Origin of the sequence: Lentilactobacillus curieae (genome assembly GCF_000785105.2) — a bacterium.
Classification (GTDB): Bacteria; Bacillota; Bacilli; order Lactobacillales; family Lactobacillaceae; genus Lentilactobacillus; species Lentilactobacillus curieae.
Genome location: NZ_CP018906.1, coordinates 1384118 through 1499460 on the forward strand (window position 1 = coordinate 1384118; position 115343 = coordinate 1499460).

The 115343-nt window shown below is 40.4% G+C and carries 103 protein-coding genes, 2 tRNA genes and 3 rRNA genes (2 of these 108 running past the window's edge); 87 read left to right on the forward strand and 21 right to left on the reverse strand.

The features are described 5' to 3' along the window. The 36 genes from PL11_RS06680 to PL11_RS06855 form a co-directional block, all read left to right on the forward strand. Window positions 1-204, forward strand: partial view of a glycoside hydrolase family 73 protein gene (locus PL11_RS06680; protein WP_052127843.1) — the end only. 372 nt of this gene lie to the left of the window's left edge; only the last 204 of its 576 coding nucleotides appear in the window; the start codon falls outside the window, past its left edge; the stop codon is at window positions 202-204. Window positions 205-219: 15 nt separating this feature from the next. Continuing rightward, window positions 220-795: a xanthine phosphoribosyltransferase gene (locus tag PL11_RS06685; RefSeq protein WP_035168214.1), complete on the forward strand. Its 576-nt coding sequence runs from the start codon at window positions 220-222 to the stop codon at window positions 793-795. Between the two features lie 28 nt (window positions 796-823). Then, window positions 824-1987 (forward strand): ATP-grasp domain-containing protein, encoded by a 1164-nt coding sequence (locus PL11_RS06690; RefSeq protein ID WP_237047479.1) that lies wholly within the window; start codon window positions 824-826, stop codon window positions 1985-1987. A gap of 89 nt (window positions 1988-2076) precedes the next feature. After that, window positions 2077-4320 (forward strand): DNA helicase PcrA, encoded by a 2244-nt coding sequence (gene pcrA / locus PL11_RS06695; protein WP_418287654.1) that lies wholly within the window; start codon window positions 2077-2079, stop codon window positions 4318-4320. Between the two features lie 14 nt (window positions 4321-4334). Next, on the forward strand, window positions 4335-6365 hold the full coding sequence (gene ligA, locus PL11_RS06700) for an NAD-dependent DNA ligase LigA (RefSeq protein ID WP_035168216.1): 2031 nt from the start codon (window positions 4335-4337) through the stop codon (window positions 6363-6365). Window positions 6366-6394: 29 nt separating this feature from the next. Next, window positions 6395-7501 (forward strand): CamS family sex pheromone protein, encoded by a 1107-nt coding sequence (locus tag PL11_RS06705; protein WP_035168400.1) that lies wholly within the window; start codon window positions 6395-6397, stop codon window positions 7499-7501. 43 nt (window positions 7502-7544) lie between these two features. Next, on the forward strand, window positions 7545-7856 hold the full coding sequence (gene gatC, locus PL11_RS06710) for an Asp-tRNA(Asn)/Glu-tRNA(Gln) amidotransferase subunit GatC (protein WP_035168217.1): 312 nt from the start codon (window positions 7545-7547) through the stop codon (window positions 7854-7856). Then, window positions 7856-9319 carry an Asp-tRNA(Asn)/Glu-tRNA(Gln) amidotransferase subunit GatA gene (gene gatA / locus PL11_RS06715; RefSeq protein WP_035168219.1) on the forward strand — a complete coding sequence of 488 codons (1464 nt, stop codon included), beginning with the start codon at window positions 7856-7858 and terminating at the stop codon, window positions 9317-9319. The genes gatC and gatA overlap by 1 nt, the downstream gene beginning before the upstream one ends. Further along, a complete protein-coding gene (gatB, locus tag PL11_RS06720) occupies window positions 9319-10740 on the forward strand; it encodes an Asp-tRNA(Asn)/Glu-tRNA(Gln) amidotransferase subunit GatB (protein ID WP_035168222.1) in 1422 nt (473 codons plus the stop codon). Before gatA ends, gatB begins: the two co-directional genes overlap by 1 nt. Window positions 10741-10756: 16 nt before the next feature. Next, window positions 10757-11770 (forward strand): diacylglycerol kinase, encoded by a 1014-nt coding sequence (locus PL11_RS06725; protein ID WP_035168225.1) that lies wholly within the window; start codon window positions 10757-10759, stop codon window positions 11768-11770. 73 nt (window positions 11771-11843) lie between these two features. Beyond that, complete coding sequence (gene rlmD / locus PL11_RS06730; RefSeq protein WP_035168227.1) at window positions 11844-13211, forward strand: 23S rRNA (uracil(1939)-C(5))-methyltransferase RlmD; 1368 nt, start codon at window positions 11844-11846, stop codon at window positions 13209-13211. A gap of 254 nt (window positions 13212-13465) precedes the next feature. Further along, window positions 13466-14665: a quaternary amine ABC transporter ATP-binding protein gene (locus tag PL11_RS06735; protein ID WP_035168229.1), complete on the forward strand. Its 1200-nt coding sequence runs from the start codon at window positions 13466-13468 to the stop codon at window positions 14663-14665. Further along, entirely contained in the window at window positions 14658-15509 is an 852-nt protein-coding gene (locus PL11_RS06740) for an ABC transporter permease (protein WP_035168231.1), read from the forward strand. Before PL11_RS06735 ends, PL11_RS06740 begins: the two co-directional genes overlap by 8 nt. Before the next feature lie 12 nt (window positions 15510-15521). Beyond that, entirely contained in the window at window positions 15522-16424 is a 903-nt protein-coding gene (locus tag PL11_RS06745; RefSeq protein ID WP_052127844.1) for a glycine betaine ABC transporter substrate-binding protein, read from the forward strand. A gap of 209 nt (window positions 16425-16633) precedes the next feature. Next, window positions 16634-17293 carry a deoxyribose-phosphate aldolase gene (gene deoC, locus PL11_RS06750; protein ID WP_035168233.1) on the forward strand — a complete coding sequence of 220 codons (660 nt, stop codon included), beginning with the start codon at window positions 16634-16636 and terminating at the stop codon, window positions 17291-17293. A 26-nt stretch (window positions 17294-17319) separates the two neighbouring features. Then, complete coding sequence (locus tag PL11_RS06755; RefSeq protein WP_035168234.1) at window positions 17320-18528, forward strand: phosphopentomutase; 1209 nt, start codon at window positions 17320-17322, stop codon at window positions 18526-18528. Continuing rightward, the gene (deoD, locus tag PL11_RS06760; RefSeq protein WP_035168236.1) at window positions 18525-19241 is read left to right on the forward strand and encodes a purine-nucleoside phosphorylase; all 717 of its coding nucleotides are present in this window, start codon (window positions 18525-18527) and stop codon (window positions 19239-19241) included. The genes PL11_RS06755 and deoD overlap by 4 nt, the downstream gene beginning before the upstream one ends. Window positions 19242-19255: 14 nt before the next feature. Next, window positions 19256-20203 carry a sugar-binding transcriptional regulator gene (locus PL11_RS06765; RefSeq protein ID WP_035168238.1) on the forward strand — a complete coding sequence of 316 codons (948 nt, stop codon included), beginning with the start codon at window positions 19256-19258 and terminating at the stop codon, window positions 20201-20203. Between the two features lie 23 nt (window positions 20204-20226). Further along, the gene (locus PL11_RS06770; protein ID WP_035168239.1) at window positions 20227-21528 is read left to right on the forward strand and encodes a pyrimidine-nucleoside phosphorylase; all 1302 of its coding nucleotides are present in this window, start codon (window positions 20227-20229) and stop codon (window positions 21526-21528) included. 140 nt (window positions 21529-21668) lie between these two features. Then, window positions 21669-23582 carry a S53 family peptidase gene (locus PL11_RS06775; RefSeq protein WP_152639006.1) on the forward strand — a complete coding sequence of 638 codons (1914 nt, stop codon included), beginning with the start codon at window positions 21669-21671 and terminating at the stop codon, window positions 23580-23582. Between the two features lie 192 nt (window positions 23583-23774). Beyond that, window positions 23775-24221 carry a 3-hydroxyacyl-ACP dehydratase FabZ gene (gene fabZ, locus PL11_RS06780; RefSeq protein ID WP_035168243.1) on the forward strand — a complete coding sequence of 149 codons (447 nt, stop codon included), beginning with the start codon at window positions 23775-23777 and terminating at the stop codon, window positions 24219-24221. Between the two features lie 20 nt (window positions 24222-24241). After that, a complete protein-coding gene (locus tag PL11_RS06785; protein WP_035168245.1) occupies window positions 24242-24721 on the forward strand; it encodes a MarR family winged helix-turn-helix transcriptional regulator in 480 nt (159 codons plus the stop codon). Further along, window positions 24718-25701, forward strand: coding sequence for a beta-ketoacyl-ACP synthase III (locus tag PL11_RS06790; RefSeq protein ID WP_035168248.1), 984 nt, complete (start codon window positions 24718-24720; stop codon window positions 25699-25701). Before PL11_RS06785 ends, PL11_RS06790 begins: the two co-directional genes overlap by 4 nt. 33 nt (window positions 25702-25734) lie before the next feature. Beyond that, on the forward strand, window positions 25735-25971 hold the full coding sequence (locus PL11_RS06795) for an acyl carrier protein (protein ID WP_035168250.1): 237 nt from the start codon (window positions 25735-25737) through the stop codon (window positions 25969-25971). Between the two features lie 17 nt (window positions 25972-25988). Beyond that, entirely contained in the window at window positions 25989-26897 is a 909-nt protein-coding gene (locus tag PL11_RS06800) for an ACP S-malonyltransferase (protein ID WP_035168253.1), read from the forward strand. A 4-nt stretch (window positions 26898-26901) separates the two neighbouring features. Further along, window positions 26902-27633, forward strand: coding sequence for a 3-oxoacyl-[acyl-carrier-protein] reductase (fabG, locus tag PL11_RS06805; RefSeq protein WP_035168256.1), 732 nt, complete (start codon window positions 26902-26904; stop codon window positions 27631-27633). Window positions 27634-27646: 13 nt separating this feature from the next. Next, complete coding sequence (gene fabF, locus PL11_RS06810; RefSeq protein ID WP_035168258.1) at window positions 27647-28876, forward strand: beta-ketoacyl-ACP synthase II; 1230 nt, start codon at window positions 27647-27649, stop codon at window positions 28874-28876. 4 nt (window positions 28877-28880) lie between these two features. Continuing rightward, entirely contained in the window at window positions 28881-29351 is a 471-nt protein-coding gene (accB, locus tag PL11_RS06815; protein WP_035168405.1) for an acetyl-CoA carboxylase biotin carboxyl carrier protein, read from the forward strand. Between the two features lie 4 nt (window positions 29352-29355). Further along, the gene (locus PL11_RS06820) at window positions 29356-29772 is read left to right on the forward strand and encodes a 3-hydroxyacyl-ACP dehydratase FabZ family protein (RefSeq protein WP_035168260.1); all 417 of its coding nucleotides are present in this window, start codon (window positions 29356-29358) and stop codon (window positions 29770-29772) included. An 18-nt stretch (window positions 29773-29790) separates the two neighbouring features. Beyond that, the gene (locus PL11_RS06825) at window positions 29791-31164 is read left to right on the forward strand and encodes an acetyl-CoA carboxylase biotin carboxylase subunit (protein WP_035168262.1); all 1374 of its coding nucleotides are present in this window, start codon (window positions 29791-29793) and stop codon (window positions 31162-31164) included. Next, window positions 31151-31978, forward strand: a complete 828-nt coding sequence (locus tag PL11_RS06830) for an acetyl-CoA carboxylase carboxyltransferase subunit beta (protein WP_035168263.1) — start codon at window positions 31151-31153, stop codon at window positions 31976-31978. Before PL11_RS06825 ends, PL11_RS06830 begins: the two co-directional genes overlap by 14 nt. A 10-nt stretch (window positions 31979-31988) precedes the next feature. Further along, window positions 31989-32756 (forward strand): carboxyltransferase subunit alpha, encoded by a 768-nt coding sequence (gene accA / locus PL11_RS06835; protein ID WP_035168264.1) that lies wholly within the window; start codon window positions 31989-31991, stop codon window positions 32754-32756. Window positions 32757-32776: 20 nt separating this feature from the next. Next, window positions 32777-33535: an enoyl-ACP reductase FabI gene (gene fabI, locus PL11_RS06840; protein ID WP_035168265.1), complete on the forward strand. Its 759-nt coding sequence runs from the start codon at window positions 32777-32779 to the stop codon at window positions 33533-33535. Between the two features lie 200 nt (window positions 33536-33735). Further along, complete coding sequence (locus tag PL11_RS06845; protein ID WP_257787915.1) at window positions 33736-34479, forward strand: biotin--[acetyl-CoA-carboxylase] ligase; 744 nt, start codon at window positions 33736-33738, stop codon at window positions 34477-34479. A gap of 11 nt (window positions 34480-34490) precedes the next feature. After that, on the forward strand, window positions 34491-35201 hold the full coding sequence (locus PL11_RS06850) for a demethylmenaquinone methyltransferase (RefSeq protein ID WP_035168266.1): 711 nt from the start codon (window positions 34491-34493) through the stop codon (window positions 35199-35201). Between the two features lie 17 nt (window positions 35202-35218). Next, window positions 35219-36844, forward strand: a complete 1626-nt coding sequence (locus PL11_RS06855) for an ABC-F family ATP-binding cassette domain-containing protein (RefSeq protein ID WP_035168268.1) — start codon at window positions 35219-35221, stop codon at window positions 36842-36844. Window positions 36845-36898: 54 nt separating this feature from the next. Here the strand turns inward: PL11_RS06855 and PL11_RS06860 are convergent, their stop codons facing one another. Further along, complete coding sequence (locus PL11_RS06860; RefSeq protein ID WP_035168270.1) at window positions 36899-38251, reverse strand: gluconate:H+ symporter; 1353 nt, start codon at window positions 38249-38251, stop codon at window positions 36899-36901. A 39-nt stretch (window positions 38252-38290) separates the two neighbouring features. Continuing rightward, on the reverse strand, window positions 38291-39853 hold the full coding sequence (gene gntK, locus PL11_RS06865) for a gluconokinase (protein WP_035168272.1): 1563 nt from the start codon (window positions 39851-39853) through the stop codon (window positions 38291-38293). Window positions 39854-40134: 281 nt separating this feature from the next. On the opposite strand from gntK, the gene PL11_RS06870 reads away from it, so the two are divergent. Both PL11_RS06870 and PL11_RS06875 read left to right on the forward strand, forming a co-directional pair. Further along, window positions 40135-40980, forward strand: a complete 846-nt coding sequence (locus tag PL11_RS06870) for a MurR/RpiR family transcriptional regulator (protein WP_035168274.1) — start codon at window positions 40135-40137, stop codon at window positions 40978-40980. Between the two features lie 26 nt (window positions 40981-41006). Then, window positions 41007-41780 (forward strand): GH25 family lysozyme, encoded by a 774-nt coding sequence (locus tag PL11_RS06875; RefSeq protein ID WP_035168276.1) that lies wholly within the window; start codon window positions 41007-41009, stop codon window positions 41778-41780. On the opposite strand, the gene PL11_RS06880 is transcribed toward PL11_RS06875, so the two are convergent. After that, window positions 41777-42109 (reverse strand): DUF4828 domain-containing protein, encoded by a 333-nt coding sequence (locus tag PL11_RS06880; protein WP_052127835.1) that lies wholly within the window; start codon window positions 42107-42109, stop codon window positions 41777-41779. The two genes, PL11_RS06875 and PL11_RS06880, sit on opposite strands and share 4 nt — an antisense overlap. Before the next feature lie 140 nt (window positions 42110-42249). Between PL11_RS06880 and PL11_RS06885 the strand changes: the two genes are divergently transcribed. The 3 genes from PL11_RS06885 (at window position 42250) to PL11_RS06895 (ending at window position 44688) form a co-directional block, all read left to right on the forward strand. Beyond that, on the forward strand, window positions 42250-43251 hold the full coding sequence (locus tag PL11_RS06885) for a Gfo/Idh/MocA family protein (protein ID WP_035168278.1): 1002 nt from the start codon (window positions 42250-42252) through the stop codon (window positions 43249-43251). 13 nt (window positions 43252-43264) lie between these two features. Further along, window positions 43265-44569, forward strand: a complete 1305-nt coding sequence (locus PL11_RS06890; RefSeq protein ID WP_035168280.1) for a DEAD/DEAH box helicase — start codon at window positions 43265-43267, stop codon at window positions 44567-44569. Between the two features lie 46 nt (window positions 44570-44615). Continuing rightward, window positions 44616-44688, forward strand: a tRNA-Arg gene (locus PL11_RS06895). A gap of 62 nt (window positions 44689-44750) precedes the next feature. Here PL11_RS06895 and PL11_RS06900 read toward each other — a convergent pair. The 6 genes from PL11_RS06900 to PL11_RS06920 all read right to left on the reverse strand — a co-directional run bounded on the left by PL11_RS06900 (window position 44751) and on the right by PL11_RS06920 (window position 49179). Beyond that, window positions 44751-45377 (reverse strand): GyrI-like domain-containing protein, encoded by a 627-nt coding sequence (locus PL11_RS06900; RefSeq protein WP_035168282.1) that lies wholly within the window; start codon window positions 45375-45377, stop codon window positions 44751-44753. 12 nt (window positions 45378-45389) lie between these two features. Beyond that, window positions 45390-45875 (reverse strand): DNA-3-methyladenine glycosylase I, encoded by a 486-nt coding sequence (locus PL11_RS06905; RefSeq protein WP_035168284.1) that lies wholly within the window; start codon window positions 45873-45875, stop codon window positions 45390-45392. Window positions 45876-46409: 534 nt separating this feature from the next. After that, the gene (locus PL11_RS10385) at window positions 46410-46547 is read right to left on the reverse strand and encodes a hypothetical protein (protein ID WP_191982054.1); all 138 of its coding nucleotides are present in this window, start codon (window positions 46545-46547) and stop codon (window positions 46410-46412) included. After that, window positions 46548-46973: a GtrA family protein gene (locus PL11_RS06910; RefSeq protein WP_035168286.1), complete on the reverse strand. Its 426-nt coding sequence runs from the start codon at window positions 46971-46973 to the stop codon at window positions 46548-46550. A gap of 3 nt (window positions 46974-46976) precedes the next feature. Further along, window positions 46977-47924 (reverse strand): glycosyltransferase family 2 protein, encoded by a 948-nt coding sequence (locus PL11_RS06915; RefSeq protein ID WP_035168288.1) that lies wholly within the window; start codon window positions 47922-47924, stop codon window positions 46977-46979. 19 nt (window positions 47925-47943) lie between these two features. Continuing rightward, window positions 47944-49179 carry an aminopeptidase gene (locus PL11_RS06920; protein WP_035168413.1) on the reverse strand — a complete coding sequence of 412 codons (1236 nt, stop codon included), beginning with the start codon at window positions 49177-49179 and terminating at the stop codon, window positions 47944-47946. Window positions 49180-49305: 126 nt separating this feature from the next. Here PL11_RS06920 and wecB point away from each other — a divergent pair, with 126 nt between their 5' ends. Together wecB and PL11_RS06930 are read left to right on the forward strand one after the other, a co-directional pair. Continuing rightward, window positions 49306-50421, forward strand: coding sequence for a non-hydrolyzing UDP-N-acetylglucosamine 2-epimerase (gene wecB, locus PL11_RS06925; protein ID WP_035168290.1), 1116 nt, complete (start codon window positions 49306-49308; stop codon window positions 50419-50421). Between the two features lie 26 nt (window positions 50422-50447). Then, window positions 50448-51437, forward strand: a complete 990-nt coding sequence (locus PL11_RS06930; RefSeq protein ID WP_237047480.1) for a YihY/virulence factor BrkB family protein — start codon at window positions 50448-50450, stop codon at window positions 51435-51437. 47 nt (window positions 51438-51484) lie between these two features. Here PL11_RS06930 and PL11_RS06935 read toward each other — a convergent pair whose 3' ends face one another. From PL11_RS06935 to PL11_RS06945, 3 genes are all read right to left on the reverse strand, one after another. Next, entirely contained in the window at window positions 51485-52165 is a 681-nt protein-coding gene (locus PL11_RS06935) for an NADPH-dependent F420 reductase (RefSeq protein WP_035168292.1), read from the reverse strand. A gap of 1 nt (window position 52166) precedes the next feature. After that, window positions 52167-53213: an LLM class flavin-dependent oxidoreductase gene (locus PL11_RS06940; RefSeq protein ID WP_035168294.1), complete on the reverse strand. Its 1047-nt coding sequence runs from the start codon at window positions 53211-53213 to the stop codon at window positions 52167-52169. 201 nt (window positions 53214-53414) lie between these two features. Beyond that, a complete protein-coding gene (locus PL11_RS06945) occupies window positions 53415-53861 on the reverse strand; it encodes a flavodoxin (RefSeq protein ID WP_191982055.1) in 447 nt (148 codons plus the stop codon). Between the two features lie 85 nt (window positions 53862-53946). Between PL11_RS06945 and recX the strand changes: the two genes are divergently transcribed. From recX to PL11_RS06985, 8 genes are all read left to right on the forward strand, one after another. Continuing rightward, complete coding sequence (recX, locus tag PL11_RS06950; protein WP_035168297.1) at window positions 53947-54747, forward strand: recombination regulator RecX; 801 nt, start codon at window positions 53947-53949, stop codon at window positions 54745-54747. A 93-nt stretch (window positions 54748-54840) separates the two neighbouring features. After that, window positions 54841-55404, forward strand: a complete 564-nt coding sequence (gene ntdP / locus PL11_RS06955; protein ID WP_035168299.1) for a nucleoside tri-diphosphate phosphatase — start codon at window positions 54841-54843, stop codon at window positions 55402-55404. Window positions 55405-55512: 108 nt separating this feature from the next. Continuing rightward, window positions 55513-56634 carry an AI-2E family transporter gene (locus tag PL11_RS06960; RefSeq protein WP_237047481.1) on the forward strand — a complete coding sequence of 374 codons (1122 nt, stop codon included), beginning with the start codon at window positions 55513-55515 and terminating at the stop codon, window positions 56632-56634. Window positions 56635-56736: 102 nt separating this feature from the next. Further along, window positions 56737-57147: a glycerol-3-phosphate cytidylyltransferase gene (gene tagD / locus PL11_RS06965; RefSeq protein ID WP_035168301.1), complete on the forward strand. Its 411-nt coding sequence runs from the start codon at window positions 56737-56739 to the stop codon at window positions 57145-57147. A 62-nt stretch (window positions 57148-57209) separates the two neighbouring features. Then, window positions 57210-58049, forward strand: a complete 840-nt coding sequence (locus tag PL11_RS06970) for a hypothetical protein (RefSeq protein ID WP_035168303.1) — start codon at window positions 57210-57212, stop codon at window positions 58047-58049. Window positions 58050-58061: 12 nt separating this feature from the next. Next, complete coding sequence (locus PL11_RS06975) at window positions 58062-60086, forward strand: CDP-glycerol glycerophosphotransferase family protein (protein ID WP_035168304.1); 2025 nt, start codon at window positions 58062-58064, stop codon at window positions 60084-60086. Between the two features lie 145 nt (window positions 60087-60231). Next, window positions 60232-61806, forward strand: coding sequence for a peptide chain release factor 3 (locus tag PL11_RS06980; protein WP_035168306.1), 1575 nt, complete (start codon window positions 60232-60234; stop codon window positions 61804-61806). A gap of 21 nt (window positions 61807-61827) precedes the next feature. Beyond that, entirely contained in the window at window positions 61828-63255 is a 1428-nt protein-coding gene (locus PL11_RS06985; RefSeq protein ID WP_035168309.1) for a C69 family dipeptidase, read from the forward strand. A 60-nt stretch (window positions 63256-63315) separates the two neighbouring features. Here the strand turns inward: PL11_RS06985 and PL11_RS06990 are convergent, their stop codons facing one another. The 3 genes from PL11_RS06990 to PL11_RS07000 form a co-directional block, all read right to left on the reverse strand. Then, window positions 63316-64485 (reverse strand): DUF2075 domain-containing protein, encoded by a 1170-nt coding sequence (locus PL11_RS06990; protein ID WP_035168313.1) that lies wholly within the window; start codon window positions 64483-64485, stop codon window positions 63316-63318. Window positions 64486-64627: 142 nt separating this feature from the next. Then, window positions 64628-65719 carry a MucBP domain-containing protein gene (locus tag PL11_RS06995; RefSeq protein ID WP_052127836.1) on the reverse strand — a complete coding sequence of 364 codons (1092 nt, stop codon included), beginning with the start codon at window positions 65717-65719 and terminating at the stop codon, window positions 64628-64630. Between the two features lie 162 nt (window positions 65720-65881). Continuing rightward, window positions 65882-68131: an ATP-dependent Clp protease ATP-binding subunit gene (locus tag PL11_RS07000; RefSeq protein WP_035168316.1), complete on the reverse strand. Its 2250-nt coding sequence runs from the start codon at window positions 68129-68131 to the stop codon at window positions 65882-65884. A 111-nt stretch (window positions 68132-68242) separates the two neighbouring features. Between PL11_RS07000 and PL11_RS07005 the strand changes: the two genes are divergently transcribed. From PL11_RS07005 to PL11_RS07055, 11 genes are all read left to right on the forward strand, one after another. Next, the gene (locus tag PL11_RS07005) at window positions 68243-68461 is read left to right on the forward strand and encodes a hypothetical protein (RefSeq protein WP_237047482.1); all 219 of its coding nucleotides are present in this window, start codon (window positions 68243-68245) and stop codon (window positions 68459-68461) included. A 125-nt stretch (window positions 68462-68586) separates the two neighbouring features. Further along, window positions 68587-68853, forward strand: a complete 267-nt coding sequence (locus tag PL11_RS07010; protein ID WP_152639007.1) for a phosphocarrier protein HPr — start codon at window positions 68587-68589, stop codon at window positions 68851-68853. 3 nt (window positions 68854-68856) lie between these two features. Then, window positions 68857-70593: a phosphoenolpyruvate--protein phosphotransferase gene (ptsP, locus tag PL11_RS07015; RefSeq protein ID WP_035168320.1), complete on the forward strand. Its 1737-nt coding sequence runs from the start codon at window positions 68857-68859 to the stop codon at window positions 70591-70593. Window positions 70594-70750: 157 nt separating this feature from the next. Next, window positions 70751-71938, forward strand: a complete 1188-nt coding sequence (locus tag PL11_RS07020) for a glycosyltransferase family 4 protein (protein ID WP_035168322.1) — start codon at window positions 70751-70753, stop codon at window positions 71936-71938. A gap of 24 nt (window positions 71939-71962) precedes the next feature. Beyond that, the gene (locus tag PL11_RS07025) at window positions 71963-72985 is read left to right on the forward strand and encodes a glycosyltransferase family 4 protein (RefSeq protein WP_035168324.1); all 1023 of its coding nucleotides are present in this window, start codon (window positions 71963-71965) and stop codon (window positions 72983-72985) included. A 1-nt stretch (window position 72986) separates the two neighbouring features. Continuing rightward, window positions 72987-74000, forward strand: a complete 1014-nt coding sequence (locus tag PL11_RS07030) for a lysylphosphatidylglycerol synthase transmembrane domain-containing protein (protein ID WP_035168326.1) — start codon at window positions 72987-72989, stop codon at window positions 73998-74000. Between the two features lie 53 nt (window positions 74001-74053). Continuing rightward, window positions 74054-76114, forward strand: a complete 2061-nt coding sequence (locus PL11_RS07035) for an LTA synthase family protein (RefSeq protein WP_035168329.1) — start codon at window positions 74054-74056, stop codon at window positions 76112-76114. 397 nt (window positions 76115-76511) lie between these two features. Next, window positions 76512-78087: ribosomal RNA gene (locus PL11_RS07040) — 16S ribosomal RNA — on the forward strand. 223 nt (window positions 78088-78310) lie between these two features. After that, window positions 78311-81231, forward strand: a 23S ribosomal RNA gene (locus PL11_RS07045). A 76-nt stretch (window positions 81232-81307) separates the two neighbouring features. Then, window positions 81308-81424, forward strand: a 5S ribosomal RNA gene (rrf, locus tag PL11_RS07050). The 16S, 23S and 5S rRNA genes sit together here with 1 tRNA gene alongside, the layout of an rRNA operon. A 78-nt stretch (window positions 81425-81502) precedes the next feature. Then, window positions 81503-81575, forward strand: a tRNA-Thr gene (locus PL11_RS07055). Window positions 81576-81650: 75 nt separating this feature from the next. On the opposite strand, the gene PL11_RS07060 is transcribed toward PL11_RS07055, so the two are convergent. Continuing rightward, window positions 81651-83294, reverse strand: a complete 1644-nt coding sequence (locus PL11_RS07060) for an NAD(P)/FAD-dependent oxidoreductase (protein ID WP_035168739.1) — start codon at window positions 83292-83294, stop codon at window positions 81651-81653. Window positions 83295-83590: 296 nt separating this feature from the next. Between PL11_RS07060 and PL11_RS07065 the strand changes: the two genes are divergently transcribed. From PL11_RS07065 to cydC, 4 genes are all read left to right on the forward strand, one after another. Then, complete coding sequence (locus PL11_RS07065) at window positions 83591-85042, forward strand: cytochrome ubiquinol oxidase subunit I (RefSeq protein ID WP_191982056.1); 1452 nt, start codon at window positions 83591-83593, stop codon at window positions 85040-85042. Then, window positions 85035-86045 carry a cytochrome d ubiquinol oxidase subunit II gene (cydB, locus tag PL11_RS07070; RefSeq protein ID WP_035168736.1) on the forward strand — a complete coding sequence of 337 codons (1011 nt, stop codon included), beginning with the start codon at window positions 85035-85037 and terminating at the stop codon, window positions 86043-86045. The genes PL11_RS07065 and cydB overlap by 8 nt, the downstream gene beginning before the upstream one ends. A gap of 94 nt (window positions 86046-86139) precedes the next feature. Continuing rightward, window positions 86140-87870 (forward strand): thiol reductant ABC exporter subunit CydD, encoded by a 1731-nt coding sequence (cydD, locus tag PL11_RS07075; RefSeq protein ID WP_035168749.1) that lies wholly within the window; start codon window positions 86140-86142, stop codon window positions 87868-87870. Continuing rightward, window positions 87867-89609: a thiol reductant ABC exporter subunit CydC gene (gene cydC / locus PL11_RS07080; RefSeq protein WP_035168734.1), complete on the forward strand. Its 1743-nt coding sequence runs from the start codon at window positions 87867-87869 to the stop codon at window positions 89607-89609. Before cydD ends, cydC begins: the two co-directional genes overlap by 4 nt. A gap of 60 nt (window positions 89610-89669) precedes the next feature. Here the strand turns inward: cydC and PL11_RS07085 are convergent, their stop codons facing one another. Both PL11_RS07085 and helD read right to left on the reverse strand, forming a co-directional pair. Next, window positions 89670-90647, reverse strand: a complete 978-nt coding sequence (locus PL11_RS07085; RefSeq protein WP_035168733.1) for a polyprenyl synthetase family protein — start codon at window positions 90645-90647, stop codon at window positions 89670-89672. A gap of 157 nt (window positions 90648-90804) precedes the next feature. Further along, window positions 90805-93117, reverse strand: coding sequence for an RNA polymerase recycling motor HelD (gene helD / locus PL11_RS07090; RefSeq protein ID WP_035168732.1), 2313 nt, complete (start codon window positions 93115-93117; stop codon window positions 90805-90807). A 331-nt stretch (window positions 93118-93448) separates the two neighbouring features. Between helD and trpS the strand changes: the two genes are divergently transcribed. The 18 genes from trpS to PL11_RS07180 all read left to right on the forward strand — a co-directional run bounded on the left by trpS (window position 93449) and on the right by PL11_RS07180 (window position 110378). Next, a complete protein-coding gene (gene trpS / locus PL11_RS07095; protein ID WP_035168748.1) occupies window positions 93449-94465 on the forward strand; it encodes a tryptophan--tRNA ligase in 1017 nt (338 codons plus the stop codon). Between the two features lie 15 nt (window positions 94466-94480). Beyond that, a complete protein-coding gene (locus PL11_RS07100; RefSeq protein WP_035168730.1) occupies window positions 94481-95407 on the forward strand; it encodes a Ppx/GppA family phosphatase in 927 nt (308 codons plus the stop codon). Window positions 95408-95472: 65 nt separating this feature from the next. Next, window positions 95473-96744 carry a hydroxymethylglutaryl-CoA reductase, degradative gene (locus PL11_RS07105; protein ID WP_035168746.1) on the forward strand — a complete coding sequence of 424 codons (1272 nt, stop codon included), beginning with the start codon at window positions 95473-95475 and terminating at the stop codon, window positions 96742-96744. Then, window positions 96737-97708, forward strand: a complete 972-nt coding sequence (locus PL11_RS07110) for a hypothetical protein (protein ID WP_035168728.1) — start codon at window positions 96737-96739, stop codon at window positions 97706-97708. The genes PL11_RS07105 and PL11_RS07110 overlap by 8 nt, the downstream gene beginning before the upstream one ends. A gap of 16 nt (window positions 97709-97724) precedes the next feature. After that, the gene (locus PL11_RS07115; protein WP_035168727.1) at window positions 97725-98438 is read left to right on the forward strand and encodes an NAD-dependent protein deacylase; all 714 of its coding nucleotides are present in this window, start codon (window positions 97725-97727) and stop codon (window positions 98436-98438) included. 14 nt (window positions 98439-98452) lie between these two features. Next, window positions 98453-99301 (forward strand): DUF72 domain-containing protein, encoded by an 849-nt coding sequence (locus PL11_RS07120; protein ID WP_035168726.1) that lies wholly within the window; start codon window positions 98453-98455, stop codon window positions 99299-99301. Between the two features lie 82 nt (window positions 99302-99383). Then, window positions 99384-101411, forward strand: coding sequence for a methionine--tRNA ligase (metG, locus tag PL11_RS07125; protein ID WP_035168725.1), 2028 nt, complete (start codon window positions 99384-99386; stop codon window positions 101409-101411). 56 nt (window positions 101412-101467) lie between these two features. Then, window positions 101468-102250 (forward strand): TatD family hydrolase, encoded by a 783-nt coding sequence (locus PL11_RS07130; RefSeq protein ID WP_035168724.1) that lies wholly within the window; start codon window positions 101468-101470, stop codon window positions 102248-102250. Further along, window positions 102243-102803 (forward strand): ribonuclease M5, encoded by a 561-nt coding sequence (gene rnmV / locus PL11_RS07135; protein WP_035168720.1) that lies wholly within the window; start codon window positions 102243-102245, stop codon window positions 102801-102803. The genes PL11_RS07130 and rnmV overlap by 8 nt, the downstream gene beginning before the upstream one ends. Continuing rightward, on the forward strand, window positions 102803-103693 hold the full coding sequence (gene rsmA / locus PL11_RS07140) for a 16S rRNA (adenine(1518)-N(6)/adenine(1519)-N(6))-dimethyltransferase RsmA (protein ID WP_035168718.1): 891 nt from the start codon (window positions 102803-102805) through the stop codon (window positions 103691-103693). Before rnmV ends, rsmA begins: the two co-directional genes overlap by 1 nt. Before the next feature lie 98 nt (window positions 103694-103791). Then, window positions 103792-104037, forward strand: coding sequence for a Veg family protein (locus PL11_RS07145; protein WP_035168716.1), 246 nt, complete (start codon window positions 103792-103794; stop codon window positions 104035-104037). A 125-nt stretch (window positions 104038-104162) separates the two neighbouring features. After that, window positions 104163-105020: a 4-(cytidine 5'-diphospho)-2-C-methyl-D-erythritol kinase gene (ispE, locus tag PL11_RS07150; RefSeq protein ID WP_035168714.1), complete on the forward strand. Its 858-nt coding sequence runs from the start codon at window positions 104163-104165 to the stop codon at window positions 105018-105020. A 139-nt stretch (window positions 105021-105159) separates the two neighbouring features. Further along, on the forward strand, window positions 105160-105843 hold the full coding sequence (locus tag PL11_RS07155; protein WP_035168712.1) for a metal ABC transporter ATP-binding protein: 684 nt from the start codon (window positions 105160-105162) through the stop codon (window positions 105841-105843). After that, the gene (locus tag PL11_RS07160; RefSeq protein ID WP_035168710.1) at window positions 105836-106639 is read left to right on the forward strand and encodes a metal ABC transporter permease; all 804 of its coding nucleotides are present in this window, start codon (window positions 105836-105838) and stop codon (window positions 106637-106639) included. The genes PL11_RS07155 and PL11_RS07160 overlap by 8 nt, the downstream gene beginning before the upstream one ends. 121 nt (window positions 106640-106760) lie before the next feature. Further along, window positions 106761-107579 carry a pur operon repressor gene (gene purR, locus PL11_RS07165; protein WP_078256941.1) on the forward strand — a complete coding sequence of 273 codons (819 nt, stop codon included), beginning with the start codon at window positions 106761-106763 and terminating at the stop codon, window positions 107577-107579. A gap of 21 nt (window positions 107580-107600) precedes the next feature. Beyond that, on the forward strand, window positions 107601-108977 hold the full coding sequence (gene glmU, locus PL11_RS07170; protein ID WP_035168707.1) for a bifunctional UDP-N-acetylglucosamine diphosphorylase/glucosamine-1-phosphate N-acetyltransferase GlmU: 1377 nt from the start codon (window positions 107601-107603) through the stop codon (window positions 108975-108977). Between the two features lie 64 nt (window positions 108978-109041). After that, window positions 109042-110022, forward strand: coding sequence for a ribose-phosphate diphosphokinase (locus PL11_RS07175; RefSeq protein ID WP_035168705.1), 981 nt, complete (start codon window positions 109042-109044; stop codon window positions 110020-110022). Beyond that, complete coding sequence (locus PL11_RS07180; RefSeq protein ID WP_052127850.1) at window positions 110022-110378, forward strand: DUF3899 domain-containing protein; 357 nt, start codon at window positions 110022-110024, stop codon at window positions 110376-110378. The genes PL11_RS07175 and PL11_RS07180 overlap by 1 nt, the downstream gene beginning before the upstream one ends. 58 nt (window positions 110379-110436) lie before the next feature. Here PL11_RS07180 and yidA read toward each other — a convergent pair whose 3' ends face one another. The 3 genes from yidA to PL11_RS07195 are packed head-to-tail and all read right to left on the reverse strand — an operon-like array spanning window position 110437 to window position 113427. Continuing rightward, on the reverse strand, window positions 110437-111252 hold the full coding sequence (yidA, locus tag PL11_RS07185; RefSeq protein WP_035168703.1) for a sugar-phosphatase: 816 nt from the start codon (window positions 111250-111252) through the stop codon (window positions 110437-110439). 16 nt (window positions 111253-111268) lie between these two features. Continuing rightward, window positions 111269-112600: an HD domain-containing protein gene (locus tag PL11_RS07190; RefSeq protein WP_035168701.1), complete on the reverse strand. Its 1332-nt coding sequence runs from the start codon at window positions 112598-112600 to the stop codon at window positions 111269-111271. Continuing rightward, a complete protein-coding gene (locus tag PL11_RS07195) occupies window positions 112597-113427 on the reverse strand; it encodes a lipoyl protein ligase domain-containing protein (RefSeq protein WP_035168699.1) in 831 nt (276 codons plus the stop codon). Before PL11_RS07195 ends, PL11_RS07190 begins: the two co-directional genes overlap by 4 nt. Window positions 113428-113562: 135 nt before the next feature. Here PL11_RS07195 and PL11_RS07200 point away from each other — a divergent pair, with 135 nt between their 5' ends. The 3 genes from PL11_RS07200 to PL11_RS07210 all read left to right on the forward strand — a co-directional run. Further along, on the forward strand, window positions 113563-113997 hold the full coding sequence (locus tag PL11_RS07200) for a YwiB family protein (RefSeq protein ID WP_035168697.1): 435 nt from the start codon (window positions 113563-113565) through the stop codon (window positions 113995-113997). Between the two features lie 44 nt (window positions 113998-114041). Then, window positions 114042-114698 (forward strand): DNA-directed RNA polymerase subunit delta, encoded by a 657-nt coding sequence (gene rpoE / locus PL11_RS07205; RefSeq protein ID WP_035168694.1) that lies wholly within the window; start codon window positions 114042-114044, stop codon window positions 114696-114698. A gap of 161 nt (window positions 114699-114859) precedes the next feature. Next, window positions 114860-115343: the 5' portion of a CTP synthase gene (locus PL11_RS07210; RefSeq protein ID WP_035168692.1), read on the forward strand. Its footprint extends 1133 nt past the window's final position; the window shows 484 of its 1617 coding nt (coding positions 1-484); the start codon lies at window positions 114860-114862; its stop codon lies beyond the right edge, outside the window.

Consider the following 115343-nt stretch of genomic DNA (forward strand, 5'->3'; position numbering starts at 1 on the left):
TCTGAGTCACTGAGTGATCATGCTAGATTATTGGCGATGGGCACAAAATGGAATCCAAATCAGTATGCAGACGTAGTCAACGCTACAAATTATGTGCAGGCAGCCAAGGGATTGCAAACAGATGGCTATGCAACCGACCCAGCTTATACGCAGAAATTAATTCAAATAATCAAGACGTACAAATTATATCGATACGATGACTAGAGAGGATATTATTAAATGAAGCTATTAGAGGACAAAATTGCAAAAGACGGTACAGTTTTACCAGGCAACGTGTTAAAGGTTGATAACTTCCTTAACCACCAGGTTGATACCAAATTAATGGATGAGGTTGGAAAAGAATTTGCTCGTCTATTTAAAGATGAGGGAGTTACTAAGGTTGTTACCGTTGAATCATCAGGCATTGCCCCTGCCATGATGGCAGCTCTTCATTTAGGTGTACCGATGATTTTTGCGCGTAAGCACAAGAGTTTGACCCTAACTGATAACTTGTATACTGCTAGCGTTTATTCTTATACTAAACAAGTAAGTAATGACATTAGTGTTGATAAGAGATTCTTAGACTCTAATGACAAAATTTTGATTATTGATGACTTTTTGGCTAATGGCCAAGCCGTTTCAGGTTTGTTGGAAATTGCTAAAGTTGCTAACGTAGACGTTGCCGGAATTGGAATCGTAATCGAAAAGAGCTTCCAAAAAGGCCGCGAGATGATTGAAGAGGCTGGTGTTAGACTCGAATCATTGGCTCGAATTGCATCACTCGATGATGAAAAAGTCGAATTTGTAAAAGATTAATCGATAAATACCAGAAGAGGTAGTGAGAATGTTGGCGAATGAAAATGTTGTTTATCCAGGGCAAACAGTCGGAGTGATTGGTGAAAGTATTAGTAATCTTTCATTAATAACTACCGCTAAAAAAATGGGATTCAAGGTAGCTGTATACAGCAGCAACGAAAGTTCTGATATCATGCAAGTTTCTGATTTTCAGTACATGGGTGACTACACTGATAAATCCTCATTAAAAATGTTTGCTGAAAGATGTGACGCAGTTATCTATAATGATGACCAAATTGGTTCAGACATCGTCGACTATCTTTCTCAGTACACCAGAGTTCCTCAAAATACTGATTTACTCGACATTAACCAGGATCGGTTAATTGAACGTAGTTTTTTTGAGACGCTAAACATGAATATGGCTCCGTACGCAACGATTATCGAACTGGAGGATATTTACCAGGCAATCAATTCAATCGGCTATCCTGCCATTTTAAAGCCCATTCAGAGGGGACTATTAGGTGGCCAAGAACTTTACATTGAAAAACAGAGTGACATTGTAAAGGCATCTGGGATGCTTGATGTTGGGACATACATCCTGGAATCATATGTAAAGCACGATATTGACTATTCGGTAGTTGTGACTCGGGGTGAGAATTCTGATCGGGTAATCTTCCCAGTTATTGAGGATATTTACCAACGTTCTCGCTTAATCACAGCATTTACGCCTGCAAAAATCGAGTCAGGATTAGAAAAAGAAATGATTCGGATTGCTAATGAAATTGCCAATAACTTGGACTATGTTGGTACGTTTGAAGTTTCTTTCTATGTTTCTGAAAACGGGTCGATTTATGTAAACAAAATCGCTCCTAATATGGGAATTGCCGGCTCAGTTTTTGAATACGCACTGAGTGTTGATCAATTTGAACAACATCTCCGGGCAATTGCTGGGTTACCTTTGATGAAACCGATTGTCGGAATTCCTACTGTTTTACAAACTATCAATGAACAAGATTACGGCAGAATTCAAACTCAATGGGTAATCAAAGATAATTGGCACTTCAACTTTTATGGCTTAAATGATGGCCGTCACGGAACAATCGGTCACATTTTAATTCCAACTGAGTCGATTGCCAAAACGTTGATGCAAATTGAAGGAACCAATATTTGGAACAATATTGATTTTGAAGCAAAATATAAAAAAATGGACTAAGTCGGCGTCGTGCCGGCTTTTTTGCTTGCTTTTTGAAAAGCAGCAGTGAGGCTTTTCTGGTATAATTGATTGGATAATTGTGCGAGAGGATGGACAGTAATTTGGCTGATTCAGATTTAATTAAGGGACTAAATACAGAGCAACGCGATGCAGTTTTACACACAGAAGGTCCAGTGCTAATTATGGCTGGGGCAGGTAGTGGTAAAACTCGGGTGTTGACTCATAGAATTGCCTACATAATTGAGAGTAGGAACGTGATGCCATGGAATATTCTGGCCATCACATTTACGAACAAAGCAGCTAAAGAAATGCGCGAACGGGTTTCAGCATTACTCGATGAGAGTGGTAATGATGTTTGGGTGTCAACTTTTCATGCTCTTTGTGTGCGTATTTTAAGAAGAAATATTGATTTATTAGGGTACAACCGAGCATTTACGATTGCCGATCCTAGTGAACAGCGGACGTTGGTAAAGCGAATTTTGAATGATATGAACGTTGATACCAAGAAGTTCGACCCACGGTCAATTTTGTCTGCAATTTCAAACGCCAAGAACGACATGCTGGATCCTGAAGGTTTTAGAAAAAATGCCCGTGGACCATTTGAAGAGATGGTGGCAGATGTCTACGACCGTTACCAAGCAGAGCTTAAGCAAAACCAGTCACTTGATTTTGACGATTTGATCATGATGACGATTGAACTCTTTGACCAACATAAGGATGTTCTGGAGTTCTACCAAGATAAGTTTAAATATATTCACGTTGATGAGTATCAGGATACTAACGAAGCCCAGTACCAATTAGTGACGTTACTTTCACAAAAGTATCGCAATATTTGTGTGGTTGGGGATGCTGACCAGAGTATTTATGGTTGGCGTGGAGCTAACATGCAAAATATATTGAACTTTAAGGATGATTACAAAGATGCTCATGTGACTATGCTTGAGCAAAATTATCGTTCTACAAAGACGATATTGGATGCAGCTAACGCTGTGATTGCCAATAATGATAATCGTGAGGATAAGAATCTGTGGACTGAAAATAATCAGGGAGACAGAATTTCGTATTATCGTGGTCAGACTGAAAATGATGAAGCCCGTTTTGTGGTTTCTAACATCCAAGAAGAAGTTAATAAAGATGGCCAAAACTATGGCAGTATTGCGATTCTTTACAGAACAAATGCTCAATCACGTGTAATGGAAGAAACATTACTCAAGTCAAACATCCCATACACCATGGTTGGTGGGCATAAGTTCTATGATCGTAAAGAAATTCGGGATGTTCTTTCATATTTAACACTGATTGCTAATCCAAATGACTCGATGGGATTTGAACGAGTTGTGAATGAACCTAAACGGGGAATTGGCCCAACCAGTGTTGATAAGCTACGAAGATTTGCAAATGATCACTCGTGGAGTTTGCTAGAGGCTTCTTTGAATGTTGACTTAGCAAATGAGATTTCTGCGAGGGCAAAGAATTCACTCTACCAGTTTGCTGATACGATGGATAAGATTGCTAAAGACGCAAAAGACTTGTCAGTTTCTGATATCACTGAGGCTTTGTTAGATAAAAGTGGGTACCTAGATGCCTTGAAGAGTTCTAAAACGTTGGAAGCTCAATCAAGAGTGGAAAACTTGGAAGAATTTATGTCAGTTACCAAAAAATATGATGACGAGAATCAACAAGCTACTGGAATTGATAACTTAGTCGACTTCCTTAGCGATTTAGCCTTAGTTTCAGATCAAGATGATGTTGATGAAGAATCATCAGCGGTTACGTTGATGACTTTGCATGCTGCTAAGGGACTAGAATTTCCCGTTGTGTTTATCATGGGAATGGAAGAGGGATTATTCCCACTTGGTAGAGCTGCTGCTGATGAAGAGGAATTACAAGAAGAGCGTCGGTTAGCTTATGTTGGAATTACCCGTGCCAAGAAAAAACTCTACATTACCAACGCTTATTCACGGACTCTTTATGGTCGCCGGCAAAATAATCCACAATCAAGGTTTATTGATGAAATTACACCTGATTTGATTCAGTATGAAAATGTTGGCAATGACAGCGGTCCAATTAAGACGCCATTTGATCGTAAGACTGAGCGGGCTTTTTCAACCCCATATCATCGTCCAAGCCAAACGGTTGAAAAACCAAAGGGCTCTGGAGCTGATAAGAAGAGATGGAATGTGGGCGATAAGGTATCACATAAAGCATGGGGAATCGGTACAGTGGTCAAAGTTTCTGGTACCGGTGAAGATATGGAATTAGACATTGCTTTTGATTCTCAAGGAATTAAACTGTTGTTGGCTGCATTTGCGCCAATTCAAAAACAAGAATAAAAGGGGTTTGTAAGATGGCAACTGCAAATATGAATGAAAACTCAGCGAGGGTTCAAGCAGAAGAGCTACGAACAAAATTGAATAAGTGGGCAGATGAGTATTATACGTATGATGCCCCTAGCGTTGAAGATTCTGAATATGATGCAGTCTATCAACAGTTAGTTTATTTGGAAACGCAATATCCAGCCATTATTACCCCAGATTCTCCTACTCAAAAAGTTGGAGATCATACGCTACCAGGGTTCAGTAAAGTGCCACATGATATCCCAATGTTATCTTTAGGAGATGTGTTCTCAGAACAGGAACTAGCAGACTTTGTGGACAGACTGACTAAGTCAGATAACGTGAACTTTGAATATAATTGCGAATTAAAAATTGATGGGCTAGCAATTTCTTTGCGATATGAACAAGGCAAGCTAGTCCAAGGATCTACTAGAGGAAATGGCCAGATTGGTGAAGATATCACCGAGAATTTGAAGACTATCAAATCAATTCCCCGCAAACTAACAAGACCAATCAATATTGAAGTTCGTGGTGAATGTTATATGCCTAAGTCTTCATTTGTTAGTTTGAATGAACAACGGCAAAGGGATGGTCAAACACCATTCGCAAATCCTCGTAACGCAGCTGCTGGTAGCTTACGGCAGCTTGATTCTAAGGAAACGGCCAAGCGAAAATTAAGTACGTTTATGTATAACGTTGCCGATTATGATGACTTATTGACTGATACTCAAAGCGGGCTGCTTGAAGAATTAAAGGAGCTAGGTTTTAACACTAATCCATCTTCGCAAGTGGCACATTCGATGGCAGAAATCGATGCGTATATTGATGAGTACCAAGAAAAACGGGATAGTTTGGAATATGGAATTGATGGAATCGTTATTAAAGTTAATTCACTACCGACTCAAAGGAAGTTAGGCGCAACGGTTAAAGTCCCTCGCTGGGCAATTGCATATAAATTTCCACCAGAAGAGGCCCAGACAGTCGTTCGGGACATTGAGTGGACGGTTGGCAGAACCGGAGTGGTTACCCCAACTGCCGTGATGGATCCAGTGACCTTGGCGGGAACAACTGTTGCTAGGGCTTCACTTCATAACCCTGACTATTTAAATGAGAAAGGGATTCGGATTGGCGATACAGTGGAGCTGCATAAAGCTGGCGATATTATTCCAGAAATCTCGAAATATATTCCAGAAAAACGGCCAGCAGATAGCGTTGCTTATGAAATTCCAACCCAATGTCCATCTTGTGGTTCAGAGCTGGTTCATCTCGATGATGAGGTTGCCTTACGGTGCATCAACCCCAAGTGTCCAGCACAATTGGCGGAGGGGTTGACTCACTTTGCTTCACGGAATGCGATGAATATAGATGGATTAGGTCCTAAAATCATTGCTCAACTTTTCCAAAAACAATTGGTTGACGATGTTAGTGGGTTATACACATTGAGTGTGCAGGACTTGTTAACACTTGATAAATTCGGTGAAAAGTCTGCAACCAACCTGATTAGTGCAATCGAAAATAGTCGTGAAAATTCTTTGGAACGATTGCTATTTGGTTTAGGAATTCGTCATGTTGGTGCCAAAGCTGCACGGTTAATTGCCCAAAAGTTTAAAGATATTGATGAGATTATCAAAGCTAGTGCGCCGGACATTGCAGAAATTGATACAATGGGTATGATTATTGCTGATAGCGTAGTAACATACTTCTCAATGCCTGAGTCAGTTGAGTTGATTGATCGACTTAAATCTGTCGGGGTTAACATGACCTACCTTGGTGAAACAACTGAAGAAATCGAAGGTTCTGATTCCTTTTTCAATGGTAAAAAGGTGGTTTTAACTGGAAAGCTTCAGGCCACAACCAGGGGGGATGCAACAGACTGGTTGGAAAAACATGGTGCATCAGTCACTAGTTCAGTTTCCAAGAACACTGATTTAGTGGTTGTGGGAGCTGATCCAGGAAGTAAGTACGATAAGGCTGTCAAACTGGATATAACCATTTGGGATGAACAACAATTTGTTTCTGAAATGAATAAAGAGAATCAATAACGGAGGAAGAATCGGTGAAAAAAGTATGGATGGCATTATCCATAGCGTTAATGGGTGTATTGTTGGTAGCGTGTGGAAGTGCTGATAATTTGAACACTGGAAGTAAGTCGTCTAACTCCAGTAAAACTGAACTAACTGGCCAAACTGATAGTGGGTATTATCAAGGGGTCATTAAGAATGGTCATTATCAAACAAGCAAGTCTCGAGGGGTTAGCGTTTCCCAAGTATCAAATCAACTAAATATTAAGGGATTTGAAAATGGTTTGTTGAATATCTCTAAGGAAGAATTTTCTACTAAGAAATATGTCTTCCAAGAAGGACAGTATCTTTCAACTGCTAAGGTAGAAAACTGGTTGGGAAGAAAATCAAAGTCTAATCCAACTGGTTTGAATCCTAAAAAGGGTAGTCCATACGTACCTAATTACTTATCACAGATTAGTGAACAGGACTTCATGACTGAAAATGGGCGAAATTTATCTCTATCGGGAATGACTATTGGTCTAGCTATCAACTCAGTTGATTACTACACCAAAAAGACTGATGGACCAACACTAGAGGCAGATATTTCTGATGCCCAAGTCAATAAGCAGGGAAAAGCAATTGCTGCCAAGGTACTAAAACGCTTGAGAGCACAAAAAGCCTTGAAGAACATTCCGATTGTTATTGCTTTATACAAGCAAGCTTCAGATGACAGCTTGGTTGGTGGAAACTTCTTTGCTTATGCAGTTAACGATGGTGGTGCCACTAAGATTTCTAAGTGGACTAAAGTTAACCAAAAGAACTATGTATTCCCAATTCAATCCGGAAAGAAATCACCAAGTAAAACCGACGAAGATGCTTTCGATAACTTTAAATCACAAGTTCAAAACTTCTTCCCTAATTTGAGTGGGGTTACCGCTCAAGCTCAATATTCAGATGGAACATTGAACGGAATGAAAGTCAGCATTACCACCCAATTTTACAGTCAAACTGAAATCATCAGTTTTACTCAATACTTGCAACAAGCTGCCCAAAAGTATTTACCAAGTAATGCGCCAATCGATATAACGGTTCAATCGACTGACGGGATTCAAAGTTTCTTAAGTCGAAATGCCGGCGAAAAGAACTTCACTTCCCATATTTTCAACAGTTATTAATATGGTAAAATGTCATTTGTGATTAACGAAAGGAAGGGTCGAAATGAGCGAGAGAATTTCTGAAGACCAAGTAAACCACGTTGCAGAACTTGCAAAGTTAAAGTTGGAGGCTGATCAGCTTCCATACTTCACAAACCAATTGGATAAAATTATTGGTATGTTTGAAACCTTAAGCAAGGTTGATACTGATGGTGTTGAACCAACAACAAGCGTTAGCGATCAACTTAACACTATGCGTGAAGACGTTGCTGATAATTGGAACCAACGTCAAGAACTATTGGATAACGCTCCTGATGCGGAGAACGGTTATATCAAGGTTCCTGCAATTATTGATGAAAGTGGGGACAACGAATAATGAATTACTTTAACCAATCATTAAGCGAGATCCATGAAAAGCTGGTTAACAAAGAAATTACTGCTGAAGACCTCACTAAACAAACATTGGCTAACATTGCGGAAGTTGATAAGGATATTAATGCTTTCATCAACGTTGATGAAGAAGGCGCCTTACAACGTGCTAAAGCAATTGATGAAGCCGGAATTGACGCTGACAATTTGCTTTCTGGGATGCCAATTGCATTAAAGGATAACCTTGTAACTAAGGGATTTAAAACTACTGCTGCATCAAAGATGCTAGAAAACTTTAAGCCAATTTATAATGCAACTGTTGTTGAAAAGTTAGCTAACTTAAATGCAATTAGTGTTGGTAAAACCAACATGGATGAATTTGCAATGGGTGGTTCAACTGAAAACTCAGCATTTAAAATTACCCATAACCCTTGGGATACTAACAAGGTTCCTGGTGGTTCATCAGGTGGTTCTGCTGCGGCAGTTGCTGCAGGGGAAGTTTTAGCTGCGCTAGGTTCAGATACTGGTGGTTCAATCAGACAACCAGTTTCATTTAACGGGGTTGTTGGAATGAAGCCAACGTATGGTCGCGTTTCACGTTGGGGTCTGATTGCCTTCGGATCATCACTAGACCAAATTGGACCAATCACAAGAAATGTTGCTGATAACGCAACGTTATTAAACGCAATTGCTGGTCACGATGATCACGATATGACTAGTTCAAATAAAGATGTTCCAGACTTTTCTGCCAACCTAAATGCTGGAGTTAAGGGCATGAAGATTGGGATTCCGTCAGAATTTATGGCTGCTGGACTCGATGATGATGTGAAGCAAACAGTTTTAGATGCTGCTGAAACCTACAGAAAACTAGGCGCCACAGTTGAAGAAGTTTCATTACCACATACTGAGTATGGGGTCGCTGCCTACTACATTATCTCTTCTTCAGAAGCTTCATCTAACCTACAACGGTTTGACGGGATTCGCTATGGATACCGTGCTGAAGATGCTAAAAATCTTGAAGAACTATACGTTAAGTCACGCTCACAAGGTTTTGGTGATGAAGTTAAACGAAGAATTATGCTTGGAACTTTCTCACTTTCAGCTGGTTTCTATGATGCATACTTCAAGAAGGCTGCTCAGGTAAGAACTTTGATGATCAACGATTTTACAAATGTCTTCAAAGATTATGACCTAATCTTGGCACCAACTGCACCAACACCCGCATATGGTATTGGCGAAGATATTAGTGATCCAATGACAATGTACATGAATGACGTTTTGACATTACCAGTTAACCTTGCTGGTCTACCAGGAATGTCGATTCCTGCTGGGTTCTCAAACGGATTGCCAGTTGGTGTACAACTGATTGGTAAGCCATTCGATGAAACAACTATTTACCAAGCAGGTAATGCGTTTGAACAAGCAACCGACTTTCATAAGCAAACACCAAAGATGGGAGGAAATAACTAATGAATTTTGAAACAACTATTGGACTTGAAGTCCACGTCGAGTTAAAAACAAACTCTAAAATTTTTAGTCCCTCTCCCGTAGAATTTGGTGATGATCCTAACTCAAATACCAACGTTATTGACTGGGGTTATCCTGGTGTTCTCCCTTCAACTAACAAAGGAGTTGTTGAATCTGGGATTAAAGCAGCTTTAGCACTTCATGCTGATATTGAACGTCATCCTCACTTTGACAGAAAGAACTACTTCTACCCTGATAATCCAAAGGCTTATCAAATTACTGAATCAGAGACACCACTGGGTCATGATGGTTATGTAGAAATCGAAGTTGACGGTAAGACTAAGAAAATCGGAATTGCTGAGCTGCATATCGAAGAAGATGCTGGTAAAAATACCCATAGCAATGAGTATTCTTACGTTGATTTAAACCGTCAAGGAACACCGTTGGTCGAAATCGTTTCTAAACCAGATATTGCATCACCAGATGAGGCATACGCTTATTTGGAAGAACTTCGCCAAGTAATTCAGTTTACTGGTGTTTCCGACGTTAAGATGGAAGAAGGTTCAATGCGTGTCGATGTAAACATTTCGATTCGCCCCGTAGGTCAAAAAGAATATGGGGTCAAGACCGAGTTAAAGAACTTGAACTCATTTAACTATGTTCGTAAGGGCCTTGCTTATGAAGAACAGCGCCAACAACGAGTATTGATGTCTGGTGGTACCATTCAACAAGAAACTCGCCGTTTTGACGAGACTACAGGTCAAACAGTATTGATGCGGGTTAAGGAAGGTTCTGACGATTACCGGTACTTCCCAGAACCAGACTTGCCAGCCTTGGATATTTCTCAAGAGTGGATTGATTCTGTTGAAAAAGATTTGCCTGAAGCACCTAAGAAGCGCCGAGCTCGTTATGTTAATGAGCTTGGAATTACTGATTACGATGCAATGGTTCTAACTCAGACTAAAGAGATGTCTGATTTCTTCGATGAAATGATTGCTCAAGGTGCTGACGCTAAGCTATCAGCTAACTACCTTCAAGGTGACGTTAATGCGTTCTTGAATGACAATCACGTTGATTTACAGAAGACAGATATCACCGCAGAACATTTAGCTACAATGGTTAAATTGATTACTGACGGGACAATTTCATCAAAAATGGCTAAGAAGGTCTTTAAGGCAGTTACCCAAGGTAAAGAGCCAAAGGCATTCGTTGAAGAAAAGGGCATGGTTCAACTTTCAGATCCTGCTCAATTACAACCAATCGTTGATGAAGTATTGGAAGCAAACCCACAATCAGTGGAAGACTTCCACAATGGTAAAGACCGTGCAATTGGATTCCTTGTTGGTCAAATTATGAAGAAGACCCAAGGAAAAGCTAACCCATCAGTGGTTAACAAGTTATTAATTGACTCAATGAATAAATAGAAGGACAGGTAGGGGTATGCGTAAACGTGCCAGAGTAATTTATAACCCGACATCTGGAAGGGAATTATTAAAGCAAAAGCTAGTTGATATCTTAAATATTTTTGAACAAGCTGGGTTTGAGACCAGCGCTTTTGCTACAACGCCAGAACCCGATTCAGCAAAAAATGAGGCTAACCGGGCGGGAAGAGATGGATTTGATTTAGTCGTTGCAGCAGGTGGTGATGGAACCATTAATGAAGTTGTTAACGGTTTGGCACCACTAAAAAAGCGACCTAAAATGGCAATTATTCCTGCTGGAACAACTAATGATTATGCTCGGGCGTTACACATTCCCCGTGAAGATCCTGTTGAAGCAGCCAAGGTAGTGTTGAAGAATCAAACCATTCGGATGGATATTGGTGAAGCGGGAGATAATTACTTTATTAATATCGCAGCCGGCGGTTTATTAACTGAATTAACATATGATGTCCCATCGGACTTGAAGACAATTTTTGGTTACCTAGCTTATTTAGTTAAAGGGGCCGAATTATTACCTAGAATTAAACCAATCGATATGGATATCAAGTATGATGATGGTGAATTTAAGGGAAAGGCGTCAATGTTTTTCCTTGCTTTGACAAATTCAGTTGGTGGATTTGAGCAAATAGTTCCCGATGCTGCCTTGGATGATGGTAAATTTACGCTGATTATCGTTAAAACTAGTAATTTAGTGGAAATCATGCACTTAGCGTCGAAGGTGATCAACGGTGGTAAACATATAAATGATCCCCGGATTATTTATAAAAAGACCAAGAAAGTCGTTGCTAAGCCAATTATGAATCGGATGCAGATAAACCTTGATGGAGAGTATGGTGGGGATGCACCGATGAAGTTTGTTAACCTTAAACAACACATTGAAACCTTCGCAAACCTGGACGATATTCCAAATAAGGCGTACACTGATGAGAGTGAGGAGTTAATTAACGTTGAGAAGAACTTCATTGAAAACGTTGATAAACTTCCAGATAACGATACTGACGATAATAACTAAGAGATAAAATATAAAATTGCGTTGCGATTTGTCGCTTCGCAATTTTTGTTTGTTTGAAGGAAAAGGTGGATACATGAAATTTACGGCCCCAGTTGCCAAGAACGAAAAGTACGAAGTTATAATTGAAGATTTAACCTATGAAGGGCTTGGATTTGCCAAGATAGACGATTTTCCAATCTTTATTGAAAATGCCTTGGTTGGTGAAAAAATTATTACACTAATAACAAAGGTTAAAAAGAATTTTGCTTTTGGTAGAACAGATGAAATTATCACTGAAAGCCCTGATAGAGTTCATGGTATTGCAAAGGCATACACTCAAACCGGGATTACACCACTTCAACATCTAAAATACCCAGCTCAACTTAGATTTAAACAACACCAAATTCAAGTTGATTTTGATAAGTTAAAGGTGCCTGCTGAAGTTAATGAGACTATCGGTATGGATGATCCATTTCATTACCGGAATAAGGCTCAAATTCCAGTAAGAATGCTTAATGGTAAGCTATCTACCGGATTTTATAAGAAGCATTCCCACGAAATGATTCCGCTTGAAGATTTTAAGATTCAGGATGAAAGAATCGATAAGGCCGTTTTGATTGTTAGGGATATTCTTCGTAAATTCCAGGTAAATCCATATGATGAACGTAACCATACGGGAGTAATCAGAAACATTATGGTACGGGTTGGTAAGTATACTGACCAAATGATGATTGTTTTAGTTACTAGAACTAAAAAGCTACCAAGTACCGAGGAGATTACTAGGGAAATTAACGAACAAATTCCTGGGCTAACCAGCTTGATTCAAAACGTTAACTCTGAAAAGACTAACGTCGTGTTAGGTAAGAAGAACATTGTTCTTAGTGGCTCAGACCGCATCCATGACCAATTAATGGGATTGGATTTTGAAATTTCGGCTAACTCATTCTATCAAGTAAACCCCGTTCAAACTGAAAAGTTATACAAACTTGCGATTGAAAAGGCAGAATTAACTAAAGATGATGTCGTAATTGATGCGTATAGTGGTATTGGGACAATTTCATTGTCAGTTGCCAAGGCGGTTAACAAGGTTTATGGGGTTGAAATCGTTGAAGATGCTGTCACCGATGCAAAGACTAACGCAATGATCAACGGAATTAAAAACGTTGAATTTGTGGTCAATAAAGCTGAAGACCAAATGGCGAAGTGGCAAGCAGATGGTTTAAAACCAGATGTTGTCATTGTTGATCCTCCACGTAAGGGGTTAGCTGAATCCCTAATTGAAAGTGTTGCTGAAATGAATCCCAAGCGCGTGGTATACGTTTCATGTAACCCAGCAACTTTGGCACGAGATGTAAAATTGTTTGGTGATTTTGGCTACGAATTGAACCAACCAATTCAACCAGTTGACCAATTTCCACAGACGGTTCACATTGAATCAATCTCTGTTTTAGAGAAAAAATAGTTATAAAATTGTTCATTTTTCTTCACTAAATGTGAAAAAAAGTGGACTTTTTTTATTGATAATTCAATTAATGTTATCCTTAAAACATAGGGGTGTGGCGCATGATTATCATAATTAAGCGATGCTCAAAATTAAGATAAACATTTGAATTAGTTCTCTGATTTTGTTAATGTTGTATCTGTTAATTTATTTTTGAGGATTATAAAAATCCCCCCAAATAAATTGTTTACTCAAATAAATGTAAGGAGGAGCACATGACAATTAAACTTCAAGTGCAAAATCTTACCAAAATATTTGGCCGTCGAATTGGACGCGCCAAAGAGTTAATCGACGCTGGTAAGTCAAAGGCTGAGATCCTGGAACAAACGGGAGCCACAGTGGGTGTCGAAAATGCTAGCTTTGAGGTTAATGAGGGTGAAATCTTCGTTATCATGGGGCTTTCTGGTTCAGGAAAGTCAACAATGATTCGGATGATTAACCGACTTATTGAACCTACATCTGGCAACATTCTAATTGATGGACAGGATTTAACTGGTCTTAGTAAAAAGGAACTCTTGGACGTTCGGCGTCAGAAGATGAGCATGGTATTCCAAAACTTTGCTCTGTTCCCTAACAGAACAATCGTTGAAAATACTGCGTACGGTCTAGAAGTTAAGGGTGTCGACAAGGCAGAACGGCTTAAAAAGGCTCATGATGCTTTGGAGTTAGTTGGTCTTCATGGTTATGATGACCAACTTCCAACCCAACTTTCAGGTGGTATGCAACAACGGGTTGGTTTAGCTAGAGCTTTAGCTAACGACTCAGAAATCCTATTAATGGATGAAGCTTTCTCTGCATTGGACCCACTTAACCGTAAGGACATGCAGAACGAATTACTGGATTTACAAGAAAATCTTCATAAGACAATTGTCTTCATTTCTCATGATTTAAATGAAGCCCTTAGAATCGGCGATCGAATCATGATTATGAAGGATGGGGAAGTTGTTCAAACTGGTACCCCAGAAGAGATCCTGACTAAACCAGCTAACGAGTACGTTGAACGGTTCATCGAGGATGTTGATAGAACTAAGGTACTGACTGCATCTAATGTTATGATTCGACCAAATACCGTTAACATTGATAAAGACGGTCCACGGATTGCAATTCGCCGGATGCGTGAAAACGAAATTTCTTCCGTTTACGTTGTTAACAGTAAACGTGAATTTGTTGGAATCGTTGATGCTAAGCATGCCTTAGAGTTAATCGAAAGTGGTGAACGGAAGTTGGACTCAATCGTTGAACGCGACATCCCGACAACTTCACCAGATACACCAATCACAACAATTATGGATCAGATTTCTAAATCACCATTCCCATATGCCGTTGTGGATGAACAAAAGCATTTACTTGGAATCATTATTAGAGGTGCGGTTCTTGGTGCAATTTCAGGAAACGAGGTGGTAGAAGGTGAATAACATTCCTCAATTACCAGTTGCAAAGTGGATTGACAGTTTAGTTGATTGGTTATCTGGATTCGAAGGATTCTTCAACGCAATCACCAACTTTATTGGTGGAATCGTTGATGGATTCCAATGGATTTTTGATTTAATTCCTGCTTGGCTGTTCATTATCCTGATTGTTGGTTTTACCTATTACTTATTGAGAAACCGTAAGCACTGGTCACTAATTATTTTCGAAATTATTGGTCTAATCTATGTTTGGAACCAAGGGTACTGGCGCGATATGACCCAAACTTTGACCTTGGTTTTAACTTCTAGTTTGATTGCTTTAGTAATTGGAATTCCAATTGGAATTTGGATGGCAAAATCAAACGTAGTTCAAATGATTGCTAAGCCAATCTTGGACTTCATGCAGACTATGCCAGCCTTTGTTTACTTGATTCCTGCTGTTGCATTCTTTGGAATCGGAATGGTGCCCGGGGTTATTGCCTCAGTTATTTTTGCTATGCCACCCACAGTTAGAATGACTAACCTTGGGATTCGACAAGTACCAACTGATTTGATTGAAGCGGCTGACTCTTACGGATCAACTTCATGGCAAAAATTGATCAAGGTACAATTACCACTTGCTAAGTCAACCTTGATGGCAGGGGTTAACCAAAGTATGATGCTTTCACTTTCAATGGTTGTTATTGCATCCATGATTGGTGCGATGGGTCTTGGAAACAAAGTTTACTTTGCCGTAGGTAGAAACGATGCCGGTAGTGGTTTTGCTGCCGGACTTGCAATTGTTATCTTAGCCATCATCTTGGATCGGGTAACTCAAGCAATCAATAAAAAACCAGCAGACAAGTCTTAGGAGGTGGTTACTATTTTAAAGAAAATCACTAAGTTAACGACTTTCTTAGCATTAGCAGCCATCGCAATCGTGCTTGCTGGGTGCTCAAACCAAATGGCTAAGTACAATCCAAAGAAACCAGTTGGTGAGCAGGTTGACTACACAATTACGGGAATCGATGCTGGTGCCGGAATTATGGCTAGTACGCAAAAGGCAATTAAAGCCTATGGCTTAGACAAAGATAACTGGCAGTTGCAAACTAGTTCAACCGCAGCGATGACCAGTACTTTAGACAAGGCATACAAGAAGAAGTTGCCAATCGTTATTACCGGTTGGACTCCCCACTGGATGTTTACTAAATACAAATTGAAGTTCTTAAAGGATCCAAAAAATGTTTACGGTAAAGCCGAAGACATTCATACAGTCACTAGGAAGAACTTACAAAAAGATCGTCCCGAAGCATACAAAATGCTCGACCGGTTCCACTGGACCCCTGAGCAAATGTCTTCTGTGATGATCAAAGTTAATAATGGTGAATCACCTGAGAAGGCTGCTAAGAATTGGATCAAGAATAATCCAAAACAAGTAGCCCAATGGACCAAGGGAATTAAGCACGTTAAGGGACAATCATTTAAGATGACCTACGTTGCCTGGGATTCAGAAATTGCGTCAACTAACGTAGTGGCTGAAGTCCTTAAATCACTTGGTTACAAGGTGACGATTCAAGCAATGGAAATGCAACCAATGTGGGCTGCCGTGGCGGGTAATGATGCTGACGCAATGGTTAGTGCTTGGTTACCAAACACTTCAGCTGTCTTCTATAAAGATTACAGAAGCAAAATTGAAGACTTGGGAATCAACTTACGCGGTGCCAAGGTTGGTCTTGCCGTTCCTTACTATATGAAGAACATTAATTCAATTGAAGATTTAAAATAAAAAGTTAAAAAAGTGACCTCCATAGTTTTCGTTTAAAACTATGGAGGTCACTTTTTTAGTACCTGATATCTCGTGATATCAATAACTTAATAAAAAGATAATATGTTACAAAAATCACAAAATGAACATTTTTTCTATAAAAGCGTTTACATTTGTTCAACAATTCGTTAATATAAAGTTGTACTTAAATGAAAGGGGTTACATTTATTATGACACTAACAAACGAAGAATTAGCAAAATACCTAGATCACACTAATTTAAAGCCTGATGCTACAAGGGAATACATCATTAAGACCTGTGAAGAAGCAGCTAAGTATAATACCGCTTCTGTTTGTGTTAACTCACACTGGATTCCATTGGTTGCAGAACAACTCCAAAACACGGATGTTAATCCAATCACAGTTGTCGGTTTTCCTCTAGGGGAGACGAATACCGAAACAAAAGTTTTTGAGGCTCAAACAGCAATCGACGACGGGGCAGAAGAAGTCGATATGGTGTTAAATATTGGTGAATTAATTGGTGGCAACACTAAGTTTGTTACTGAAGATATTAAAGCAGTTGCAGACGCAGTTCACGAAAAGGGCAAGTTGTTAAAAGTTATTTTAGAAACTTCATATTTAAACAATGATCAAATCGTAGCAGGTAGCAAAGCTTCAGAAACTGCCGGTGCAGACTACGTTAAGACCTCAACTGGATTTTCATCAGCTGGTGCCAAATTAGACGATGTTAAATTGATGCGTCAAACAGTCGGCGACAGATTGGGTGTTAAGGCATCCGGTGGGATTCATTCTAAAGAAGAAGCACTTGCAATGATAGATGCTGGTGCAAGTCGGCTAGGTGTCAGTGCCACTGTTAAGATTTTGTCGTAATTAAGAATGTTTTAGGGGGCTTTTTAATGACTAAGAAATACAAACGAATTTTTGGAATTGTCTTGGATTCAGTTGGTACTGGAGAAGCATTTGATGCTGAAAAATACGGGGATGTTGGCTCAGATACCCTTGGACACGTTGGTGAAGCGTACAAGGGTGATTTGAAAATTCCTAACTTACAAAAATTAGGAATTGCCAACTTACGAGATAAGCCAATTCTAGGGGTAGATAAGGTGGATAAGCCAATAGGATACTTTGGCAAAATGAAAGAAATTTCGGCCGGCAAAGATAGCATGGACGGCCATTGGGAAATGATGGGGCTTCCGGTTGAGAAACCACTGGACACATTTCCAAATGGTTTTCCCGATTCAATCATTAAACAAATTGAAGACTTTTCTGGCAGAAAGGTAATTGGTAACCGTCCAGAATCAGGGACTAAAATCATCGCTGAACTTGGGGAAGATCAGATGAAAACAGGTGATTTAATTGTCTATACTTCTGGAGATTCAGTATTACAAATTGCTGCTCATGAAGATGTAATTCCACTGGATGAACTATATAAGATTTGTAAGTTTGCCCGTTCAATTGTAAATGGTCCTGAATATACTGTGGGCCGAATTATTGCTCGACCTTATGTTGGTCCCGATAAGGATCACTTTACTAGAACGGCTAACCGTCACGACTTTACGTTAGAACCAACTGGAACTACCGACTTGGATTACCTTCAAAAAGCAGGTGTTCATACAGTAGGAATTGGTAAAATCAACGATATTTTCTCTGGTCACGGAATTGACGAAGGTTACCACAATGAAAGCAATATGGATGGAATGGATCATGTTGACCACGTAATGGCAGAGGATTTTGAAGGATTCTGCTTAACTAACCTGGTTGATTTTGATGCTATGTACGGCCACAGAAGAAACCCAATTGGATTTGGGCAAGCCTTAATGGACTTTGATCAACGCCTAGAGAAGGTTTTAAACAACTTGAAGGACGATGACCTATTGTTGATTACTGCCGACCATGGAAATGATCCTGGCTTTAAGGGAACTGACCATACCAGAGAATACGTACCACTATTGGCATACTCTCCATCAATGACCGATACTGGCAGCCTGGGAGTCAGAGAAACATTTGCTGATTTTGGTGCTACGGTTCTTGAAAACTTTGGCGTCACTGGTAACCCAGTGGGAACTAGTTTTCTTGATGAATTAAAACAGGGGGCGACACAATGAGTACACACATTGGAGCAAATAAAGGTGACATCGCAGAAACAGTATTAATGCCTGGTGATCCACTGAGAGCGAAATTTATTGCGGAAAATTATTTGGATAATGTTGTGCAATACAGTAGTGTCCGCAACATGTTTGGTTTTACCGGAACATACAAAGGTAAACGAATTTCGGTTCAAGGGTCAGGAATGGGAATTCCATCACTAGCAATTTACACAACCGAATTGATTAAAGAATATGGCGTGAAGACTATCTATCGGGTTGGTAGTTGTGGTGGTATGAGCCCAGATGTTCACATGCGTGACGTTATTTTGGGTCAGGCAGGAACCACGGACTCATCGATTATTGAGAATACATTTGGACCAAATATGTATTATTCACCAATTGCTGACTTTGGTTTGCTTGATTCGGCATACCATACAGCAGAAGAGATGGGCATCAACACAAAGGTTGGGAACATCTTTGCTGCAGACCGATTTTACAATGACGAAATTGATATTCAAAAATTAATCGATTATGGTGTGTTGGCAACGGAGATGGAAACAAGCGGCCTATACTTATTGGCTGCAAAGCACCATATCCGGGCTTTAACAATTTTGACTGTTTCTGATCACTTGTTAAGTGGAGAAGCAATGTCTGCCAAGGATAGAGAAACTTCATTCGATGAAATGATTAGATTAGCACTCAATACAGCAGTAAAAAATATTGAAGAATAATTGAGGTGAGTACGATGGTGGCGAATGGCGAGATTGACAAATTAAAGCAAAGTTTGCAGGCAGCAGAAATGTATTACCAAGACAACGCTAGCCAATCTGAAATTGCCAAGTCCCTTGGTGTATCGCGGCCAACGGTTTCCCGCTTGCTCCAGTACGCTAAAGATGCTGGCATCGTCAAGATTCAAATCGTCAACCCCGTCGTGAGCGCGCAAGTACTAGCAGATAAGTTGGTCGAAAAATACGGAGTTGAAGTTCATGTGGTTTCAAATAACTATTTGGGAAACATTACGACTCAGGACAGCGTGGGAGCCTATGCTGCGGATTACTTAACCACCATCGTGAAACCTCAAGATGTTATTGGCATTGGTTGGGGAAAGACGATTCATAATGTTACTGAACATTTAGAGCCTCAATCAGTTCCTGGAGTTCGGGTGGTTCAGCTTAAGGGAAGTGTTAGTTATTCTAATCAGAAAACTTATGCTCACGAAAGCGTGAATGAACTGGCTAATGCCTACCAAGTAGCACCCGAATATTTACCTTTACCAGTAATTTTTGATAATGAAGAAACTAAAGAGATGGTTGAACAAGATCGCTATATTAGCAGTATCCTCGAACTTGGCAAACGAGCAAACATTGCCCTGTTTACCGTAGGGACTGTTAGGTCTGAAGCTTTGATATTCCAATTGGGTTATTTTAACGATCGGGAAATCAAACAGTTGCAGAACGCTGCGGTTGGCGATATTGTCTCCAGATTCATTGATGAGGATGGCCAGGTCGTCAACTCAGAGATTGATTCGCGAACAGTTGGAATTACGTTAGATGATTTGAAGAACAAAGAACACGCAATTTTGGTTGCCTACGGAAATCAGAAGGCAGCTGGAGTGAATGCAGTTTTGAAGGCTGGATACGCTAATTGCGTAATCGTTGACCAAACTCTAGCTCAGCTGTTGCTCGATTTTTAATTTTATTCAAGGGGGATTTTTAAATGAGAATGGTAGACATTATCCATGCAAAGCGTTCAGGGGAAGAACTTACGGATGAGCAAATCCAATTCTTTGTAGATGGAGTCGTTAGTGGATCAATTCCTGATTACCAGACTAGCGCATTGTTAATGGCAATTTACTTCCAAGGAATGACTGAAGAAGAGCAGTCTTCTCTGACCATGAAGATGATGGAATCAGGGGACCATCTGGATTTAAGCTCGATTCCCGGTGTGAAAGTCGATAAACATTCAACTGGTGGTGTTGGTGATAAAGTCAGCATTCCTTTAGCGGCAGTGGTTGCTGCGCTTGGAATTCCTGTACCAATGATTTCTGGTCGTGGCTTAGGTCATACTGGAGGAACGTTGGATAAATTAGAGGCGATTCCGGGATATCAGGTTGAGATTTCAGAATCCGAATTCATTGATCAAGTAAAGAAGGAAAAGTGTGCTATCGTTGGGGCAACGGGAAATATTGCCCCTGCAGATAAGAAGATTTATGCGTTGCGGGATGTTACTGACACAGTTGACTCGATTCCGTTAATTGCTGGGTCAATTATGAGTAAAAAGATTGCTTCCGGAACCGATGCATTAGTAATTGATGTAAAGACCGGAGCGGGTGCGTTTATGAAGACCATTGAAGATTCCCGTAATTTGGCTAAAGCCTTGGTAGGAATTGGTAAGGGAGTCGGGATGAAATGTATGGCACTCATTACCGATATGAACCAACCATTGGGTAACGCAATTGGAAATGCCTTAGAAATTAAGGAATCCATCGAATTACTAAAAAATAATGGTCCGGAAGATTTGGTTGATTTAACCACGACAATTGGTGGCTACATGGCCGTAATGGGAGATGTTGCTGATACTCCTGAAGCTGGTAAACAATTATGTGCTGAAGTTATTGCAAATGGTAAGGCGCTTGCATCATTTAAGGCAATGGTTGCTGCTCAACACGGTGATGCTAAAGTGGTTGATGATCCCGATAGTGTATTACCACAAGCTAAGTACAAGATTGATCTCCCTGCCAAGGAGTCGGGAGTGATATCGAAAATTGTCGCTGATGAGGTCGGAGTTGCCAGCATGTTGCTTGGTGGTGGCCGGCAAAAGGCTGACGATAAGTTAGATTATTCAGTTGGAATCTATCTCCACCATAAAGTTGGCGATCAAGTGAACTCTGGAGAGCCGTTACTAACGATATACAGTAACCGTGAAGATGTTGATGACATTAAGGATTTGCTATACAGCAATATTGAGGTTTCGTCTTCAGCCCAAAAACCAACTTTAATTTACGAAACAATTGAATAAAAAATACCCACTAGCATAGTTGTGTTAGTGGGTGTTTTTATTACCATTGGAAAATGTAACACATCTATTACCTCCTTGCTATGGAATGATAACAAGCGTAAACTGACGCTGAATTACCACACATGGAGGAGTTGAATCATATGAAGATCGGCAAATACAAACTGGCTAGCCTAGTTATTGCGGCAACTATTGGTTTGGGAGTCAGTTCTCAAACCGTTAGCGCCAAAAAGAAAGATTCCGATAAGGGATATGATATCCAAAAAATTCTGGATAAGCTAAACGGTAAGGGAAGTAAGTTATCACCGAAGAAAACAATCATCATTGATGTGTTCTTAAAGCCCAAAAACGAAGCAAAGATGAGTTCTCAAATATATGCAGTCAATACCCCGGGAACAAGTGATTTTAAGCACTTTTATACCCCGCAACGGTTTGCTCAAGAATTTGGTCAGAGTGAACAGACAGCTAACCAATTTAAACGGTATTTTACTAAGTATAAATTGAGTACGCATCGTTACCAAAATGGTCTGGTATTACGAATTAAGGGTAAGGTAAGTAATATTAATCGGGCCTTGAATACCAACTTACAGACAGCAAGATATCATGAGGATCCGGTGCAATTTTCTGCTAAAAAACCTAAGATGCCAAAGTCACTTTCTCAGCATGTATTGGCGATTCTGGGGATTACCAATTTTAACCCAAAAGCTAATATGGCAAAGTTTATCAACCATAAAAAGCAAAAACAGACACATCACAAGCAAAAAGTATTCTCAAAGTATGCGCCAACTAAATTTACTCGGCACTATAATTTAGATTCCTTGAGCAGCCAGGGGCAGGAAGGCCAAGGTCAGACAATGGGGATCATTACCTTTGCTGGGTTTAATAAGCAAGATGTATCTCATTTCTGGAAACATGAAAACGTTCCTGCAAGTACTAAGCGGGTTTCAATTAAAAAACTTGCTAACCCAGTTGCAACAACATCTGACACTAAAACGAATAAACTTGAAACTACTCTGGATGTCGAACAAGCCGGAGCAGTGGCACCCAAAGCAAACGTTAGGGTCTACCAAGCTAACTTTAACGATGTTGGGTTGGTGAACACCTTCGCAACAGCGTTTGATGAAAATAAAGCCCAATCTTTATCAATGAGTTGGGGCATTAGTGAATACATGACACATTACTTGAAGAACCACAAAATGTGGACACCTGAATATGCAAAAATTATGAACATTATCTTGGCACAAGGAGCTTTACAAGGAGTTTCCACCTTCGTTGCTTCCGGGGATTCAGGTGCTTATAACCAAGGAGTCGGTGGCAAAATTGGCCCATTCTCAATTCCTAACTTCAACACGTATGCCAACTTTCCATCAGACAGTCCTTGGGTAACTTCCACTGGCGGAACTACACTACCTTTTAAGAAGAAACTTGCTAAAGATCTATCGATTGATGTAAAAAGGGAGAGAACCTGGGGCGGAGATTACATGTACCCAGCGTTCCAAAAACGCCGGAGCTTCTTCACTAAAAATATTAAGAACGCTTTGTTATTAACTAAGATTTTTGCTGGAGGTGGCGGTGGAATTAGTAGTCTATACAACACGCCGTTGTATCAAGAACAGGTTCCGGGAGTTAACACGTTTAATGCCCGTCAGTATCTATCGATTACTTTACAACCGAAAATTAACCCGGTATTGGTAAGTGGAACTGATTACGGTAGAAATTATCCTGACTTGTCTGCAAATGCTGACCCAATGACCGGCTACCAGATGTATCAAAAGTCGTTGGGTGGCTGGAACGTAATTGGTGGAACCAGCGTAGTTGCACCTCAATTTAGCGGGGCAACGGCCGTGATGAATAGTGGTCGTACTTCTAGAATGGGATTTTGGAATCCTCAAATTTATAAATTGGCACAGGATAAAATCAACACACCATTCACAGTTTTGGATAGCACGACCAATAATTCTAACCTGTATTACACTGGCCAACCTGGTAAGCCATATAATCAAGCTAGTGGGCTAGGGACCGTCAACTTTGAAAAATTATTTTCAACATTCAAATAGTGGTCAAATCATTGATGTATCAACAATCCAAGTATAAAAATCACGAAATGAGCTCAAAATTAGTTTGATATTCAAACTAATTTATATTATCATGACTAACGTCCGTTAAGGGCGTTTTATTTTTACCTAATAGTTTGATATTCAAACTAAATTTAAGTGTAATTACACTTAAGGATGTAAGGAGAAATAGATATGAGTGTTTTAGATGCGTCTGAAATTATGGATTTAATTCCTAACCGTTACCCAATTTTGTTTATGGATAAGGTTGACGAATTAGAACCTGGTAAGTCAATTACAGTAACCAAGAACGTTACTATCAACGAAGAGTTCTTCCAAGGACACTTCCCTGGTAATCCAGTTATGCCTGGCGTTTTGATTATTGAATCATTGGCTCAAGCAGCATCGATTTTAATTTTGAAGTCAGAAGAATTCGCTGGTAAGACTGCTTACCTTGGTGCCATTGACAACGCCAAGTTTAGAAAAGTTGTTCGTCCTGGTGATGTGCTTAAGCTTCACGTTGAAATGGAAAAGGTAAGATCAAACATGGGAACAGTTAAGTGTTCAGCTAACGTTGACGAAAAAACTGCTTGCTCATGTAAATTAACATTTATCGTCGCTGACGCTGATAAGAAGATTTAGTTTTTTAGAGGAGGGAGATCATGGACCAAGTGCTTGATAGAAGAAAAGAAGAAGAACATTCTGATTTCAAGTTTATAAGTGATTCAATGATTGACATTTACGACAGCATTATGCGAATTGAAGAATCTGAAATTCGCAAAAGCCGATTCAAAGATGTCACTGCCAAAGAACTTCACTTAATCCATGCAATCGGCCTACATGCTCATAAGACTACTTCTGAGGTAGCTAATTATCTTAAACTCAGTAAAGGAACTTTGACAGCAAACATTAACACGCTGGAACGTAAGGGCTACGTTAAGCGGGTTCCTAATCAGGTAGACCGGAGGATTATTAATCTGGAGTTAACTGATAAGGGAAGAATCCTGTTTCGTGCTCACAGTGCGTTTCACTCAGCGTTAGTTAAAAGTGTGCTGGATGGTTTTTCAGATGATAACGTAGAAATAATCGAGCAGGTATTGAAAAGACTGCTGGGTTTTATTGACGAGGTATCTGACAAATGAAATATGAAAATGTTTCAGTGCTTCAATCTGCACGTAAGATTCCGGCTCGGGTCGTCACAAATGATGAGTTATCCGAGATGATGGATACCTCTGATGAATGGATAACCCAACGCACTGGAATCAAACGTCGACATGTAGCTGATGGTGAGACGACCACTAGTCTTAGTGTTGACGTCAGTCGGGAGTTGTTAGCTAATGCTAACGTTGCTCCTGAAGAGATTGACTACATTGTGGTGGCAACTATGTCGCCCGACTTCTTAACCCCTTCTGTTGCCGCAACGGTTCAAGGAGAAATTGGGGCAACTAATGCGGTGTCGTTTGATTTAAACGCCGCTTGTTCTGGATTTTCATACGGATTATCTGTAGTTCAGAAGTTACTGGTCAGTGATGAGCCTAAAAAGGCAATCTTGATTGGTGGAGAAGTCCTAAGCAAGTTAATTGATTGGCATGATCGCAGTACGGCCGTTTTATTTGGGGACGGAGCTGCAGGAATGTTGCTGACGAACAGTGCAACGGAAACAGGCGCCATTTTAGGATCAGATCTTAGAACCCTGGGAGAGCTTGGAAAGTATCTCACTGCAGGCCAGACTGGAGAAACAACTCCATTTCAAACTGACCAACCAGAGTTCAGTAGGTTCTTTGCCATGAATGGTAGAAGAGTCTATAACTTTGCAGTAAAAAACGTTCCAATTTCAATTGAAGCTGCTTTAAAACAAGCTAACTTAACTCTTGCAGATGTTGACCACTTTGTTTTGCACCAAGCAAACGTGCGGATTGTTGAACGAATCGCCGAAAAGTTGGAAGTTGACTTTGATAAGTTTGACACCAATATTGACGAGTATGGGAATACGGCCGCAGCTAGTGAGCCAATTCTGTTTGATGAGTTAGTACAGAAAGGCAAAATCAATCGCGGTGACGTGGTGGTCTTGTCAGGCTTCGGTGGCGGTTTAACAATTGGAACAATTATATTAAAATACTAATTAATTTATTTAAAATATTTGGAGGAATTTATAATGACTAAAGAAGAAGTATTCAACAAGGTAAAAGAAATCATCGTGGACCAATTAGACGTAGACGCAGATAAGGTTACAGAAACTACTAACTTCAAGAACGACTTGGATCTTGATAGCTTGGACATTTTCGAAGTTGTTGACAAGATTGAAGATAGCTACGACATCGAAATCGAAACTGATGATGGTATGGAAACTGTTGGTCAATTAGTAGACTACGTTGTTAAAAAAGCTGAATAAAAAGTAGGTAGACAATCTTGAAACTAGGTTATTTGTTTAGCGGTCAAGGAAGCCAATTCAAAGAAATGGGTCAAGACCTTTACAAAGCTGAACCAGTATACAAGGATACAGTCGATGAAGCTGCTGAGATTCTAGGAATGGACTTAGCAAATTCTGCAGTTTTTGATGATCCTGATAATGTTCAAGTGGCAATTTTGACGATGAGTACTGGAATTTTCAGGTTACTTAATCAAGATTTAGGCAACCCAGTTGCTGCCGCGGGACTAAGCCTTGGAGAATACAGCGCTTTGGTTGCTGCATCAGCAATCTCATTTGATGATGCACTACCACTTGTTCATGACCGTTCTCAATATATGGACGAAGCCGGTAAGGCTAATCCTGGGGTTATGGCAGCCGTATTGAATGCTGACAGTGAAGTTTTGACAACTGCCCTCAAGGTTGGAAGTGAAGCTGGTCGGGTTTACCCAGCCAACTACAACACTGATTCTCAAATAGTAATTGGTGGGGATGAAGCTGGAGTTAATGCGGCTTCTACCTACCTAAAGGAACATGGGGTTAAGCGTGTGGTTCCACTTAAAGTGGCCGTGGCTTCCCATACTCCACTAATGAGTAGTGCAGCAGATAAACTTGGTTTGCGGCTTGAAAATGTTGATTTCTCAGAGCCTGCTTTCCCGGTAATCAGTAATACCACTTCTACTCCGTTTACCCTAAGTGACGTTAAGGATGTTTTAAAGCGACAGTTAGTTAATCCGACTCACTTTTCAGATGGAGTACAGGCAATTACTGATCTATCAGCAGACACCTTGGTAGAAATTGGCCCAGGAACAACCTTGACCAAATTAGCTAAGAAAATAAACCGTGGCGTTGATACATACCACGTTGACAGTGTGGAAACACTGGCAGAATTAAGAGAGAAATTGGGGTAATCAAATGACAGACGATAAAAAAGTTGCTCTAGTTACTGGAGCTGCAAAAGGAATCGGCTTAGCTACTGCCAAGCGTCTTAGTGATGATGGCTATACAGTAGCGATTAACACCCATTCAGAACTTTCTGATGATCAAAGAGCCGAGCTAAAAAAAGCTGGTTATGACTTTGAAGCCGTAGTTGGGGATGTCTCAGATGATGATTCAGCCAAGGCGATGGTCGATACAGTTTTTGAAAAATTCGGTAGAATTGATGTTCTCGTAAATAATGCCGGAATTACTCGTGATAAGTTACTGACTCGGATCAAGGCTGACGATTTCAAGGCAGTTATTGATACCAACTTGGTTGGGACTTTCAACATGACTAAGTACGCAATGAAGTACATGCAAAAGCAACGTTCCGGAGCAATTGTTAACCTTTCAAGTATTTCAGGCCTCCATGGTAACATTGGCCAAGCAAACTACTCAGCAAGTAAAGCTGGGGTAGTCGGGTTAACTAAGACTGCTGCTCGTGAAGGTGCCCTTAGAGGTATCCGCGTTAATGCAGTTGCCCCTGGAATGGTGCGCACTGATATGGTCGAAGCAATGAGCGAAAAACGCCAACAAGAATTTGCGGATACGATTCCGTTGAAACGCTTTGGGAACGTTAAGGAAATTGCAGACACCGTTTCATTTTTGGTAAATAACGAATACATCACTGGTCAAGTTGTGACCGTTGATGGTGGTTTAACTATTTAAAAGGAGCATTTATATGACTAGAGTTGTCGTTACAGGAATGGGAACTGTTAACCCATTAGGAAATGACGTTAAATCATTCTTAGATAACATGTTCGATTCTAAGGTTGGAATCAGCAAGATTACTAAGTTTGACGCTACTGAAACTGGGATTACTGTTGCTGGTGAAGTTAAGGACTTTGATCCAACCGTACGGATGGATAAAAAAGCAGCTCGTCGTAATGATGCCTTCAGTAACTATGCTGTTTATAGTGCTAAGGAAGCCATGGAAATGGCTGGCTTGAATGAAGATAACGTTGATCCATACATGCTTGGTGTTATCTACGGTTCAGGAATTGGTGGTTTGACCACGATTGAAGAACAAGTTATTAAAATGCATGACAAGGGACCGAAGCGGGTTTCACCACTTTTTGTTCCTAACTCAATCGCTAACATGGCTGCTGGAAATATCGCCATTGAATTTAATGCCTTAAATACCAGCCAAGCTGTTGTTACTGCTTGTTCATCAGGAACTAATGCAATTGGTAACGCCTTTGAATTTATCAAGTCAGGTAAAGCTGACGTTATGATTGCTGGTGGTGCCGAAGCTTCAGTCAACGAAATCGGTATCTCTGGGTTTGCTGCTTTAACAGCATTAACTAAGAGCGAAGACCCAATGAACGCTTCAATTCCGTTTGATAAAGACAGAAATGGATTTGTTCTTGGTGAAGGTGCCGGAACATTGATCCTTGAAAGTTATGACCATGCTAAAGCTCGTGGTGCAAATATCTTGTGTGAAATTGTGGGTTACGGAACTACTAGTGACGCCTACCACATGACTGCTCCAGACCCAGAAGGTAAAGGGGCAATGCGGGCAATGCAACAAGCCATTGATGAAGCTAACATTCCAGCTAGCGATGTTGATTACATCAACGCACACGGTACAAGTACCAAGGCTAACGATAGCGCTGAATCAAAGGCAATTGCTGATGTCTTCAAGGACAACGACTATGTGAAGGTAAGTAGTACAAAGTCAATGACTGGTCACTTGCTTGGTGCCGCTGGTGCCATTGAAGCAGTTGCAGTTGTTGGATCAATCCAAAGAAATCAAATGCCAGTTAACGTTGGTGTAAAGAATCAAGACGAAGAATGCCCAGTTGATCTCGTTACAGAGGACAACAAGAAGGGTGCAGTTAACGTTGCAATCAGTAATTCATTTGGTTTCGGAGGCCATAACGCCGTATTGGCATTCAAGGGAGTTGAATAGCCCAATGGATGAGAAAGAAATTGAACGATTAATGGATAAGTTTGACCAGTCCTCGTTGATGAACTTTGAATTACAAAACGAAGATTTCAAACTTGCCTTGAGCAAACGCGAGGAAGGGGATACCACAATTATTGGTAACCCTGGAGTTGCTGATCAGGGTACTACCCAATCTGAGACAGTGGCAACTGATGCAAACAGCCAAGAAGCTGCGACACCAGTTGTTGATGATGCTAATTTAGCAGAAATCAAGGCACCTTTAGTTGGTGTAGTTTACTTTGCCCCTAGTCCTGACAAACCAGCCTTTAAAAAGGTCGGCGACCACGTTTCTAAGGGTGAGGTTGTCTGTGTTATCGAAGCAATGAAGATGATCAATGAGGTCAAGAGTGACATCGACGGTGTAATTAAAAATGCACTGGTTGGTGACGGCGCTATGGTTGAATTTGATCAACCAATTTTCAGCGTGGAAAAGGAGTAAGCAAATGGATTTAAATGTTCAAGATGTTATTCCTCAACGCTACCCATTTCAAATGATCGACTACTTTAACGAGGTTAATCCTGGTGAAAGTGCTTCTGCCACTAAGTTGATAACCATCAACGAGTGGTTTTTTGCTAATCAGCCCCATGACCACCTAGTGGTTCCGCGGCCAATTTTGATTGAGTCGGTTGCTCAAACTGGAGTAGCAGCCATCCTCAGTATGGATGACTACAAAGGCAAGAACGTTTTCTTCGGTGGAATTAGGTCAGCTAAGTTTCATGATGACTTTAGACCCGGAGATAAATTAGTAATGTCAGTTAAATTACAGAAACTTAAGTTAAATGTCGGAGTTGGTCACGGTGAAATTTCACGTGACGGCGAAGTGATTGCAGAAGCTGACCTAGTCTTTGCAATCGAATAGACATTTCGAGGTGGATATATGTTCAAAAAAGTTTTAGTTGCCAACCGTGGCGAAATCGCAGTGCAAATTATTCGCGCACTTCACGATATGGATATTGTTGCAGTTGCAGTTTATTCTAGTGCTGACCAGGATAGTTTATTTGTATCCTTGGCTGACGAGGCCGTAAAAATTGGTGGCCCGCAACCCAGTGAGTCATATTTAAACATGGCAGAAATCATTAGCGCTGCAAATCTGACCGGCTGTGAAGCAATTCATCCAGGATACGGATTCTTATCAGAAAATGCTGAATTTGCTGCTCTGTGTGAAGAGTGCCACATTAATTTTATCGGCCCAGACTCAGACATCATCACTTTGATGGGTGATAAGTCAAACGCTAGAATTGCTATGAAAAAAGCTGGGGTTCCAGTTATTCCAGGTAGTGACGGCGTGGTTAACGACGTGGCAACTGCTAAGCAAATTGCTGACGAAATTGGTTATCCAGTTTTGCTTAAATCAGCTGCTGGTGGTGGTGGCAAGGGAATTCGGGAAGTTGATGAGCCTGATGAGTTGGAATCAGCATTCTTATCTACTCAACAAGAAGCCCGAATCTCTTATGATGACGACGATATTTACGTTGAAAAGTTACTAACACATACTAAGCACATTGAAATGCAAGTAATTGCTGATAACTTTGGCGATGTTGTATATCTACCAGAGCGTGATTGCTCACTTCAACGAAATCACCAAAAGGTTATTGAAGAAAGTCCATGTACTTTGATCAGCCAAGAGGAACGCGAAATGCTCGGGGGGATTGTTACTAAGGCCACTAAGAGTCTTAAGTACACAAATACCGGCACGTTCGAGTTCCTTATGGATCAAGACCATAACTTCTACTTCATGGAAATGAACACCCGACTTCAGGTGGAACATACCGTGACCGAAGAGGTAACTGGGTTAGAATTGATCAAAGCCATGATTTTGGTCGCTAATGGCGACCGTTTGCCGTTTGCCCAGGCTGATGCGACGGTCAAGGGTTACGCAATCGAGTGCCGGTTAAATGCCGAGAATCCATATCAAGGATTTGCACCTCAACCAGGGAAAATTGATCACCTATACCTTCCAGTTGGAACGATGGGGGTTCGGTTTGATTCTGGTATCATTCAGGGCAGTTTCATCTCACCATTCTATGATTCGATGATCGCTAAGGTGATTGTTCATCTTGATAATCGCGAAATTGCCGTTAAGAAGATGAAACGCGTGCTATCTGAGTTGGAAATCGGCGGAGTAACTACCAACCAAGACTTTCTTGCAGAAATTATTCATAGTGATGGTTTTGCCGGCGGAAAGTTCGATACGAACTTTATTGAAGACGAAATCTTAGGAAACCGGAGGGTCACAAATGGAGCCAAGTAAGTTTAAAACTCCTAGCAATGAGATTCTTCGGAAGCGAATGGATGACATTCCTGACAACATTCTTAAGGAATGTCCAGTTTGTCATCAGGCGTTCTTTGCTAGTAAAGCAGGAGTTCTTAACGTTTGCCCTAACTGTGGATACGGTTTTCGAATTACAGCCAAGAAAAGAGCTACGATTACTTTTGATGCATTTGATGAAATCGATAGTGAACTAACCGTACCAAGCCGCTATCAAGATCCTAAGTACCTAAGTAAGATTGAAAAGTCCAAAAAGGTTACTGGAATCAATGAAAGTGTTCTGACTGGAATTGCGGAGATCAAGGATGTGAAGTTCGCTGCTGGTATCATGGATCCATTCTTTGTTATGGGAAGTTTAGGATCGATGACTGGTGAAAAGATGGCTCGCCTATTCAAACGAGCGACTAAAGATTCTCTTCCGGTGGTAATGTTTACTGCCTCTGGAGGTGCCAGGATGCAGGAAGGAATCATGTCATTGATGCAAATGGCAAAGGTTTCTTCTGCTGTTAGTGAACACGCCAAAGCTGGCCTGTTATATATCGTGGTTTTGTGCGATCCAACAACTGGTGGGGTAACCGCTAGTTTTGCAATGGACGGCGATATTATTTTGGCAGAACCTCACGCTTTAGTAGGTTTTGCTGGAAGAAGGGTAATTGAGCAAACAATTAGGCAAAAGCCCCCAGTTGATTTTCAACGAGCTGAGACCGTGCTTGAACATGGATTTATTGATGCAATCGTTGAAAGGCACAACATGAAAAGAACGTTGTACCAGTTGATCAAATTGCACGAACAATAGGAGATTAACAATGAAAAATGCAGCGTATGAAAAAGTAACTGCGGCAAGAAGCCAAAGTAAAATTTTAACCACGACCTTGGTTAAGCAACTGATAGATGGATTTTTTGAAATCCATGGTGATCGCGGCTATGCAGACGATCATGCGGTAATTGCAGGAATTGGCCGTCTGAACGATCGGCCAATTACGGTGGTGGGAATCTCAAAGGGTGACGATACCGAATCAAATATCGACCGTCACTTCGGGAGTCCAACCCCAGCTGGTTATGCAAAGGCATTACGGGCAATGAAACAAGCCGAAAAATTTAACCGCCCGGTTTTAGCTTTGGTGAATACACCAGGAGCTTATCCAGATGTTGAGTCAGAGTATCATGGCCAAGGTTCAGCTGTAGCACAATGTATTATTCAAGGTTTACAATTAAAAGTACCGTACATTAGCATTATCTTAGGTGAAGGCGGAAGTGGTGGGGCACTTGCTCTTTGCTGTGGCGACGAGGTTTATATGCTTGAAAATAGCATTTACTCAGTGTTATCGCCTGAAGGGTATGCTAGTATTATGTGGAAGGATTCTAAGAAGGTTCCTGAGGCAGCCGAAGAGCTAGGATTAACTCCTGAAAGGTTGCTCAAAGAACATGTTATCGAAGGAATCCTACCGGAGATTGAGACGAACGACGACGTGGTGAACCTTAAGAAATTTTTGACTGATCGATTTGAACAGTTAAGTGCTCAAAGTGTTGATGATTTAATTGATCAGCGACAAGAAAGATACGATAGGTTCTAAATTAGTTTGGAGGAAAAGAAATGGACGGGATTTTAACTGGTAAGACCATCGTGGTTATGGGTGTTGCCAACAAGAGAAGTATTGCTTGGGGATGTACTAATGCCTTGATTAACCAAGGTGCTAAAGTAGTACTTACTTATCAAAACGATCGAATCAAGGAAAGCTTGCAAAGATTTGTTCCTGAAGATCTTGATTTGATCGAATGTGATGTTGCTGAAGATAGTAATATCGAAGTAGCATTTAAAGAAATTGGTGACAAGTACGGCAAGATTGATGGGGTTATCCACGCCATTGCATTTGCTGATAAGGAAACTTTGACTAACGGAGTAATCAACACTAAAAAGGACGGTTACGACCTTGCCCAAAACATTAGTGCATACTCGTTCATCGCCGTTTCAAGATACGCCAAACAATACTTAAACAATCCAGGTAGTATCATTACCCTTACTTACTTCGGTTCAATTCGCGCTATCCCTAACTACAACATGATGGGTATCGCTAAGGCCGCCCTTGAATCAAGTGTTCGTTACTTAGCTAAAGAGTTAGGTGAAGACGGAATTCGCGTTAATGCTATTTCTGCAGGAGCTGTTAAGACACTTGCTGTTACAGGTATCAAGGGGCACAGTGACTTATTGAAGATGTCTCAAGGATTTACAGTTGATAATGTCAGTGTTACTACCGACGAAATCGGTAATGTGGCTGCATTCTTGATGAGTGACTTATCTACTGGAATGACTGGTGATACCTTGTTTGTTGATAAAGGTGTTCACTTGATGTAATTTTTTGACTTCGTCAATTATTAAATTATGCTATTATTTATATAAAGGAAGCCGTCCGGAATTTCCGGGCGGCTTTTTATAGTATGTAGTTGAATAGCTTAAATGCTAAAAAAATGGCTGTTATGGAGTTGACTTGATTGGATGGCACATTGATTCATAAATTAATATTAAATAGCTTAACGGGCAAATATGAGCCAGCTGTGCAATCTTTTGACGAGATAGACTCGACCAACCAATATTTGAAACGATTAGTTACAAGTGGTGGGCAAAATGAGCCCCTAATTGTTGTGGCTGAGTCGCAAACTGCTGGGTACGGAAAACGGGGTAGAAGTTTTTACTCACCTGAAAAGACTGGAATCTATATGAGCATTCTAATTCCATACGTGGAAATTCCACTTAACTTAGTCGGAAGGGTGACGATTGGGGTCGCAGTCTCAGTCATGGCCGCTATTCAAAAGTTTTTTCCGTCTGTAGAGCTAACCGCTAAGTGGGTCAATGACATTCTGGCTAATAATCGTAAGGCAGTCGGAATTCTGGCTGAGCTTGTCGATAATCCTAGCGGGCAGGCTGACTTAATTGTCGGTATCGGAATCAATCTAAGTACCCAAAATTTCCCTGAAGAATTAAAAAACAAAGCGGGATCGATTGCCGGAGTTTCTAAACAAGTAGAACGAGAACGACTTGTTGCCCAAATCTATTTGGAGTTTGTTAAAGTGTTCAGTGATTTTAAAAACCCTACAATTATTGCCAATTATCGTCACTCATTGGGGACAATTGGCAAAGAAGTTGAAGTTCGGGTTGGTAGTAAAATAATCAGGGGAATTGCTAGGGACATCGATGACGATGGCAGTTTAGTTGTTGAACTAAATGATGGCGAACTCCGGCACCTTGCTAGCGGAGATGTCGTCAAAGTAAATACCCCAAATTCCAATTATTATGGTTAACGGAGGAAACTATGGGACTAACTAATCAGACCCCAGAAGATCAAGTTCAGAAAATATTTGACGAGATTGCGGGTAACTATGATAGAATGAATGATCTTATCAGTTTGCAGTCACATAAACGGTGGCGCAATCAAATGGTTGATATGATGGCACTTCGACAGGGTGATCACGTTTTAGATTTGTGTTGTGGAACTGCTGACCTAACGATTGCGACAGCTGGTAAGGTTGGTTCAACTGGGCACGTGGTTGGTCTTGATTTCAGTAAAGAAATGGTTAAGTCCGGTCAAAAGAAGGTTGAACAAGCAGGGCTTGAGGAGCAAATTGAGTTTCAAATTGGTGATGCAATGAATTTACCATTTGAATCGAATAGCTTTGATGCGGTGACCCTTGGATTTGGGTTAAGAAATGTACCTGATGCAGCTGCTGTCCTTCGCGAAATGCGGAGAGTTGTTAAACCAGGAGGGACTGTTGCTTGCCTGGAAACTTCGCAACCGCAAAATCCTGTAATCAAATTCTTTTGGAAACAATACTTCAAACTAGTTCCCGTGATGGGACAAGTTGTTAGTCACCATTTCAAGCAGTATAGTTACTTAGAACAAACCGCAGGGCAATTTGTTTCGGCACCAAAACTAAAGCAAATGTTTGAGACGGCGGGTCTTCGCAAGGTTAAGGTTAAGACCTTAATGTTCGGAGCTGCCGCAATTCACATTGGTAAAAAATAAAGTATGAGGATATTTAAATGATTACAATTTCTGAGATGGGTTTACAGATCTCCGGTAAAAAACTGTACGATAACGTTAACTTAAAATTCACCCCTGGTAATTGTTACGGGGTAATTGGGGCTAATGGAGCTGGAAAGTCAACTTTTCTTAAGTTACTTGAGGGCAAACTTTCTCCAAGTACTGGTGAGGTTCACGTTGATAAAAATGAACGAATTTCTAGTTTGAGCCAAGACCACTATGGTTTTGAAGACCAGACAGTAATGCAAACGGTTATTCAAGGCTACCAACATCTTTCAGATGTGATGCAGGAAAAGGACGCTTTGTATGCCAAAGAAGATTTTTCTGAAGAAGATGGAATCAAGGCAGCTGACCTAGAAGCTGAGTTTGCTGAAATGGATGGTTGGAACGCCGAACCAGACGCATCACAATTGCTTCAGTCTCTAGAAATCCCAGAAGAAATGCACCAACAATTAATGAGTGAATTGACTGAAGGCCAGAAGGTTAAGGTGTTATTGGCTCGAGCTCTTTTTGGTGAACCAGATATCTTGCTACTTGATGAACCTACCAACGGTTTGGATGTCTACACGATCAATTGGTTGGAGAACTTCCTTGCGGATTATTCAAAAATCACAATCATTGTTTCCCATGATAGACATTTCTTGAACCAGACATGTACCATGATGTGTGACGTTGATTTTGGTGAAATTAATATGTTCGTTGGTAACTATGATTTTTGGCTAAAATCAAGCCAACTAGCTGCCAAAATGAAAAGTGATTCTAATGCAAAAAAAGAAGAAAAGGTTAAAGAACTTCAGGAGTTTATTGCCAGATTTAGTGCTAATGCTTCTAAGTCAAAGCAAGCAACTTCACGGAAGAAGCAACTGGATAAGATTACCCTTGATGATATTAAGCCATCTTCTCGAAAATACCCATTCATTAAATTTGAACAGGAGCGTCCACTTGGAAATGATTTAGTTAGAGTGGATAAAGTTTCTAAAACAATTGACGGGGTCAAAGTTTTGGATAACGTTTCATTTACTTTGAGGCCAACTGACAAGACTGCATTTGTCAGTCGAAATGACTTGATCACCACTACATTGATGCAAATTATGGCTGGCAATGTTGAACCGGACTCAGGTGAAGTTGTCTGGGGGCAAACTGTTAAATCATCCGCAATCTCAAAGGATTTTGCCAGTGAGTTTAATAATAATGACCTGCGGATTATTGACTGGCTTCGTCAATATGCGCCAAAGGGTAGTGATGATGATGCTTTCTTACGTCAATTCTTAGGAAGAATGCTCTTCTCTGGGGATGACGTTGATAAGAAGGTTAAAGTCCTCTCTGGTGGTGAAAAAGTCCGTTGTATGCTTTCTAAGATGATGTTAGAAAAGGGTAACACTCTGATATTGGATGATCCTACTAACCATCTGGATTTGGAATCAATTACGTCATTAAACGAAGGCTTAGCTGGCTTTCCAGGTGCAATTCTGTTTACTTCTCATGACCATGAGTTTATTCAAACAATTGCTAACAGAATTATTGAGGTTTCCAGCAATGGAATCATTGATAAGGCTGATACAACTTATGACGAATTTATTAACCACCCAGATGTTCAAAATAAATTAGCTAATTTGTACGACTAATAAAAAAGCCTCTAAGAGCATTGCTCTTAGAGGCTTTTACTGTATTAATCTGAATTACATCACGAGACTTAACAGCATAACCATGACGATACCAACGACCGAAATGATTGATTCAAGCACTGTCCAAGTTTGTAAAGTTTGTTTAACAGTTAAATCGAAATATTCTCTAAACATCCAGAAACCAGCATCGTTAACGTGTGATGCGGCAAGTGATCCAGCACCGATTGATAGTACCATCAATGCAGGGTTAACACCTGATTGTGCCATCAGTGGAGCAACAATTCCTGCGGCGGTTAATGACGCAACGGTTGCGGAACCAAGGGCGATACGAAGCACAACGGCAACTAACCAACCAAGTAATAATGGTGAAAGTGATGAGTGAATAAAGATCTTGGCAACTTCTTTACCAACACCACCATCAATAAGAACTTGTTTGAAGGCACCACCACCACCGATAACCAATAGCAACATAGCAATTGATTTAACGGCATTTTCAAGTGATTCCATAATTTGAGCAGTTGTCCGCTTACGGTTCCAACCCATTGTCCACATTGCGAAGAATAATGAAATTAACATCGCAATACTTGGTGAACCAATGAATTCGATAATTGAATCAACAGTAGATGGATTCTTAGGTGCTTGACCACCGTGAACTGTCATTGTGTAGATTGTAGTAATTGCTAACAAGATAACTGGGAATAAAGCAGTTAAAACAGAAATTCCAAATGAAGGAGCTTCATCTGGTGAGAATTGCTTAACTTCACCGATTGATGAAAGATTTCCCTTACGATCAAATGCTTCTGGAGCATATTTGCGGGCAAGTTTTGAGAACAATGGACCAGCAATGTATGCAGCTACAATGGCAATAATCAAACCAAATAGCAGAACGTGACCATCGTTAGCTCCTAAAACTTGAGCAATAGCAACTGGAGCGGGGTGAGGTGGTAAGAATCCGTGGGTAACAGATAAGGCTGCTGCCATTGGAATTCCTAAATAAAGAATTGGTACACCGGCATCAAGGGCAATCGCGAATACGATTGGCACTAACAGAACCATCCCAACTTCGAAGAAGAGGGCGATACCCAAGATAAATGAGGCAACCATGATTGCTAGTTGAAGACGAGTTTTACCAAAACGTTGGATCATGGTTTCGGCGATGATATAGGCACCACCGGAATCAGACACCAGCCTTCCAAGCATGGCACCAAAACCAAACACCATTGAAAGCTCACCTAACTGGCTTCCAATACCGTTAGAAACTGACTCGGCAATATTTGCCATTGGCATTCCTAACATGATAGCTGTAACTACTGCTGTTAAGACCAAAGAAACGAATGTGTTGATCTTAAACCTAATGATCAGAACTAGTAAGAAGATAATTCCGATAACTAATGCGATTAATTTCATTTTCTTTCCCCTTTCAAATAAATGGTATCTTGACTTTAATTAGGCGTTACTTTCGCTTCCGCCATCTGGGTTTTCATGCCGACGCTGGAAATCAGCAATGTTCTTGTACTCAGGTTGAAGTGAACGACTTAATCGAATGTAAATAGGAACTAATTCGCGGTAAGCGGTAAAGTTCGCTGCGTCTGGATGATGTACATTTGTTGTCCCCACAAATTTTGAAACATCACTCAAACTATCGATTAAGCCAAGGCTGTACATTCCAAGGGTTGCTGCACCAAGAGCGGTACTTTCAAAACTTTCTGGAATGGCAACGTCTTGCTCAAAGATGTCAGTGAGCATTTGGCGCCAAAGTTCTGAACGGGCGAAGCCACCACTAGCTTGGATACTAGTTGGTTTGCCGACAACTTCTTCAAGGGCGAGCATAACTGTGTATAAGTTATAAACAATTCCTTCCAAAGCAGCCCGAATCATGTGTGCACGGGTGTGAGTTCTGGTTAAACCAAAGAATGAACCACGGGCGTTAGCGTCCCAAATTGGGGCACGTTCGCCACCAAGGAATGGGAAGAAGAGCAATCCATCTGAACCTGCTGGAACCTTAGCTGCAATTTCAGTAAGTAAGTCATATGGATCAATCTTCATTTGTTCTGCGGTAACCTTTTCAGGGGCGCAAAGTTGATCACGAACCCAACGGAAGACAACTCCACCGTTGTTAACTGGTCCGCCAACAACCCACATATCCTTTGCAAGGTAGTAGCAGAATACTCGAGCCTTTGGATCAGTCTTTGGCTTGTCAGTTACAACCCGTACGGCACCTGAAGTACCAATGGTAACGGCAACGACGCCAGGCTTGATGGCGTTAACACCAAGGTTAGCTAATGGGCCATCTGAAGCACCAATGATAAATGGAGTATCAGCAGAGATACCAAGTACCTTAGCGTACTCTTCATGGATACCCTTTAATTGGTAGGTAGTATCAACTAATTCAGGAAGTTGATCAGCGGTTACACCGGCAACTTTAAGGGCTTCTTCATCCCAATCCATGTTGAAGATGTTGAAAAGACCAGTTGCGTTGGCAATTGAGTAATCTTCCTTTAATACACCAAACAATTTGTGGATAATGTATTCCTTAATTCCAACGAAATAACTAGCTTGCTTAAACAATTCCGGTTTGTCATTTCTGAGCCAGATTAGTTTAGTAAGTGGTGTCATTGGGTGGATAGGAGTACCGGTGTGTTGGTAAATCTCCATTCCTTTATCACTGTTCTTCAACTCATCAGCGTAGTGAACAGCACGGTTGTCACCCCAAGTAATGGCACGGGTAAGCGGCTTGTAATTATCGTCCAATAAAATCAAGCTGTGCATAGCACATGAGAATGAAACTCCTTTAAGTTCACCCTCCGCCAGGTTTGCTTTTCTAAGAACCTCAGTAATTCCGTCTGACATTGCAGAAAAAATTTCTTCAGGATCTTCTTCGGCCATATCTGGCGTGTCTTGGTAAAGAGGGTACCCATTATTTGAGTAACCACTAACTTTCCCCTCTGTATCAAAAAGAACGGTCTTTACACTAGTCGTTCCAATGTCTACTCCCAGAGTGTAATCCATAAAAATAACTTCCTTTCTTAAAGTCAAAAAGAGCGGTATCCGTATCGAAATAAAATAACTTAGATGATAGAATATAAATGTTATTCGCAAATAAGACCATTACCAAATACGGGTACCGCTTTCAAATTAAAATTTAGCATGTTGCAAACTCTAGGACAACTATAATGCCTTATGAGTTTTATTAGTTGCTACAATAGATTATATGGAAAAAAATTTCACAAAGCAACCTTTTTGTTGTAAAATATTTACAACGACAACGAAATAATTAAGGGGTGAAACTAGTGAGTACACCAGTACAGTTATTAAAACAGTATTTTGACGATTTAAGCAGAACCAACAAGAAGATTGCCAGATATGTCATAGACAATCCACAAGATGCCTCTGAAGCAAACATTGAGGAACTTGCTGAAAAAACAAACACATCAACGGCATCAGTTTCAAGGCTGGTGAAAACGCTTGGTTACAATAATTTTAGGGAATTCACACTGTCGCTTGCGTACACCCAGCTTCGACCACAAAATCTTCCTATATTTAAGGATATTGACGCAAATGATACTTTAGATGTAATTGCAGACAAGACGTTTAACAGTTCACAGAGAGCCTTACAGGACACGAGAGCAGGTATAGAGGAAGCGGATTTTGCTAGAAGTGTTTTGAGAATTATTAATTGTGATCGACTTGGATTCTTTGGTTTAGGTGGCTCAGCCGTTGCTGCTTTGGACGGTTACCATAAGTTTTTGAGAACCTCAATTGACTGTTTTTACCATCCGGACTTTGACGTGCAATTGATGCAAGCGGTAAAATTAGACCAAGACGATTGTGCAATTGTTATTTCTCATTCCGGTAAAAACCGCCAGACGTTAAAATTATTGGAAACGTTGAAGGGTAATGGGGTAACTGTTATTGGAATTACTAGTTACATTGATTCCCCATTAGCACTTCACAGTGACATTACGTTTATTTCATCTAGTGATGAAGCTAATTACCGTTCTGAAGGAATGTACTCATTGATTGCGCAAATGACGATTATTGATACTCTCTTTATGATGGCAACAGTTAGAATGGGACCAGCGACTGAAGAAACAATTCGCAACGTGCAGGGAATCATCGAGAGTACCAGAAATTAAATCTGAAGCTTTAGGATGATGCTTAAATGAAAAGACAAGACATTCAACCGATTTATAAACGAGCGAATAAGAATCGCAAGCTCTTTTTCCGGTGGAGTCTTGTCTTTTTGATTGTCTTGGTTATCGTGGGTGGTGGCTACACAATATATCATTTTCACCGTGAACAATTATTGAAACAGTACCCAGTTCGAGGGGTCTCCGTCAGCCAAACTGATGGTTACATTGATTTTGAGCAACTAAAAAATGACGACTATAAGTTTGTGTATTTAAAGGCGTCACAAGGATCAGTGTATACAGATGACAGTTTTAGTAATAATTTTCAAAGGAGCCAAGGATCTCAGCTACCAATTGGGGTATACCATGTGTTTTCATTCAGCAGTTCACCAGCATCCCAATTTAGAAACTTTGTCCGTCAGGTAGGTTATGACACTGGAAGCCTACCCATCGGAATTGATGTGCAACCTTATGGTACATACAACAAAGACACCCTGAACTACAAACGGGTGTCTAAAAATTTAAAGCTATTCATTTCTAAACTTCGAAATTACTATCAACGTCCAGTGGTGATTTGGACTGACAAGTCGATAATTTCTGGAATGGATATTCAAACCAACGACAACCAGCAGTTGTGGTTAAACGATGGCAAACTTGGCAAACCAAATTCGGACGCAACCTTTATTTTTGTTGATCCTAATGCTGCAGTAAAGATGGATAACCAAACAGCATTTCTAAACGAATCCGTGTTTAACGGAAACGAGAGCAAATGGCATCGATATCTTAATCAAATCTTGAGCCGCTAAGCTAGACTTAATTTATAAGTGGCGTTGTCTGATTCATCATAAAATTTTATCGGTTTGCCGGCATTAGTCTGGATTTCAATTTTATAGCCAAAGTTATCAACAAGAACCACTTCGTCCCGATCAGTTTTCTTAACCTGAACAGGGACCGAATGACGATCAATCTTGAGGTCAAACGCCGATTGGATTTCGAGGGTGTGTCTGTGAGAATTATTGTCAGTATAGTGATAAGTTCCTGGAAAAATGGGATTTTTGACTGAAGTTTTGTAAACATTGTTGTCCCGCTTTCTGAATAGTGACTGGAATGGTTTGATTAGTGAGTTGAACTTCAATAAGTTACCTCCAAAATAGAAAATACCTGATTACTTGAATTTTAGTTATTGTAACGAATAAATATGACGAGACTAATAACGAGAAATTTCAATCCTGTAAAAACCTTGTTACAATAAGTAAAGAAGAAAGGATGATTCGAATGATTAAACTTGGGGTTATTGGCACAAACTGGATTACCCAACAATTTGTTGAAGCGGTCCAAACATTAAAGGAGTACGACTTTACTAGTGTTTATTCTCGGAAAGTGGAGACTGCCGAAGAATTTGCTAGCAAAAACGGAGCAAGTAATACTTACACTGATTTGAAAGAATTCTTTTCAAGCGACAATTTTGACACGGTTTACATTGCCTCACCAAACAGCCTGCACTTTGACCAGGCAAAGCAAGCGATTGAGAATGGTAAGAATGTGATTGTTGAAAAGCCAGCGTTTGCTAACCAAAAACAAATGGCTGAATTTCAAACCTTACTTGCAAGTCATCCAGAAGTTAAGTTTTTTGAAGCTGCTAGAAATATCCACACAGCTAATTTCCATTCAATTGAAGACCAAATGGCAAAAATGGCTGGAATCTCTGGAGCAGAATTCACCTATTCTAAGTACTCGTCACGTTATGACAAAGTATTAGCAGGGGAAGAACCAAATGTATTCTCACTTAAGTTTGCTGGTGGGGCACTGCAAGACCTTGGTGTTTACACAGTGTACGACGCCGTAACTTTGTTTGGCCTACCAGAGGAAGTTGCCTACTTCCCTAAACTTGTTGCTACGGGAGTCGATGGCAAAGGAACTGCAATTTTAAAGTATTCCAAATTTGTGGTCACACTTAACTTTTCAAAAATGTCGAATTCACAGATGACATCTGAAATCGCCGGGTTAAAAGATTTTATTGAAATCGATGATGCTGGTGAGATTACCGAAGTTAGTTATCATGATGCCGACGGAAATCGCCAAGTAATTGGTAATTCAAACAAGGAAAACCCAATGATTGAAGAAGCAATTGACTTTGCTAAGGTCATTGATAATCCTGAAGATTCTGAAATGCAACGTTTATACAAGTATTGGAATCAATTAAGTATTAATGTAAATAAAGTATTGTTCAACCTTCGTCAGGACGCTAACATCGTGTTCGTTGACGAGGAGAAATAATGGGAGAATTTTATTGTTAGTTGAATTTGAAAAATTAAAAGAGCGACTGGGTTTTACGCAAACTACGGCTATTCAAAGAGCAGTTGCTGAGCCACTACGTGCTGGTAGAAGTGTTGTTGGAATCTCACCTACAGGTTCCGGCAAAACCGTTGCGTTTATGGAGCCATTGCTAGAAAGAATTGAAGGCGCTGATGGTGAGGTTAGCATGCTGGTTTTAGAACCATCCGCCGAATTAGCAATGCAAGTTTTCCGTGAAGTGTCTAAATGGGCAGATGAGATTGGACTATCAGCAATGTCAGCAATTGGTGGAGCCAACATCAGTCGCCAAATTGATAAGCTAAAGGAACACCCTGAAATCGTTGTTGGAACGGTTGGCCGAGTGTCTGAATTGATTGATAAGGGAAAGCTGACACTTCATGAGCTTGATTCAATGGTGATTGATGAAGCTGACAATCTGTTAAGTGAAGAAACTTTGGATCCCATTCGTGATATGGCGGATATGGCTCCCGATGATGTCACATTGGGATTGTTTTCAGCGACTAGAAATGATGTGTTAGACCACATTAATCGGTGGTTTACGCAAGACATTGAAATGATCGATGTTACCGATATTGATGACAGTATGGGGAAAATGACTCACGGATTTTTGACAGTTTCCAATATGAAGAAGCCATTGATGTTAGCTCGTTTATTGGCGATTCCCAACTTTAAAGCACTGGTGTTTTTCGATAAGGTAACTACTTTGCAGAAAACTTACAGTAATCTAACTCACAGAAATATTCGTGAGGTTGGCCGACTAACCAGCGAGCAAACTAAACTGGCTAGAAAAAATGCTTTACGTGATTTTCGGAAGGGTAAGATTCGGCTACTAATGGTTACTGATGTGGCAGCTCGCGGGATTGACGTGCCGGAATTACCGGCAGTGATTAACTATGAGTTGCCGAGAACTGACAAGACATACACTCATAGGTCTGGTCGGACTGCCCGGATGCATCATGATGGTCTAGTGCTGAGCATGGGAGATGATCATGATTTTCGTGATTTCAAGAAGTTGCTAAGTGATGACATTTCGCTGACTAAACTCTATTTTGACGAAAATAAATTAGTAACCAAACGTCCGGCTGATAAACCCAAGTCGGTTGGTGATAATCAAACCGTTGAAACTAAAGATAAAAAGTCAGTGGGCACCAAAATGGCCACTTCGACTAGAGAGACTAAAATGCCTCGAGAAGTAGCTGCACAACCATCTCAGAAGCGGAAAAAGAATAAGCACTCTAAGCGAAAAGGGATGCGTCATCGTCGCCAAGACAATAATTAACCTTTACAACCCCTACTAAAAATGAGAAAATTGTAGGAGTTGATTTGGCCTCATAGCACAACTGGATAGGGCACCCGCCTCCTAAGCGGTTGATCCCGGTTCGAGTCCGGGTGAGGTCATTACACAACTTCAATAGACAAAAAGGCAAGCAACGGAAATGTTGCTTGCCTTTTAATTTTTCCTAGTTAGTGATAATTGGTAAATTACCTTGTTCAACAGCAGGACTAATCTCTTGACGAACTAAGATGTCCCACGCATCTGGTGGTGTTGATAACGGGTTAGTTAGGTAAACTTCTCGATGACCAGGATCAATCATTTCCAAGTTATTCTTGGTAGTAAAGTCCGCTAATTTATCCCAGACGGGAGACACCGAGTTAAGTGGGCCATGATTAACTAATTGAACCTCGTAGCCTTCCTCTTCCCGAGTGAATTTAATTTGGTCAAGAATTTCTTTAGGGTACTTTGATTCTACAGATGTCTTGGCAATCGGTAATAGTTCAGGGATTGTAAAGTTAGGCTGCTTAATCATTAAGATAAAACTGCCATCCTGATTCCAATAACTATTCAACGGATACGGTTCATAGTTTCTAAACCAATCTAATTTGTTGCTTGTTGAGGCTGCTTGGCGAATCCCTTCTGCGAGGTCGTACATAGCAGAAACCACCAGTTTAAAGTGCTCATTGTTAATGTTGAATTCACCTTTGCCGTGATAGGTGATGTAATTCCGTTCGTTTAGGTGGACGATAGAAGGAGTTCCTGCTTTTGAGTATTCAGAAGATTCAACGATTCGGTAATCAAATTTATCCATTTTAATTGCCTCCTATGCTGTTGGCTTACGGTCGATGATGCCCATTCCCGTTAACAGTAGCCGGATTGTGGTTGGCCCTACAAAAGTAAAACCGCGCTTTTTCATATCCTTGGCAACTGTTGCTCCAAGTTCATCTTCGTCAACTTGGTCACTATTCATTGGATGAAATGACCAAAAGTAGTCAGCTAAATTTGAGAATTCAGGTTCTAACCTGCTTGCTGCTTTTGCATTTTGAAGGACCGCACGGATTTTGCGACCATTTTGAATCATTTGTTCATCACTTTCAATTTTCTCTAAGTCAACGTCATCGAATTGAGCCACTCGATAATAATCAAAATCAGCAAACAAACGTTTAAATACAGGGATTTTGGATGCTGCTACTTTCCAACTCATTCCCGGTTGAAAGACTGCTACAATTAAGAATTCAAATGCTTCACGGTTATCGTGGATTTTTGAACCAAATAACTGGTGGTATTCTTGAACGCCATTTTGTTCCATGTGATCCCTCCTTACGCATAGCAAGATAACACTTTCTGGTTGAACTGGGGTGAAATTTGCTTTGGCTACTTTTTTAGGAAATAAACTGTGGCAAATAAGAGGTTGGGACAAAGCAAAGATCAACGAAAAAAATGCTGTTATAATTTCACTTTTTGAAATTATAACGGCATCTTTTTCTTCTATTCAGATAGTTGCTACACGCAGTAACCATCAGGACTGAGAGCCTCAGGACAGTAAGCATCAGGAGTGAATCCCGCTACTCGCAGAATTCACTTACTGTTGCTCTTGTCGGGGCACTACGACTGAATCAAAGATTCATGTAGTGCTCCCTACTCCTGACTCTCAGTTACTGTTGGTCTGCAGTAAACATCAAGTTTGAATCCTGCTATTCGCAGAATTCAATACTTGTTGTTCTTGCTGGGGCGCTAAGACGAAATCAATGATTTCTGTAGCGCTCTCTGCGGGGTGGGACGACGAAAGCATCTTAGTATGCTTTCTGTCTCACTCCCTTAGACTCAATTAATTTAATTTGATCTACATTAGTACATTGGCAAACAATGCAAGCAAGGCAAGAAGCAATACAGAAAGCGCTAATAATTTATATCCGGTTGCCTTTGTTGCTTGTCCCATAGAAAACATTTCTCTTTCCTGACGAAGTTCGGTTCTCTTCATTTAGGATTCGCTTCCTTTCTTTTTGAAGACTGCCCATTTAGACCAGAAGTAGTTCACGATAACAACTACGACGTTAGCGATAATTTTAACTACGATTTCATTCCATTTTAACCCTGAAATCCCCAGAATCATAATTCCTTGTTCAATAAAGTACGAAGCAAATCGACCGAGGAAAAAGGAAGCCATCTCTTTGGCAACTTCTTTACGGGTTTCAGTGTATGAATGAAATACATAGACCTTATTTGAAATGTAAGCAAATAGCACACTGAGAAGCCAGGCAATGGTGTTGTTGATTAAATAGTTCCAGTCAGTTAGCCAGTGTAGCAGGGCGAAAACTAGAATATTCACCACGGTGGTCATGACTCCCCAAAATAGGTAATCGATGACCTGCTTTTGCTGTTTGTAGATTGATAACAGTTTTTTCATGTTTTAACGTCTTTCTTGAATGATGAATTTTGGGCGGTGCTTAGTTTCAAGATAAATTTTACTAATGTATTTACCAACAATTCCTAAACAAAATAGTTGAACTCCGCTTAAGAACAAGATTATTGAGACGATTGAAGCCCAACCGTTAACTGAACCACCGAAGAAAATGGCTCTGATGACAACAAAAACTAGTCCTAAAATCGATAAGAAACAGATTAAGCCACCAATGAAACTTGCTAGTTTTAAAGGTACATCTGAGAAGTCAACTAGTGCTTCGAGCGAGTAGTCAAATAATTGCCATATCGACCACGATGTTTCTCCAGCTGCGCGGGGAACTCCTTCATACTCTAGATACTTGGTTTTAAATCCGACCCACGAGAAAATTCCCTTAGAAAATCGGTTATATTCAGGCATTGATAAAACTGCGTCTACATAACGTCTCGTCATTAACCGATAATCCCGGACATTTTGTTTAATGGGCACCTTGGACATCTTGTTGATTACCTTATAGAAGGAAGCAGATAAGAATGCTCTAACTGGATTTTGACGCCGAGACTTTTGAACACAACCAACTACATCGTATTCGCTATCCTGTTGATCCAAAATATCGACCATTTCGATTAACAACTCAGGCGGATCTTGAAGATCCACATCCATAACAGCTACGAAGTCTCCATGAGCGTTTGATAGGCCTGCAGCAAATGCAGATTCCTTTCCAAAGTTTCTTGAAAAGGAAATGTAGTGAACTTCATCCGGGTGAGCGTCGTGCAACTTACGCATCACGTTTAATGTATTATCCGCAGAACCATCGTTAACAAATATGTAGTCAGGTTGGTACTGTTCTTCGTGGGTCTCGTTAAGTTTGGCAAAAACCTTTTCGGTTGTATCGTAAAATAAGTTGACCGTTGGTTCCTCATTGTAACAGGGAACGATCAAACTAATCGTCTTCAATTGTAAGTCCTCCAATATATTACTCTGTCCATTCACCGTTAGTCATGATACTGACTTCTTCACCATTAGCTTTGATACCGGTAATATTCATATCTGCCGAGCCAATCATGAAGTCAACGTGAATTTGTGAGTCGTTTAGCCCTAGACTAGCTAATTCCGTTCTAGTCTTCTTGGTTCCATCTTTAATGCTAAATGGATAACCTGACCCCAGGGCCATGTGGTCAGAAGCATTTTCATCAAACAGCGTGTTGTAAAAAATTGTTTTCATTTGAGAAATTGGTGAGCTTTCTGGAACTAATGCCACTTCCCCAAGTGAACTAGCACCTTCATCTGTATTGATTAAGTGTTTTAGTAACTCCTCACCACTGGAAGCCTGAGCAGAAATTACCCGGCCATCTTTAAACATCAATTTGATATCTTTTATTAATTGCCCATTATTACTGAGGGGTAACGTTGCCGACACAGTGCCATTTATCCTTCGTGAATCTGGCGCAGTGAACACCTCTTCAGTTGGAATGTTAGGAACAAAGAAGTTACCAGCTAAATCTGTTGATCCAGCACCTTCCCAAACGTGTCCCTTTGGTAGTCCGACAGTGATATCAGTTTTAGCAGACTGATAATGTAGTGAATCGAATTGTTGTTGATTTAGCCAGTCCGCACGATTGGAGAGGTCGCTAACGTGTTCCTTCCAAATCTTTTCAGGGTCGGGAGTATTAATTCTAGTGGCAGTAAAAATGGCCTGCCAAAGTTTTGCGACAGCCTTCTCAGAAGATAATTCTGGATAAAGCATCTTTGCCCAATCAGCACCCGCAGCGGCAACTACCAGCCAACTAATATCATTGTTCATTGTGGCTTTAGTAACGGGTTTCTTAACTTTTGAATAAGTTTTTTGGTATTGGTTAATTCTGGCGGGTTCAACCTCACTAAACACGTCAGGAGAATCTGAAAGAAGTGAGATTCTGCTAGCATGTTTATCCATTAATTCTTGGGCGGCAATCCGTTCAAATTCATAAGCCTCTTGTAGTCTAGTTTCTGAAGTGTGTTTCAAGAACTGACGTTGAATCTTTGAGTCGTTCCATTTAACGATTACTTCGTTAGCTTTGAGCTTGTACGCCCAGCTGCTGATGAGTTCAGCTAATCTTGCCTGAGAAACGTCAGCGTATAAAATAATTGTTTGGCCTGGTTGGACGTTTGCACCAACCTTTGTAATCAACTGTGCATACTGATCAAGTTGATCTGCGAATGTTTCTTCGATAAATATCACCCCAACGCTTGTTAATATCCTGCTAAAGATTATACCATAATCATAATTAATCAAATTTGCCTAACGGTATCAAAGCGATGTTTTGGTATACTTGGTTAGAAAGGAAGTTTTGAACGAATGAAAAAAATCAAAGTCATGACCATCTTTGGTACCAGACCAGAAGCCATCAAGATGGCACCGATTATTTTAAGAATGAACCAAAACCTAGACAAATTCACCCCAGTTACCGTGGTGTCTGCCCAACATAGGGAGATGCTAGACCAAGTTCTTGAAGTGTTTCACATCACTCCTGACTACGATTTGAACGTGATGAAGCAAAATCAGACACTTAGCGACATTACTACCAAGGTAATTACTGAGCTAGACGCTGTGATTGAAAAAGAATCTCCAGACATTATCTTGGTTCATGGGGATACGACCACCACATTCGCTGCCAGTGTGAGTGCCTTTTACCACAAAGTTAGTGTTGGCCATGTAGAGGCCGGATTAAGAACGTACGACAAGTTTTCACCGTATCCAGAAGAAATGAATCGTCAGCTTACAGACGTTCTCGCAGACCTATACTTTGCACCAACTGAGTTAAGCAAGCATAATTTATTACAGGAAAACCACCCAGAGTCGGGCATCTATGTTACTGGAAATACAGCAATTGATGCTTTAAAACAAACTGTCAGTGATGACTATTCCCATGCGGTTTTAAATGAAGTGAATCCAGATTCACGGATGATTTTAATGACAATGCATAGGCGGGAAAATCAGGGCGAGCCAATGCGCCAAGCGTTTAAAGCTATCAAACAGGTGATTGATAACAATCCTGATGTTGAAGTGGTCTATCCAGTCCATTTGAGTCCAGCTGTTCAAGCGGCTGCTAAGGAAGTATTTGGTAACGACGATCGAATTCATCTGATCAAACCACTAGATGTTTTGGACTTCCATAATATGGCGGCAAAGGCATACTTTATTATGACTGATTCTGGTGGAATCCAGGAGGAGGCACCTTCATTGGGCAAGCCTGTTCTTGTACTTCGAAATACCACTGAACGACCAGAGGGGATAGATGCAGGAACCCTTAAACTTGTGGGAACGGATCCAGAAAAGATTACTGAATGGATGAATCGACTATTAACTGATGAGAACGCTTATCAGGAAATGTCTGAGGCTAAGAACCCATACGGTGATGGACATGCATCTGAACGAATTTTAAAGGCAATTACCGAGAAGTTTACCGATTAGATTAAATATAGTGGGGGGATGATAAATTGGAGGCGTCAAATTCAAAAGCGTCAAAGAAATTTATGGACTTCATAAAGCTCTTTTTGGAGCATTACAAAACTGGCTCAATTTCTGATTCAGCCGTTGTCTTAGCGTTTTATTCTCTGATGGCAATTTTTCCAATTTTCTTCATTGCCGGAAGTCTTTTGAACATTTTGAATATTAAGGCAACTGAGATTCAAGCGTATTTGGAACCAATTTTTCCAGATAAAGTCTATTCAACTTTAGAACCAATCATTAAATCTACGCTGTACGGTGGGGGTGCGGGTTCCTTTTCAATTGGTTTGATTGTTACTGTTTGGTCGGCAAGTAAGGCAATTGCAGCTTTTCAACGGACTATCAACCGAACCTATGACGTTGCTGAAAACCAAAGTGGAATCAGTAACCGAATTATGTCCTTTATTTGGACGTTAGTCCTTGTGATGGTAGTCGGTGCAATTATGTTGTTTGCGGTTTTTGGCCAAATGGTAATCAAATGGTTACAACCAATTATCAAGGTTTCAAATTCACTAATTGATTTTATCGGCACAATCAAAATGCCGGTCACGTTTATCGCAATCTGGTTGTTGTTGACATTGATGTTTTATTTGGTACCAATGGCTAAGGTTAAGTTCAAGTACGTGTGGGTAGGCGGGTTGTTGTCATCTTTAGGCTTGTTGATTCTTGCTCAAGGATTTTCTTTGTACTTAGAGTTCTTCGGCAAGAATATTACCGCTTATAAAACGATTGGGACGTTCATCATCTTACTGTTCTGGCTGGACTTTTCAGCGCTGATTATGTTGGTTGGTGGGGTTATGAATGCTACCGTCCAAGAGTTTATGGCCGGTCCCGTTCAAGAACAAGGGGATGCTCTAGCAAAGGCATTTAAGCACGCCCAGCACGTAACTGGACAACATCGCCAGAAGAATAAGAATCGACCACCAAAGAAGCCTAAAAGGAAACCATCTAAAGTTAATCCTGTAAAGGCAAAAAAATAGTGTTGAGCAAGATTTGGAATTACTTCTAAATCTACTCAACACCATTTTTATTTATTAGCGTTTTTGATTTGTTTACCGAATTCTGTTTCGTCAAAGTGATCAATAACGTGCTCTAACTCTGATTTTGGAAGACTGGCACCAAATAATTCACTACCGGGCTCAGTCATAATTCCATCTGCGATGTCGTAGTGGACAACCGTATCAAATCCCATTGTGTCAACGAATGCAGCTACTTCATCGACTGCCTCGTGATTATCACCTGTTACAAACAATGCCTTGCGATCTGCTGCCCCAGCTGGGCGAGCATCTTCTTGCAGGTTGTGATAACCCATGTGGTTAAACGTCTTCACAATGGTGCTCTTGTTAAAGTATTTTTGGACTTGCTCACTTGAAGTTGAGTTTGGATCTAAAACTTCTTCTCTGATTCCATCAGTTTCCCACCAGTAGTTCATCGCATCAATTACTAACTTGTCTTTCAATAGTTTAGAATTAATGTTCTTATAACGACTCAGTGGAATTGCCAAGATGATGATATCACTCTTACTAACTACACCTTGGTTAGTTGAAGCTGTAGCTCCTGGAACCAAAGTGTCAATTGTTAAAGCGATTTTTTGGACTGAACCAGAACCTGAGATTCGGACATTATATCCGGCCGCTAATGCGAGTTGAGCAAGAACGATACCAACTTTTCCAGCCCCTAAAATTCCAACAGTTTTGATTTCAGCCATATTATTCACCTTCTGACAAAATTTCTTTAACTCGTGGGATGACCTTAGTTGCGTAAAGCTCAATCATTCGCTCACGTTGTGCAGCAGTTTGATTTCCGGCACCGTACACTAAGTCAAATCTACCTAAACCAAGTAGCTTAATTGTTCTAGCAATTCGCTGAGCTACGTGCTCAGGGTTACCAACATAGAATGAGCCAACCTTTGTTTCGCCATCAAATTGTTCACGGCTCATTGGTGCCCAACCACGGGTCAACCCAATCCGGTCAAAGTTTGCCTTAATGTTTTTCCAAGCCACCTCAACCGCGTCGTCTTCATCATCGGCGATGAAACCGTGAGAGTGAACTGCGATGGGTTGAACGGGATTGCCAAATTGTTCTGATGCTCGCTTATACAAATCAATGTAAGGAACGAAACGGTCAGCTTGACCACCGATGATGGCGATGATTACCTTGTAGCCATATTTAGCCGTTCTGATGATGGACTCAGGAGAACCACCAATCCCGATGTATGTTTCAAGACCATCATAATCAGTCTTAGGGTAAACCTCCTGATTCTTTAGTGATTCGGTAAAGTTACCGTTCCAAGTAATTGGCTTCTCTTTGAGAAGTTGGTCGTACATTTCAAGTTTTTCATTAAATAAATCATCATAATCAGTTAAATCGTAACCGAATAGTGGAAATGATTCAGTAAATGAACCACGGCCTAACATTACCTGAGCTCTACCTTGTGATAGACCTTCTAGAGTGGCAAATCGTTCATAGACCCGAACTGGATCATCAGAACTCAACACAGTAACGGCAGTAGCTAGTTTAATGTTTTTGGTTACTGAAGCAATTGCTCCCAAAACAATTTCGGGGCTAGATACACTGTAGTCTGGGCGGTGATGCTCACCGACACCGATGACATTTACTCCTAACTCATCAGCAAGCTGACCTTCTTTAACGATTTGGCGAATTGATTCACCAGCAGTTTTTAAGCTACCGTCCTCGTTAGCGACGATATCTCCAAATGTTTCAAGTCCGAATTCAAGTTTATCTACGTCGATCATGTCGTTCCTCCTATACGTACGCTTACTTTTTGTAAGTACCATAATGAGATTATTACAGATAATGCGAAAAAGCAACTGAAATTACTTATTTAGCAATAAAAAGCTGCGGTTTCCGTATTTAAAAACAAAGGTAAAATAAAAGATGACAACGGAAAAAATTCCAGTTGCCATCATGATATCAAACCTATTCAGATAATCTTACTATTTTGATTTCTCAACGATTGCTTCAACAAATTTGTCTAAATTAGCAATGTCTTCTTCGCCTGGCTCGAGGTTGATTTTTACACTTTCTGCCCCTTTGGTGGCGCCAGTCTTGGCAAAAGCAGCATCGAATTTATCGACAGCTAAGTTGTAAAATTCTTCGTAAAAAGTGTCGCCGGAACCAGCAACTCCGTATACCTTACCATTTAGGTCAAGCTCAGGTAGGTCTTCATAAAAGTCCATTCCCTCTTCTGGAAGGGCACCTTCATCATAGGTATATGGACATACGATACAAATATCTACATCTTCAAAGACTGATGGATCAGTTTGGGAAATTTCGGTTTCCGAAACGTCAATTCCAAGGTCTTCAAGATGTTCAGTAATGATGTCAGCGACATCTTCGTTATTTCCTGTAATTGTTGCGTAAACTACGTGTGCACTAGCCAAATTTATCATCCTCGAATTTTAAGTTAAAATAATTAACATAAGTATATCAAATGTCAGATTCAAAGTGAATTTAAAGGAGGCCAATATGGCATCGACAATCACTAAAATTGAAGCTCAAAAGCGTAAGGGGCGGTACAACGTCTACGTTGATGGCGCCTATGCTTTCCCAATTAGCGAGGAAGTATTGATCAAGTACCGAATTTTTAAGGGAATGGAAATCGACGAGCAGACGCAGGAACAGTTAAAGCAAGCAGATCAAGTTTCTAAGTTGTACTCCAGGGCAATTGATTTCCTTGCACATAACTTACGGACTGAATATGAAGTTCGAGAAAAATTGCTTTCTTTATCTGAGGATGAAGGTGCGATTGATGCCGTAATTGAACGACTAAAGGATCAACAGTTGGTCAATGACGCGAGGTATGCCGATAGCTATGTAACTACGGTAATTCGGGCAAGGAAGAATGGGCCGGCGTGGATTCGTAATCATTTAAAAACTAAGAGAGTGCCAGAAAATGATATTGAAAACAGCCTTGAAAAATTATTTTCCGATGATTTAGCTTTAGAAATCGCATCTGAAAGTGCTGAGAAAAACATTAAGTTAAAGAAAAATGACTCACTGAAAATGGTGCAGAATAAGACTAAAAATTTATTGGCTCAACGAGGATTTTCGTTTGAAATTGCCAATGAAGCTGTACAAAGTGTTGATATGAGTGAATTTGCTGACCGAGATGAGGCAATTATCGACCGAATGGCGGCAAGGTATGATCGAAAGTATTCGAAGTACCAAGGTTATGAGCATGAGCAACGCCTTAAGCAAGCGTTATATGCCAAGGGATTTTCAATGGACGATATTCAAGCTGCAATGGATCGGCTAAGTGAAAACTAAAACCTTTCGTCAAAACGCCTATCCTTTGATATAATCATTATTGGATTGGAAACAATCGGATGCTGATAGCTTGGTCTGAAAGTGGGTACATCTATGCCACGAGATAGCAAATTACCACGGGAAGGCGACTTCATTGCGATTCAAAGCTATAAGCACGACGGAAGCTTGCATCGTATCTGGCGAGATACGATGGTATTAAAAACTAGTGACAATTCTTTAATTGGATGCAATAACCACACATTGGTCACCGAGGACGATGGTCGTCATTGGGTGACTAGGGAGCCGGCAATTGTATATTTTCATAAAAAATATTGGTTCAACGTGGTCGCGATGATTCGTGACGATGGAATTGCTTATTATTGCAACTTAGCGTCTCCATATGTTTTGGATAAGGAAGCACTAAAGTATATCGATTACGATCTGGACGTTAAGGTTTTTCCTGACGGTAAGCGAAAGTTACTGGATGTAGACGAGTACTTAGATTTTTCAGCTAAGTGGCACTACGGTGATGAAATCGACCGGATTTTAAAGCGTAACGTGAGAATTATTGTTGATTGGATCAACAACGAAAAGGGTCCCTTTTCAAAGGAGTTTATTGCAATCTGGTACGAACGGTACTTGGAACTATCTCGTCAGAGAAATGAAGGTCGCAAATAATCAAAAGCCTCAACGGGTGATTTTATCCGTTGGGGCTTTTTGTTATTGTCTTCTAAAGTAGGCGGTGTGGTAAAATAAGCGGTAGAATTAAAACAGTGGGGGAGAGCTATGATAAATAAACTTAAAAGTTCATCACTGATGTTTTGGTCAGTAGAAATTCTGGTAGTGGTAGCAATCATTTGGGGTTGTACGAAGATTAGTTTTATGTTTAACCCAATTGCAATTTTTGCTTCAACCGTTTTTATTCCAATTTTATTGGCGGGCATCTTATTCTACATGCTAAATCCAGTGGTTAATTTATTAACTAAAGTTAAAATTGGGAAGAAGAACATTTCTAGAACATGGGGTGTGGCCGTGGTGTTTCTATTATTGGTCGCAATCATTGTTTTAGTTGCCGCGGTGTTCATTCCTAAATTAACCAACCAATTGGTCAACCTGGCCAATCAATTGCCAAGTGTAATTGATGATTCTAGAAAATTACTAGACAAGATTTTCAAAAATGCTAATTCACAGGAACTTTTGAAGAAAATTGATTTTAGTTCCATTAATGATAAAATTTCGAAAAACATTACTAGTTATGCTGACGGAATTATAAGCGGATTAACCAATGGTATTGGTAGCGTGATTTCGGCAGCTGCAAATGCGGTAATTGTTATCATCACCGTACCAGTTGTTCTATTTTATATGCTAAAGGATGGCCATAAGTTAGCTCCAACGATTAAACGGGTTCTTCCAGAAAAGCATGAAGCCCAAATTATGGATTTATTGTCAGAAATGAGCTCTACGATTTCTAAGTACATCAGTGGGCAAATGATCGAGTGTTTGTTCGTTGGAACTTTTACTGCTATTGGTTACTGGATTATCGGTTTGCCATACGCTCTGTTACTGGGTGTGATTGCGGGAATTTGTAACATCATTCCGTACATTGGTCCTTACATCGGAATTGCTCCGGCATTAGCGGTGTCACTTTCAACCGGTAGTTGGCTAAACGTGATTTATAACATCGTAATTGTATTAGTCGTTCAACAAGTGGATGGTAACTTGGTTTATCCAAATGTGATTGGGAAGTCACTGCAAATCCATCCCCTAACAATTATTATTATTTTATTGGCAGCAGGAAATATTGCTGGGCTGATGGGAATGATTCTCGCAATTCCACTTTATGCAATTGTTAAAGTTGTGGTCGTACATCTTTACAACATCTTTAAGTTGCGGGATTTGCAAGACTGATTAACTTTAAGAAGGCTTAATAATTATTGACGTAGAAGTTGTTTATGCTAGTATTTAGTATGTGTTTATTAATTCGAAAGTTAATAGAATTTAGGAGATTTTATGAAAAAAGTAATTACGTATGGAACATTTGATTTGCTCCATAAAGGACATGTTCGTTTGCTTAAACGTGCAAAGGAACTGGGAGATCATTTAACAGTTTGCTTATCATCAGATGAATTTAATGCTGAAAAAGGGAAGAAAGCTTACACTTCATATGAAGACCGCAAGTACATTTTGGAAGCTATTAAGTACGTTGATGAAGTTATTCCAGAATTCAACTGGGATCAAAAAATTTCTGACGTTGTCGACAACCATATCGATACTTTCGTTATGGGTGATGACTGGAAAGGCAAGTTTGATTTCTTAAAGGACTATTGTGAAGTTATCTACTTACCAAGAACTGAAGGGATTTCAACAACTAAAATCAAGGAAGACCTTGGTTTATCAGACTCAGACACTTGGAAAGCCTAAGTTAATAAGATTAAATATCCCCAGTGATTGAGCTAGGGATATTTTATTATCAGGAGGAAAAAATGAAGCAAGCACTGTTTTTGGTGACATCAATTGATGGCTTAAAGAAGCCCACGTTCAACGGTAAAATTGAAGCACTTCAGGGTGACGATTGTGAAGTAGCCATCTTATTAGCCATGACAAATTTTGATGAGGTCTACCAAGCAAGAAAAGTAATTCGCAATGTTCGCGGAAATATCGATGTCGATAAGCTCCGAGTGATCAGTTTATTTGAAGTGTACAGAAGTGAACCTGGAGTTCCACTTAAAGATGGTGAAATAATTCAAACCGACTTTTCGAATTTGGATGTGCATGAGATTGATGTTCCGCAAGGCACTGTTAAGCGGTTTGTAACTCAAAGTGGGGACCTAAAAGCTGAATCGTTGTTTGTCAATGAGGCGCTTGTTCACACCGTGTTTTTTGATGAAGCTGCTCAAGTTGTTCAAATTAGCGACTACATAAATGATCAGCTTTTTGGAGTGGTGAAGTATCGCGATGGGGATGTTTTTGAGAGCCTTTTAATGAATGAAAATGGTGAATTGCTATTTAGATTTACTGCTTCTCAAGTTTCAAAAAAGGTTAGATATTTACTCGGAAACACTGCAGTTGTTGAAGCCCCACAAGAACTTTTGGGAACCGTTGAAAACGAGAAGAAACCAATCAAAGAATTCGAATCCAGCGTTAAGACGGATGCCGTTAAAGTAATCTCATATTCTGACTTTAAACGTTACGACGATATTAATTCATTTTACAAACGTTTGATTGCTAACATGCAATTAGAAAATGCAGAAATTTATCTTGATGCTGTTGATATGGTGGATGTTGCTAAGTATTTGCCAAAACAACGAATTTTTAATTATTAAGGGGACGTAAAAGTGCGTGCAATACTTTCTGGAGTTCATCAAAAGAAGAATAACCAAGTACTAGAGTTTGAATTACTAGATGTTGTCGGTTCTCTTGATAACTCATACATTTTATTTGTTGAAAAAAATAGTCAAGCTTCAATTATGCAGCCAATCAATAAGGTGTTAAGTCATAATATCATTAGAATAACCGTTGATGCACAAGATTTTCACTTTGATAACACCGACCAAACTGAATTTGAATGGCAGATTTATTTCGTAACTAATTCAGCTAGTACTAAAGAAGTTGTCCAAGTTGAAAGTGAGTATCTAAGTGATCGTCATCAGTTGGAATTAACTAGTTACTATCAATTTAATTCTGACCCTGCAGGGATGGCTAACTTTAACATTCGAACAAAGCAGTCAGACGAACACTTCATGACCAACTCAATCAACTTGACTGACACTAGTCTGGAAATTACCGGATACAACAAAATCAACGGGACTAAAATCAATAACCAACGTGTGATTTTGAAGAGTCAAGAAAGCGGGACTACACTAGATTTTCCAATCACGGAAACAATGTTTTCTGGGATGTTTACAGTAGCAATTCCACTAACCGATATCCCACAGAATTCGGCTTGCTTGCTATTTATTAACTACGAATTGAACGGGCAAAATATTGAGCAAAAGATGATCATTGCTAAGTCACTTGCTGGTCAGGCCACGGATATTGCATTACCTGGTAATCGGGAAATCATGCTTGAAAAGCGCTTTGACAACAGTGTGTTGGTAAAGGAATTTCCTGGGGCATCATTCGGCCAAAAGGTAATGGCGGCTGGTGGCAAAGCCAGCAACGTAGTCGACGTGATCAACATGATTCAAGATAAGCTCAACTTGATGCGGATGCGGTTCTTATTTAAACGTGGCCATTCACCATTTGAAAACACCACAATCGTGTTTGAAAGTTTTGGAGGTCGTCAAGTTAGTGATAGCCCATATGCGATTTACCAACTTTTCCAAAAGCTATATCCAGGAATCAATATGGTTTGGTCAATTGATAAATCACTCAAATCTTTCTGTAAAGAAAACGGAATTCGGTACGTAGTTCGTCGGACTAACAAGTGGGTTAGAACCCTTGAAAAGTCCCAATTTTGGATCAGCAACGCCCGTTATCCAGCATGGGTTAAAAAACCTAATTATGTAACTTACATTCAAACTTGGCATGGGACCCCACTTAAAAAGTTAGGACTAGACATCGAGAATGTTTCTATGCCCGGAACCACAACGGCAAAGTACCATAAGAACTTCGTTAAAGAAGCTAATAGGTGGGACGCATTGGTATCACCTAATGATTACTCAACCCAAATCTTCCGTTCAGCATTTGGATTTAATAATCAAATTCTAAAAATTGGGTATCCCCGAAATGATGAGTTAATCAATACTAAGCCTGATGAAATCACAGCTTTAAAAGAGGAATTAGGAATCCCCTTGGACAAAAAAGTGGTTATGTACGCACCAACGTATCGGGATAACCAATTTGCTCAAAAGGGTAAGTATACCTTTGAGTTGCCGTTTGACCTTGATGACTTTAAGCGTTCATTCGGGGATGATACGGTGCTCATCTTGAGAATGCATTATTTGATTTCGAATGCCTTAGACATTTCGCAGTACGAAGACTTTGTTTATGACTTTTCAAGTCATCCAAACATTTCTGATCTGTACTTGGTATCTGATTTATTGATCACCGATTACTCGTCAGTATTCTTCGACTACGCATATCTCAAGCGCCCAATTCTCTTTTATCCTTACGATTATCACTTGTACAAGGAAGAACTTCGTGGCTTCTACCTGGATTACGAAAAAGATTTACCGGGTAAGATTGCGAATACGCCAAAGCAACTACTTGAAGAAATTCATCACGCTTTGAAACACCCTGATATGAGTGCTAACCAACAGTTTATGAACTTTTATAATCGGTTCTGTGCAATTAACGATGGTTTGAGTTCACTTAAAGTGGTTAACTACGTAATGCACCAAATTGAAAAGGGAGTTTAACTCCGAAAAAACTCTAGGCTCAGTCATTTTGGCTGAATCTAGAGCTTTTTAATTAGGGTAATCTTGAATATTTCCCCCTCTATTTGGTAGACCGCTAAAATGTGTTAAAATTAATTGGTAGATTTTACGATCGAAAGGAAATAATATGACAGACCAACAATTAAAGCAGGCGGACACTAACCGACGAACGTTTGCAATCATTTCTCACCCCGATGCTGGTAAGACAACGATTACTGAACAATTACTTTTGTTTGGTGGCGTAGTTCGAGAAGCTGGTACGGTTAAAGCTAGAAAGACTGGAAACTTTGCCAAGTCTGACTGGATGGAAATTGAGCAAAAACGTGGAATTTCCGTTACTAGTTCGGTAATGCAGTTTGACTATTCAGGTAAACGAATTAACATTTTGGATACCCCAGGACATGAGGACTTCTCTGAGGATACTTACCGGACTTTAATGGCTGTTGACTCAGCAGTCATGGTAATCGATTCCGCTAAGGGAATTGAGCCCCAAACAAAGAAATTGTTCCAAATTTGTAAGATGCGGGGAATCCCGATCTTCACATTCATGAACAAGCTTGACCGTGATGGTCGGGAGCCCATGGACTTAATTGATGAATTGGAAGAAGTTTTGGATATTGAAGCTTACCCAATGAATTGGCCAATTGGCATGGGTAAGACATTGACGGGAATCTTTGACCGTTATAATCACCGAGTTGAATTGTACAAGCATGATGATCCATCCGAAATGGTTGAACTAGATGATGACAACAATCCAATCAATAATGCTGAATTGAGCGAAGACCAACAGTTTGAGGAAGCTAAAGACAATATTGATTTGTTAGACACCGCTGGTAACCAGTTTGATGCTGAAAAAATCAAAACGGGGGACCAGACGCCGGTATTCTTTGGTTCAGCCTTAGTTAATTTTGGAGTTAAGACATTCTTTGATGCATACTTAAACTTTGCTCCAGCTCCTAGCCCCCATAAGACTGAAGAGGGAGAAGCAATTGATCCTGCAAGTGATCAGTTCTCTGGATTTGTGTTTAAAATCCAAGCCAATATGAATCCTAATCACCGGGACCGAATCGCTTTTGTCCGGGTATGTTCAGGCGAGTTTGAAAAGGGCATGGACGTTAACCTATTTAGAACTCAGAAAAAGATGCGGCTTTCTAACGTGACTGAGTTTATGGCCAATACCCGAGAAAATGTCAAGACTGCTGTTGCTGGAGACATTATCGGGCTATACGATACTGGTAATTTCCAGATTGGCGATACGATTTATACTGGGAAAAATGCCATTCAATACGAAAAGTTGCCACAATTTACCCCTGAGTTGTTTGTACGGGTAGCAGCTAAAAACGTAATGAAACAAAAGTCATTCCATAAGGGAATCAACCAGCTAGTTCAAGAGGGTGCCGTGCAACTTTACACGTCCTACTCGACGAACGATTACATTTTGGGAGCTGTCGGACAACTTCAATTTGAAGTGTTCCAATTTAGAATGCAAAATGAGTACAACTCTGAAGTTACCATGGAACCAATGGGCAAGAAAACTGCTCGTTGGATCGATCCGGAACAGCTTGATGAGAAGATGTCTTCATCTCGGAACTTGCTTGTTAAGGATCGCAATGGTGATCCACTATTCTTGTTTGAAAATAACTTTGCTTTGCGTTGGTTTAAGGACAAATATCCTGATGTTGAACTAACTGCTAAGCTATAAAAAAATGAAAGAAGTGCCATTATGAGTTACAAACATTTATCAGCATGTACCAGTGTATTAGTCGGTAAAAATGCTTCAATCGACGGATCAACGATGATTGCCAGAAATGACGATACGTTCCTACCGCTAACACCCCAAAGATTTTACGTTCACGATGCAGTAACTGGTCGGAAGAAAACTTGGGTTTCAGGTCAAAATGGTTTTACAGCAGAGATGCCAGCTGATGGATATCGCTACTTAGCAACTCCTAACGTTGAAGTTGATAAAGAAGGCGTATACGCTGAAAGTGGCTTTAATGAAAAGAACGTTGCTATGAGTGCCACTGAAAGTGTTTATGGGAACGAACGAGCACTTGCATTTGATCCACTAGTTGAAAATGGACTTGCAGAAGATTCAATGCAATCAATGGTATTGCCATTTATCAACTCAGCTCGTCATGGGGTTGAATACCTCGGAAACTTGATCAAGGAATATGGTTCTCCAGAAGGAAACGGCGTTTTGTTCTCTGATAAAGACGAAGTTTGGTACATGGAAATCGTTACTGGTCATCACTGGGTTGCTCAACGGATTCCTGACGACGCTTATGCTGTTACAGCAAACCAAGTTGCAATCCAACAAGTCGATTTTAATGATCCTGATAACTTTATGTACTCTGATGGAATTCAAGAATTTGTTGAAAAATATCATTTAAATACTGATAAGAAGGGCTTTAACTTCCGCCATATTTTTGGTACCGATAATGAAAAAGATCGTCATTACAACACTCCTCGAGTTTGGTTTGGACAGAGATATTTGAATCCTGAAATTAAGCAGGAACCAACTTCATCAGACCTACCATTTATTTGCCACACTAGTAAAAAAATCAGTGTGGAAGATATTGAGTATATCTTAAGTTCTCACTACAACGAGACTGAGTTCGATCCCTTGGCTCGTGGAAATGAAGATACTAAAACAAAGTTCCGACCAATCTCAATGAACCGGACGCAAAACTCACACGTTTTGCAAATTAGAAACGATGTTAATGAAGAGGCCTCAGCCATTATGTGGTTATCGTTTGGGGTTCCTGCTTACAGCCCATTTGTGCCATTCTTTGGTAATGTGACTGATACTGACCCAAGTTACTCAGAAACACCGGTTCACTGTGACGACGTGAGTGCTTATTGGATGTATAGAAAACTTTCTGTTTTAGTTGAATCTCACTACTCAGAATTTATCCAAGATGACGTTGACTTCTTAACGGCTTCGAAGGAAAAACTTCGTCGTCATGTTCAAGACTCACTGGACAAGGCTGCCGGAATGACAGGTCAAGCATTGACTGATTACCTAACGGAGCAGAACCATACAATCGTTAAGGTAATGAGAGATGATGTTGAGGACTTCATGCACCGCTTATTTGAAAAGGGATTGACCCTTTCTAAACTGACTTACAATATGGATAAAAACCTATAAAAAATAAAGCCCACCCACACAGAACGAATGAGAAATTCATCTTGTGTGGATCGGCTTTTTTTATTTGGTTGATTGATACAATTCGACTAATCGTTGACGCAGGGCATCATCGTAGGCGGTTAGGTAAAGTCCGTACTTACCACGTTTAATGAGGACGTTAAGCACATTGGCGATAAATTCTTTGTACTCTTCATTCGTGAAGTGGATATCTTTTCGTTTCTTAAAGATTTCTTTGTGGGAATACTTTTCGGGAATGATGGTCATTGAATCAGTTTGTTTGTCGTATCCAAAAGACGGACCAATAATCATTCCGACGTAGTTTAAATCAAATCCTTGCAAAGTATAGATTGTGCCAACTTGGGTGATCGAACCTTCACGTTTAGCCCAGTGGGTTCTTTGTGGGTCCCACTCATCCCATGGGAGGCTGAATGAATCCATTTCAACATTGTGGCGACCATCTATCCGTGGAAATCCGGAGGTGGCCACTACGCGGCTCATACCAACTTCTTTATTGCGCTTTTTAATGTTTTCAAACAATTCTCCAGCAGTATCAAAAACTTTAAATTCAAAGTCGCTATTTTCAGGGAATGGTTTCATTGGTTTTTGTTCAGTTAACTCATCCATCCAGGCGACTTGCTCATCGCTAGCTACCATTCTGTACTGGAAGTTCATACTAAATAGTTTGTGAGGATGGTTACCAATTGTCTTTTGCAGTAACTGTTTATCCCAATACATTTTTGATTGGAAGACTTGGTCAAAGTCATAAACAACTACTACGACCTTTGCAAGATTCATAAGGTCGGTTAATTGATTCTGACCACGGTAATGTGCATATGGTTCTGGTTTTGAATAGAGCAGGTGAGCTTCGTCAACAAAGATAATGTCATATTTTTCGTGATTTTTTTGAGCGTAATTGATCAAGGATGTTGGTCTTCTGATTGAGCTGACCTTCATGTTTGGAATTGATGCCCCCAGATCACGGTATGCCTTGTACAACTCTGGGTGGTTTACCACTAGCGAGGTCTTGTAATGCTTGTCAGTCATGTATTTTCTAACTAACTCCATAAGGACTACTGACTTACCTGTACCCGCAGCCCCTTCAATAACAGCCACTGAGTGTTGATTGTTGTTCATTGCTTGGCTGATATAGCCGTTGATGTCTGTGATAACGTGCTTTTGATCATCAGAAAGGTCATCAACAAAAAATTGTTCTTGAAGAATCTTATTCATGTAATTACTCCTAAATTAGCAGGATTTTAAAATAAAAAAGCTATTCCATTATAGCAGAACTTTTGGTCTGATTGCAGTCCGTCATGAGATGTACGAAAAGAGGAGGAGCAGCCATGGATACTTTGGCTGTCCCTCCTCAAATTTAATTTACAATTACGTACCTTGCCGGGATGACCCCAATGCCTTTTAGTGAATACCATTTAATATTTTGATCATCCAAAATGGTTGATTCAATTTTAACTGGAGTGCCATTTTCTAAGGTAGTTACCACTTTACTGTACGGTTTGTCGTATACATCAACGGTTTTATTATCTAAAAAATCAATGTAGCCATCGAGCATTGTCAAACTCGATTGCAATTTAGTAACATCCTCTGCATCGATTTCTGAGGGTGCTGAACTCAAGGCAACATCATCTCCGGTTATCCATTGAGCACCGCCAATGTTGTACCACGTTTGTTGATCCTTCATATCAATCTTTAAGAAGACCTTGATAATCAGGCCCTTTGGCATTTTAGTTCTTAAAGCTTCACCATGCGGGTATTCATAAACGGTGTGGGCAGTATTTAGCTTAACGTAGTACTCAACGGGCTGAACAGTTTCCCACTGGTCATGGCGGTAATAGAAAGTAACGTCATGGCCTTCATGGTCAAAGTACCCATATTTTTTACCAGTGCTATTGGTAACCCGATATCCAGGAATTTCAGGGGCAGAAATCTCGTAAAGTTGCTTCAATTTTCCAGTTACCATCGATACTGGGCGGAGCATCTCTGCCGTATCATAATTAACTGTGTAAACTTTAACGGGTGCCGCCAACTTTAAAGAATAGTGAAAAACAATTTTTTGATCAGTAACATCAAACCAGTTAGTGAAGTTATCCGTGTCTTCCAAAATATAATCCGGAAAGTCAGGAAGTTTTAAATTCAACTTGGTACCACTTTCACCTACTAAAATATCTGGCTCACGTAAGTCTTTGCCATCGCTGTCAACATAGAATAGAGTGGTCGATGTGATTTGCGGATTAACTTCAATTTGGCTTGAAGTTATATCCGGTACAGTTTCCTCTTTAGGGGGAGTTACGGCGTCCTTTTTTTCAGTATTAATTTCACTGCCTGGTGTGCTGGTCTTGAAAATTGACTTCCGTGGTTTTTTACCAAACCGATTGGCGGCATTTCGTTGATTGCCACGTCGTGAGAGTCGACTAATTTTATTATTGATCCAGTTAAAAAAAGCCATTTATGATCCACTCCCCCCCAAAAAACATTTAATAAAAAAATTATATCATACAATTTTGAGTTAATTGCTGATAAAAGGGGATTCTTAAGGATGTTTAAGATATTGATATGTAAAGAAAAAATTCCGTTCATGGTGAACGGAATTTTTGCCTGACTATTTAGTTTACTTGTCCTCATCTTCAGAATGTTGATTATCTTCTGAGGTTGATTGAGTATCACTTGATGAAGAAATTACGATTTCATCGTCCTTAACATCCGCGTATAGCTTAGCATCAGCTGAGTGGTCAAGATAGTAATCCGCAACCTTATCTTCAATTTCTTCTTGAATAACTCTTCTCAATGGACGAGCTCCCATTGCTGGGTTGTAACCTAGATCAACTAACTTCTTCTTGGCAGCATCTGAAACTTCAATGTTCAAGTTTTGTTGAGCAAGCATTTCGTTAACATCATCAATCATCAAGGAAACAATTTGTTGTAAGTTTTCCTTTGAAAGTGGGTTGAACTCAATAACATCATCGAAACGGTTCAACAATTCTGGCTTGAAGTAATTAGTTAATTTGTCGATGACTGAGTGAGTCTTTCCTGAAGCGGCAGCAGCAAAACCTACGTTAGCTTCTGAATCACCAGTACCGGCGTTACTTGTCATGATGATAATTGTATCCTTGAATGAAACGGTTCTGCCTTGACTATCAGTCAATCTACCATCATCGAGGATTTGTAGGAACATGTGAAGTACGTCAGGGTGGGCTTTTTCAACCTCATCCAACAGGATCAAACTGTATGGGTGGCGACGAACTTGCTCAGTTAACTGACCAGCTTCATCATATCCTACATATCCAGGAGGCGAACCGATCAATTTAGCCACTGAGTGTGGTTCCATGTACTCAGACATATCGAATCGAATCATTGAATCTTTAGATCCAAATAGTTGATATGCGAGCTGCTTTGCCAACTCAGTCTTACCAACTCCAGTAGGACCTACAAATAAGAACGAACCAATTGGCCGACCGGTTCCGTTGAACCCAACACGGTTACGTCTGATTGCACGAGCAACCTTTTCAACCGCATCGTTTTGGCCGATAACGTGTTCTTCTAGGTTAGGGCCAAGGTTCTTAAGTTGCTGTTGCTCTTGAGCCTGAAGTTCACCAACAGGAATCTCAGTTTTTTCCTCAACGATTTTTTGCATATCGGATTCAGTAACTTCTGGAATTGATGAAGGATCAACGTTTCCGTCAGACTTCTTTTGTTCCAGTTTTGATACTTGGTCACGGTAGTAAGCTGCTTTTTCGTAGTCTTCGTTTTTAAGAGCATCTTGTTTTTGATTTTCAGCACTTTTGATTTTTTCGTCAATAGTTGCTGGATCAACAACGTTAATGGTTAAATTCTTGCGTGAGCCGGCCTCATCCAAAAAGTCAATTGCTTTATCTGGCAAGAAACGATCTTGAATGTAGCGGTCTGACAATTCAACAGCTGCCTTGATAGCATCATCAGAATACTTAACATGGTGATAATCTTCGTAGCGCTTTTGAATCCCTTGCAGGATCTTGACTGATTCCTCTGGTGAAGGTTCATTAACAGTGACTGGTTGCAAACGACGAGCTAACGCTGAGTCTTTTTCAATGTCACGATATTCCTTCAAGGTAGTGGCACCAATCAATTGGAACTCACCACGAGCAAGTGCAGGTTTTAAAACATTTCCGGCGTCCATTCCGCCTTCAGCGTTACCAGCACCCACGATTTCGTGAATTTCATCAATAAATAAGATAATGTCAGGATTATCTTGAACCTCTTTAATCAATTGTTGCATTCTTTGTTCGAATTGGCCTCGAATACCGGTTCCTTGAACAAGAGAAACAACATCTAGTCTGATTACTTGCTTATTTTGAAGTTTTGCAGGAACATCGCCAGAAACGATTTGTTGTGCTAATCCTTCAACAACGGCAGTTTTACCAACACCAGCTTCACCAATTAAAACTGGGTTATTTTTGGTCCGACGGTTTAAAATTTCAACCACACGGCTAATTTCGCTGTCACGACCAATAACTGGATCGATTTTCCCATCCTTAGCTAGTTGGGTCATATTGATACCGTACTGGCCTAATAATGAGTTCCCGTTACCTGAACGACCGTTTTGACCGCCGTTATTAGTGGGGCCTTGCGGTTGGGTAGGAGGAATTGATGATTGTGGGTTGTTGAACTCTGGATTTCCGCCTTGCATAGCGCGGAAAATGTCATCCAATCCACCAAATCCAAATGGATCTTGTGCCATATCCTGAGCACCTCCCTGGTTTCTTTGTCTGTTAGTCAGGAGTTGATAGCAATTTTGGCAAAGGTTAATTGTTTGCTTTGAACCATTTACATTCGTATATAAATGGATAGTTGCTTCATTTTGATGGCAATTTTGGCATAGCATTAATTGCTTTCCTCCTTTAAAATTAGGAATAAAGGTGTTGGTCAAAAAATCACTGACCAACTTTGACCTTCGAAAATTATTATACAATATCCAATAAGAGAATCAAGTAATATGACTAATGTTTGGGGTGACTTTATGGATAAGACTGATTTTACTGATCAATTACAAAAATTAAAGGATGGAGAACTCAACGAACTTACAGTTCAGCCGAATGACTTTATGGTATTTCAAGAAGCATTCATGGATTTTGATGCTAGAAAACGGGTTGTTGGGGCAGCTCAAAAAGGCGGAACCGTCGTCTATACCTTTGAAAAAGATCAAAAAGAATGAAAAAAGTCTGTAAGCGGTTCATTTAAACTTGTGTTTTAGTTTATTAATTGATATTCTAAATAGGTAAAGATGAATTTTGACTTAACTAGGCTTAAGCCAAATAAACTCAGAGGAGAATGATAACAATGGAAAAACACGAATATAACATTACTGCTGAGACTGGAATTCACGCTCGTCCAGCTACTCTTCTTGTTCAAACAGCAAGCAAATTTAACTCAGACATTACACTTGAATATCAAGAAAAGTCAGTTAACTTGAAGTCAATTATGGGTGTTATGTCACTCGGAGTTGGTCAAAGTGCATCAGTTACCATTACTGCAGATGGCGATGACGAAAAGCAAGCCATTGAAGCTATTACAGATACTATGAAACAAGAAGGATTAACAGAATAAAAAATGAAAAAGTTCAAGGGAATTGCTGCTAGTGATGGAATTGCAATTGAAAAAGCGTTTCTCCTAGCCGAACCTGATCTTTCATTTACGAAACATACTGTAAATAATTCTGAAGACGAAGTTGCCCGCTTACAACAGGCAGTTCGACTTTCAAAAGATGAGTTATTTACAATACATCAAAGAACCCAAAAAGACCTCGGTAGACATGCAGCTGAGGTCTTTAATGCACATATAGAGATTTTATCTGATCCAGAATTTTTCGATCAGGTTAACCAGATTATTTCTGAAAATCAGGTAAACGCTGAGTACGCCTTGGACACCATCACTAACCAGTACATTGAAAAGTTTAATTCTTTGGCTGACACGTATATGCAGCAAAGAGCTGATGATGTGCGTGATGTTGTTAAACGAGTTATGAGTCACCTTCTTGGCGTGTCACTGAATGATCCCGCATTAGCGAATCAGCAGGTAATTGTCATTGCCCACGAATTGACCCCAAGTATGACGGCACAGTTCGTTCCTGAGATGATTAAGGGAATTGTCGCTGATTTAGGTGGGAAAACTTCGCACTCAGCAATTATGTCGCGGACTTTGGAAATTCCATCTGTGGTTGGCTTAGAAAATATTATGGATAATGTTCATGAGGGCGATATCGTAATTGTGGATGGATTGACGGGGGATGTAATTGTCGATCCAGAGCCAGATCAGGTTGAAGAATATCGAGTAAAGCAGGCGGAATTCCAAAAGGAAAAGGCCTCTTTGGATGAGCTTACTTCAAAGAAAACTTTGTCAAATGATGGCAAGAAGACACTATTAGCCGCTAATATTAGTTCGGATAATGATGTGGATTTTGCAATCAAACATGGTGCTGAAGGAGTAGGCTTGTTTAGAACGGAATTTTTGTACATGAGTACCAATAAACTGCCAACTGAAGAAGAGCAGTTCGAAATTTACAAGAATGTTCTTAATAAGATGGGGTCACGGCCCGTAACCATTAGAACTGCTGATATTGGTGGCGATAAACCGGTTCCTTACCTCAAAGCACCTAAACAAGAAAATCCGTTTTTAGGTTATCGAGCAATTCGGTTAAGCCTTGACCGCGAGGATATTTTTAGAACGCAATTAAGAGCCTTGATCAGAGCATCGGCTTTTGGAAACCTATCAATTATGTTCCCAATGATTGCAACTCTTGATGAACTGCGACGAGCAAAGGCGGTTTATGAAGAAGAACTTGCAAAAGTTGAGGATGAGGACATTCCTCACGGCGAGATTAAAGTAGGAATGATGGTTGAAGTTCCGTCTACAGTTGTCTTAGCGGATCAGTTTGCAGCAGAAGTTGACTTCATGAGCATCGGAACCAATGATTTAATTCAATATACGATGGCTGCTGATCGGGGAAACGAAAAAGTAGCCAATCTATATCAACCATATAACCCTTCAATTTTGAGAATGATTAAAATGGTTGCAGATGCTTGTCATAGCAACAACATTCCCGTATGTATGTGCGGTGAAATGGCTGGTGACCAGCTAGCTATTCCAATTCTATTTGGAATTGGTCTTGATGAGTACTCTATGAGCGCCCGCCAGATCTTACCAAGTAGGTCTTTGATCAGCACCTTAGAATCTGACAAAATGGTCGCGTTGGCTAATAGAACTTTGAGCTTTTATTCAACAAGCTCGGAGGTCATTTATGACGTTAAACGTACGCTATATGATGATTACGAAGATACTTATAAATAACTTAACAAACCGGCTAATAAATTGATTTTACTCAATTATCAGCCGGTTTTTTATTTTGACGGTTTGCAATACATTTTTGAAACAAATATAATTACAATGATTATCTAAAAGCCGTTTTATTAGACTTTGATCACTTAAACAGAAAGGGGAGCTCGACGTGAATATTGGTATTTTTACCGACACATATTTTCCACAGGTCAGTGGCGTCGCTACCTCGATTAAAACACTTAAGAACGAACTTAAACGTCAGGGTCATCAGGTGTATATTTTTACTACTACAGATCCGCACGTTGAGAAAAAAACATTTGAGCAGGATATCTTTAGGTTCTCAAGTATTCCTTTTGTTTCGTTCACAGACCGAAGGATTGCGGTTCGTGGGCTGTTCCAAGCTTATGAGATTGCTAAGGAACTTAATTTGGATATTGTTCACACCCAGACTGAATTTTCTATGGGAATGATTGGTAAGTTTGTTGCTAAAAATCTAAACATTCCTTGTGTGCATACTTATCACACTATGTACGAAGACTATTTACATTATGTTGCTAATGGGAAACTGCTTAAACCAGTTCATGTTAAGGAGGGAACCTTAGCTTTTTGCCATAATTTAAATGGAGTCATTACTCCTTCGGACCGTGTTCTAGATACACTAACTGATTACGGGGTTAAAGCTAGTATGCGGATTATTCCAACTGGTATTGATGTGGAAAAGTTTGGCAAACCGGGGAATATCGATGTGCGCAAGACTTACGGAATACCTGAAGATGCCCCTTTGATGTTGTCATTAAGCCGGCTGGCTTTTGAAAAAGATATTGACCACGTTATCAATCTTACAACTAGAATTAAAGAACATGTTCCCGAAGCAAGACTGATGATTGTTGGGGATGGTCCGGCTAAGGAATCTTTGATGACCCAAGTTACTGAACTTGGATTGGATGATTCTGTCACCTTTACCGGTGAAATCTCAAATGATAATGTTAACGGATTTTATCAAGCCGCCGACGTGTTTGTTTCAACTTCATCGTCTGAATCACAGGGATTAACGTACATTGAAGCAATGGCTGCGGGTGTTCCTGTGGTGGTCACTGCTAGTGACTATACTGATGGGCTACTGGACAGTGAAAGTCTCGGAAAAACGTTTAGTGTTGATGAAGATTTTGTCAAAATTGTCACGAAATATCTTACAGATCCAGTTGATAGAAATGATCATTTTGTTAAACAAACATTGAATAACAAGCTACACGAAATTTCAGCACATACATTTGGTAGTCGGGTAATTGATTTTTACCGTGATATGCGGGTTAACCAAGAACTGAACGGAGACCATCCTGTGAACTTATTCGATTAATCTTGTGCTAAGAAGGGAATTTGCATGTTAAAAATCAATATGTTTTCAACTGCGGATAAGGTTAAGGGCCAAGGAGTCGGCAGTGCTTATACAGAGTTGGTAAAGATGCTGAAAAAGCGATTTGCCAATGAGTTCAACGTCACAATCAATAAATATGGAAAAGCAGATATTACACACTACCATACAATCAACCCTACATTTTACTTGTCGACATTTTCTAGGTCACGGGGAAGAAAAATTGGCTACGTTCATTTTCTTCCAGAAACACTAGATGGCAGCATTAAGCTACCTCAGCCGTTTAAAGGAATTTTCTATAAGTACGTTATTGCTTTTTACAAACGAATGGATCATATCGTGGTTGTCAATCCAACCTTCATTGATAAGTTGGTTGCTTACGGGATCCCAAAAGAAAAAATCACGTATATTCCTAATTTCGTTAGCAAGAAGGTATTTTATTCTGTTGATGAGACAGAGAAGTTTAGACTTCGAAAAAAATACGGGTATGAACTAGATAAGTTTACTGTATTAGGTAGTGGCCAAATTCAAACTCGTAAAGGGGTTTTGGACTTCGTTAAGTTGGCCGAGCAAAATCCAGATGTTCAGTTTATTTGGACTGGTGGGTTTTCATTTGGAAAGATTACTGAAGGCTATGCTGAGTTGGAAAAGATTGTTAAGAATCCGCCAAAAAACTTGTCATTTCCAGGAATTGTTTCCAGAGATGAGATGGTTGAATACTACAATGTGAGTGACCTGTTTTTGCTACCCTCATATAATGAGCTGTTTCCGATGTCTGTGTTAGAAGCATTTAGTACGAATACCCCGGTTATGTTAAGAAACTTGGATCTATATCATTCAATAATTGATGGTTACTATGTCGGCTGCCAAGATGAGTCAGAGATGAACAGCAATTTGCAAAAACTTATGGCAGACAAAGAGTTGCTGACTGACTATCGGAAGCGTGCAGCAACTGCCAGCGACAGATATTCAGAAGAGCATCTTGCAGAAATCTGGAAAGATTTTTACATTAAGCAGGCCAAGGAAGGTTAACATGTCAAGAAATAATAAGATAACGCTAAGCGTGATGGTATTACTAGGAATTGCAATTTTTGCATTTTCAATTCGAGACATCAAGTTGAGTGTCCTAATTGCGGATTTCTTTTCGATTAATTTTTGGTGGATATTAGTTGCCTTCTTATGCATTGGGATTTATTTATTCATTGAAGCAGTGATCACCAAAAGTTTGGTATCTGATCGGGTTGAAAAATTTACTTTTAAAGATGCCATCCGAGTTCCGTTGGTTGAACAACTTTTCAACGGTATTACACCATTTTCGTCAGGGGGGCAACCCGGACAACTATTTGTAATGATGCAAACCGGAATTGATGGTGGTCGGGCTAGTTCAGTATTGCTGATTAAATTTGTTGTGTACCAAGCCATGATTGTGGTGAATTTCTTTATTAGTTTGGTGATTGGTTTTCACTATGTGGCAACTAAATTACAATTATTAGCCTTGTTCGTTTTGTTTGGATTTTTAATTCACTTAGGGGTAATCGTTGGCTTGCTACTAATTATGTATGTCCCTAAGTTTACTAAGCACATTTCAAAACTTCTGTTCAAACCAGTTAAGTGGTTTGTAAAGGATGAGAAGTATGATTCTATGCTGACAACTCTTCTGAGCAAAATTGATAATTTATATGAAGAAAGTGTCAGGATTGGTAGAAAGCCCTCTTTACTTCTAAAGGTGGCTGGTCTGACGTTTATTCAACTACTGTTCTATTACTTAATTCCATACTTTATCATGTTGTCACTGGGGTATATGAACGCCAACGTAATTATGGTTACTAGTTTGCACGTGATGATTGTGATGATTATTTCTCTGTTTCCTATTCCAGGAGGATCTGGAGGGGCAGAATTTTCTTTTGAATCTTTATTTAGCAGCTACATCACCAACAATAGTAAGTTGGTTTTAGCTATGATTCTTTGGAGAATCATCACATATTACTTCGGAATGTTTGCTGGAGTAGTTGCTTTGGTGATGAAACCGGATAAAGTTGAAGATTAATAACATTCATAAACATGCCTGTCTAAACATAGTGGCTTTGGAGGAAACAAAGAATGTCGGATAATAAAAACCGAATCAGGCACATTTTCGATACGACTTGGGGTTTCTTTTTCCTAGTAGTTGTATTGTTCTGTGTCAAAACATATATTATTTATCAAACAAAATTTACATTAGGGGTCAAGGGCCCTTTGCAGGAGTTTATTCTTGCGATTAACCCAATTCCGGCAGCCTTGCTAACTTTTGGAATTGCCTTGTACTTTTCTGGTCGACTTAAATATTGGCTGATCATGATCATCAACTTCATTGAATCAGTTTGGATTTTTGCTAACATCGTTTATTATCGTGAATTTTCCGATTTCCTATCATTAGGAATTATCAAGGGCTCGGGAAACGTTCAGAACAATCTGGGAAAAAGTCTGATGGAGATTATTCACCCAACTGACTTCTTGGTATTTCTTGACATTATTGTTCTGATTGTACTTTTAGTGACAAAGGTAATTAGGGTAGACACTCGTCCGTTCAAAAAGTATAAAGCTCTACTAATGACAGTTGGCTCTTTCGTTTTGATGTGGGGAGAGTATGGTTTGGCAAGCACTGACCGTTCAGGATTGTTGACCAGGACCTTTGATAATAACTACATCGTGAAATACCTTGGCTTGAATGAATACGCTGCATTTAATGCGTACCAAACTCAAAAGGAATCTGCGACTCGTTCTCATGCTAAGGCAAGTGATATGGATAGTATCCTCAAGTACCTTAAACACTCTCGGGCCAAAGCAGACCCAGCATACTTTGGTAAGCTAAAGGGCAAGAATGTCATCATTATCCATTTGGAAAGTTTTCAACAATTTTTGATTAACTATAAGGTAAACGGTAAAGAAGTTACCCCAAATCTTAATAAGTTTTATAAGAACAATCACACGCTTAGCTTTGATAACTTCTACCATCAAGTTGCCCAAGGGAAGACCTCTGATGCTGAAATGATGTTGGAAAATTCTCTTTATGGATTGCCACAAGGTTCTGCCATGGTTACTTATGGTTCACAGAACACATATCAGGCGGCACCTGCTATCTTAGACCAAAAGGGGTATGCAACGGCAGCATTCCATGGGGATGTTCCAAGTTTTTGGAACCGTGATAGTACTTACAAATCATGGGGATATCAGTACTTCTTTAGTTCACAGTACTATAAGGAAAAAGCTAATTACAGTGTTGGATATGGCTTAAAGGATAAGATCTTCTTCAAGGATTCAGCACAATACTTGCAACAATTACCACAACCATTCTATGCAAAACTTATTACTTTAACCAACCATTACCCTTACTTGTTGGATAAAGAGAACGTCAGCTTCCCAGCTACTAAGACGGGTGATAAGACGGTTGATCCATATGTTCAAACAGCCCATTATCTTGACCAAGCCTTTGGCGAGTTCTTAAACTACCTTAAAAAGACTGGATTGTATAAGGATAGTGCCATTGTTCTCTATGGTGATCACTACGGAATTTCTAATAACCATAGACCGGCTATCGCTCAACTCTTGCATAAGAAGTCAATCAACAGTTATGATTTGGCACAGTTCCAGAAAGTTCCGTTTATGATTCACTCACCTAACCTTAAGGGTGGAATTAAGCACACTTATGGTGGTGAAATCGATGTTTTACCAACTCTACTTCACTTGATGGGTGATAGGAACAACGACACTATTCAATTTGGTACAGATTTATTGTCTAAACAACATGACCAAACGGTTGCGTTTAGAGATGGAGATTTTGTAACTCCTAAATATACCAAGGTCGGGGGATCCGTATACCTAACTAAAACAGGTAAAGAAATCACTCCGAATAAGCGCCAAAAAGAAGAAATCGACTCACTTCAAAACCACGTTACTACAGAATTATCGTTATCTGATAGGGTGATCTATGGTGATTTGCTAAGATTCTATACTCCTAAAGGATTCGATAAGGTTAATAAGAAAGATTTTACCTACCAATATACAAAAGCGATGAAGAATCTTGCTGACAAGCAAAAGCAAGAGCCTACAAGTATCATGGCTAAGAATGATGGTAAGTCAACATTAAACGAATATAAGACCGATGCACCTGAGTTAAAATAACAGGATATGATAAGGTTAGACGGTCCAACCGTAATCGATGACGAGTCGACTATGGTTGGCCGTTTTTTATTTTGACGAATTATTTGTTGACATCACTTTACCGTGCATGTATAGTATTACTTGCGGCTTTCGAGACACGATGTTTTGAACCGCAAAAGATATTTCAAATAGTCGTTGACACATAAGCGGTTACATGATATATTGTAATAGTTGTCAAAAGCGCTGGATTATTCCTCGCCAAGATGATTTTCATTTAAGTAGACCTTTGAAAACTGAACAAAATTTTCGACAAACAAATGTGTAGGGTCCTTTGATCGTTAGATCAAAGACAAACATTTGCAAAGTCAATTCGCGATAAAGAACAAATATAATCATGAGCTTACAAGCTTATCATTTTTAAAATGAGAGTTTGATCCTGGCTCAGGACGAACGCTGGCGGCGTGCCTAATACATGCAAGTCGAACGCGTCCTCGCTGATGAAGTTAAAGTGCTTGCACGGATTCTGATTCAACATTTGGACGAGTGGCGAACTGGTGAGTAACACGTGGGTAACCTGCCCTCAAGCAGGGGATAACACTTGGAAACAGGTGCTAATACCGTATAACAATGAAAACCGCATGGTTTTCATTTGAAAGATGGTTTCGGCTATCACTTGAGGATGGACCCGCGGCGTATTAGCTAGTTGGTGAGGTAACGGCTCACCAAGGCCATGATACGTAGCCGACCTGAGAGGGTAATCGGCCACATTGGGACTGAGACACGGCCCAAACTCCTACGGGAGGCAGCAGTAGGGAATCTTCCACAATGGACGAAAGTCTGATGGAGCAACGCCGCGTGAGTGAAGAAGGGTTTCGGCTCGTAAAACTCTGTTGTTAAAGAAGAACAGGTGTAAGAGTAACTATTTACACCGTGACGGTATTTAACCAGAAAGCCACGGCTAACTACGTGCCAGCAGCCGCGGTAATACGTAGGTGGCAAGCGTTGTCCGGATTTATTGGGCGTAAAGCGAGCGCAGGCGGTCTTTTAAGTCTGATGTGAAAGCCTTCGGCTTAACCGGAGAAGTGCATCGGAAACTGGGAGACTTGAGTGCAGAAGAGGACAGTGGAACTCCATGTGTAGCGGTGAAATGCGTAGATATATGGAAGAACACCAGTGGCGAAGGCGGCTGTCTGGTCTGTAACTGACGCTGAGGCTCGAAAGCATGGGTAGCGAACAGGATTAGATACCCTGGTAGTCCATGCCGTAAACGATGAGTGCTAAGTGTTGGAGGGTTTCCGCCCTTCAGTGCTGCAGCTAACGCATTAAGCACTCCGCCTGGGGAGTACGACCGCAAGGTTGAAACTCAAAGGAATTGACGGGGGCCCGCACAAGCGGTGGAGCATGTGGTTTAATTCGATGCTACGCGAAGAACCTTACCAGGTCTTGACATCTTCTGCTAACCCAAGAGATTGGGCGTTCCCTTCGGGGACGGAATGACAGGTGGTGCATGGTTGTCGTCAGCTCGTGTCGTGAGATGTTGGGTTAAGTCCCGCAACGAGCGCAACCCTTATTGTTAGTTGCCAGCATTTAGTTGGGCACTCTAGCAAGACTGCCGGTGACAAACCGGAGGAAGGTGGGGACGACGTCAAATCATCATGCCCCTTATGACCTGGGCTACACACGTGCTACAATGGACGGTACAACGAGTCGCGAAACCGCGAGGTCAAGCTAATCTCTTAAAGCCGTTCTCAGTTCGGATTGCAGGCTGCAACTCGCCTGCATGAAGTTGGAATCGCTAGTAATCGTGGATCAGCATGCCACGGTGAATACGTTCCCGGGCCTTGTACACACCGCCCGTCACACCATGAGAGTTTGTAACACCCAAAGTCGGTGAGGTAACCTTTTGGAGCCAGCCGCCTAAGGTGGGACAGATGATTAGGGTGAAGTCGTAACAAGGTAGCCGTAGGAGAACCTGCGGCTGGATCACCTCCTTTCTAAGGAATAATACGGAAACCTACACATGTCGAAAGTTTTGTTTAGTTTTGAGAGGTCTACTCTCAAATTTTGTTCTTTGAAAACTAGATAATATTAATTTTCTGTAGTGAATTATATTTAAAATATAATTTCAACCGAGAACACCGCGTTTATTGAGTCAAATTAACGAAATGTTTTATTCGCGTAAAACTCAATTAACTTGAGTATCACGAAGTGATACTAGGTTAAGTTATTAAGGGCGCATGGTGAATGCCTTGGCACTAGGAGCCGATGAAGGACGGGACTAACACCGATATGCTTCGGGGAGCTGTACGTAAGCTTTGATCCGGAGATTTCCGAATGGGGAAACCCAGCAGTTTTAATCGACTGTTACTGTTCAGTGAATACATAGCTGATCAGAGGTAGACGTGGGGAACTGAAACATCTAATTACCCACAGGAAGAGAAAGAAAAATCGATTCCCTAAGTAGCGGCGAGCGAACGGGGAACAGCCCAAACCAAAGAGCTTGCTCTTTGGGGTTGTAGGACTGAACATTTGAGTTACCAAAGTTGTTGATAATCGAACAATCTGGGAAGATTGGCGAGACAGGGTGATAGCCCCGTAGATGAAATCAATGACCCTCAGTTCAGGATCCTGAGTACGGCGACACACGTGAAACGTCGTCGGAATCCGGGAGGACCATCTCCCAAGGCTAAATACTCCCTAGTGACCGATAGTGAACCAGTACCGTGAGGGAAAGGTGAAAAGCACCCCGGAAGGGGAGTGAAATAGTTCCTGAAACCATGTGCCTACAAGCAGTTAGAGCCCGTTAATGGGTGATAGCGTGCCTTTTGTAGAATGAACCGGCGAGTTACAGTAACATGCAAGGTTAAGGTGAAAAAGCCGGAGCCGCAGCGAAAGCGAGTCTGAAATGGGCGTTTAAGTATGTTGCCGTAGACCCGAAACCAGGTGATCTACCCATGTCCAGGCTGAAGGTGAGGTAAAACTTACTGGAGGGCCGAACCCGTGTACGTTGAAAAGTGCTGGGATGAGGTGTGGGTAGCGGTGAAATTCCAAACGAACTTGGAGATAGCTGGTTCTCTCCGAAATAGCTTTAGGGCTAGCCTCGGACTTAGAATCATGGAGGTAGAGCACTGTTTGGATGAGGGGCCCGTCATGGGTTACTAAATTCAGATAAACTCCGAATACCATTGATTTATATCCGGGAGTCAGACGGTGAGTGATAAGATCCATCGTCGAAAGGGGAACAGCCCAGACCACCAGTTAAGGTCCCTAAATGTATGCTAAGTGGAAAAGGATGTGGAGTTGCATAGACAACTAGGATGTTGGCTTAGAAGCAGCCACTCATTTAAAGAGTGCGTAATAGCTCACTAGTCGAGTGATTCCGCGCCGAAAATTTACCGGGGCTAAGCATACTACCGAGACTGTGGACATGACCTTATGGTCATGTGATAGGAGAGCGTTCTAAGGGCAATGAAGTCAGACCGTAAGGACTGGTGGAGCGCTTAGAAGTGAGAATGCCGGTATGAGTAGCGAAAGATCAGTGAGAATCTGATCCACCGAATGACTAAGGTTTCCTGGGGAAGGCTCGTCCTCCCAGGGTTAGTCGGGACCTAAGCCGAGGCCGAGAGGCGTAGGCGATGGATAACAGGTTGAGATTCCTGTACTAGTTGATTATGTTTGAACGATGGAGGGACGCAGAAGGCTAAGTTGTGCGCACGATTGGAAATGTGCGTTCAAGCTACAAGTCAGTTGAGGAGTCAAATGCTTCTCAGCGGGTTGACAAGTAGTGATGAGGACCGAAATTTAAGTAGGGAAGCGACTGATGTCACGCTGCCGAGAAAAGCTTCTAGTGAGTAATCAACTACCCGTACCGCAAACCGACACAGGTAGTCGAGGAGAGAATCCTAAGGTGAGCGAGTGAACTCTCGTTAAGGAACTCGGCAAAATGACCCCGTAACTTCGGGAGAAGGGGTGCTGACCGCAAGGTCAGCCGCAGTGAAAAGGCCCAGGCGACTGTTTATCAAAAACACAGGTTTCTGCAAAATCGTAAGATGACGTATAGGGGCTGACGCCTGCCCGGTGCTGGAAGGTTAAGTGGATGAGTTAGCTTCGGCGAAGCCCAGAAATGAAGCCCCAGTAAACGGCGGCCGTAACTATAACGGTCCTAAGGTAGCGAAATTCCTTGTCGGGTAAGTTCCGACCCGCACGAAAGGCGTAACGATCTGGGCACTGTCTCAACGAGAGACTCGGTGAAATTAAGATACCTGTGAAGAAGCAGGTTACCCGCGACAGGACGGAAAGACCCCATGGAGCTTTACTGTAGCTTGATATTGGGTGTTGACACAGCTTGTACAGGATAGGTAGGAGCCGATGAAGTCGGAACGCTAGTTTCGACTGAGGCGTTGGTGGGATACTACCCTCGCTGTGTGAACACTCTAACCCGCGCCACTAAGCGTGGCGGGAGACAGTGTCAGGTGGGCAGTTTGACTGGGGCGGTCGCCTCCCAAACAGTAACGGAGGCGCCCAAAGGTTCCCTCAGAATGGTTGGAAATCATTCATAGAGTGTAAAGGCAGAAGGGAGCTTGACTGCGAGACAGACAGGTCGAGCAGGGACGAAAGTCGGGCTTAGTGATCCGGTGGTTCCGCATGGAAGGGCCATCGCTCAACGGATAAAAGCTACCCTGGGGATAACAGGCTTATCTCCCCCAAGAGTCCACATCGACGGGGAGGTTTGGCACCTCGATGTCGGCTCATCGCATCCTGGGGCTGTAGTCGGTCCCAAGGGTTGGGCTGTTCGCCCATTAAAGCGGTACGCGAGCTGGGTTCAGAACGTCGTGAGACAGTTCGGTCCCTATCCGTCGCGGGCGTAGGAAATTTGAGAGGAGCTGTCCTTAGTACGAGAGGACCGGGATGGACATACCGCTGGTGTACCAGTTGTGCCGCCAGGCGCATCGCTGGGTAGCTATGTATGGATGAGATAAACGCTGAAAGCATCTAAGTGTGAAACTCGCCTCAAGATGAGATTTCCCATTCCTATATGGAAGTAAGACCCCTCAGAGATGATGAGGTAGATAGGTTGGAAGTGGAAGTGCAGTGATGTACGGAGCGGACCAATACTAATCGGTCGAGGACTTAACCAAAATAAATGGTAAGTATCGGCAGCAGAAAATTAATATTAGCTAGTTTTGAGAGAACAAAGTTCTCTAAAGTAAATAGTGTGGTGGCGATAGCCTGAAGGATACACCTGTTCCCATGCCGAACACAGAAGTTAAGCTTCAGCACGCCGATAGTAGTTGGGGGATCGCCCCCTGCAAGGGTAGGACGTTGCCACGCAATTTTAAGTCTTTGGTTTATACCAAGGGCTTTTTTGTTGTCTTGATACTGTGTGGAATTTCAGATAAAATAGAGATTGCCGTTTTAGCTCAGAAGGTAGAGCATTTCCATGGTAAGGAAAAGGTCCCGGGTTCAAATCCCGGAAACGGCTGTTTAATTAAGTTGAATTACATAGAAAATAGCGCCCCTCAAAAACCGAGGGACGCTATTTATCTATATAATACTTTTATTTACCGTGATAAATCGATTGAGGAACTCCGTAACGAGCTTTTCCCCAAACCTTTTCAATCCAAGGAATGAACCAGTAGTCTAACCCGATTGATCGTCCAGAACCATTTAGAAGGGCGATTGCGGCGAATAACACCCAAATTGTTGAGGTAGCCATCATCGTGAAGAAGAACAAGCAAATCACAAATAGGCTTGCAATAAATGTACATAACCCTAAGAAGATGAAACAACCGATAATTGCTTCTAACCAACCAACTCCTGGATGCGCAGTGATTATCCAAGGATTACCACCATTCATATTAGCTAAGCCATCTAGGAATAAGGAGAGTCCAAAGAACAATCTTAACGGAACTGTCCACAGTACATTGCTCTTACGTGAAGTGTGGTAAGAAAAGACAGTTCGACCATTCTTAACCCAGAAGAATTCATCCAAAATATATTTCCACAGGTAGTAGCCAGATGAAATTCTTGCGAAGTAAAGGAAGTTGGTAAAATGCTTCATTATGGTTGCAAACCAACCACGAATTCGCTTGCCACCAAATACTTGGGCAATCCCATAATGAGCACCAAATGAAACTGTAAATCCGAGATTCTTATCTTTAAATTCTACATAATTCTTTGATCCCGAGATATCTTCACCAATGTTATGAGCAACTACTAAAGCTTCGTTTTCAGCTTCTTGAGCAGTTTGTGGTACTGCCCGTTCTGCACCTTTTTCAGTGGCATTGGAATTATCACCAGCAACGTAGATTGATTGGTCTTCAAACCCTTTAGCTTGAAGATATTCGTTAGTAATTAGTCTGCCACCACGACCAGCTTCGATTCCAAATTCATCGGCAGTGTGGTTAGTTTTTACTCCGGCTGTCCAAATCAAAGTGTTAGTGGTGATTGGTTCTTGATCCTTAATTTCAACGCTGTCAGCATTTACCTTTGAAATCATTGATCCTGCACGAATTTCGACATTGTTTTTCTTAAAGTACTTCTCAGCATGAGCTGCATTTGTGCGATCAAGCATATTGATAATGGTTGGATTTGCTTCAACCATGATAACTTTGATTTCATTTGGATCAAGTTTGTTTTGCTTTGCTAATACTTTGCGATAATCAATCAGTTCACCAACAGTTTCGGCCCCGGTAAATCCTGAACCACAAACAACTAAAGTTAACATTGCCCGACGCTTAGCAGGGTCACGCTCAACCGCACCCTTGCGGATAATGTCACTAATGTGATTTCTCAAGCGAATGGCATCTTCCATTGACCATAAAGTAAAACCGTTTTCCTTAACCCCTGGAGTACCAAAATCGTTTGGTTCACCACCCATACTAATAAGCAAGCTATCGTATGGATATTTGCCGTGCTCCCCAACAACAATTTTGCTATCTTTGTCTACTTCAGAAATCGTATCAGTCACCAAATTAACATTTTTTGATTTATGGAACAGACGTTGCAAATCGTATTGAATACTTTCGGGTTCAATTCTTTCAGTGGCCACTTCATGTAGTTGAGTCATGTATGTGAAATAGGAATGACGATCAATTAGAGTGATGTGGACATCTGAATTGTTTTTGAACCGTTTGGCAAGCTTTTTAGTGGCATATACACCGGCGAAACCAGCACCAATGACCACAATGTTCTTTGCCATATTAATACCCCCTCATAATGTTAGATTGGATAAGATTAAAAAAAATAAAAATGATAGCGCAAACATCTTATCAGACTCAATTATAATTAACTTGCTATAAATTGTCTAATAAAGAATCCCTTATATATCAACAAATCATGCTTCTTTAGCCTTAACAATTCACAAACTTTTGTAAACTTTCAAATAACCATTATCGTATTTTTAAAACTAATTATAATTGAATAATGATTCCAATATAGCTAAAATATAGGCGTAAGAGTTTATTTTACAAAATTATGATGAGGGGGGAAGCAATTATGGATATTGCTGCTTCAGTATTATTCCTGTCACGATTTCAATTTGCGATGACAACAGTGTTCCATTTCTTCTTTGTTCCATTTTCAATTGGTTTAGCTTTTATTGTTTCAGTTATGGAAACGCTTTATGTTGTTAAAAAAGATGAAGTCTACAAGAAAATGACCCAGTTTTGGGGAAAGATGTTCATCTATAGTTTCGCAGTTGGAGTTGTTACTGGAATTATTCAAGAATTCCAATTTGGAATGAACTGGTCTGAGTACTCTCGGTTCATGGGTGATGTGTTCGGTGCACCACTTGCAATTGAGGCCTTAGCCGCATTCTTCTTGGAATCTACATTTATTGGTCTTTGGATGTTTACATGGACTAGAGTTAAGCCAGCAGTGCATGCACTTTTCATCTGGCTAGTATGTATTGGTTCGTCATTATCAGCACTTTGGATTTTGGCTGCCAACAGTTTCATGCAAAATCCCGTTGGTTATATTATCAATGCTAAAACTCACCGAGTTCAACTAACAGACTTTGGTGCAGTTGTTGGTAATAAACAATTATGGTACGAATTTTCACACGTTATTCTTGGTGCCTTGATCACCGCAGCATTTGTTGTCGCTGGTTGTTCAGCATGGAGATTGTTAAAGAATAAGAACGTGGACTTTTACCGGAAATCAATTAAGGTCAGCTTAATTATTGGTCTAGTTGCCTGCTTAGGTTCAATTTGGTCTGGTGATTTACAAACTCGCTACTTGGTTGATAATCAACCAATGAAGTTTGCTGCTATGGAAGGTTTGGATAAGAACTCTAAGAATGGTGACTGGACTATGGTTGCTGGATTTAAAGACCATAAAAAAACCTGGTCAATCGAGGTTCCTAAAGTTCTTAACATCTTGACTTACCATAAGTTCAATGGTCCATCGATCAAGGGACAAGAACAGGTTAACAAAGAGTTGAAGGCAAAGTATAAGAACAAGCAAGGGGACATGAATTACTACACCCCAACAAGAACCTTGTTCTGGAGCTTTAGAGTTATGGCTGGTTCCGCAGCATTATTCGCGTTAGTGGCCATCGTTGGTCTTTGGTTTAACCGTAAGAAGTCTGATGCAATTGTTAAGCAGAAGTGGTTCTTGTACATCATGGGACTTTGCCTATGGTTACCATTTATTGTCAACACTGCTGGTTGGTTCATCACCGAATTTGGTAGATATCCATGGGTTGTTTACGGATTGCTAACCATTGCTGATGCTGTATCGCCAACCGCAACTGTTGGTTCACTATTATTCACAAATATCGTTTACTTCCTAATGTTCTCCGGCCTTGGTCTAGTTATGATTGTTCTTAGTCATAGAGTACTTAAGGAAGGCCCAGATTCAGTTAACCCAGATGGGTACGCAGTTGAAAAAACTGAGGATTCATCTAAGGCTGATCCTTACGAAATGGGGGCGGTTAAACATGACTAATTTACAATTACTATGGTTTATCTTAATCGGTGTCCTTTTTAGTGGCTTTTTCTTCCTTGAAGGATTTGATTTTGGTATTGGAATGGCGGTTAAGTCATTTGCCAAAAACACAGCTGAACGCGATGTGATTATTCAAACTATCGGCCCTCACTGGGACGGAAATGAAGTTTGGTTGATTACTGCTGGTGGTGCAATGTTTGCCTCACTGCCAATGTGGTATGCTTCACTATTTTCAGGCTACTATTTAGTTCTATTTTTAATCTTGGTTTCCTTGATTTTTAGAGGAGTGTCATTTGAATTTAGAGCCAACGTTAAGACCGAAACCTGGAGAAACTTCTGGGAGTGGGCTTCAACAATTGGTAGTTTCTGTGCCGCTTTCTTATTTGGAATGATGTTCACAAGCATGATTCAGGGCGTTCCAATGGATGCTGAGGGAAATGTTCATGGCACTTTCTTCACATTCGTTAACTGGTTCTCAATCGTTGGTGGAGTTGCAGTTTCATTGCTCTGCTTCATTCACGGCTTGAACTTCTTACGTCTAAAAACTAGTGGGGAACTCCGTGACCGTGCTCAAAGCTGGTCAATGAAGTTATACCCAGTACTACTTGCTGGAGAAGTTGTGTTTGCAGTATTGCTTTACTTTGTAACCGACTTTATTAAAAATAAGCCAGTATCAAGTATTTTAATCTTGGCATTCATCGTTGTCTTCTCATTGCTAGCATGGTTCTTTGCAGCTAAACACCATGACTGGGGTTCATTTATTTCTAGTGGGTTAACGCTAATTGGTATCGTGGTTCTTATCTTCAACGGGTTATTCCCACGGGTTATGATTGCTACTAACCCTGCTCATTCAATTTTGATCAAGAATGCTTCAAATTCTCCATACACTCTTCACTTGATGACAATTATCACATTCTCAATTTTGCCAATTGTGTTAATTTACTTCATCTGGAGTTACTGGATTTTTTACAAGCGTTTAAAATCACCGAAACAAACTGCATAGATTAACATAAGTAAGGTATAATACGTGATTAGATAGGAAAAATCTAATCGCGTATTTTTTTTGGATTTTTTTACTAGATTTAGGGGTGAGTATGTTGATTGATAAGCGACTTTTTGACCTGCCGGGGATGCGCAAAAATGTTAGTATCTTGGCAGTTTTAGTATTTATTCAAGCATTTGCAATTATTTTTCAAGCTCGTTACTTAGCTATTGCCATTGTAAATTTGTGGTCATTAAAACCACTAAGTAGCATTGTGATACCAATGATCATCTTTGGAATTTCATTTATGATCAGACACATCATAACTGTGGCACAGAACCGGTTGTTCTTCCCGTTTGTAGAAACAACCTCAAAGAACATGAGAAACCAGTTAATGAGTAAACTCTTCAAACTTGGTCCCGCTGAAGTTGAACATCGGGGAACAGGGAATATGGTGACCATGGCACTAGAAGGGATTGATCAAGTCCAAACTTACTTGATGCTCGTGATGATTAAGATTCTGGACATGTCGATTACTCCCTGGCTCATTCTTGTGTACATAGCATTTCTCCAATTTAAACAGGGAATCTTTTTGTTGATTATATATCCCGTGATTATTCTCTTTATGGTGATTTTAGGTCTAGCTGCGCAAAGTAGAGCTGATAGACAATATGAAGGATATCAACGACTCTCTAACCACTTTGTTGATACATTACGTGGGCTTCCGACCCTCAAGCAATTAGGACTATCAAAAAGCTATGCTAAAAACGTTTACGGGGTTAGTGAATCATATCGAAAAGAGACAATGTCAACCCTGACGATTGCGATGACTTCAACGTTTGCGTTGGATTTCTTCACTACGCTATCAATTGCCGTAGTTGCTGTTTTCTTAGGGTTTGATCTGATGTGGGGGAAAGTTACATTGCTACCTGCATTAACGATTTTGACACTGGCACCAGAGTATTTTTTGCCAATCAGAAACTTTGCTAATGATTATCACGCAACCTTGAACGGTAAAAACGCAATGACAGCCGTTTTAGAGGTGTTAAACGAACCAACGACTAAAGACAGGGATAAGCTTCCAGAAAGCGACTGGAAGGCAAATTCTGAGCTTCAGGTGCAGGATGCAAGTGTTACCTATGGCGATAGTAAAATCCCAGCTTTGAAAAACGTTAACTTTGACATCACAGGGATGACCAAAGTGGGAATTATCGGAAAATCTGGTTCAGGGAAATCAACGCTGTTAAATATGATCGGTGGGTTTTTAAAACCTGACCAAGGGGATGCAATTACGTTGAACGGCAATAAGTTGCCTCATTTAGACCAGGAGAATTGGCAAAAACAATTTATGTATATTCCGCAAAATCCGTATATTTTTCATGACACTTTAGCTAACAACGTGAGCTTCTATGTTGATGATGCAGACACCGATAAAATTAATGCAGCAATCGATAAGGCAGGACTATCCGAGTGGGTGAAAAGCTTGCCGGACGGTCTGAACACGTTAATTGGTGAAGGCGGTCGTTCAGTAAGTGGTGGTCAAGCCCAACGAATTGCATTGGCAAGGGCATTCCTTGATAAGAACCGTAAGGTATTGTTGTTTGATGAGCCAACTGCACATCTGGATATTGAAACTGAAGTGGGCCTTAAAGAAGATATCCTACCAGTATTCAATGATCACCTAGTTTTCTTTGCGACACACAGACTACATTGGATCAACGAAATGGACTATGTTCTAGTAATGGATCATGGGGAAATAGTTGAACAGGGGACTCCTCAACAACTAGCAGCTCAATCTGGAATGTACACTGAGTTGCGAGCAGAAATGGAGGCAAACCAACTATGAAGAATTTGCGAAGCACATTTAAAAACGATAATTGGGTAATGCCTTATCTACGCAAATATAAAGCACTGTTAGCATTGGTACTCTTTTTAGGGTTTATGACATTTTTCTCAGCTGGAGCGTTAATGTTTAACTCTGGTTTTCTAATTAGTGAAGCGGCCAGAAGACCTGATAGTATCATTTATATATATGTGCCAGTTGTTTTAGCAAGGGCTTTTGGTATCGCTAGGCCAAGCTTTCGATATGCTGAACGGTTGACTAGTCATAACTGGGTATTGAAGATTGTGTCTGATTTTAGGAAAAAGTTGTATCAAACCGTTGAAAAGCGGGCAACAACAATTCAACGCTCTCATCAAACTGGTGACATTCTCAGTATTCTAGCAGATGATATCGAACACATTGAAAATTTGTACTTACGAACTGTTTTCCCAATAGTAATCGGTTGGTTACTTTATTTATTCATTGTGATTGGTATCGGGGTACTTAATTGGCAAGTTGCAATTTTGATGGCAATTTTGCTGGGAGTAATTGTTATCTTGCTGCCACTGTTATCCGTTGTCACAAATGGTGCCCGAGAATTTAAACAGCACCAAGTTCAGCATGAATTTTATACTAACTTAACTGACCAAGTGTTGGGGTTATCAGACTGGAAAATTTCTGGTCGGTATGATGACTTTTTGAAAATGCAGCAGGCGCCAATTGAAGAAATTGCCACTTTAAGAAGACAGGACCACTATTATCAATGGTGGCGAGGTTTGTTCGTTCAATTCATTATCTTCCTGGCCGTCTTGGTACTGACGGTGTGGACTGGGATTCAATTTGGTGCGACAAAGGGGCAGGCTAACTGGGTTGCTGCCTTTGCCTTGGCTCTATTTCCAGCAGTTGATCCGTTCCTAAGTATCAGTCAGGCGGCGTCTGAGTGGCCAATTTATAAACGCTCAATTGACAGGGTAAATGAGCTTGATCGCAGCGTTGAAAAACAACTTCCTGAACAGGTTGAATTAGGGTCAGTGTTTGAGACTTTAAATGTTGATGACGTTGATTTTCATTACCAAGGTGCTGATGAGATGGTGTTGAAAAAATTAACTCTCGAAGTCAAACAAGGTGAAAAGTTAGCTTTACTGGGACCAAGTGGAACCGGTAAGAGTACGTTATTAAAACTATTGGTTGGGGATGAAACGCCAACTTCTGGTGAGATCACCATTAATGGAATCCCGGTAGCCAAGTTACAACATGAGCGGGCAAATCTATTTGGTGTGCTAGATCAAAAACCTTATCTATTTGATACAACCGTAATGAATAATGTGCGTTTAGGAAATCCGTCCGCAACTGATGACGAAGTTAAACAGGCGATTGCAGCAGTAGGCTTGCAAGAACTAATTGAATCGTTACCCGATCAATACGACACTGAAGTTAAGGAAGCGGGACAACGTTTTTCTGGTGGTGAGCGTCAGCGGCTATCGCTAGCTAGGCTTCTCCTGCAAGATGCGCCAATCATTATTTTGGATGAACCAACCGTTAGTCTTGATCCAATCACTGAAAAGCAATTATTGGATCAGGTGTTTACCTTATTAAAGGATAAGACGATTATCTGGGTAACCCACCATTTGGCAGGAGTTGCTCATGTCGATCAAGTCAGATTCTTGGAAGCAGGTAAGTTTGAAATGGTCGGGACTCCTAAAGAACTTTATATGAATAATGAACATTTTAGAAAATTGTACGATTTAGACCGTGGAGAATAAGACAAAAAAAGGCCTTGTAACCAATCCAAATTAGGATTGACTACAAGGTCTTTATTTTTACTATTGATTTCTTACTAGTAGTTGAGAAGTTAGTGATTTGAGCTGTTTTTTTGCTTTAATATCTGGCAACTCATCAATTAGTCCCAATGCGTCATTTGTTAATTTTTGAGCTGTAATTTTAGCGTCATTTAGACCGCCACATTGTTTAACGATTTGAGCAACTGCAACCATGTCAGAACTTGTCATTGCAGATTTCTTGGTTAGTAACATACTTAGCTCTTGTTTTTGTTTCGGTAGAGAACAGAGAAGCGGTAGGGTGTATGTCCCTGATTTCAAATCCTCCAAGATTGGCTTTTTGGTGTTGACAGTATTACCGTCATAATCCAGAACGTCATCTAAAATTTGGTATGCCTGACCAATTGTTAAACCGATTTTGGCAACCTTGGTGGTTAAATCAGCAGAACAATGAGTTAATATTGCTGCCTGTTTAAAACTTAACTCGAATAGCTTGGCCGTTTTGCCAGTGATCTCTTCAATATATTGATCAACCGTTTCTTCCAAGTTATATCTGAGTTGCATTTGTTCTAACTCACCGCTCAAAATTCGTTGCATAACGTCAACTTGATATTGTAAATTTTGTGGTTCGGTTGTCGACTTTAGAATTTCATTGAAGTAGCAGGTAAACAAGTAGTCGCCAGCATAGATTGCGTTGCGTTGGCCATATTCTGTGTGAATTGTTTTGACACCACGGCGTAATTCCGAGTCGTCAATTACATCATCGTGAATCAGGGTGGCCACGTGCAAAATTTCCATTGCGGCTGCACCAGAACGGAGTACTTTTTTGTCTGTAGGTTCACCGAATTCTGAAATGATGTAGAAAAAACCTGGACGTAAAAATTTGCCACCAGAATTGATTAGGTCGGAAACTTTTTTCTCGATTGGTTTGACCGGCAGACTCACGACTGATAATAAATATTTTTGTAAGGCGATTAACTTTAAATTAATTGTTGGAAATTGTCGCCATAACTGATGAACCATGAGACACCTCATTATGATTTGATAAGTACACAATCTAGAATACAAATTTACCGAATCAAAGTCAATCAAGTAATCACGTGGGATTAAGCGGTTAAGGGGGTTCTGCAAAAAACAGCGACCTGCAAATAATCTGCAAGTCGCTGTTCCACATTAACCACTAGTCATAACTAATTGTGTGGTCAATCTTTATTTGATTTGTTTGAAGAGTTTCCTGAGTAATAATGGGGGTAACTTTACCTACACTGATCATTGTTAAACTGTGCATTGCCCTTGTGAAAATCGTGTATAGGGTTCCCGTGTAATTATCATTAGGATAGTTCTTTTCAGAAACATCCCAAGCGATCACTGAATCAAATTCGAGCCCCTTTGCAAGGTAGATGGGGATTACTAACACACCCTTTGGTAGAGTCCGATCAGCATCTTTTAAAAGAGTCGTGTCAACGTGTGAATGAAGCTTCTCGTATACCTGATTAGCTTCTTCAACATTCTTGACCAGAATTGCTACTGTGCCAAACTCTTGTTGCTGCTTAGTTACAACTTTGACGAGTTGGTCGAACGATTCGTTCAAATTATCCGTAATTACCAACTCCGGTAACTCACCGTCTCGTTGAAAGGCCTCAATGTCGTCACCATTAGGCAGAATTGATTTGGCGAATGTTGTGATGGGGTACGTCGATCTGTATGACTTAAGCAGGCTGATCAATCGTGAGTGGCGGGTTTTAAAGGATGAATTTAATCTGTCTAGTAACTGTTTTGGAGTTTCAACTTCTTTAAACAGTGCTTGTTCACTGTCGCCCAATAATGTCCACTTAGTTTGCGGAAATGCATACTTGAGATACTTCAACTGGGCGATTGAGTAATCTTGCATCTCATCGATGAACAGGTACTTCATCGTGTTGTTTTGACCACCACCGCACATATAGTCACGAAGGTAAAGTAATGGGGCGGCATCATCGAGGTCGATTCTATGAAGCTCAATCCTGTTCATAAATTCTTTAATTTGCTCTGCCCATTCACTTTCAGTGGCAGAAGTAAAAGCACTATATTGGCTGATGAAATCTCGGTATTGTAGATATGGATCCACAAAATTGTTGTTAAAAATTGCATCATACACAGACTGAAGTCGGTTAGTAACGATTTGTCTGGCAATGTAGAAACGTTCGGCACTTTCATCTTGGAAATCACCTAATTTCTTACCTTCCAAAAGGTCGTGGTACCGTTCGTTACTCATCTCATCAATCTCGTCATTGACCCAATCCGCACTGGTTTCGTCATCAATTCTGCGACGTAGTTGCTTAATCAGCGCATTCTTAGTCTTGGTAAACTTATCTGCTGTTTTCAACGCAGCAGGAAAACTTGCAAATACTTTGCGAATCTCTGACTTGGTAAAGAATGCTTCACCATTAAAACCGATGTTAGAGAATTCAATTTGTTCGGGTGTCAGCTGGTCACAATAAGATGTGATTGCATCCATAAAGTTGCCCGCTTCTTTTTCTTGGCGAACCTTGAGCTCTGCATCGCTTCTAGTGTCGTCAACTTCGTAGCGTTCAAACAGACTTTGTACTCTTAATCCCTTTAGTCGGTTTGAAATAAATTCAGCAAAGGTTACTTGACGCATGTTTCGTTCTCCCAAACTAGGAAGAACCTCTGAAATATAATGACTAAACAATCTGTTAGGTGAGAATAAGATTATTTGGTCCGCCTCTAATGTGTCTCTACTATGGTAAAGCAGAAAAGCAATTCGTTGGAGAATTGCTGATGTTTTTCCGGAGCCTGCTACCCCCTGAACAACTAGTAAATCACTCTTAGTGTCGCGAATGATGTCATTTTGTTCGTGCTGGATGGTAGCGACAATGTTTTGCATGTACTCATCATTTTGATTTCCAAGTGCACTTTGTAAAAGCTCGTCGCCAACGGTTTCGTTGGTATCAAACATGTTGCGAATCTCGCCATCATTGATTTGAAATTGGCGTTTCTTTTTTAGGTTTGCCTTTTGCATTCCCATTGGGGTTTCGTATTCGACATCGCCTAAAGTCCCGTTGTAGTAAATACTCGAGATTGGTGCTCTCCAGTCATAAACTAAAAACTCCCCAGACTTATCTTGAAATGATGCCGTCCCAATGTAAAGTTTTTCTGCGTCATCGTCACCTGGCTCGGTAATGTCGATACGACCAAAGTAAGGTGATTTTTTCAACTGCTTGTAAGTTTCCAGTTGAGTTTCCAAAATTGACTCATTTTCAGTCAATCGGGACACCAAGCCACGTTGCTGTTGAAGTTCAGCACTGGTTTCAATTCGGTCATCAACTTCAAAGTAGTTTACCGAGGTGTTACTCGAATAACTTTGTTGGACCCGTTTGGTTTCGTCATGGGCACGGTCATACTCGGCTTGCGTATCGTCAATCTTGTCGGCAAGTTTACTTACCACTTCGTCGACGCGTTGTTGTTCAATTTTCTTTTCATTAATATCCAAATGGGCAAGTCCTTTCCGTAAGTCGAAGTTCTAAATGCTTTGAACATTTTAGTTGCATTTTAACCACCTGTCAATTCAAGCATACTTTGACATTTTGCAAAATTATAAGTAAAATAAAAGCGATATTTTAGATAAGTAGATAAGTCATTAAAAGAGAGGTTATGTGCGCTGAAAATAACCACGACAGATCGAAATGGAAAAGTAAACGGGTAACTCCTTATCGTTAATAAGTGGCGGCTATATTAAAGTAGTTCGCAATTTAGGTGGTACCACGGTCTAACGTCCTATTGAGCAAGTCAATAGGGCGTTTTTTGAAAGGATGGATATTGGAATGGCAAAGAAAGTTATTTTAACTGGTGATCGCCCAACCGGAAAGTTACATATCGGGCACTACGTCGGTTCATTGAAGAACCGGGTTGAATTACAAAACTCAGGTGACTACGAAACTTACATTATGATTGCTGACATGCAAGCATTAACTGATAACGCTCGTGACCCAGAGAAGATTAGAAACAGTCTTACTCAAGTAGCGATGGATTATTTGGCAGTGGGAATCGATCCAGAAAAGTCTACCATTCTTGTTCAATCTCAGATTCCGGCATTGACCGAATTAACTGAACATTATTCTAATTTAGTGACGGTTTCTAGACTGGAAAGAAACCCAACTGTAAAAACAGAAATTCGCCAAAAGAAGTTTGGCCAAAGTGTTCCCGTTGGATTCTTCACTTATCCGATTAGTCAAGCGGCTGATATCACTGCATTTAAAGCTGATACTGTGCCGGTTGGGGATGATCAAGAACCAATGCTTGAACAAACTCGAGAAATTGTGCGTTCATTTAACTCAATTTACAAACAAGATATTTTGGTTGAGCCACAAGGCTACTTCCCACCAAAGGGAATGGGGAGAATTCCTGGCTTAGACGGAAATGCTAAGATGAGTAAATCATTAGGTAATGCGATTTATATTTCTGACGATGCGGATACGGTTAAGCAAAAGGTAATGTCAATGTACACTGACCCTAACCACATTCACATTGAAGATCCTGGTAAGGTTGAGGGCAACGTTGTCTTTACTTACCTAGATATTTTTGATGAAGATAAACAAAAAGTTCAAGAGTTAAAGGATCAATACAGTCACGGTGGGTTAGGTGACGTTAAAATCAAGCTTTACCTAAACGAGGTGTTGCAAGCTGTGCTTGACCCAATTAGAGAACGCAGACATGTTTATGAACAAGATATTGCGTCAGTTTATGACATTTTGAAGAAGGGTAGCGAAAAAGCTAACATTGTCGCTAACCAAACGTTGCAAGAAGTTCGTGATGCAATTGGAATCAATTATTTTAACTAGTAGAAGGTGTTCACTATGGAAAACCTTGTAATTCTGGATATTGGTTCTAATTCCGTTAGAATGGCAATTAACCAAATTCAAAATGACGGCTCATACCGTGAAATTAAGCGGGTGAAGAGCGATAGCCGTCTGTCAGAAGGGATGGGTGCAAAGAAAACCCTTAAAGAAGAAGCAATGAAACGGACGATTGCTTCTTTGGCAGACTTTAAAGATATTTATTCTCAATATTCACACGTTAACGTAATTGGAATTGCTACGGCAGCTGTTCGGCAAGCCCAAAATAGTGATGTTTTTTTGTCGCAGGTTAAGCAACGGATAGGAATAGACGTTAAAGTCCTATCAGGAGACAAAGAAGCATATTATGACTACGTTGGGGTGGTTAACCGCCTGGGAATCAAGAACTGTTTGATTTTAGATATTGGTGGTGCTAGTTGTGAATTAGTAGCAGTCAAGCACGGTAAAAATACTAACCTGATTAGTATCCCGATGGGGGCTGTTAACTTGTCTGAACGGTTCCATCTAGCTGATCGGGTGTCAGGATCGAATTTGTTTAACGCTCAGTTCAACATTCGTAAGGAATTTTCAAAGGTTGGGTGGTTAAGCCAGTCAAAACGTCAACCATTGGTTCTATTAGGTGGGGCCAACCGGACACTGGCGAGAATTAATCGAAAACGCCAAAATATGGTAAGAATTGATGCGATTCATGGGTATCACCTTTCTTATGAGCAGGTTAACCGTACTTTTTTAAACATGCTTAGGGGAAATATGAAACGCAGACAGCAGATTCCGGGCCTTGAAGCTGACAGAGCGGACATTATCGTTGGGGGCCTAATGCCACTAGTAGTTTTGATGGACTACTTAGATACAAAAAAGGTCTACTTTTCTCAAAGCGGGGTTCGGGAAGGAATTATTACCGAATATATCGAAAAACATTATAAGTGAGTGTAAGCTAAAGCTGGAGCAAGAAAATCTTGACCAGCTTTTTGGCGCTATTTGGTGGTGAAAACTTGGACTTAAAATATGATCATTTTTATAAACGTGATTACCAAAATCGTAAACTGCTGATTCTTGAGCAATTAAGCCAGGTTGTTCAAGGTGACCAACTCCTATCAGAAAATTATGATGACGGGATGGCTGAAGTGATTGAAAATTATTTGACTAACTATCAGATTCCAGAGGGAATTGCGACCAATATAGTGGTCAATGGTACTGAACACTTGGTTCCAATGGTGACTGAAGAACCCTCAGTGATTGCTGCCTGCAGCAACGGAGCAAAACTATTGGCGACGATGGGTGGAATCAAGGCTGAGGTTCAAAGTAATTTAGTAGCGGGACAGGTTGTAATTAAGACAAATTCTCAATCAGTAGTCGCACAGTTTGTTAGTAAAAATGAAAGAGAATTACTTCAAGTTGCTAATCAAAGTCACCCATCGATTTTGAGCTACGCAACAGGTGCTAAACGGATAAGCGTTAGGGTGTTAGACCCCGAGTATGTATCCGTTGACTTGTTAGTTGATTCTGGTGAGGCTATGGGAGCTAACATTGTTAACTCAATGCTAGAAGCAGTTAAGGAATATATGCAGGAAAATCTTGATGCAATTGAGCCATTGATGGCAATTTTAACCAATGATGGAGAAACCTCCCTGGTTAATGTTAGTGGTAAAGTTTCATTTGCAAGTTTAGAAACAAAAACGATGAGCGGTGATGTGGTTGCTGAACGGATTTCCGCAGCTAGTCACATTGCTCAAATTGACCCAGTTAGGGCAGCTACCCACAACAAAGGAATCATGAACGGTGTGGATGCTGCGGCAATCGCGTTAGGTAATGATTGGCGGGCAATTGAAAGTGCTGCTCATAGCTTTGCTGCAAAACGGGGAAACTACCGTGGCTTATCAAATTGGCAGATTTCAGATGGTAACCTAGTTGGTACCATGACAATTCCAATCCCAATTGGCTTTGTCGGCGGCGCTACCAGAGTGTTTAAACTAGCGAAGTTAAACCAAGAGATTGCGCAGGTTTCAGATAGTGAACAGGAAATGCAATTGATTGCGGCTGTTGGATTGGCTCAGAACTTAGCTGCCCTAAAGGCATTAGTTACCGAAGGGATTCAGCGAGGACATATGAGTTTAGCGGTTAAATCTGCTGTAATAGCCAATGGAGCCACGCCAGGTGAGGTCTCCACAGTAGTTGAGAGGTTGACCACACTTGGTAAGCACGATGCTGAAACAATTAAGAAAGTAATTAATGAAATCCGTAAGGAGCGTAATAATAATGGATAATAATGTTGATGTAGAGTTAAATGATCAAACTCAAGACTTGATCAATACAGTAAGTCAGTTTTGGGATGGTGAAGTTACTGTTCAATTCATCGGCAATTTACAGTCAGGATTTGTTCGTCATGATCAAGCCCAGACTGTCCAAGATGGAAAAAAACTGATGATTCAGGTTTCTGATCTGAGTGCACCGGACTACACAGCTACACATGAATTAATCCATGTGTTAATGACGTTGAGAGGTTTTCCTCAAGTATTCTTCCCACTTACTACTGGTGATTCAAAGTTAGACGACCAATTAAAAATGATGGGGACGGAAATATTTGATATCGTTTCTCACTTTGTCGTTGTTAGCGAGCAGAGAAAACATGGATTGATTGATGAAAAAATTGAACAAATGTATTTCGATGGAATATACAAGACAATCAAGCCTGAGCCTAAAGATGGCGATGATCAAATGACCTTAAGAGCATTGACATTACTTGATGCCTTAGTATTTTTTGGTGACAAGATTAGTGATCATGAACCTGAGCTAAAGAAAGACTTTCCAATTTCCTACGCGGCAGCTCAGAATCTGTTTGAGGTAATTACCGCTAAGCCAACTGATTCACCATTTGGCTTGAGAAGAAATGTAATTAAATTGTTCAAAGCATTTGATGAACAGCTGAAGAAATGGGATTTACCACAACTTCACAACACTGAGTTTACGACATTGACCAGTGTTTTATCTGAACGCCAACTATCACTTTCAGTTCGCCAAATCTTTGAAATATTCCACTCAGAACTTAAGGTTGCAGGTACCACACACCGAGCCTACGTTGGCTTCAATCGGGTTGATGACCAAAATTCGTTTGTGATTGAGGAGCCAGGTAAACAAGTTGACAGTGCAGAATTCTTCAAAGAGACCTATGATAAAACTGTAAAGGAACTTTTAGAAGAACTAAAAATGCCATACATTATTCGTGAATAATTTTGGGGATGATTAGATGATCGATTCTGCAATACAACAGAAATTTGATAACGCAAAAAAAATTACGTTTTTGACTGGCGCGGGGGTTTCCACTCCATCCGGAATTCCGGATTACCGTTCAAAAAATGGCTTATATACAAATGATGCTAGTGACAAACCAGCTGAATATTATTTAAGTATTGATTGCCTCAAAAATGAGCCAGAGGTTTTCTATGATTTCATGATGAAAAATATGTACTATCCAGATGCAAAGCCAAATGTGATCCATGAGCGGCAAGCTGAGTTCACCCAGAAGCGCGATGCAATGGTAATTACCCAGAACATCGATGGCCTATATCAAAAAGCTCAGACTAAGAAATTGGTTGAGTTTCACGGGACATTATTTGATGTTTATTGCCTAAAATGCGGCAAACATGTGGATTATCATGAATACTTACATGATATGCATCATAAAGATTGTGGTGGCATCCTTAGACCTAACATCGTGCTCTACGGTGAGGGGCTCGATGGTGAAAATATCAGTCGGAGTGTCGCAGCTATTTCAACGAGTGATTTGATTGTCGTAGTTGGAACTTCGATGAGGGTGTATCCATTTGCTGGGTTGATTGATTACCGTCCTAATAGTGCAGAGGTAGTTGTGGTCAATCAAGAGGCACTAAACTTAGGTTTTCCAATCACAATGGTCCAAGAAGATGCTTCAAAGTTTTTTGAGGATTTGCAAGTTAACTAAATGGGGGATTGCAGATGATAAATATTGGGTTGACAACTTTTGCTGACCATCCTGATTTATCGGTGAATGGTGGTAAAACAGCTAGACTAAGTGAATACAGTTCTCATTTTCCAATAGTTGAAATGGATACGCCATTTTACGCAATCCCAAGACAATCAACTTTAGAACATTGGCAAAACCAAGCTCCAGATAACTTTCAGTTCATACTGAAAGCAAATCAATTGATGACCCAACACGACGTTGCTAAGGGGGATCCAGTTCCCAACGAAGACCGAATTGAGTCCTTTAAAGAATATCTAAGGGCAATCCAACCACTGGTAAATTCGACGCAATTAAAGACTGTGTTATTCCAATTTCCACCAACTTTTAAACTTGATGTGGATGCAATTGAATATTTGCGGAGAGTTAGAGAATACATGGGCGGATTATCAGTTTCGGTTGAATTTAGAGATGATTCTTGGTACGCAAATGAGGTAAGGGATGACGTTAGAAATTACTTTAAAGAACTTGAGTTCACCCTAGTAGCGCCTGATGAACCACACACTTTAAATGTGGGGGTGCCATTTGAGCCGATTGTGACTAATGAACATTTAATCTTCCTCCGACTGCATGGTAGAAACGTTAAGGGGTGGACTAATCCTACTGGAAATTGGCGGACTGAACGAACACTTTATAACTACTCAGAAGATGAACTTCAAGAAATCGCCCAATTGGCTAAACAGCTAGATCAACAGACTGAGGAAGTAATTATTATTTTTAATAATAATGCTGGTCATGATGCTGCAAAAAATGCGTTGAGATTAAAAGAGATTTTGGGAATCGAGTATGATGATCTATCTCCACTACAGATGGATTTATTTTGATTTACATCGCCAACAAGGCGGATATTTGCTATACTTAATGTTAATTATTAAAAAGTAAAACGACACGAAAAGAGGTACTTTCATGGCAGAAAGTAAGCCAACATATTACATTACAACGCCAATTTACTATCCTTCTGGTAGATTGCATATTGGAAATTCATACACAACTATTGCTTGTGACGCAGAAGCAAGATTTAAGCGCTCAATGGGCTTTGACGTTTTCTTCTTAACTGGAACTGACGAACACGGTTTGAAGATCGAACAAAAAGCTGAGGCCTTGAATACCACCCCACAAGCTTACGTTGATGATATGGCAGCAACCATCAAAAAGTTATGGAAAACGCTTGAAATTTCTAACGATAAGTTTATTCGGACAACTGATGAGTACCACGAAAAAGCAGTTGCTGAAATTTTTGACAAGTTACTGCAACAGGGCGATATTTACCTTGGTGAATACGAAGGTTGGTATTCTGTTTCTGATGAAGAATACTTCACTGAAAGCCAATTAGCCGAAGTTTATAAGGATGATGATGGCAAGGTCATTGGTGGAAAAGCTCCGTCAGGCCACGAAGTCCAACTGGTTAAGGAACAGTCATACTTCTTTAAAATGAGTAAGTATGCTGACTGGTTGCTTCAATATTACAAAGATAATCCAACTTTCATTCAACCAGAAGCAAGAATGAACGAAATGATTAAAAACTTTATTGAACCAGGTTTGGAAGATCTGGCTGTAAGTAGAACAACATTTAACTGGGGAGTCCCAGTAAAGTCTGATCCTAAGCACGTTGTTTACGTTTGGATCGATGCACTCTCAAACTATATAACTGCGCTAGGATATGGTTCAAACGACCAGTCTGAATTTAACAAGTATTGGCCTGCTGATGTTCATATGGTTGGTAAGGAAATTGTTCGTTTCCACACTATTTACTGGCCAATTATCCTTCACGCACTAGGATTACCATTGCCAAAACAAGTATTTGGTCATGGTTGGTTACTGATGAAGGACGGTAAGATGTCTAAGTCTAAGGGAAACGTAATTTATCCAGAAACTTTGGTAGACCGTTACGGACTAGATGCTGTTCGTTATTACTTGCTTAGAGCAATGCCTTACGGGAACGACGGAATCTTTACCCCAGAAGACTTTATTGATCGGGTCAACTACGACCTTGCTAATGACCTTGGAAACCTATTGAACAGAACTGTCTCAATGGTTAACAAGTATGATGGCGGAGTTGTTCCTGACCTTCAAAGTGGAATTACCGAGTTTGATAAGGGACTAGAAGATACTAGTGCTGAAGTTGTCGCTAACTTTAAAAAGTTAATGAATAAGCTTCACTTTGCTGATGCATTGAGTGAAGTTTGGAAGTTAGTTTCAGCTTCTAACAAGTACATTGACCAAACAGAACCTTGGGTTTTGGCTAAAGACGATGCTAAAAAAGAACAGTTGGATTCAGTGATGGCTCACTTAGTTGCTGCATTGAGAGTGATTGCGGAATTAGTAAGCCCAGTTATGACCCACGCACCTAAAGAAATTTTTGCTCAATTAGGTATCAGCGATGAAATTGACTTAACAACCTTGAGCTTTGCTGATCTTAAGGGAGGCGTTAAGGTGGCTGAAAAGGGTCAACCAATTTTCCCACGTTTGGATAGTGAAGTTGAGGTTAACTTCATTAAGGAACAAATGACAAAGTCTGATAAGGCAAAGGGAAGAGCAGCAATGAAAGAAGCTGCTGAAAACACTTTTGATCCGGAATCCACTGAACTGAAGTCAGATAAGAAGGAAGTTCGCTTTGAAGCCTTCGAAAAAATTGAATTAAAGGTTGCCCAAATCAAGAGCGTTAACAAAGTTGAAGGTGCTGATAAGTTACTTCAATTTAGACTCGACGCTGGAGATGATGGTGATCGCCAAATTCTTTCAGGGATTGCTCAATGGTACCCTGACTATGAAAAGTTAGTTGGTAAAAAAGTAATTATTGTTGGTAACTTGAAACCACGGAAGATGAAGGGCGAAGTTAGCCAAGGAATGTTGCTATCTGTCGAACATGATAACGGCGACGTTGAATTGGTTACAATTCCTGACAACCTTCCCAATGGTTCAACTTTAGAATAAACAAACTGCCGCCTTCAGAATCTAGAAAGCGGCTTTTTCAATAATTGAGGGATAAAATGAAAATATTCGATTCACATACTCATTTAAATGACGATATTTTATATCAAGACGTTGAAGGTTACTTTGCCCATGCTCAAAAGTTGGGAGTTAAAAAAATCGCCAACGTTGGTTCAAATCAGAAGTTAAACGAGCGTTCATTGGAACTTGCTGACAAATATCCAGATATGTATTCGATTATCGGGTGGCACCCAGAAGATGCCATTTATTTTAAGGATGAACAAGAAAAATGGCTAGTCAAAAACTTGGAGAACGAAAGGGTGGTTGCAATTGGCGAAATTGGTTTGGATTATTACCAGACCGCTTCTCCACATTCAGTTCAAAAAGAAGTGTTTAAGCGCCAAGTAGAGATTGCTAAATATTACGGCCTCCCCATTTCGATTCATAATCGGGATGCGTTTGAAGATACGTATGAAATATTAAAAGCAGTGGGTGTCAGTGATATTTCTGGGGTAATGCACAGTTTTAATGGTGACCCTGAATGGCTAAATAAATTTCTGGATTTGGGAATGTCTGTATCGTATAGTGGGGTTGCAAGTTTTAAGAAGACCCATGAGGTTCATGATTCGGTTCGTAATACTCCACTAGATAAGATTTTGGTGGAAACCGATGCCCCATATTTGGCTCCGGAACCATTTAGAGGTAAGCAAAACGAACCTGCATACACGCTCTATACCGTCGAAGCATTAGGAAGGCTGTTAGACACTGATCCAGATGTTGTGGCAGCTCACACCTATGAAAATACATTGAAATTATTTGGAATAAGTGAAGCCAATGACTAATAAAATTAAAGAAGTAATTGTTGTTGAAGGTAAAGATGACACCAAGCGAATTAGAGCTGCGGTAAATGCGGATACAATTGAAACTAGAGGCTCAGCGGTTGATGAAGATACTTTAGCATTGATTGAAAAGGTTGCCCAGAGTCGGGGAATTATAATTTTTACTGACCCGGATTTTTCTGGTGAGAAGATTCGTAAAATTGTGACTGAAGTGGTTCCTAATGCTAAGCATGCTTTTTTGAAGAAGAGTCAGGCAGTCCCAGAAAGGGCCCATGGTTCTTTGGGAGTTGAACATGCGAGTCCGCAGGCAATCCGTGAGGCATTGGAGAACGTATATACAGTCGATGATAACCCGGTTGAGACCATTACCACAGAAGATCTGTTGCACTATGGTTTGATGGGAGGAAACGGTGCTAAACAGCGTCGTAGAAGATTATCTGAACATCTTAATATTGGTTATGTGAACGCAAAACAATTAAAGCATCGACTGGCAATGTTTCAAATTTCTCGCGATGACTTTATTAAGGCAATGAAAGAAATTGAGGAAGAAAATTAATGAATGATTTCCTAGAAATTGGTACCGAAACTAGAACAATGGCAATTTTGAATCAGTATCATCTATTTGCTAAGAAAGGCCTTGGCCAAAACTTCTTAGTGGATATTGATGTTTTACGGAGAATTGTCACGACTGCTGAAATTACAGCTGATGATGCGGTGGTTGAAATTGGCCCCGGAATTGGCGCATTGACTGAACAACTAGCTAAGAATGCCAATAAGGTAGTCGCATTTGAGATCGATGATAATTTGTTACCTGTACTGTATGATACATTGCACGACTATCCTAACGTGAAGATTATCAATCAAGATATATTGAAGGCGAACTTGCCTGAGGTAATTGACACCGAATTTGGTGCGGATAAAAAAGTCAAAGTTGTGGCTAATTTGCCTTACTACATCACCACACCGATTATTATGGACCTATTAAGAAGTGATGAGAGCATAGATTCTATTGTAGTAATGATGCAAAAAGAAGTAGCTGAACGCTTAACTGCTAACCCTAGTACTAAAGCCTATGGATCGTTGTCAGTTATTATGCAACAACAAAAGAATGTCGAGGTTGCTTTCTTAGTAAGTAAGAATTCTTTCATTCCTAGCCCTAAGGTTGATTCAGCAATTATCAAGATTACGCCGAAGGAAAAACAGGGGGTTCAACCCTTTGACCTCAAGAAGTTTCAGGCATTTGTTCGTGGGTGTTTCATGCATCGACGTAAGAGTCTGTACAATAATTTGCAGGGTATTTTTGGGAAATCCTCAGAAATTAAGGAAACAATTAAGAAAGTTACGACTGAGCTTGAATTGGGGGATAATGCCCGTCCGGAAGAACTGTCAGTGGCCCAATTTGTAGAACTATGTAACAAGTGTAATACAGAAGGCCTCATTAAATAAAAATCCCTAAATATGTTATTGCTTATCCAAAGTAAGTGTGATAAAATTTGCATTTTTATTCAGATTGCGATATAATAAATTATCGTGAGGTGAGTGCAATGCCTATCACATTATCTGTGATTAAACACAAGATTGATGATCATCTTGGTCAACACATTAGTGTTACTTCCCAGATTGGGAGACGCAAGACTGCAACACGTGAGGGGATTTTGCGGGAGACTTTTCCTGCAGTGTTCGTAGTTGAGCTTGATAAGGACTCGAGTTTAAACCGAGTATCTTACAGTTACACTGACGTTTTGACTAAGAACATCAAGATTGAGTTTGGAGCTAATCAAACTGATTAGTAATTTGGGGGGCCGAGAGGCCTTTTTTTTTGCTCAAAATTCCGGTTTCAGTGTGACTGACTGACTTTTTGCCGATTATTTAGTATACTTTTTGTAATATATCGTTGGTCAGGGGATGTTGTTTAATGAAAATGATCATAAAAGCACCCGCCAAACTTAATCTCGGATTGGACGCAACGTCAGTTCATTCAAACAAAGAGGTTGAATGGGAAATGGTGATGACTTCAATTTCACTCTGTGATTACGTTACTTTAGAAACAAATTCGTCAGGTAAAATCGAAATTGATACGGATAGTGGCTTTCTACCAGATGACGGTCGGAACCTTGCACTTAAAGCAGCCAGGTTATTTTTTCAGGATAATCACATTAGCAGTGGACTTAAAATTTCCATCGAAAAGAACATTCCAGTTGCTGCTGGTTTAGGTGGTGGTTCAAGTGATGCTGCGGCAGTTTTGCGAGGACTAAATACGATGTTTCGAACTGGCAAAACACTGTTTGAATTAGCAAAATTAGGCTTACAGATCGACTCAGATGTTCCATATTGTGTTTACGGCAAGACAGCTAAAGTTTCAGGGTATGGCGAAGTGATTACTCCATTACCTAAACTACCGTCAATGTGGTTTGTACTTGCAAAGCCCAACGTAAGTGTTTCGACGCCGAAAATAATTCGCTCGCTTCATAACGTGGAATTAGATCATCCAAACATCAATGGATTGGTTTCAGCAGTCGAATCACAAAATTACGAGGAAATTGTGGGTAATTTGGCTAATACCCTTGAAACAGTGACTTCAAAAATGTATCCACAAATTCTTACGATTAAGCAGAGACTACAAAAGTATGGTGCAGATGGATCGTTGATGACGGGCAGTGGGCCGACTGTTTACGGGATTTGTCGTAAGCAGAGCCGGGCAAATCGGGTGTTTAATAGTATCTCTGGGTTTTGTCACGAAGTCTATATTGCTAGATCAATTGAAACAAATTAAGGATGGGCAACAGTCGAAAATAACAATAGCTTTTTCGACTGAGCCTATTTTTTTGTGGAGTTTTCAATATTCCGTTGACAAACAAAATGAGGTCTGTAAACTAGAATGGTAATGATTACTTTTTTCAAGGAGGAAGCAATTGTCAGAACCAGTCGTAAAAGTGAATAAATTAAACGTGGCTTTTAACCGCCATCCTGTTTTGACTGATTTAAGTGTGGAATTAAATCGAGGAGAATTTCTTGCGATTGTTGGGCAAAACGGAGTCGGAAAAACCACCTTTGTCCGAACACTTCTTAAGCAACTTAAACCTGCAAGTGGCGAGATAATAATCGCCCCAGGTACGAAGATTGGTTACGTTCCTCAATTTAGAAATATCGACGTTGAGTATCCATTATCAATTAAGGATTTTATTTCGTTGGGATTTACCGGATTTAAACTGCCCTTTTTAAAATCAAGCGAACGCAAAGTTCTTGATGAAGTGATTAAAATGGTTGATTTACAGGACATCGCTAAACGTTCAATGGGAAGGGCATCTGGTGGCGAAAAGCAGCGGGCATACCTTGCTGCTGCACTGATTAAGCACCCAAACTTGTTGATTTTAGATGAATCAACCGCAAGTCTTGACCCCAATGCTAAGCGCGAGTTGCTGGCTGTGGTTAAGAAACTTAATGTTGAAAATCAACTGACTGTCATATTTATTACGCATGACGTTTCGCTGGTTTCACAATATCCTGATCACTACCTCTGGATGAAGCAAGGGGAGTATGAATCAGGGCTAATCGAAAATCTACCGAGTGAGGTGGTCAGTCAAGATCATGCTTAATTTAGAATTTATGAGAAATGCGTACCTTGCCGGAACGCTGATTGCAGTGGTAAGTTCCGTTATTGGTACTTTTGTGGTTGCCAGAAACATGTCGTTTATGACGCATACACTTTCAGAGATTGGTTTTGCCGGTGCATCCTTTGGAATTTTCATTGGTTGGCCACCGTTGAATGGAATGCTGTTATTTACAGCGATTAGCTCGATCTTAGTTGGTCAGTTAAGTGGCCAAATTGAATCGCGAAGAGAATCCGTAATTTCAGCAATTTCTGGTCTGTTTATTGGGCTGGGAATTTTGTTCTTATCAATTTCGCAAAAAAATGCAAGTTATGCCACTAACATCTTATTTGGTAGCGTAATCGGAATCAGCAAGGATGATGTCCATTTGATGGCAATTTTATCCTTGTTAGTATTACTAGTCGTCGTTGTGATCTACCGAAACTTGAAGGCTGATTCTTTTGATTCGATTGGTGCCAAAATTAATGGCGTTAATTCTAACTTAATATCAATTATCTTTTTATTGCTGTTAGCGATGAGTGTCAGTGTTGCTGCTCAGATTGTGGGCTCACTTTTAATCTTTATCTTGCTAACATTACCTGCATCTAGTGCAAAATATTTCTGTCACACGGTATTTTCAATGATTGTGTTGGGAACTGTTTTTGCACTGGCAGGGGTTTGGATTGGCCTTTATTTAGGCTACATTACTAATTGGCCGGTCACTTTCTTCATTGCCTGCATTGAGGCAGCAATTTATGGCTGTGCTTTACTTTATAACTCAATTCAAAACCGTAGCGAGTAAGCTACGGCTTTTTATTTCGAAAACTTTAAAAATAATCTGGAAAAAAGTTAAACAGTTCAGCAAAAGCCGAACATTTATGATAAAATTTAATAGATATTACATATAAATTGAGGTGGGATTTTTGAAAGTACGCAGAAGTGATCGGCTGATCGATATGACCCGCTATTTACTTGAACGTCCGCACACGCTTGTGCCGTTGACGTTCTTTTCTAAGAAATATGAGTCAGCAAAATCGTCAATTAGTGAAGATTTAACAATTTTAAAGAGAACTTTCCAAGAACGGGGAACTGGTTTATTGGAAACCGTTCCCGGAGCAGCAGGGGGCACTCGCTTTCTGCCATATATTTTGAAAGAAGAGGCAACTGACTTTGTCGGGGACTTAATTGGTCAAATGACTGACGAAAGTCGTTACTTGCCAGGCGGATACGTCTATATGTCTGACTTGTTAGGCGATCCTAATACCTTGCGGCAAATCGGCAGAATTTTTGCCACTCAATATTTAAACCAAAACGTTGATGCTGTTATGACAATTGCCACCAAAGGGGTGCCAATTGCTCAGGGAGTTGCCAACTTATTAAACGTGCCGTTCGTTATCGTGCGTCACGATACTGAAATCACTGAAGGGTCTACAGTTAACGTAAACTATGTTTCTGGATCAAGTGAACGAATCGAAAAGATGTCACTATCAAAACGGAGCCTTAAGAAGGGTGCGAATGTTTTGATTGTTGATGATTATATGCGTGGCGGAGGAACCATCTCTGGGATGATTTCTATGGTTGAAGAATTTGAAGCTAACTTAATCGGAATTGGGGTAGTTGCTGAAAGTTCGATGCCGGAAACACGTAGAATTGGTGAGTACACCTCATTGATGACAGTAGATGCAGAAGACAACACGGTCACTGCCAAAACGGGGAACTATTTAGATAAGTTTTTTAACTAATCATTAAGAGGAGAAATGAGAATGGCAACAAAAAATACGGTTATCCTTGCTGCGGGTAAGGGGACTCGCATGAAATCTAAGCTTTACAAAGTTTTGCACAGAGTATGTGGTCGGACGATGGTTGATCACGTATTAACTCAAGTTGAACAGGTAAAAATGGATAACATTGTAACGGTTGTTGGCCACGGGGCTGATGCCGTTGAAAAAGAACTCGGTAGTCGAACTAAATACGCCGTTCAAGAAGAACAGCTGGGAACTGGTCACGCAGTGATGCAAGCTGAGGACATTTTGGGAAACCTTGATGGAATTACTATGGTTGTTAGTGGGGACACCCCATTATTTACAGCCCAAACTTTTGATAATTTATTTGAATACCATAAAAGTAAAAAGGCTGCCGTTACGATTTTGACTTCTCACACTGACGAGCCAACTGGATATGGCCGAATTGTTAGGAATAGCCTAGGAATCGTTGAGCGAATTGTTGAGCAAAAGGACGCTTCTAAGGAAGAACAAGCAATTACTGAAATCAATACCGGGGTTTATGCATTTGATAACCAGGCATTGTTTAGTGCTCTTCACAGCATCAATAATGAAAACGCCCAGGGAGAATACTATTTGACTGATGTCATTGAAATTTTGAAAAAACAGGGCAAAACCATCGCTGCTTTCCAAATGGATGACTTTTATGAATCAATGGGTGTAAATGACCGAGTTGCCTTGTCAAAAGCAACTAAAATTATGCAACGCAGAATTAATGAAGCGCACATGAAAGACGGAGTAACAATTGTTGATCCTGACAATACTTATATCGATGTTGATATCAAAATCGGTGCCGACACTGTAATTGAACCAGGGGTTCAGTTGAAGAATCATTCAGTAATCGGTGAAAATTGTTACTTAGGTGCTCACTCTGAAATTCGAAATTCAACACTTCACGATAACGTGACGGTTACATCTTCGTTAATTGAAGATTCAGAAATGTTTGATGGCTCAGACATCGGTCCTAATAGTCATTTACGACCAGAATCATCGATTGGTAAAGGCGTTCACCTTGGAAACTTTGTCGAGGTTAAGAAATCAACGATTGAAGACAACACCAAGGTTGGTCACTTAACTTACGTTGGTAACGCCAAACTGGGTAAGAATATTAACGTTGGTTGTGGGGTAGTCTTTGTCAATTATGATGGGGCTAAGAAACATGAAACTGTTGTCGGGGACGACTCATTTATTGGTAGCAACTCTAACCTAATTGCCCCACTAAATGTAGCTGATCATTCATTTATTGCCGCAGGTTCAACCATCAACAAGGATGTTGAACGTTATGATATGGCAATTGCCCGTGAACGACAGACAAATAAACCTGGGTATTTTAAAAAATTACCTTATCAAAAAGATTAGCAATGATATTTTAGGGGAATTCATTGTATAATTAAGTTAGCAAAAACCTAAATGGAGGATCCTAATGGCTCAGCAATACTTTGACGAAAATTTAAAAATCTTTGCCCTTAATTCTAATAAACCACTTGCAGAAAAAATCGCTGCAACGGTAGGCGTTCCGCTCGGAAAGACTTCGGTGGATCGTTTTAGTGATGGTGAAATCAGAATTAACATCGAGGAAAGTATCCGTGGGGATAATATTTACATTATCCAATCTACTTCGGCACCGGTAAACGATAACTTAATGGAACTATTGATTATGATTGATGCATTGAGAAGAGCCAGTGCAAAAACCATCAATGTTGTGATTCCTTACTACGGTTACGCTCGTCAAGATAGAAAGGCACGTTCTCGTGAACCAATTACGGCTAAATTAGTGGCCAACATGTTGCAAAAGGACGGCGTAGATCGGTTAATCACTTTAGATTTACATGCTGCTCAAATTCAAGGATTCTTTGATATCCCAGTTGATCATTTGATGGGAGCCCCATTATTGGCTGACTACTTCTTGGATCATGATTTTGAGGAGGATACTGTAATTGTTTCCCCAGATCATGGTGGAGTTTCTCGTGCGAGAGCTTTAGCAGAATTCTTGGAAAAGCCAATTGCAATCATCGATAAACGCCGGCCAGAGGCCAACGTGGCTGAAATTATGAACATCATTGGTAATGTTAAAGGAAAACGTTGCTTGATGATTGATGACATGATTGATACTGCGGGAACAATTACTTTAGGGGCGCAAGCGTTAATGGATGCTGGTGCTAAGGAAGTATATGCATGTTGTACTCATCCAGTGCTATCAGGTCCTGCAATTGATAGAATTGCTAAGTCACCAATTAAGAAGTTAGTGATTACTGATACCATTAAGCTTCCTGAAGAAAAGCAAATTGATAAAATTGTTAAGGTTTCTGTTGGTCCATTAATTGGTGATGCCATTAAGAGAATTAACGAAAACAAGCCGGTCAGTCCATTGTTTAAGAATCGTTTCCATGGAACTGAATCTTAATGAGCATGTTTAAAAAAATTGTGTTAACCAGTTGTACTGTGGTTATCATTGTAGATGTCATTGGAATTTTGATTTACGGTACATTGGCAGTTGGAAACGTTAATTTTATGATTGGCTTATTGCTAATGATTGGAGCGGCGTTTTTTATCATCAAAGATGGTCATCTTTTTACTGGTTGGCGCTTTAGCACTAAGAAAAGAACAGATTTAGAGCAAGAGAATCTACCAAAACAACCAGGAGTTAGAGAGGTCGGTTCTGTTAAGAATCAACCAATTAAGTTTGGTCCCTCAGCTAGATTTTGTTTGCTAGTTGGTGGATTGTTGATTGTTTTAGGTGTGGGTTTGACTTTAATTTAGAATAGCAAAAAGGCTACGGTGCTCAATGCACCGTAGCCTTTTTGGTTTAATCAATTGATTAATCAACTTCGTTTACGTACTTATTGATTGCGTAGGCAACTCCGTTTTCAGAATTGGTTTTGGTAACAAATGAAGCAGCTTCCTTCACTTCGTCTATTCCGTTACCCATTGCAACTCCTAGACCAGCGTATTTAATCATGGTGAGATCATTACCCTCATCTCCAAGAGCCATTACATTTTCAGCGGTTAGATTAAGCCGTTCAGCAAGGTCCTTAAGTGCGTTGCCCTTGCTTGCGTTTTTATTCATCATTTCGATGAAGTATGGTTCACTTTGGACAACGTAAAGTTCTTCCTTTAGTTCGTCAGGGATGTTTTGCTTTACCCGTTCAATTACTTCTGGATAATCCACAAACATTGCTTTAGAAATCACAGTATCGGCAGTGATTTGCTCTGGAGTCTTGAACACGATTGGGAGCATAACCAGATAGCTTTCACCAATTGTGTAAGGACTAAGCTCTTGGTTAGTAGCGATGATTTGATCTGTAGTTTCCACTTGGTAGTGGGCGCCTAACATCCGACTGTACATTTCGGTCTTTAGGAACCCTTCGTATGATAGTGTGTGGTGACTAATAACGTTACCATCTAGGTCTTGAGCCATTGCACCGTTAAAGGTAATGGCGTATTCATCGTTTCCAGAAATTGATAATTTGTCCAAGTATGGTTTAACACCACTTAGTGGGCGACCGGTACAAAGAACTACCTTAACGCCACGTTTCCGAGCGTTAGAAATGGCCTCAATCGTTTCATTGGCAAGTACATGGTCCTCGTTTAGTAGGGTACCATCAATGTCGATGGCGATTAGTTTAATGTTCATAAAGTTACTCCTGTGTCTAAATTAATTTATCGTTGCGAATATGTTTGGCAAATTCATCATACTCAGATTGGAACAGATCTACGTTGTTGCCATTGGTTAAGACGTCCTTTGGGAAGAAGAAGCGATTATCTCCCTCGGAACGGTCAGAGATGGCGTTAACAATTGGGCTTACATCAGCAAGTTGGACGAGTGATTCGTCTGCTTGGATCAATTGAATCTGCTTCTTCTCTGGGGTGTAGGCATCATATGGCAAATCAAAACTATCATCCGTAGCCGTGTAATACTTAGGGTTGTAACCAGCCTGTTCGATCAACTCTTGTAGTTTAGGCAACAGACTTTTGGTTTCCTCAGTAAACCTAACTGATTTTAGCGGCTTTCTGTCGATAAATCTGCTTGCTAAGTCTGCAAGAATATCATCAGGATAACGTTTCCAATGGATAAAGTAAGTGTTTAATACTCCATCGTCTAGTTGGAGATAGTCATCAAGATTGAATTGCCGAGAGAAGAATGGTAATAACAGGTAGGGAGTTTGGGCATTTTCAACGACTGTGCCATTAAAAATTTCTTTAGCTCGTGAAAGTAGTCGATTTAGGACGACTTCCATAGATCTTGATCCAGGATGAAAATAAACTTGTTGGTACATTTGAAACCTGCTGACGATGTAGTCTTCAACTGCGTGCATGCCACTCATTTCAAAACAGATTCCGTCGTGGTATGGTCGCATTACCTCTAAAATTCGCTGTAAATCAAAGGTACCATACTTTACCCCAGTATTGTAAGCGTCACGAAGTAAGTAATCCATCCTATCAGCGTCAAGTTGGCTAGAAATAATTTCCACAACTTGGCGATTAGGGTAGGTCTTGTTGATAACACTAGCAACCATATCTGGAAATTCTGGGCTCACTTTTTTAAGCACCGCATTAATTTCGGTTTGGTCGGAAGTGATAATTGCCCGGGTAATTGCTTCATGATCGGTGTGAAAAATGTGCTCAAAGGTGTGTGAGTATGGGCCATGGCCAATATCATGAAGGAGGGCAGCACAAAGGGTGACTAGCTCCTCTGAGTTGTCCCAAAGTCCATCACCATGAAGCTTGCTGGGGTAATTTTTGGCAAATGATTCAGTAATTCGTCGGGCAATTTCGTAAACTCCTAATGAGTGGGAGAATCTGGAGTGCTCTGCACCGTGAAATACTAAGGGCGTCGTCCCAAGTTGGTGAATTCTCCTTAGTCGTTGAAATTCGCTGGTGTTAATTAAGTCTAGGATTACTTGGTACTTAACGTATACGTAATTGTGAACCGGGTCTCGAAATACTTTTTCTCTTGCTAACTTTTGATTTGCGTATGTCAATGTTGTCCTCCTATTTTGGGTAATTGTTCATTTCGCAGAATCATCTTACGCAACTGACGAGCTTTTTGCTGCTTGAATTGCTCAGATGATAAAATCGCTGCGGAGTTTTGATTGAGTGAATAGTCATGTTGAATGATAGCCGAAATCTTTTCTTTCATAACGTCCAAGGTGTTAAACTGTGAGTCTAGGTCTACTAAACTGGTCATGGATGATTTATTAACCTTAGGAAAGTTCCACTTAGTTTGGGAATAAGCATCTGCAACTTCGTAAAAGTTGGCAACAGTTTCACTCCGAGAGTCTTGATTGCCAAAAACGCTCATATAAAGCATTAAGACGATGGCATCTTTTTCCCGACGTTGGGCAATCCCCGCAATTTTTTGACCATTAATGCTGAGGTCATATTTACCCGGACAGTATGAATCAGTGATTTCATACGTTCCCAGTTGCCACTGGGGTAAAGATTGTCTCATTAATTCGGCAATCACCTCATATGCATCATCAACGCTAAGCGGATGGCTGCGATTGGGCAAGAATAGTGAAACGTTTAGAACACCCGGATCAGATATCACAGCCAATCCACCAGAGTTTCTTAAAAAGTATTGGTATCTTTGATTAACTAATTGTTCTAATCCCGACTCAAGTTTGGGCAAGTGGCGGTCATTGATCCCTAATATTAAGGTCGGTTCCGTCGTTGTCCAAAAATGTAGGAAGGGTTGTTGAAGCTCATTGGTAAGTTCTAGAATGGCGTTGGTGTCAGCAAACGCCTCCAATTGGGCAGCCGGAGAATAGTTTGCTTCAAAAATAGTGATTGAATTGTTATTCAACATGATGATTCCCCTTACATTTGAATAGTTCAATTATACCAGACATTATTGAGTTGCTAAGACCTAGATTAAATGAGTGAAAAAACCTATTTTGAGGGATATAATTAATAGTTGAAATGTATGAAGAGAAGGTGCGAAATGGATAATCCTACAAACAATTTACCAGTTCAGATTCATTTAAGAACCGACATTCTGCAGGATGGTAAGAAGGCGAATTATGTCTTCGACATGGAAGGACAGCTTGTCGAAATTGGCGATGCAATTTATATTCGCTATGACGAAGAAACAGATGGTGACCCCATTCCTGTTACAATCAAAATTATGAATAGCGGGGATGTTAAGATCACTCGTGCGGGTGAAAACCGCTCCCAACTGATGTTTAGTGAGGGCAAGAGAATCTCCGCTGTCTACAAGACCCCTTATGGACCATTGGACATTCAAACGGTCACTCCGGGATTGGAGATTGATTTACTTGAAAATCCGTTGAGAGGAAACGTTGATATTTCATATCTACTTTATGCAGGACAAGAATTACTTGGTAAATATAATATTTCATTGCAATTTACGGTGTAATCGAGTATAGTAACTTTTAGACTGTTGAAAGGACGTGTACCAGTTTGGAATTAAAAGTCTTTGAAGGCCAAAACAAAAATGAACTATCGATGATCGAAGTTGCTCACGCTATTTTAGCTGAGCGTGGAGACGTTATGCCGTTCGCTGATTTGGCTAATGCCGTTCAAGAATACCTTGGTGATAGTAATAAGGAAATTCGCGATCGATTATCTCAGTTCTATACTGACTTAAATATCGACGGTAGTTTCATTTCACTTGGTGACAATCTTTGGGGCTTAAGAACCTGGTATCCTTACGAATCGATTGATGAGGCCACTGTTCATACTGACCTCGACGATGAAGATCGACCAAAGAAGAAGAAACGTCGGAAGGTTAATGCATTCTTAGCAGATGCCTCTGATGATGATGATGTTATCGATTACGACGACGACGATCCTGAAGATCAGGACGACGCGTTTGACGACGATGACGACACCGATGATGACGATGAAACAACACCAGCAGCTAGTGTCGGTAAATATGACAATGATTTATCAGATATTGACGATGACAGTGACGATGATGATGACACAGATCTTCCGGATGGAATTGAAGGAGAGTTATCAGACCTTTCAGACGATGATGATTTGCTAAACACAGATGATGACGATGATGACTCATCAGATGGTGACGATTCTAGTTACGAAGACAATCAAAAATAAATTACCTTGACGTGGGTCCTTAATTTATGTATTATATTTTTTGGGCTCCTTGAGTTTTCAAGGGCATCTGAACGATGATTAATTTGTTCCCTATTCAACTTAATGAATAGGGAATTTTTCTTTTTACCCCCTGCACAATCAAAGAGGAGAGGAATTTTTAAATGACCAAATATATTTTTGTTACCGGCGGAGTAGTTTCTTCTTTAGGAAAGGGAATCGTTGCCGCTTCCTTAGGTAGATTACTTAAGAACCGCGGACTCAACGTTACAATCCAAAAGTTTGATCCCTACATTAACGTGGATCCAGGAACCATGAATCCATATCAACATGGGGAAGTTTTTGTTACTGATGATGGTACTGAAACTGACCTTGATTTGGGTCACTATGAACGTTTTATTGATAATAACTTAAATAAGTACTCTAACGTTACCACCGGTAAAATCTATGACGAAGTTCTTCGTAAAGAACGTCATGGTGATTATCTTGGTGCAACAGTTCAAGTAATTCCTCACATTACTGGCATGATCAAAGATAAGATTATGCGTGCGGCAAAGACATCAGACGCTGACATCGTGATTACTGAAATCGGTGGAACCGTTGGTGATATTGAATCATTGCCTTTCCTTGAAGCCATTCGTCAAATGA

Coding starts and splice junctions, on each gene's coding strand:
- ptsP (WP_035168320.1), top strand. CDS start 68,857: ATGAAAAAGTTCAAGGGAATTGCTGCTAGTGATGGAATTGCAATTGAA.
- ntdP (WP_035168299.1), top strand. CDS start 54,841: ATGCCACGAGATAGCAAATTACCACGGGAAGGCGACTTCATTGCGATT.
- PL11_RS07000 (WP_035168316.1), bottom strand. CDS start 68,131: ATGCTATGCCAAAATTGCCATCAAAATGAAGCAACTATCCATTTATAT.
- PL11_RS06795 (WP_035168250.1), top strand. CDS start 25,735: ATGACTAAAGAAGAAGTATTCAACAAGGTAAAAGAAATCATCGTGGAC.
- PL11_RS07195 (WP_035168699.1), bottom strand. CDS start 113,427: ATGTTGAATAACAATTCAATCACTATTTTTGAAGCAAACTATTCTCCG.
- PL11_RS06990 (WP_035168313.1), bottom strand. CDS start 64,485: ATGAATAAGATTCTTCAAGAACAATTTTTTGTTGATGACCTTTCTGAT.
- cydC (WP_035168734.1), top strand. CDS start 87,867: ATGAAGAATTTGCGAAGCACATTTAAAAACGATAATTGGGTAATGCCT.
- PL11_RS07065 (WP_191982056.1), top strand. CDS start 83,591: ATGGATATTGCTGCTTCAGTATTATTCCTGTCACGATTTCAATTTGCG.
- accB (WP_035168405.1), top strand. CDS start 28,881: ATGGATGAGAAAGAAATTGAACGATTAATGGATAAGTTTGACCAGTCC.
- fabF (WP_035168258.1), top strand. CDS start 27,647: ATGACTAGAGTTGTCGTTACAGGAATGGGAACTGTTAACCCATTAGGA.
- deoD (WP_035168236.1), top strand. CDS start 18,525: ATGAGTACACACATTGGAGCAAATAAAGGTGACATCGCAGAAACAGTA.
- yidA (WP_035168703.1), bottom strand. CDS start 111,252: ATGAACATTAAACTAATCGCCATCGACATTGATGGTACCCTACTAAAC.
- PL11_RS06850 (WP_035168266.1), top strand. CDS start 34,491: ATGGGACTAACTAATCAGACCCCAGAAGATCAAGTTCAGAAAATATTT.
- PL11_RS07160 (WP_035168710.1), top strand. CDS start 105,836: ATGCTTAATTTAGAATTTATGAGAAATGCGTACCTTGCCGGAACGCTG.
- PL11_RS06725 (WP_035168225.1), top strand. CDS start 10,757: ATGCGTAAACGTGCCAGAGTAATTTATAACCCGACATCTGGAAGGGAA.
- PL11_RS07060 (WP_035168739.1), bottom strand. CDS start 83,294: ATGGCAAAGAACATTGTGGTCATTGGTGCTGGTTTCGCCGGTGTATAT.
- fabG (WP_035168256.1), top strand. CDS start 26,902: ATGACAGACGATAAAAAAGTTGCTCTAGTTACTGGAGCTGCAAAAGGA.
- ligA (WP_035168216.1), top strand. CDS start 4,335: ATGGCAACTGCAAATATGAATGAAAACTCAGCGAGGGTTCAAGCAGAA.
- PL11_RS06825 (WP_035168262.1), top strand. CDS start 29,791: ATGTTCAAAAAAGTTTTAGTTGCCAACCGTGGCGAAATCGCAGTGCAA.
- PL11_RS06980 (WP_035168306.1), top strand. CDS start 60,232: ATGACAGACCAACAATTAAAGCAGGCGGACACTAACCGACGAACGTTT.
- PL11_RS06995 (WP_052127836.1), bottom strand. CDS start 65,719: ATGGCTTTTTTTAACTGGATCAATAATAAAATTAGTCGACTCTCACGA.
- PL11_RS06755 (WP_035168234.1), top strand. CDS start 17,320: ATGACTAAGAAATACAAACGAATTTTTGGAATTGTCTTGGATTCAGTT.
- PL11_RS06885 (WP_035168278.1), top strand. CDS start 42,250: ATGATTAAACTTGGGGTTATTGGCACAAACTGGATTACCCAACAATTT.
- glmU (WP_035168707.1), top strand. CDS start 107,601: ATGGCAACAAAAAATACGGTTATCCTTGCTGCGGGTAAGGGGACTCGC.
- PL11_RS06910 (WP_035168286.1), bottom strand. CDS start 46,973: ATGAAAAAACTGTTATCAATCTACAAACAGCAAAAGCAGGTCATCGAT.
- accA (WP_035168264.1), top strand. CDS start 31,989: ATGAAAAATGCAGCGTATGAAAAAGTAACTGCGGCAAGAAGCCAAAGT.
- PL11_RS06985 (WP_035168309.1), top strand. CDS start 61,828: ATGAGTTACAAACATTTATCAGCATGTACCAGTGTATTAGTCGGTAAA.
- PL11_RS06735 (WP_035168229.1), top strand. CDS start 13,466: ATGACAATTAAACTTCAAGTGCAAAATCTTACCAAAATATTTGGCCGT.
- PL11_RS06900 (WP_035168282.1), bottom strand. CDS start 45,377: ATGGATAAATTTGATTACCGAATCGTTGAATCTTCTGAATACTCAAAA.
- PL11_RS07010 (WP_152639007.1), top strand. CDS start 68,587: ATGGAAAAACACGAATATAACATTACTGCTGAGACTGGAATTCACGCT.
- rlmD (WP_035168227.1), top strand. CDS start 11,844: ATGAAATTTACGGCCCCAGTTGCCAAGAACGAAAAGTACGAAGTTATA.
- gatC (WP_035168217.1), top strand. CDS start 7,545: ATGAGCGAGAGAATTTCTGAAGACCAAGTAAACCACGTTGCAGAACTT.
- PL11_RS07145 (WP_035168716.1), top strand. CDS start 103,792: ATGCCTATCACATTATCTGTGATTAAACACAAGATTGATGATCATCTT.
- PL11_RS06875 (WP_035168276.1), top strand. CDS start 41,007: ATGAAAAGACAAGACATTCAACCGATTTATAAACGAGCGAATAAGAAT.
- PL11_RS07005 (WP_237047482.1), top strand. CDS start 68,243: ATGACTAATGTTTGGGGTGACTTTATGGATAAGACTGATTTTACTGAT.
- PL11_RS07100 (WP_035168730.1), top strand. CDS start 94,481: ATGGAAAACCTTGTAATTCTGGATATTGGTTCTAATTCCGTTAGAATG.
- PL11_RS06970 (WP_035168303.1), top strand. CDS start 57,210: ATGAAGCAAGCACTGTTTTTGGTGACATCAATTGATGGCTTAAAGAAG.
- PL11_RS06705 (WP_035168400.1), top strand. CDS start 6,395: ATGGCATTATCCATAGCGTTAATGGGTGTATTGTTGGTAGCGTGTGGA.
- rsmA (WP_035168718.1), top strand. CDS start 102,803: ATGAATGATTTCCTAGAAATTGGTACCGAAACTAGAACAATGGCAATT.
- PL11_RS07025 (WP_035168324.1), top strand. CDS start 71,963: ATGTTAAAAATCAATATGTTTTCAACTGCGGATAAGGTTAAGGGCCAA.
- gntK (WP_035168272.1), bottom strand. CDS start 39,853: ATGGATTACACTCTGGGAGTAGACATTGGAACGACTAGTGTAAAGACC.
- PL11_RS06775 (WP_152639006.1), top strand. CDS start 21,669: ATGAAGATCGGCAAATACAAACTGGCTAGCCTAGTTATTGCGGCAACT.
- PL11_RS07035 (WP_035168329.1), top strand. CDS start 74,054: ATGTCGGATAATAAAAACCGAATCAGGCACATTTTCGATACGACTTGG.
- PL11_RS06820 (WP_035168260.1), top strand. CDS start 29,356: ATGGATTTAAATGTTCAAGATGTTATTCCTCAACGCTACCCATTTCAA.
- PL11_RS06785 (WP_035168245.1), top strand. CDS start 24,242: ATGGACCAAGTGCTTGATAGAAGAAAAGAAGAAGAACATTCTGATTTC.
- PL11_RS07030 (WP_035168326.1), top strand. CDS start 72,987: ATGTCAAGAAATAATAAGATAACGCTAAGCGTGATGGTATTACTAGGA.
- PL11_RS07175 (WP_035168705.1), top strand. CDS start 109,042: ATGGCTCAGCAATACTTTGACGAAAATTTAAAAATCTTTGCCCTTAAT.
- PL11_RS07200 (WP_035168697.1), top strand. CDS start 113,563: ATGGATAATCCTACAAACAATTTACCAGTTCAGATTCATTTAAGAACC.
- PL11_RS06960 (WP_237047481.1), top strand. CDS start 55,513: ATGATAAATAAACTTAAAAGTTCATCACTGATGTTTTGGTCAGTAGAA.
- PL11_RS07130 (WP_035168724.1), top strand. CDS start 101,468: ATGAAAATATTCGATTCACATACTCATTTAAATGACGATATTTTATAT.
- fabI (WP_035168265.1), top strand. CDS start 32,777: ATGGACGGGATTTTAACTGGTAAGACCATCGTGGTTATGGGTGTTGCC.
- PL11_RS07120 (WP_035168726.1), top strand. CDS start 98,453: ATGATAAATATTGGGTTGACAACTTTTGCTGACCATCCTGATTTATCG.
- PL11_RS07115 (WP_035168727.1), top strand. CDS start 97,725: ATGATCGATTCTGCAATACAACAGAAATTTGATAACGCAAAAAAAATT.
- gatA (WP_035168219.1), top strand. CDS start 7,856: ATGAATTACTTTAACCAATCATTAAGCGAGATCCATGAAAAGCTGGTT.
- PL11_RS06905 (WP_035168284.1), bottom strand. CDS start 45,875: ATGGAACAAAATGGCGTTCAAGAATACCACCAGTTATTTGGTTCAAAA.
- PL11_RS06855 (WP_035168268.1), top strand. CDS start 35,219: ATGATTACAATTTCTGAGATGGGTTTACAGATCTCCGGTAAAAAACTG.
- rnmV (WP_035168720.1), top strand. CDS start 102,243: ATGACTAATAAAATTAAAGAAGTAATTGTTGTTGAAGGTAAAGATGAC.
- PL11_RS07180 (WP_052127850.1), top strand. CDS start 110,022: ATGAGCATGTTTAAAAAAATTGTGTTAACCAGTTGTACTGTGGTTATC.
- PL11_RS10385 (WP_191982054.1), bottom strand. CDS start 46,547: ATGAAGAGAACCGAACTTCGTCAGGAAAGAGAAATGTTTTCTATGGGA.
- PL11_RS06685 (WP_035168214.1), top strand. CDS start 220: ATGAAGCTATTAGAGGACAAAATTGCAAAAGACGGTACAGTTTTACCA.
- PL11_RS06830 (WP_035168263.1), top strand. CDS start 31,151: ATGGAGCCAAGTAAGTTTAAAACTCCTAGCAATGAGATTCTTCGGAAG.
- recX (WP_035168297.1), top strand. CDS start 53,947: ATGGCATCGACAATCACTAAAATTGAAGCTCAAAAGCGTAAGGGGCGG.
- PL11_RS06860 (WP_035168270.1), bottom strand. CDS start 38,251: ATGAAATTAATCGCATTAGTTATCGGAATTATCTTCTTACTAGTTCTG.
- metG (WP_035168725.1), top strand. CDS start 99,384: ATGGCAGAAAGTAAGCCAACATATTACATTACAACGCCAATTTACTAT.
- PL11_RS06940 (WP_035168294.1), bottom strand. CDS start 53,213: ATGATCGACGTAGATAAACTTGAATTCGGACTTGAAACATTTGGAGAT.
- PL11_RS07110 (WP_035168728.1), top strand. CDS start 96,737: ATGGATAATAATGTTGATGTAGAGTTAAATGATCAAACTCAAGACTTG.
- PL11_RS06935 (WP_035168292.1), bottom strand. CDS start 52,165: ATGGCTGAAATCAAAACTGTTGGAATTTTAGGGGCTGGAAAAGTTGGT.
- PL11_RS06765 (WP_035168238.1), top strand. CDS start 19,256: ATGGTGGCGAATGGCGAGATTGACAAATTAAAGCAAAGTTTGCAGGCA.
- fabZ (WP_035168243.1), top strand. CDS start 23,775: ATGAGTGTTTTAGATGCGTCTGAAATTATGGATTTAATTCCTAACCGT.
- trpS (WP_035168748.1), top strand. CDS start 93,449: ATGGCAAAGAAAGTTATTTTAACTGGTGATCGCCCAACCGGAAAGTTA.
- tagD (WP_035168301.1), top strand. CDS start 56,737: ATGAAAAAAGTAATTACGTATGGAACATTTGATTTGCTCCATAAAGGA.
- PL11_RS06770 (WP_035168239.1), top strand. CDS start 20,227: ATGAGAATGGTAGACATTATCCATGCAAAGCGTTCAGGGGAAGAACTT.
- gatB (WP_035168222.1), top strand. CDS start 9,319: ATGAATTTTGAAACAACTATTGGACTTGAAGTCCACGTCGAGTTAAAA.
- wecB (WP_035168290.1), top strand. CDS start 49,306: ATGAAAAAAATCAAAGTCATGACCATCTTTGGTACCAGACCAGAAGCC.
- PL11_RS07085 (WP_035168733.1), bottom strand. CDS start 90,647: ATGGTTCATCAGTTATGGCGACAATTTCCAACAATTAATTTAAAGTTA.
- deoC (WP_035168233.1), top strand. CDS start 16,634: ATGACACTAACAAACGAAGAATTAGCAAAATACCTAGATCACACTAAT.
- PL11_RS06690 (WP_237047479.1), top strand. CDS start 824: ATGTTGGCGAATGAAAATGTTGTTTATCCAGGGCAAACAGTCGGAGTG.
- ispE (WP_035168714.1), top strand. CDS start 104,163: ATGAAAATGATCATAAAAGCACCCGCCAAACTTAATCTCGGATTGGAC.
- PL11_RS06790 (WP_035168248.1), top strand. CDS start 24,718: ATGAAATATGAAAATGTTTCAGTGCTTCAATCTGCACGTAAGATTCCG.
- pcrA (WP_418287654.1), top strand. CDS start 2,077: ATGGACAGTAATTTGGCTGATTCAGATTTAATTAAGGGACTAAATACA.
- cydB (WP_035168736.1), top strand. CDS start 85,035: ATGACTAATTTACAATTACTATGGTTTATCTTAATCGGTGTCCTTTTT.